The 115,343-nt window shown below is 73.0% G+C and carries 99 protein-coding genes and 3 pseudogenes (1 of these 102 running past the window's edge); 58 read left to right on the top strand and 44 right to left on the bottom strand.

Annotation, left to right across the window (positions count from 1 at the left end):
• Both LDL48_RS31975 and LDL48_RS31970 read left to right on the top strand, forming a co-directional pair.
• Window positions 1–2,224 carry the 3' portion of an ATP-binding protein gene (locus LDL48_RS31975; protein WP_225258853.1) on the top strand. Its footprint begins 599 nt before the window's first position, so the window shows 2,224 of its 2,823 coding nt (coding positions 600–2,823); its start codon lies beyond the left edge, outside the window; its stop codon occupies window positions 2,222–2,224.
• A gap of 79 nt (window positions 2,225–2,303) precedes the next feature.
• Window positions 2,304–2,996, top strand: a complete 693-nt coding sequence (locus tag LDL48_RS31970; protein ID WP_225258852.1) for an N-acyl homoserine lactonase family protein — start codon at window positions 2,304–2,306, stop codon at window positions 2,994–2,996.
• 45 nt (window positions 2,997–3,041) lie between these two features.
• Here the strand turns inward: LDL48_RS31970 and LDL48_RS31965 are convergent, their stop codons facing one another.
• Entirely contained in the window at window positions 3,042–3,884 is an 843-nt protein-coding gene (locus LDL48_RS31965) for an aldo/keto reductase (protein ID WP_225258851.1), read from the bottom strand.
• Window positions 3,885–3,947: 63 nt separating this feature from the next.
• Between LDL48_RS31965 and LDL48_RS31960 the strand changes: the two genes are divergently transcribed.
• Window positions 3,948–4,874 carry a hypothetical protein gene (locus LDL48_RS31960; RefSeq protein WP_225258850.1) on the top strand — a complete coding sequence of 309 codons (927 nt, stop codon included), beginning with the start codon at window positions 3,948–3,950 and terminating at the stop codon, window positions 4,872–4,874.
• Window positions 4,875–4,895: 21 nt separating this feature from the next.
• Here LDL48_RS31960 and LDL48_RS31955 read toward each other — a convergent pair whose 3' ends face one another.
• Entirely contained in the window at window positions 4,896–5,372 is a 477-nt protein-coding gene (locus LDL48_RS31955; RefSeq protein WP_225258849.1) for a non-structural protein NS4A, read from the bottom strand.
• A 71-nt stretch (window positions 5,373–5,443) separates the two neighbouring features.
• On the bottom strand, window positions 5,444–7,777 hold the full coding sequence (locus LDL48_RS31950; RefSeq protein ID WP_225258848.1) for a carboxypeptidase regulatory-like domain-containing protein: 2,334 nt from the start codon (window positions 7,775–7,777) through the stop codon (window positions 5,444–5,446).
• A 90-nt stretch (window positions 7,778–7,867) separates the two neighbouring features.
• On the opposite strand from LDL48_RS31950, the gene LDL48_RS44280 reads away from it, so the two are divergent.
• Complete coding sequence (locus tag LDL48_RS44280; protein ID WP_308016515.1) at window positions 7,868–11,029, top strand: ATP-binding protein; 3,162 nt, start codon at window positions 7,868–7,870, stop codon at window positions 11,027–11,029.
• Here LDL48_RS44280 and LDL48_RS31935 read toward each other — a convergent pair.
• Genes LDL48_RS31935 through LDL48_RS31920 form a run of 4 tightly spaced genes read right to left on the bottom strand, consistent with a single transcriptional unit; the run spans window position 11,005 to window position 14,649 of the window.
• On the bottom strand, window positions 11,005–11,796 hold the full coding sequence (locus LDL48_RS31935) for an ABC transporter permease (RefSeq protein WP_225258847.1): 792 nt from the start codon (window positions 11,794–11,796) through the stop codon (window positions 11,005–11,007). The genes LDL48_RS44280 and LDL48_RS31935 overlap by 25 nt on opposite strands.
• On the bottom strand, window positions 11,793–12,767 hold the full coding sequence (locus tag LDL48_RS31930; protein WP_225258846.1) for an ATP-binding cassette domain-containing protein: 975 nt from the start codon (window positions 12,765–12,767) through the stop codon (window positions 11,793–11,795). Before LDL48_RS31930 ends, LDL48_RS31935 begins: the two co-directional genes overlap by 4 nt.
• Window positions 12,768–12,814: 47 nt before the next feature.
• Window positions 12,815–13,738, bottom strand: coding sequence for an RNA polymerase sigma-70 factor (locus tag LDL48_RS31925; protein ID WP_225258845.1), 924 nt, complete (start codon window positions 13,736–13,738; stop codon window positions 12,815–12,817).
• Entirely contained in the window at window positions 13,735–14,649 is a 915-nt protein-coding gene (locus tag LDL48_RS31920; protein WP_225258871.1) for an NAD-dependent epimerase/dehydratase family protein, read from the bottom strand. Before LDL48_RS31920 ends, LDL48_RS31925 begins: the two co-directional genes overlap by 4 nt.
• A 172-nt stretch (window positions 14,650–14,821) precedes the next feature.
• Here LDL48_RS31920 and LDL48_RS31915 point away from each other — a divergent pair, with 172 nt between their 5' ends.
• Window positions 14,822–15,598 (top strand): SDR family oxidoreductase, encoded by a 777-nt coding sequence (locus LDL48_RS31915; RefSeq protein ID WP_225258844.1) that lies wholly within the window; start codon window positions 14,822–14,824, stop codon window positions 15,596–15,598.
• Here the strand turns inward: LDL48_RS31915 and LDL48_RS31910 are convergent.
• On the bottom strand, window positions 15,552–15,977 hold the full coding sequence (locus LDL48_RS31910) for an STAS domain-containing protein (RefSeq protein WP_225258843.1): 426 nt from the start codon (window positions 15,975–15,977) through the stop codon (window positions 15,552–15,554). The genes LDL48_RS31915 and LDL48_RS31910 overlap by 47 nt on opposite strands.
• Window positions 15,978–16,152: 175 nt before the next feature.
• Here LDL48_RS31910 and LDL48_RS31905 point away from each other — a divergent pair, with 175 nt between their 5' ends.
• From LDL48_RS31905 to LDL48_RS31895, 3 genes are all read left to right on the top strand, one after another.
• Window positions 16,153–16,872, top strand: a complete 720-nt coding sequence (locus LDL48_RS31905; RefSeq protein WP_225258842.1) for a VOC family protein — start codon at window positions 16,153–16,155, stop codon at window positions 16,870–16,872.
• Window positions 16,873–16,910: 38 nt separating this feature from the next.
• Window positions 16,911–17,630, top strand: a complete 720-nt coding sequence (locus LDL48_RS31900; RefSeq protein WP_225258841.1) for a hypothetical protein — start codon at window positions 16,911–16,913, stop codon at window positions 17,628–17,630.
• A 230-nt stretch (window positions 17,631–17,860) separates the two neighbouring features.
• The gene (locus tag LDL48_RS31895; RefSeq protein ID WP_225258840.1) at window positions 17,861–18,844 is read left to right on the top strand and encodes a hypothetical protein; all 984 of its coding nucleotides are present in this window, start codon (window positions 17,861–17,863) and stop codon (window positions 18,842–18,844) included.
• Between the two features lie 159 nt (window positions 18,845–19,003).
• Here LDL48_RS31895 and LDL48_RS31890 read toward each other — a convergent pair whose 3' ends face one another.
• Both LDL48_RS31890 and LDL48_RS31885 read right to left on the bottom strand, forming a co-directional pair.
• Window positions 19,004–19,387, bottom strand: a complete 384-nt coding sequence (locus LDL48_RS31890; RefSeq protein WP_225258839.1) for a hypothetical protein — start codon at window positions 19,385–19,387, stop codon at window positions 19,004–19,006.
• Between the two features lie 54 nt (window positions 19,388–19,441).
• Window positions 19,442–20,662 (bottom strand): Ig-like domain-containing protein, encoded by a 1,221-nt coding sequence (locus LDL48_RS31885; protein ID WP_225258838.1) that lies wholly within the window; start codon window positions 20,660–20,662, stop codon window positions 19,442–19,444.
• Window positions 20,663–20,814: 152 nt separating this feature from the next.
• Between LDL48_RS31885 and LDL48_RS31880 the strand changes: the two genes are divergently transcribed.
• The gene (locus LDL48_RS31880; RefSeq protein ID WP_225258837.1) at window positions 20,815–21,609 is read left to right on the top strand and encodes a DUF998 domain-containing protein; all 795 of its coding nucleotides are present in this window, start codon (window positions 20,815–20,817) and stop codon (window positions 21,607–21,609) included.
• 36 nt (window positions 21,610–21,645) lie between these two features.
• On the opposite strand, the gene LDL48_RS31875 is transcribed toward LDL48_RS31880, so the two are convergent.
• A complete protein-coding gene (locus tag LDL48_RS31875; protein ID WP_225258836.1) occupies window positions 21,646–22,419 on the bottom strand; it encodes an IclR family transcriptional regulator domain-containing protein in 774 nt (257 codons plus the stop codon).
• A 192-nt stretch (window positions 22,420–22,611) separates the two neighbouring features.
• On the opposite strand from LDL48_RS31875, the gene LDL48_RS31870 reads away from it, so the two are divergent.
• The 8 genes from LDL48_RS31870 to LDL48_RS31835 all read left to right on the top strand — a co-directional run bounded on the left by LDL48_RS31870 (window position 22,612) and on the right by LDL48_RS31835 (window position 29,768).
• The gene (locus LDL48_RS31870) at window positions 22,612–23,574 is read left to right on the top strand and encodes an ABC transporter substrate-binding protein (RefSeq protein WP_225258835.1); all 963 of its coding nucleotides are present in this window, start codon (window positions 22,612–22,614) and stop codon (window positions 23,572–23,574) included.
• 10 nt (window positions 23,575–23,584) lie between these two features.
• Complete coding sequence (locus LDL48_RS31865; protein ID WP_225258834.1) at window positions 23,585–24,382, top strand: ABC transporter permease; 798 nt, start codon at window positions 23,585–23,587, stop codon at window positions 24,380–24,382.
• Window positions 24,379–25,152 (top strand): ABC transporter permease, encoded by a 774-nt coding sequence (locus tag LDL48_RS31860; RefSeq protein WP_225258833.1) that lies wholly within the window; start codon window positions 24,379–24,381, stop codon window positions 25,150–25,152. Before LDL48_RS31865 ends, LDL48_RS31860 begins: the two co-directional genes overlap by 4 nt.
• A complete protein-coding gene (locus LDL48_RS31855; RefSeq protein ID WP_225258832.1) occupies window positions 25,152–25,937 on the top strand; it encodes an ABC transporter ATP-binding protein in 786 nt (261 codons plus the stop codon). Before LDL48_RS31860 ends, LDL48_RS31855 begins: the two co-directional genes overlap by 1 nt.
• 6 nt (window positions 25,938–25,943) lie before the next feature.
• Window positions 25,944–27,065, top strand: a complete 1,122-nt coding sequence (locus LDL48_RS31850; protein WP_225258831.1) for a 5-methyltetrahydropteroyltriglutamate--homocysteine S-methyltransferase — start codon at window positions 25,944–25,946, stop codon at window positions 27,063–27,065.
• A gap of 9 nt (window positions 27,066–27,074) precedes the next feature.
• Window positions 27,075–28,673: an MFS transporter gene (locus LDL48_RS31845; RefSeq protein WP_225258830.1), complete on the top strand. Its 1,599-nt coding sequence runs from the start codon at window positions 27,075–27,077 to the stop codon at window positions 28,671–28,673.
• Between the two features lie 123 nt (window positions 28,674–28,796).
• Entirely contained in the window at window positions 28,797–29,009 is a 213-nt protein-coding gene (locus LDL48_RS31840; RefSeq protein ID WP_225258829.1) for a hypothetical protein, read from the top strand.
• 84 nt (window positions 29,010–29,093) lie between these two features.
• Window positions 29,094–29,768, top strand: coding sequence for a polysaccharide deacetylase family protein (locus LDL48_RS31835; RefSeq protein WP_225258828.1), 675 nt, complete (start codon window positions 29,094–29,096; stop codon window positions 29,766–29,768).
• A 55-nt stretch (window positions 29,769–29,823) separates the two neighbouring features.
• Here LDL48_RS31835 and LDL48_RS31830 read toward each other — a convergent pair whose 3' ends face one another.
• The 3 genes from LDL48_RS31830 to LDL48_RS31820 form a co-directional block, all read right to left on the bottom strand.
• A complete protein-coding gene (locus LDL48_RS31830) occupies window positions 29,824–30,180 on the bottom strand; it encodes a hypothetical protein (protein WP_225258827.1) in 357 nt (118 codons plus the stop codon).
• A 117-nt stretch (window positions 30,181–30,297) separates the two neighbouring features.
• Entirely contained in the window at window positions 30,298–31,062 is a 765-nt protein-coding gene (locus tag LDL48_RS31825; protein WP_225258826.1) for a response regulator transcription factor, read from the bottom strand.
• Window positions 31,063–31,123: 61 nt separating this feature from the next.
• Window positions 31,124–32,578 (bottom strand): Nramp family divalent metal transporter, encoded by a 1,455-nt coding sequence (locus LDL48_RS31820; RefSeq protein WP_225258825.1) that lies wholly within the window; start codon window positions 32,576–32,578, stop codon window positions 31,124–31,126.
• Window positions 32,579–32,720: 142 nt separating this feature from the next.
• Between LDL48_RS31820 and LDL48_RS31815 the strand changes: the two genes are divergently transcribed.
• The 6 genes from LDL48_RS31815 to LDL48_RS43845 all read left to right on the top strand — a co-directional run bounded on the left by LDL48_RS31815 (window position 32,721) and on the right by LDL48_RS43845 (window position 41,738).
• Window positions 32,721–33,494, top strand: coding sequence for a phosphotransferase (locus LDL48_RS31815; protein ID WP_225258824.1), 774 nt, complete (start codon window positions 32,721–32,723; stop codon window positions 33,492–33,494).
• Window positions 33,495–33,621: 127 nt separating this feature from the next.
• Window positions 33,622–34,815 carry a serine hydrolase domain-containing protein gene (locus tag LDL48_RS31810; RefSeq protein ID WP_225258823.1) on the top strand — a complete coding sequence of 398 codons (1,194 nt, stop codon included), beginning with the start codon at window positions 33,622–33,624 and terminating at the stop codon, window positions 34,813–34,815.
• A gap of 157 nt (window positions 34,816–34,972) precedes the next feature.
• Window positions 34,973–35,644, top strand: coding sequence for a transcriptional repressor LexA (lexA, locus tag LDL48_RS31805; RefSeq protein WP_372472224.1), 672 nt, complete (start codon window positions 34,973–34,975; stop codon window positions 35,642–35,644).
• Window positions 35,645–35,679: 35 nt separating this feature from the next.
• Entirely contained in the window at window positions 35,680–36,537 is an 858-nt protein-coding gene (locus LDL48_RS31800) for a hypothetical protein (RefSeq protein WP_225258821.1), read from the top strand.
• 105 nt (window positions 36,538–36,642) lie between these two features.
• Entirely contained in the window at window positions 36,643–38,931 is a 2,289-nt protein-coding gene (locus tag LDL48_RS31795) for an ATP-binding protein (RefSeq protein WP_225258820.1), read from the top strand.
• A gap of 44 nt (window positions 38,932–38,975) precedes the next feature.
• Window positions 38,976–41,738, top strand: coding sequence for an alpha-amylase family glycosyl hydrolase (locus LDL48_RS43845; protein ID WP_255629526.1), 2,763 nt, complete (start codon window positions 38,976–38,978; stop codon window positions 41,736–41,738).
• 745 nt (window positions 41,739–42,483) lie between these two features.
• Here the strand turns inward: LDL48_RS43845 and LDL48_RS44740 are convergent.
• Together LDL48_RS44740 and LDL48_RS31775 are read right to left on the bottom strand one after the other, a co-directional pair.
• Window positions 42,484–43,695: a cytochrome P450 gene (locus tag LDL48_RS44740; protein ID WP_225258819.1), complete on the bottom strand. Its 1,212-nt coding sequence runs from the start codon at window positions 43,693–43,695 to the stop codon at window positions 42,484–42,486.
• 73 nt (window positions 43,696–43,768) lie between these two features.
• A complete protein-coding gene (locus LDL48_RS31775) occupies window positions 43,769–44,926 on the bottom strand; it encodes an FAD-dependent oxidoreductase (protein ID WP_225258818.1) in 1,158 nt (385 codons plus the stop codon).
• An 84-nt stretch (window positions 44,927–45,010) separates the two neighbouring features.
• Between LDL48_RS31775 and LDL48_RS31770 the strand changes: the two genes are divergently transcribed.
• Entirely contained in the window at window positions 45,011–45,616 is a 606-nt protein-coding gene (locus LDL48_RS31770) for a TetR/AcrR family transcriptional regulator (RefSeq protein ID WP_225258817.1), read from the top strand.
• A 9-nt stretch (window positions 45,617–45,625) separates the two neighbouring features.
• On the opposite strand, the pseudogene LDL48_RS31765 reads toward LDL48_RS31770, so the two are convergent.
• Window positions 45,626–46,527 (bottom strand): annotated as a pseudogene (locus LDL48_RS31765) (LysR family transcriptional regulator).
• 74 nt (window positions 46,528–46,601) lie between these two features.
• On the opposite strand from LDL48_RS31765, the gene LDL48_RS31760 reads away from it, so the two are divergent.
• From LDL48_RS31760 to LDL48_RS31715, 10 genes are all read left to right on the top strand, one after another.
• Entirely contained in the window at window positions 46,602–47,873 is a 1,272-nt protein-coding gene (locus tag LDL48_RS31760) for an aspartate aminotransferase family protein (RefSeq protein ID WP_225258816.1), read from the top strand.
• A gap of 89 nt (window positions 47,874–47,962) precedes the next feature.
• Window positions 47,963–48,937 (top strand): hypothetical protein, encoded by a 975-nt coding sequence (locus tag LDL48_RS31755; RefSeq protein ID WP_225258815.1) that lies wholly within the window; start codon window positions 47,963–47,965, stop codon window positions 48,935–48,937.
• A gap of 205 nt (window positions 48,938–49,142) precedes the next feature.
• Window positions 49,143–49,553 (top strand): BP74-related protein, encoded by a 411-nt coding sequence (locus tag LDL48_RS31750; RefSeq protein WP_225258814.1) that lies wholly within the window; start codon window positions 49,143–49,145, stop codon window positions 49,551–49,553.
• A 275-nt stretch (window positions 49,554–49,828) separates the two neighbouring features.
• Window positions 49,829–50,893, top strand: coding sequence for an ABC transporter substrate-binding protein (locus LDL48_RS31745; RefSeq protein ID WP_225258813.1), 1,065 nt, complete (start codon window positions 49,829–49,831; stop codon window positions 50,891–50,893).
• Between the two features lie 3 nt (window positions 50,894–50,896).
• Window positions 50,897–51,739 (top strand): ABC transporter permease, encoded by an 843-nt coding sequence (locus tag LDL48_RS31740; protein WP_225258812.1) that lies wholly within the window; start codon window positions 50,897–50,899, stop codon window positions 51,737–51,739.
• Window positions 51,715–52,416 (top strand): ABC transporter ATP-binding protein, encoded by a 702-nt coding sequence (locus tag LDL48_RS31735; protein WP_225258811.1) that lies wholly within the window; start codon window positions 51,715–51,717, stop codon window positions 52,414–52,416. The genes LDL48_RS31740 and LDL48_RS31735 overlap by 25 nt, the downstream gene beginning before the upstream one ends.
• Window positions 52,413–53,726 carry an LLM class flavin-dependent oxidoreductase gene (locus LDL48_RS31730; protein WP_225258810.1) on the top strand — a complete coding sequence of 438 codons (1,314 nt, stop codon included), beginning with the start codon at window positions 52,413–52,415 and terminating at the stop codon, window positions 53,724–53,726. The genes LDL48_RS31735 and LDL48_RS31730 overlap by 4 nt, the downstream gene beginning before the upstream one ends.
• A 22-nt stretch (window positions 53,727–53,748) precedes the next feature.
• Window positions 53,749–54,774 carry an aldo/keto reductase gene (locus tag LDL48_RS31725; protein ID WP_225258809.1) on the top strand — a complete coding sequence of 342 codons (1,026 nt, stop codon included), beginning with the start codon at window positions 53,749–53,751 and terminating at the stop codon, window positions 54,772–54,774.
• 35 nt (window positions 54,775–54,809) lie between these two features.
• Complete coding sequence (locus LDL48_RS31720) at window positions 54,810–56,045, top strand: vanadium-dependent haloperoxidase (RefSeq protein WP_225258808.1); 1,236 nt, start codon at window positions 54,810–54,812, stop codon at window positions 56,043–56,045.
• 350 nt (window positions 56,046–56,395) lie between these two features.
• Complete coding sequence (locus tag LDL48_RS31715; RefSeq protein WP_225258807.1) at window positions 56,396–57,085, top strand: hypothetical protein; 690 nt, start codon at window positions 56,396–56,398, stop codon at window positions 57,083–57,085.
• An 8-nt stretch (window positions 57,086–57,093) separates the two neighbouring features.
• Here the strand turns inward: LDL48_RS31715 and yiaA are convergent, their stop codons facing one another.
• Together yiaA and LDL48_RS31705 are read right to left on the bottom strand one after the other, a co-directional pair.
• Window positions 57,094–57,594, bottom strand: coding sequence for an inner membrane protein YiaA (gene yiaA, locus LDL48_RS31710; protein ID WP_225258806.1), 501 nt, complete (start codon window positions 57,592–57,594; stop codon window positions 57,094–57,096).
• 180 nt (window positions 57,595–57,774) lie between these two features.
• Window positions 57,775–58,158, bottom strand: coding sequence for an HPF/RaiA family ribosome-associated protein (locus LDL48_RS31705; protein WP_225258805.1), 384 nt, complete (start codon window positions 58,156–58,158; stop codon window positions 57,775–57,777).
• A gap of 125 nt (window positions 58,159–58,283) precedes the next feature.
• Here LDL48_RS31705 and LDL48_RS31700 point away from each other — a divergent pair.
• The 7 genes and pseudogenes from LDL48_RS31700 to LDL48_RS31670 all read left to right on the top strand — a co-directional run.
• Window positions 58,284–58,373, top strand: a pseudogene (locus LDL48_RS31700) (SAM-dependent methyltransferase); the annotation flags it as partial.
• Between the two features lie 155 nt (window positions 58,374–58,528).
• Window positions 58,529–59,089 carry a GNAT family N-acetyltransferase gene (locus tag LDL48_RS31695; protein ID WP_225258804.1) on the top strand — a complete coding sequence of 187 codons (561 nt, stop codon included), beginning with the start codon at window positions 58,529–58,531 and terminating at the stop codon, window positions 59,087–59,089.
• A 250-nt stretch (window positions 59,090–59,339) separates the two neighbouring features.
• Window positions 59,340–62,015 carry a PQQ-dependent sugar dehydrogenase gene (locus tag LDL48_RS31690; RefSeq protein ID WP_225258803.1) on the top strand — a complete coding sequence of 892 codons (2,676 nt, stop codon included), beginning with the start codon at window positions 59,340–59,342 and terminating at the stop codon, window positions 62,013–62,015.
• A 91-nt stretch (window positions 62,016–62,106) separates the two neighbouring features.
• Complete coding sequence (locus LDL48_RS31685; protein ID WP_225258802.1) at window positions 62,107–62,985, top strand: Sco1979 family transcriptional regulator; 879 nt, start codon at window positions 62,107–62,109, stop codon at window positions 62,983–62,985.
• Window positions 62,982–63,782 (top strand): SAM-dependent methyltransferase, encoded by an 801-nt coding sequence (locus tag LDL48_RS31680; RefSeq protein ID WP_225258801.1) that lies wholly within the window; start codon window positions 62,982–62,984, stop codon window positions 63,780–63,782. The genes LDL48_RS31685 and LDL48_RS31680 overlap by 4 nt, the downstream gene beginning before the upstream one ends.
• Window positions 63,783–63,928: 146 nt before the next feature.
• On the top strand, window positions 63,929–64,855 hold the full coding sequence (locus LDL48_RS31675) for a transporter substrate-binding domain-containing protein (protein WP_225258800.1): 927 nt from the start codon (window positions 63,929–63,931) through the stop codon (window positions 64,853–64,855).
• A complete protein-coding gene (locus LDL48_RS31670) occupies window positions 64,852–65,898 on the top strand; it encodes a hypothetical protein (protein WP_225258799.1) in 1,047 nt (348 codons plus the stop codon). The genes LDL48_RS31675 and LDL48_RS31670 overlap by 4 nt, the downstream gene beginning before the upstream one ends.
• A gap of 10 nt (window positions 65,899–65,908) precedes the next feature.
• On the opposite strand, the gene LDL48_RS31665 is transcribed toward LDL48_RS31670, so the two are convergent.
• Complete coding sequence (locus LDL48_RS31665) at window positions 65,909–66,301, bottom strand: RDD family protein (protein WP_225258798.1); 393 nt, start codon at window positions 66,299–66,301, stop codon at window positions 65,909–65,911.
• 144 nt (window positions 66,302–66,445) lie between these two features.
• Complete coding sequence (locus LDL48_RS31660) at window positions 66,446–68,059, bottom strand: sensor histidine kinase (RefSeq protein WP_225258797.1); 1,614 nt, start codon at window positions 68,057–68,059, stop codon at window positions 66,446–66,448.
• A 150-nt stretch (window positions 68,060–68,209) separates the two neighbouring features.
• Between LDL48_RS31660 and LDL48_RS31655 the strand changes: the two genes are divergently transcribed.
• The 3 genes from LDL48_RS31655 (at window position 68,210) to LDL48_RS31645 (ending at window position 70,870) form a co-directional block, all read left to right on the top strand.
• The gene (locus LDL48_RS31655; protein ID WP_225258796.1) at window positions 68,210–68,869 is read left to right on the top strand and encodes a response regulator transcription factor; all 660 of its coding nucleotides are present in this window, start codon (window positions 68,210–68,212) and stop codon (window positions 68,867–68,869) included.
• Between the two features lie 73 nt (window positions 68,870–68,942).
• Entirely contained in the window at window positions 68,943–70,007 is a 1,065-nt protein-coding gene (locus LDL48_RS31650; protein WP_225258795.1) for a LacI family DNA-binding transcriptional regulator, read from the top strand.
• The gene (locus tag LDL48_RS31645) at window positions 70,007–70,870 is read left to right on the top strand and encodes an arylamine N-acetyltransferase family protein (RefSeq protein ID WP_225258794.1); all 864 of its coding nucleotides are present in this window, start codon (window positions 70,007–70,009) and stop codon (window positions 70,868–70,870) included. Before LDL48_RS31650 ends, LDL48_RS31645 begins: the two co-directional genes overlap by 1 nt.
• Window positions 70,871–70,894: 24 nt before the next feature.
• On the opposite strand, the gene LDL48_RS31640 is transcribed toward LDL48_RS31645, so the two are convergent.
• From LDL48_RS31640 to LDL48_RS31630, 3 genes are read right to left on the bottom strand one after another with little or no spacing between them, the layout of a single operon-like run.
• Window positions 70,895–71,347, bottom strand: a complete 453-nt coding sequence (locus LDL48_RS31640) for a deaminase (protein ID WP_372472223.1) — start codon at window positions 71,345–71,347, stop codon at window positions 70,895–70,897.
• Between the two features lie 55 nt (window positions 71,348–71,402).
• Entirely contained in the window at window positions 71,403–71,819 is a 417-nt protein-coding gene (locus LDL48_RS31635; RefSeq protein ID WP_255629525.1) for a VOC family protein, read from the bottom strand.
• Between the two features lie 9 nt (window positions 71,820–71,828).
• On the bottom strand, window positions 71,829–71,978 hold the full coding sequence (locus tag LDL48_RS31630; protein ID WP_225258793.1) for a hypothetical protein: 150 nt from the start codon (window positions 71,976–71,978) through the stop codon (window positions 71,829–71,831).
• Between the two features lie 131 nt (window positions 71,979–72,109).
• On the opposite strand from LDL48_RS31630, the gene LDL48_RS44735 reads away from it, so the two are divergent.
• Complete coding sequence (locus LDL48_RS44735; RefSeq protein ID WP_225258792.1) at window positions 72,110–72,736, top strand: response regulator transcription factor; 627 nt, start codon at window positions 72,110–72,112, stop codon at window positions 72,734–72,736.
• Window positions 72,737–72,958: 222 nt separating this feature from the next.
• Here the strand turns inward: LDL48_RS44735 and LDL48_RS31620 are convergent.
• From LDL48_RS31620 to lanKC, 6 genes and pseudogenes are all read right to left on the bottom strand, one after another.
• A pseudogene (locus LDL48_RS31620) lies at window positions 72,959–73,387 on the bottom strand (ATP-binding cassette domain-containing protein); the annotation flags it as partial.
• A gap of 1,064 nt (window positions 73,388–74,451) precedes the next feature.
• On the bottom strand, window positions 74,452–76,104 hold the full coding sequence (locus tag LDL48_RS31615) for an ABC transporter ATP-binding protein (RefSeq protein WP_225258791.1): 1,653 nt from the start codon (window positions 76,102–76,104) through the stop codon (window positions 74,452–74,454).
• Window positions 76,105–76,201: 97 nt separating this feature from the next.
• Window positions 76,202–76,321, bottom strand: a complete 120-nt coding sequence (locus LDL48_RS31610) for a SapB/AmfS family lanthipeptide (RefSeq protein WP_225258790.1) — start codon at window positions 76,319–76,321, stop codon at window positions 76,202–76,204.
• 55 nt (window positions 76,322–76,376) lie between these two features.
• Window positions 76,377–76,499, bottom strand: coding sequence for a SapB/AmfS family lanthipeptide (locus LDL48_RS31605; protein WP_225258789.1), 123 nt, complete (start codon window positions 76,497–76,499; stop codon window positions 76,377–76,379).
• A 40-nt stretch (window positions 76,500–76,539) separates the two neighbouring features.
• A complete protein-coding gene (locus LDL48_RS31600; protein WP_225258788.1) occupies window positions 76,540–76,662 on the bottom strand; it encodes a SapB/AmfS family lanthipeptide in 123 nt (40 codons plus the stop codon).
• A 56-nt stretch (window positions 76,663–76,718) separates the two neighbouring features.
• Complete coding sequence (gene lanKC / locus LDL48_RS31595) at window positions 76,719–79,286, bottom strand: class III lanthionine synthetase LanKC (RefSeq protein ID WP_225258787.1); 2,568 nt, start codon at window positions 79,284–79,286, stop codon at window positions 76,719–76,721.
• 1,320 nt (window positions 79,287–80,606) lie between these two features.
• Between lanKC and LDL48_RS44275 the strand changes: the two genes are divergently transcribed.
• Window positions 80,607–81,704 (top strand): hypothetical protein, encoded by a 1,098-nt coding sequence (locus tag LDL48_RS44275; protein WP_272493106.1) that lies wholly within the window; start codon window positions 80,607–80,609, stop codon window positions 81,702–81,704.
• A 136-nt stretch (window positions 81,705–81,840) separates the two neighbouring features.
• On the top strand, window positions 81,841–82,449 hold the full coding sequence (locus LDL48_RS31580) for a response regulator transcription factor (RefSeq protein ID WP_225258784.1): 609 nt from the start codon (window positions 81,841–81,843) through the stop codon (window positions 82,447–82,449).
• 791 nt (window positions 82,450–83,240) lie between these two features.
• Here LDL48_RS31580 and LDL48_RS31575 read toward each other — a convergent pair.
• From LDL48_RS31575 to LDL48_RS31565, 3 genes are read right to left on the bottom strand one after another with little or no spacing between them, the layout of a single operon-like run.
• Entirely contained in the window at window positions 83,241–84,932 is a 1,692-nt protein-coding gene (locus tag LDL48_RS31575) for a hypothetical protein (protein ID WP_225258783.1), read from the bottom strand.
• Window positions 84,925–85,761, bottom strand: coding sequence for a hypothetical protein (locus LDL48_RS31570; RefSeq protein ID WP_225258782.1), 837 nt, complete (start codon window positions 85,759–85,761; stop codon window positions 84,925–84,927). The genes LDL48_RS31575 and LDL48_RS31570 overlap by 8 nt, the downstream gene beginning before the upstream one ends.
• 6 nt (window positions 85,762–85,767) lie before the next feature.
• Complete coding sequence (locus tag LDL48_RS31565; protein ID WP_225258781.1) at window positions 85,768–88,065, bottom strand: glycosyltransferase family 2 protein; 2,298 nt, start codon at window positions 88,063–88,065, stop codon at window positions 85,768–85,770.
• Between the two features lie 290 nt (window positions 88,066–88,355).
• Between LDL48_RS31565 and LDL48_RS31560 the strand changes: the two genes are divergently transcribed.
• From LDL48_RS31560 to LDL48_RS31550, 3 genes are all read left to right on the top strand, one after another.
• Entirely contained in the window at window positions 88,356–89,426 is a 1,071-nt protein-coding gene (locus LDL48_RS31560) for a DUF3616 domain-containing protein (protein ID WP_225258780.1), read from the top strand.
• Between the two features lie 87 nt (window positions 89,427–89,513).
• Complete coding sequence (locus LDL48_RS31555; RefSeq protein ID WP_225258779.1) at window positions 89,514–90,818, top strand: hypothetical protein; 1,305 nt, start codon at window positions 89,514–89,516, stop codon at window positions 90,816–90,818.
• A complete protein-coding gene (locus LDL48_RS31550) occupies window positions 90,815–93,538 on the top strand; it encodes a trypsin-like serine peptidase (RefSeq protein WP_225258778.1) in 2,724 nt (907 codons plus the stop codon). Before LDL48_RS31555 ends, LDL48_RS31550 begins: the two co-directional genes overlap by 4 nt.
• A 19-nt stretch (window positions 93,539–93,557) precedes the next feature.
• On the opposite strand, the gene LDL48_RS31545 is transcribed toward LDL48_RS31550, so the two are convergent.
• The 6 genes from LDL48_RS31545 to LDL48_RS31520 form a co-directional block, all read right to left on the bottom strand.
• Window positions 93,558–94,613 (bottom strand): zinc metalloprotease, encoded by a 1,056-nt coding sequence (locus LDL48_RS31545; RefSeq protein ID WP_225258777.1) that lies wholly within the window; start codon window positions 94,611–94,613, stop codon window positions 93,558–93,560.
• Between the two features lie 153 nt (window positions 94,614–94,766).
• On the bottom strand, window positions 94,767–96,704 hold the full coding sequence (locus LDL48_RS31540; RefSeq protein ID WP_225258776.1) for a serine/threonine-protein kinase: 1,938 nt from the start codon (window positions 96,702–96,704) through the stop codon (window positions 94,767–94,769).
• 102 nt (window positions 96,705–96,806) lie between these two features.
• Window positions 96,807–98,804: a serine/threonine-protein kinase gene (locus LDL48_RS31535; RefSeq protein ID WP_225258775.1), complete on the bottom strand. Its 1,998-nt coding sequence runs from the start codon at window positions 98,802–98,804 to the stop codon at window positions 96,807–96,809.
• Window positions 98,805–99,436: 632 nt separating this feature from the next.
• Window positions 99,437–100,231, bottom strand: a complete 795-nt coding sequence (locus tag LDL48_RS31530) for a M15 family metallopeptidase (RefSeq protein ID WP_225258774.1) — start codon at window positions 100,229–100,231, stop codon at window positions 99,437–99,439.
• Between the two features lie 46 nt (window positions 100,232–100,277).
• Complete coding sequence (locus tag LDL48_RS31525; RefSeq protein WP_308016513.1) at window positions 100,278–101,342, bottom strand: Gfo/Idh/MocA family protein; 1,065 nt, start codon at window positions 101,340–101,342, stop codon at window positions 100,278–100,280.
• 11 nt (window positions 101,343–101,353) lie between these two features.
• The gene (locus LDL48_RS31520) at window positions 101,354–102,055 is read right to left on the bottom strand and encodes a ThuA domain-containing protein (protein WP_225258772.1); all 702 of its coding nucleotides are present in this window, start codon (window positions 102,053–102,055) and stop codon (window positions 101,354–101,356) included.
• 96 nt (window positions 102,056–102,151) lie between these two features.
• Here LDL48_RS31520 and LDL48_RS31515 point away from each other — a divergent pair, with 96 nt between their 5' ends.
• From LDL48_RS31515 to LDL48_RS31490, 6 genes are all read left to right on the top strand, one after another.
• Window positions 102,152–102,847 carry a cellulose-binding protein gene (locus LDL48_RS31515; protein WP_225258771.1) on the top strand — a complete coding sequence of 232 codons (696 nt, stop codon included), beginning with the start codon at window positions 102,152–102,154 and terminating at the stop codon, window positions 102,845–102,847.
• Between the two features lie 90 nt (window positions 102,848–102,937).
• Window positions 102,938–104,833: a trypsin-like serine protease gene (locus LDL48_RS31510; RefSeq protein ID WP_225258770.1), complete on the top strand. Its 1,896-nt coding sequence runs from the start codon at window positions 102,938–102,940 to the stop codon at window positions 104,831–104,833.
• Between the two features lie 162 nt (window positions 104,834–104,995).
• A complete protein-coding gene (locus LDL48_RS31505; protein ID WP_225258769.1) occupies window positions 104,996–105,646 on the top strand; it encodes an adenylate kinase in 651 nt (216 codons plus the stop codon).
• Between the two features lie 71 nt (window positions 105,647–105,717).
• Window positions 105,718–106,866: a zinc-dependent alcohol dehydrogenase gene (locus LDL48_RS31500; protein WP_225258768.1), complete on the top strand. Its 1,149-nt coding sequence runs from the start codon at window positions 105,718–105,720 to the stop codon at window positions 106,864–106,866.
• Window positions 106,867–106,883: 17 nt separating this feature from the next.
• Window positions 106,884–107,453: a hypothetical protein gene (locus tag LDL48_RS31495; RefSeq protein ID WP_225258767.1), complete on the top strand. Its 570-nt coding sequence runs from the start codon at window positions 106,884–106,886 to the stop codon at window positions 107,451–107,453.
• A gap of 24 nt (window positions 107,454–107,477) precedes the next feature.
• Entirely contained in the window at window positions 107,478–108,239 is a 762-nt protein-coding gene (locus LDL48_RS31490) for an alpha/beta fold hydrolase (protein ID WP_225258766.1), read from the top strand.
• Window positions 108,240–108,526: 287 nt separating this feature from the next.
• On the opposite strand, the gene LDL48_RS31485 is transcribed toward LDL48_RS31490, so the two are convergent.
• Window positions 108,527–108,928: a nuclear transport factor 2 family protein gene (locus LDL48_RS31485; protein WP_225258765.1), complete on the bottom strand. Its 402-nt coding sequence runs from the start codon at window positions 108,926–108,928 to the stop codon at window positions 108,527–108,529.
• 97 nt (window positions 108,929–109,025) lie between these two features.
• On the opposite strand from LDL48_RS31485, the gene LDL48_RS31480 reads away from it, so the two are divergent.
• Complete coding sequence (locus LDL48_RS31480) at window positions 109,026–111,113, top strand: M14 family zinc carboxypeptidase (protein ID WP_225258764.1); 2,088 nt, start codon at window positions 109,026–109,028, stop codon at window positions 111,111–111,113.
• A 7-nt stretch (window positions 111,114–111,120) separates the two neighbouring features.
• On the opposite strand, the gene LDL48_RS31475 is transcribed toward LDL48_RS31480, so the two are convergent.
• The 4 genes from LDL48_RS31475 to LDL48_RS31460 all read right to left on the bottom strand — a co-directional run bounded on the left by LDL48_RS31475 (window position 111,121) and on the right by LDL48_RS31460 (window position 113,904).
• Window positions 111,121–111,696: a hypothetical protein gene (locus tag LDL48_RS31475; RefSeq protein WP_225258763.1), complete on the bottom strand. Its 576-nt coding sequence runs from the start codon at window positions 111,694–111,696 to the stop codon at window positions 111,121–111,123.
• Between the two features lie 78 nt (window positions 111,697–111,774).
• Entirely contained in the window at window positions 111,775–112,221 is a 447-nt protein-coding gene (locus LDL48_RS31470) for a hypothetical protein (RefSeq protein ID WP_225258762.1), read from the bottom strand.
• 94 nt (window positions 112,222–112,315) lie between these two features.
• The gene (locus tag LDL48_RS31465; RefSeq protein WP_225258761.1) at window positions 112,316–113,281 is read right to left on the bottom strand and encodes a CU044_5270 family protein; all 966 of its coding nucleotides are present in this window, start codon (window positions 113,279–113,281) and stop codon (window positions 112,316–112,318) included.
• Window positions 113,278–113,904, bottom strand: a complete 627-nt coding sequence (locus LDL48_RS31460; protein WP_225258760.1) for an RNA polymerase sigma factor — start codon at window positions 113,902–113,904, stop codon at window positions 113,278–113,280. Before LDL48_RS31460 ends, LDL48_RS31465 begins: the two co-directional genes overlap by 4 nt.
• A 167-nt stretch (window positions 113,905–114,071) precedes the next feature.
• Between LDL48_RS31460 and LDL48_RS31455 the strand changes: the two genes are divergently transcribed.
• A complete protein-coding gene (locus tag LDL48_RS31455) occupies window positions 114,072–115,256 on the top strand; it encodes a cellulose-binding domain-containing protein (protein WP_225258759.1) in 1,185 nt (394 codons plus the stop codon).
• The last annotated feature ends 87 nt before the right edge of the window (window positions 115,257–115,343 follow it).

Below are 115,343 nucleotides of genomic sequence, written 5' to 3'. Positions count from 1 at the left end.
CAGCCTGCCGCACCTGGGCCCGGACGACGTCGAGACGCTCCTGCCGGAGGTGCCCCGGCACCGGCGGGCGCTGCTCCTGCGGGCCAGCGGCGGCAACCCGCTCTACCTGCAGGCCCTCTCCCGGCTCCGCGACGACACGCTCACCGCGCTGGTCGACGAGCGCGACGTCGACGCGTCGGAGAGCCACATCCTCACCGGCCTGGTGACCCACCTGCGGGACCTGGACGCGCGGGCGCGGCGGGTCGCGTACGCGGCGGCCGTCGCCGGTGCGCACGCTCCGCTCGGTCTGGTCGCGGCCGTCGCCGAGCTGCCGGTCGGCGACGTCGCGGAGGGCGCCGACGAGCTGCACCGCCGCGGCCTGATGGACGTCGACGCGGCACAGCTTCGGTTCCGGCATCCGCTGGTGCGGGCCGCCGCCCACCAGCTCGCCGGGCCGGCCTGGCGGGTCACCGCGCACGCCCGCGCCGCGGCGCACCTGCGAGCGACCGGCGGTCCGCGGCCGGTGATCGCACACCACACCGAACGCTCCGCCCAGCCCGGGGACGAGGCGGCCGCGGAGATCCTGATCGGAGCCGGGCTCGCCTTCGCCTCCGGTGCACCGGCCCAGGCGGCCCGCTGGCTGGGCGCGGCACTGCGCCTGCTGCCGGACGGCCACGACCTCGGCGGCCGGCGCCCGACCGTGCTGCTGCACTACGCCCGTGCCCTGGGCCTCAGCGGCGACCTGGAACGCAGCCAGGAACTGCTGCGCGCGCTGGCCCGGGCGGACGAGCCGGTACGCACCGAGGCGACGGCGTTCCGCGCGGTCGTCGCGCGGCTCGGTGGCGACCTCGACGAGGCCGCCGCCCTGCTCACCGCCCAGCTCGGCAGCGCCCCGCCGCCGAGCGTCGAGGGCAAGCTGCACGTCGAACTGGCCGCACTCGGCGCGCTGCGCGAGGACAGCGCCGCCACGGCCGGACACACCGCGCGGGCGATCGCCCTGCTCGACGACGACCGGCCGGCGCTCGCCGCCGCCGCGTGGGCGTTGCGCGGCTTCGACGCCCTCTACGCCGGCGACGTCGCCGCCGCCCGGGCGCACGCCGCGACCGCCACCGCGCTGGTGGACGCGGCCACCACCGCCGCACTGCGGCCGCACGTCGAACTGATCGGGCCCCTCGCCTGGGTGCACCTGCATCTCGGTGACGCCGCGGCGGCCGTCCGCCAGCTGGACCGCGCGGCCGACGTGGTGGCCGGCGGCGGCAGCGGCAGCGCGGTGCCGTACCTGCTGACCGTGCGCGCCGCGGTGGAGACCCGGCTCGGGCGGCTGGCCTCGGCGGTCCGGCTGACCGAGGAGGCGGCCGCCGCGGCAGGCCGGATCGGCAGCGTGGAGATGCGTGCCATGGCCGAGGCGGTATCGCTGCGGGCCCGGCTGTGCATCGCCGGACCGGACGCCGCGCTCGCCGTCGCCGACCGGCTCGCCGCGGCCGGCCGGCCGCGCTCCCGGATGTGGTGGCGCGTCGCCCAGGTCTCGCTCGCGCTCACCCACGTCGCCGCCGGGGACCCCGACGCCGGCCTGCGGATCGTCGCCGGGCCGGACCGGTCCTGGCCGGCCGGGCCGCCGACGGCGGTGCCACGGGCCGCGCTGCGGGCGATCGCGCTGGCCCGATCCGGCGACCTGGACGCCGCCGACCGGTACGCCCGCCGGGCCGCCGCGCTGGCCGCCGCCGCGGACCTCCGGTACGAGCTGGGCTGGGCCGGCTACGCACAGGCGTCCACCGCGGCACACGGGCGGCGCTTCGACCAGGCCGCCGCGGCGGCCGAAACCGCCGCGGCGCATCTGGAGGCGGCCCGGGCGCCGGTCGAGGAAGCGCTCGCCCGGCACCTGGCCGGCGCCGCACACGCGCGGGCCGGTCGCCCCGCACGGGCCCGGGCGGCGTACCAGCGCGCGGCGGACGGCCTCGCCGCGTGCGGCGCCACCTGGCTGGCGTCCGCGCTGGACCGGCAGCGGTCCGCCGCACCGGGGACCGGGCGCGGCGGCACCCCGGCCACCGGGCCGGGGGCGCTGTCCGCGCGGGAACTCCAGATCGCCGAGCTGGTCCGGGCCGGACTGACCAATCAGGAGATCGCCACCCGGCTGTTCCTCAGCCGCCGCACGGTCGAGTCGCACCTGTCCCGCGTGTTCGCCAAGCTCGGGGTCCGTTCGCGCACCGCGATGGCCGGCCGCTTCACCGACGGCGGCTGGACCTAGGGCGGGGTTTCGGAGTGGGGGCCGGACGACCGCGGTCCGTCGTGCCCCGTCCGGCGGGCCGGCGTGCGAGCATCGCAGGATGAGTGACCCATCGGTGCGGCGCGTCGACTTCGGGTACGTCATCCGGCCGGCCGCGGAGACCGGCACCGGCCACCCGGCCGTCGTCCCCGTGCTCGGCTATCTCATCGACCATCCGCAGGGGCGCATCCTGTTCGACACCGGCATGGGTGCCGACCCCGATGTGGACGCCCGCTACCAGCCGCGCCGGCGGGACCTGCCGGACGCGCTCGCCGACCTCGGGCGGACGGTGCGCGACGTGGACATCGTGGTCAACTGCCACCTGCACTTCGACCACTGCGGCGGCAACCCGGACCTGGGCCGGCGGCCGATCTTCACGCAGCGGGCCGAGCTCGAGACGGCCCGGTCCGCGCCGGACTACACGCTGCCCGAGCTGGTCGACGCGCCGGACCTGAGGTACGAACTGCTCGACGGTGCGGCGGAGATCCTGCCGGGCGTCACCGTGCTTCCGACGCCGGGACACACGCTGGGACACCAGTCGCTGGTGGTGCGCCGCGGCGACGGCACGGTGATCGTGGCGGGCCAGAGCCACCCCGGCGCCAGCGCGTTCGCCGGGGACGTGGCGACGGTCCGGGCCCGTTCGGAAGGACACCCGCAGCCGCTGGTGCCGCCGCCGGAATGGGTGCACCGGCTGCTGCGGTTCGACCCGAAGCGGGTGGTCTTCGCCCACGACAGCGCGGTCTGGATCCCGTGACCGCCGGCCCGGCCCCCGAGATCCCCGGGCCGGGCCGCGATCACCTCACTCGTCCGGCTGGTGCAACCGGTCCAGACGGGCCCGCTGGTCCGGGGTCAGGTGCAGGTCCTCGGCCGCCAGGTTCTCCGCCAGGTGGTCCACCCGGGCGGTGCCGGGGATCGGCAGCATGACCGGCGAACGGCCCAGCAGCCAGGCGAGCGCCACCTGGGTCGCGGTGGCACCGGCCTCGGACGCCACGGCGGCGATCTCCGCCCGGGTCCCGGACGTGCCGGCCGCGATCGGCCGCCACGGCAGGAATGCGATCCCGGCCCGCTCGCAGGCGGCCAGCACCGGGTCGTGCTCGCGGTCCAGCAGGTTGTAGCGGTTCTGCACGCTCGCCACGTCCACGATCCGGCGCGCCTCGTCGAGTTCCGCGACGGTGACCTCGGACAGTCCGATCCGGCCGATCCGGCCCTCGGCACACAGGTCCCGCAGCGTGCCGAGCTGGTCGGCGAGCGGCGTCTCCGGGTCGATCCGGTGCAACTGGAGCAGTTCGATCCGGTCCACCCGCAGCCGGCGCAGCGCCTGCTCGACCTGCGCCCGCAGCACCTCCGGCCGGCCGTCCACCTTCCACTCGCCGGCCGGGCCGGTCCGGGCCACCCCCACCTTGGTCGTGACGACCAGCCCGTCCGGATAGGGATACAGCGCCTCGGCGAGGAGCTCCTCGTTGGCGCCGCCGCCGTACAGGTGTGCCGTGTCGATCAACGTGACGCCCAGTTCGACGGCCCGCCGCGCCACCGCCAGCGACGCCGTCCGGGCGGCACCGGCCTCCGTCGGCAACTGCATGGCCCCGAACCCGAGCCGGCGTACCTCGAGGTCTCCGCCGATCCGGAATTTGAGCGATGTCACCTGTCTCCTCTGCCGGGCAAACATTTAAGATCTTGATCTGACTGTCCATCATGGGGGGAACACATGCGTTCGACCGTCCTGCGCACCACCGTGGCCAGTATGCTCCTGGCCGGCGCCGTGGCGCTGCCCGCCGCCCCGGCGGCGGCCGCCGCCGCCGGCCCGCACCTCGACCTCACTCCCCCGGCCGTCGTCGGCGCCGGGCTCAACCCCGCCGACATCCCGGTGGAGGTGGTCAACACCGGCGGCGAGGCCCAGTCCTCGGTACGCCTGCGGCTGACCGTGACACCGGTGGCCGGGAGCGCGGTCCGGCCGCTCGACTCCACGCTGCTGCTGACCTACCAGTTCGGCCACCAGTGGCGTTCGCTGAGCTACGAGACCCGCGGCGACACCCTGGTCGCCACCACGCCGGCACTGTCCGGTGTGGACGCCGACGGCACCACCACCCTCCGGCTGCAGGTCTCCACCCGGCCGACCGGCTCCGCACCGCACGTCGACGAGGTGCGGGTGAACGTGGCCACCGAGGCGCTGGACGGCAACGGCGCGGTGTTCGCGACCGACCCCGCGCCGGACACCGTGGCGCTGGTGGAGCCCCGGGCCGAACTCACCGGCTGGCCGGAGCGCCTCGCGGTCGGCACGCCGGCCGTCGTCACGGTGACGCTGACGAACACGACGCCGCTGGCGTACTCGATCCTGCGGCCCGGCCTGGCCATGTACCGCGCGGGCAACGACCAGGTCGTCGTCGAACGCCTCGACGGCGACGAGTGGACCCCGGTGAGCGGACCCAGCAGCAGCTACAACTGGTGGTACGCCGACGGTTACCCGAGCCTGCAGCCCGGCGAGACCTACTCGGCCAAGCTCCGGGTCACGTTCACCGACGACGCGGCGGCGGGCGAGCAGGGCCACCTCTACCACATCGGGTACACGTACTTCGGCTACCCGATCGCGGTGGCGGGCCATCCGTACACGCTCGAGGCGCGCGCCGTGCGCTGATCTCGGTGGATCCGGCCGGGCTCACATGGTGGACAGGGCCACCGCGAACACGACCGCCGAGGCGGCGAGCAGGCCGCCCAGCGTTCCGCCCATCAGCAGGAGCGCCGGCCGGGTCCGCAGCCACAGCCGGAGCAGCAGGTAGACCCCGGCGGCGCCGAGGAACGCCAGCACGGCCAGGTACGAGACGAACACGAAACTCAGGCCGATCAGCACGGCGGCGCCGACGGCGGTCTGGGTGGCACGCTGCCGGCCGAGGTCGCGGACCAGGACGAGGTAGGCGACGGCGACCGTGAACGCCACCACGACGACCAGGGTGGCGGCCACGGTGACGTGGGCGAGCAGGACCATCAGGAAGAGACTCGCGGCGACGCCGGCCGCGGTGACCGCGCCGATCGACGCGGCGCGCCGCAGGCCCCGTTCCCGGAGCGTGACCAACCCGGTCACCGCTCCGGCGTAGAGCGCCGCCAGGACGAAGAGAAGCACGAGAAAGAGGTCCACGGCAGCGAGGGTAGAACCGTCGCGCACGGTCGTACCGGGTGCGGGCCCGCCGGGGCCCGCACCCGGTCAGCTCAGCCGATCGTGAGGTCGAGCGTCTTCGTGCCCGACTTCGGCACCGTGACCTTGTCCGGCCAGGAACCGGACGCCGCCGGTCCCCCGTTCAGGCTCCAGCGCAGCAGCACCGCGCCGCCGCCGATGATCGGCATCCGGTAGGTGCCGCCCTGGCCGGTGAAGTCGGCGACGGCCAGCACGTCGCCGGTCGCCGCGTTGACCGCCGTGATCCGGCCGCCGGTGAACGACGGCCGGCCGGGCGCGACCGTCACCGTACCGGTCAGCGTGCTGCCCGCGGAGAGCGTCGCGTCGTAGGTGGTGACCGTCTTCGGCTGCACCGTGATCCGCTCGGCCTGGAAGCGGTTGCCGGTGCCGCCGGACATCTGCCGCGGAACCGTCCCGCCCTTCGGGGTGAAGACGATCGGCCACTGGTACGGGCCCAGCGCGTAGATCCGGTAGCTGCCGTCCGGGAAGGTGTCCTGATACGGCGGCGTGGTGCCCAGCGGCCACGCGATCAGGTCGACGTTGGCCTCCGGCATCGGTGCGCCGGCCGGGTCGCGTAGCGTGCCGCGGATCTCGCCGGACGGGTCCAGCAGCACCTGCGGCCGCTTGGTGGTCTTGCCCACCTTCACCTTGAACGTGGCGGCTTCCTTCTGGTCGCCGGTGCCGCCGTTCTCGCCGACCCACTGCGCGCCCAGGCTCAGCCCGGCGGTCGAGCGGACGAACATCTGGTACGTGCCGGCCGGCACCGCGTACGTCGTGAGCCGGCCGTTCCTGTGGGTGCAGCCCGAGTCGCCGCCGCGGGGCTTGCCGCCCTCACCCGGTGACACCAGCACGACGCACCATTGTTTCTGGCCGGTGCCGGTGGCCCGGTCGACGACCTCCACGCTGACCCGGCCGCCCTCGGTCAGCGGCACGGTCAGCGGGGTGGTCCCGCCCTCGGCCACGGTCACCGGAACCGGGCCGCTGGGCAGGTAGTCGCTGCTGCTGAGCGGGAGCACGCGGATCGTGGTGGGCCCGGCGGCCAGTCCGGGGATCGTGACCACCGCGCTGTCCGTGCAGTAGCCGCTCCAGGTGCCGACGGACACGCAGAAGCCGTCGGCCGGCCCGCCGTCCGCCGCGTCGGTCGCGGTGACCCGCAGCGTGTTGCCGAGCACCCAGGTGTCGTCGACGGTGGTCGTGGAACCGGGCGCCAGCGCGAACACCCGGGCCTGGTCGGCGGAGGCCGTCCCGTACGCGTACTGGGTGACGTCGGAGGCGTTGTTCTCGAACGAGATGCGGTAGTTCTCCGGGTCGATGTTGTCGACCTCCCAGGTGCCGTCGCGCCCGGTGACGTCGGCGTAGGAGCGACCGCCGGCCACCGCCTTGACCAGGACGAACGCGTTGGGCACCGGGGCGCCGTCCGCGGTGGTGAGCGTGCCCCGCACGACGGCGGACTCGACGTCGCGGGTGTTCGCCGTGGTCGTCTCGCCGGCCCGCACCGGGATGCGATCCGCCTGGTCGCGGTGCAGGGTGCCGGGCACGTACGTCTGGGTGTGGTCGGAGTTCTCCCAGGAGACCAGGTACTCGCCCGGCTCGAGCCCGCGGAAGTAGTAGCTGCCGTCGTCGCCGGAGAACTGGGAGGAGACGACCGTGTCGTCCCGCCACAGCTTCACCGAACGCTCGACCACCGGCCGCCCGCCGCTGTACTCCAGCGTGCCCTGGACCGCGCCGAGCGGCAGCAGCGTCTCGTCGGCCACGACCGCCTGCCCGGTCTCGACGGTGAACACGGTGGCGTTCTCGCGTTGCTTCACCTGCGGCACGTACTGGAAACCGGTCACGTCGCTCGACACGCCGACCCGCCACCGGCCGGCCGGCACGCTGATCGAGTACCGCCCGTCGGCGAGCGTGTCACCGCGGATCGGCGCGGTGCCGTCCTCCGGGTACGCGTACGTCGAGAACTCGGTGGCCGGACCACCGGCCGGGGCCGACACCGTGCCGCGGATCGTGCCCGCCGGCAGCTGGGTCTCGTCGGCCACGATGGTCTCGCCGGCCGCCACTTCGAGCAGCGCCGCCGAGGCGAAGTCAGGCGCCTGGTGTGCCCACTGGACCAGGTTGTTGCGGTCGAACTTCAGCTTGACCGGGCCGGCCGGCACCGCGTCCATCCGGTAGCGCCCGTCCGCGCCGGTCAGCACGACCGTGATCACCCGGTTGGCGGTGGTGAACGCCGACACCAGCGCACCGTTCACCGGCTCGCCCTCGGCGGAGCGGAAGGTGCCGGTGACGGTGCCGGTCGCGGCGGCCTGGACGGGATTCGCCCACCCGCCGATGGCTAAGAGTCCGGCCGTGGCGGCCGCGAGAATCCGGCGAATCATTCGTTATGCTCCCCGTGTATCGATCTCACCTTGTCCACAGGGGAGCGTAGACGTCCGGGGCGCCGCCCGGTCCGGCGATATCCTGGTGCGGTGACCTCCGATCTCGTGCTGCTGTCACGGGTGTCGTTCCGGGGCCGGGAGATCGCCGGGCCCCGGCTGCGCGGACTGATCGCCCTGCTCGCCGGTGACCTGCGCACCGGCTGCGGCGTCGGGCGGCTGGTCGAGGGGCTCTGGCCGGACGGTCAGCCGGACAATCCGCCCAAGGCCCTGCAGATTCTCGTCTCCCGGGCGCGGGCCCAGCTCGGCGCCGACGTCATCGCCCGGACCCCGGCCGGTTACCGGCTGGCCCTGACCGAGGACCAGGTCGACAGCTCGGCGGTGCTGGTCGCCGCCGCGGCGGCCGCCCGGTCCGCGGCGGCCGGCGATCATGTCGCCGCGCTGGCCCACGCCGACGCCGGGCTGGCCCTGTGGGGCGGCGCCGGGCCCGGCCCGGCCGACGACGCGGGCGATCCGGTGGCCGTGCTGCGGGCGGAGCGCCGGGCCGTGCACCGCACCCTGGTACGCGCCCGTGCTCTCGCCCTGGCCCGTCTCGACCGGCCGGCCGAGGCGGTGGACCGGCTCGCCGAGGTGGCCGCCGAGCGACCGCGCGACGAGGAGGTCCTGACCGCGTTGCTGCGGTGCGAGGCGGCCACGGTCGGGCCGGCCACGGCACTGGCCCGCTACGACGCCTACCGGCGGGCACTCCGCGACGAGCTGGGCGCCGATCCCGGCGCGGCACTGCAGGCCGAGTACCGGCGGCTGCTGCGCGACGGGGCGCCGACGGTCCGGCGGGGCGTCGGGCACGAACCGAACCCGCTGCTCGGCCGGGACGGCGACGTCGCCGCGGTGGAGGCGCTGCTGGGCACGTCCCGGGTGACGTCGATCGTCGGGCCGGGTGGCCTCGGCAAGACCCGGCTCGCCCAGGCCATCGCCCGCCGGGCCGAGGTCCCGGTGGTCACCGTGGTGCCGCTGGCCGGCATCGTGGCCGACGACGACGTGGCCCGCGAGGTGGCGACGGCGGTCGGCGCCGGCGAGCACCGGGCCAGGTTCGGCACCGGGCCCGCCACCGAGATCGAAGCGGTCGCGGCCGCGTTCGCCACCGGCGAGTCCCTGCTGGTGCTGGACAACTGCGAACACGTGGTGGCCGGCGTCGCCGGCCTGGTCCGCACGCTGGTGTCGATGACCGCCGGCCTGCGCATCCTCACCACCAGCCGGACCCCGCTGGGCCTGTCCTCGGAGTCGGTCTACCCGCTGCCGGAGCTGAGCATGCCGGCCAGCGTCGAGCTGTTCGGCCAGCGGGCGCGGGCGGCGCGGCCGGACGTCGACCTGCCCGGGCCGGCCGTCGCCGAGCTGTGCGGTCACCTGGACGGCCTGCCGCTCGCCATCGAACTGGCCGCGGCCCGGGTGCGGACCATGTCGGTGGCCGACGTGGCGCGGCGGCTCGACGACCGGTTCGGCCTGCTGCGCGGCGGGGCCCGGGACGCGCCGGAACGCCATCACACGCTGCACGCGGTGGTCGACTGGAGCTGGCACCTGCTGGACCCGGCCGGGCAGGCGGCGATGCGCGCGCTGTCGGTGTTCCCGGGTGGGTTCACCGCCGAGGCCGCGGGCCGGCTGCTCGGGACGGACCCGTTGACGGTGCTGGAGCATCTGGCCGACCACTCGCTGGTCAAGGTGTCCGACACGCCGTCCGGCACCCGGTTGCGGATGCTGGAGACGGTCCGGGAGTTCAGCGCCGCGCGCCTGGCGGAGGCCGGCGACGGCGCGGACGTGACGACGGCCTACCTGGGGTGGGCCCGGAGCTTCGGCACGGCCCACCACGCGGACCTGCTCGGCTCCGACCCGTACCGCCCGGCCGCCGCGATCCGGGCCGAGCAGGAGAACCTGTCCCAGGCGCTCCGGCTGGCGCTCGACCGGGACGACCGGCCGACCGTGGCCGCGGTGACCGCGCTGCTGGGCGGCCTGTGGACGCTCGACTCCAACCACCCGCAACTCGCCACACTGGTGGAGCGGACCGCCTGGCCGCTGTCGCACTACCGGCCCGGGCCGGACCTGGTGGAGCCGACCCGGACCGCGCTGACCATGTCCGCGGCGTACACGTTCGGCCAGGCCGGTCCGCGGCCGGTGCGGGCGGTCGTGGCGCTGCGCCGGCTCGGCCCGGCGCGGCCGGACACGGTGGTCCGGGCGATCGGCTGGGTGATCCGCGCGCTGGGCGACCCGGTGGAACTGCACCGGCTGTGCGACAGCGCCGAGCCGCTCGTGGCCGGCGCCGCGAACGCGCTGGCCAGCTACCACTGGGAGACCGCCGGCGACGTCGACGCCGCGCTGAAGACGGCCCGGCGGGCACTCGACCACTTCGCCGAGCGGGACCTGCCCTGGCCGCGTGCGCTCGCGCACTGCCGGCTCGCCGAGCTCTGCCTGCAGCTGGCGCACGGCGCGGAGGCCCGGGACCATCTGGTCGCCGCGTTGCCGATGCTCCAGCGGCTCGACGCCCGGGCCAACGCGCTCGGGGTGCGCGCCTGGCTGGTCCTGGCGAACCTGCAGATCGGCGACGCCACCGAGGCGCAGCGGTGGCTGGACGGACTCGCGCAGACCGCGCTCGCCGAGGAGGAGAACCGGTCCATCGGGTACGACCTGGGCATCCGGGCCGAGGTGCGGTTCGCCCGCGGCGAGGTGGCGGCCGGCCTGCGACTGTGGCGCCGCGCCGCCGACCGGGCCGGTGCCGCCGGCGTCTCCCCCGGCGTCCCGCGGGAACTCGACCCGTGGGTGGTGGAGGCCCGGTCGGTGGCCGTCGTGGCGCACGCCCGGTACGACCGGCTCGACCTCGTCGCCGACATCGCCGACCGGCTGCCCGGGCGCCTGCGGCGGCTGCTGACCCATCCGCCGGCCCACCCGCCGCCGTACCTGATGGAGCAGCCGGTCTGCGGCACCCTGCTGCTGGCCGTCGCGATGGCGGATCTCGCGCGGGCCCGGCTGACCGGAGACCCGGTCCCGGCCCGGGCGGCGGCCCGGATGATCGCGCTGGCCGAGCAGTTCCGGTTCCTCGGCAACTTCCAGCCGACGATGTCCGCCACGGCGGCCCGCGCGGACGCGGAGCGGGCCGACCGGGCGGCGTACCAGGAGGCGGTTTCGAGCTATGCCGGCCTGGACCGGGCCGGGCTCCGCGCCACCGCGCTGGACCTGCTGGATCAGCGGGTCCGGTCCCGGTTGTAGAGCCGCTTCGCCCACCCGTACCCGGCGAGCGCGATCACCGCGCACCAGCCCAGCGCGACCCCGCCGTCGGCGCCGATCGGGCTGCCGAGCAGCAGGCCGCGCAGCGTCTCCATGATCGGGGTGAACGGCTGGTACTCGGCGAACCAGCGCAGCCCGACCGGCATCGAGTCGGTGGGCACGAACCCGCTGCCGAACAACGGCAGCAGGGTCAGCAGCGTCGGCAGGTTGCTCGCCGTCTCGACGGTCTTCGCCGCCAGGCCCATCGCGACGGCCAGCCACACCAGCGCGAACGTCGTCGCGGTGAGCAGCCCGGCGACGGCCAGCCACCGGAGCGCGGTGGCGTCCGGCCGGAAGCCGACGAGCAGTGCCACGCCGAGCACCACGACCAGCTGGCACAGGGTCTGCAGCACGCTGGCCAGGACGTGCCCGGTGAGGACGGACACCCGGGCGATCGCCATGGTCCGGAACCGCGCCATGATGCCGCCGGTCATGTCCAGCGCCACCGAGATCGAGGTGCCCTGCACCGCACCGGCGATGGTGATCAGCAGGATGCCGGGCACGACGTAGTTGACGTACGCGGCCCGCCCGCCGGACCCGCCGCCGAGGCCGTCGCCGAGCGTGCCGCCGAGCACGTAGACGAACAGCAGCAGGAAGACGATCGGGACGGCGAGCAGCAGCAGCGTCGTGGACAGGTCGCGGGTCGTGTGCCGCAGCTGGCGGCGCAGCATGGTGGCCGAGTCGCGGGCGGCCAGGGCGAGCGTGGTCATCGTGCGGTCACCGCCTCCGGCGTCGTCCCGGGCGTGGGCTGGCCGGTCACCGCGAAGAACACGTCGTCGAGGTCGGGGGTGTGCACGGTCAGCCCGTCCACCTCGACCGAGGCGGCGTCGAGGCGGTCGAGGAGTGCCCTGAGCGAGCGGACACCGCCGTCGCCGGGCACCCGCAGCGCCAGCGACTCGCCGCCCGGGTCCGGCGCGACGTCCAGGACCGCGGCCGCGGCGGCCAGCGCACGGCCGTCGGCGAAGCGCAGCTGCACGTGCCCGCCCGGCACCCGCCGCTTGAGTTCGGCCGGGGTGCCCTCGGCGACGACGCGGCCGCGGTCGAGCAGCGCGATCCGGTCGGCGAGCTGATCCGCCTCCTCGAGGTACTGCGTGGTCAGGAAGATCGTCACGCCGCGCCCGACCAGATCCCGGACGATCTGCCACATGTCGCGCCGGCTGCGCGGGTCCAGCCCGGTGGTCGGCTCGTCCAGGAAGATCACCCGGGGGTCGCCGATCAGCCCCATGGCCAGGTCGAGCCGGCGCCGCATGCCGCCCGAGTACGCCACGGCGGGTCGCCGCGCCGCCTCCGCGAGGCCGAACCGGTCGAGCAGGTCCGCCGTGCGGCGCCGCCCCTCGGCCCGGTCCAGGTGGTGCAGGTCGGCCATCAACTGCAGGTTCTCCTGGCCGGTGAGGAAGTCGTCCACCGCCGAGAACTGGCCGGTGACGCCGATCGCCGCGCGTACCCGGTCGGCGTCGGAGACCACGTCGTGGCCGCAGACGCGTACCGTGCCCGCGTCCGCGCGGATCAGGGTGGACAGGATCTGGACCATCGTGGTCTTGCCGGCCCCGTTGGGGCCGAGCAACGAGAAGACCGTGCCTTCGGGTACGTGCAGGTCGATGCCGTCGAGCACCACCTGCCGGCCGTACGACCTGCGCAGGCCGGTCACCGCGATGGCCGTTCGGTTCGGAGGATTCGTCATGCGCCGACCGTGCCGCGGCGCCGGATCACCGCGGTTTCACCGTGGTTTCAGCCGGACCGGCGCGCCTGTTTCATCTCCCGGGCCAGCGCCCAGGCGTCCGTCACCACCGGGCCGAGGTGGCCGAGCTTGTCCGGGTTGACCACCGCCCGGACCGTCTGGATCCGCCCGCCCAGCACGTCGAGCAGCAACGTGCCGGCCACCCGGCCGTCCCGGTCGCGCAGGATCGCGCCCGGCTGGCCGTTCATCTCGCGCGGCTGGACCCGGGCGTCGACCCGGGCGAGCAGCGGGGACATCGCGGCGAGTACGCGGGCCACCTGGTCGGCACCGTGCACGCCGCGGGCCAGCGCCGGCGCCTTGCCGCCCCCGTCACCGACCAGCTGGACGTCCGCGGCGAGCAGCCGGCGCAGTCCGTCGACGTCGCCGTCCCGCAGCGCATCGAAGAACCGGGTCGCCAGCCGTTCGCGCGCCCGGCGGTCCGCCTCGAACCGGGGGCGTCCGCCGTCCATGTGCCGTCGCGCCCGGACCGCGAGCTGGCGGCAGGCCGCCTCGGAACGCCCGACCGCGACGGCGACCTCCGGGAACCCCAGCCCGAACACCTCACGCAGCACGAACACCGCCCGTTCCAGCGGGGTCAGCCGTTCCAGCAGCAGCAGCGCCGCCATCGACACCGAGTCGGCCAGCTCCGCCGACCGCGCCGGATCCGCGTACGGGTCGGTGAGCAGCGGCTCGGGCAGCCACTGCCCGACGTACGCCTCCCGCCGGACCCGCGCCGAGCGCAGCACGTCGATCGCGATCCGGGTGACCACGGCCGACAGGAACGCCTTGGTCGAGGCGGGCCGGGTCGGGGTGGACGCGTAGCGCAGCCACGACTCCTGCACCGCGTCCTCCGCCTCGGCGACGCTGCCGAGGATCCGGTACGCGATCGCGAACAGAAGTGGCCGCAGGTCCTCGAACTCCTCGGCGCGGGTCATCCCAGCTCGTCCCGGAAGCCCTGCCGCCAGGACGGGTGACGCGGTTCCCAGCCGAGTTCCCGTTTCGCCTTGGCGTTGGAGAAGCCACGCCCCCGGGTCATCGCGTCCACCGCCATCTCCCCGGCGACCAGCCGGGCCAGCCAGGCCGGGACCCGCCGTGGCGGCTTGGCCCCGGCGCACGCGGCCAGGTGGGGCAGCCACTCGCGGACCGGCGCCGGCTCGTCGTCGACGATGTTGAAGACGCCGCCCGCCTTCTGTTCCACGGCCAGCACGGTCGCGTTCGCCGCGTCGTCGACGTGCACCCAGGAAACGTACCCGGTGCCGCCCCCGATGATCGGGATCAGCCGCTTGCGTACCAGCTCGATCTGATCGTCGTGTGCACCCGGCCCGTAGAAGCCGCCGTAGCGCAGCACCGCACCGCCGGCCCGGACCACCACGTCCTCCAGGTGGTTGATCGCCTTCGTACCCTCCAGCACCGCCAACGGGTCGTCCTCGGTCTTGACCCAGCCGCCGGTGCGGGCGCCGTTCATGCTGGCGTGGCTCTGTGCCACGACGTGCGGCACGCCGGCCGCCTCGGCCGCGGCCAGCAGGTTGTCGATCCCCTCGCTGCGCAGCCGGTTGGTGGCCGTGAAGAACCGTTCCGGACGGCGCGGATTCGGCCGCCCGGCGTGCGCGACGGACAGGGCCGTCATCTGGTGCACGATCACGTCCGGCCGGGCCATCGCCACCGCCTCGCCGACCGACGCGGCGTCCAGCCCGTCCATCACCACGCCCTCCGCCCCGAGCTCGGCCAGCAGCCCCACCTTGCCCGCGCTGGTCGTCGTCGCGATCACCCGGTGACCCCGCGCCACCAGCAACGGCACCAGCCGGCGCCCGAGGACTCCGGTCCCGCCTGCCACGAACACCCGCATCACGTCACGCTCCCTGTCCGGTCCGGTCTCTCACCCCCGAGACGAGGCAGCCCGGCGGGCTGTGACACGGGCGCGGCGCACGGCGGCGCCGGCCGGCGGGATCACCGGTCCACCGCTGCGGGCGCGGCGATATCCGGGTGCGCACGGCACCGCCCCGGGCCATGATCGTGCGATGCCGGACCTGACGAACCGCGTGGTGATCGTGACCGGGGCCAGCCGCCGGGTGGCGATCGGCGCGGCCATCGCCCGGCGCGCCGTCGCGGACGGGGCCGCGGTCCTGCTGCACTCCTGGGCGCCGCACGACGCGGAGCAGCCGTGGGGCGCCGACGCCGACGGGCCGGAGGCGCTGGCGGACGAGTTGCGGCGGCAGGGTGGCCGGGTCGAGCACGTCTCCGCGGACCTGGCCGCACCGGACGCGCCGGCCGCGCTGGTGGACGCCGCCCGCACCGCCTTCGGCCACGTGGACGCGGTGGTGGCGAACCACGCCCGCAGCAGCGCGCAGAGCCTGGAGGACCTCACCGCGGCGGAGCTGGACGCCAGCTTCGCGGTCAACACCCGGGCGACGTTGATGCTGGTCAAGGCGTTCGCCGCCGGGCACGACGGCCGCCGCGGTGGGCGGGTGCTGCTGTTCACGTCGGGCCAGTATCACGGGGCGATGCCGGCGGAACTGCCGTACATCGCCTCCAAGGCGGCGCTGCACGAGGTCACCCGGAGTCTCGCGGTCCACCTGATCGCCCGCGGCATCACGGTCAACTGCGTCAACCCCGGACCCAACGACACCGGGTACGCCGACCCGGCGACCCGGGACGCCGTCGCGGCGCTGAACCCGGGCGGGCGCTGGAGCACACCGGCCGACACCGCCCGGCTGGTGGCGTGGTTGCTCAGCGACGAGGCCGACTGGGTCACCGGCCAGACCATCGCCTCGGACGGCGGCTGGTCGGCCCGCTGACCCGGGCGGGACCGCGGGTTCCGCCCGGCCGGGTTCCGTCCGGCGGGGGACGACCGGTCGGACGCGGCCGGCGGCGGACCGGCACGAGATCGGCGGACGCCATCAGGGTGAGCAGTTCGGCGGCGGGCGCACTCACCGCGGTGAGCCGCAGGTCCACCCGGGCGTTGGTGGCGATGCGGTGGGCCACGATCAGCGTGCCGGCGCCGGCGGCGTCGATGACGGTCACACCGCTGAGATCGAGGCAGATGCCGGTGACGTCACCGCGGTTGAGCAGGGCGGTGAGGAGACTCCGCAGGCCCGGTGCGTGGTCCATGACCAGCTCGCCGCGTACGGACACGTCCACGATCCCCGAGCCACCGGTGATCTGCAGGTCCAGCATCTGGGCCGCCTTTCTGTCGTGGAACGCCAGGCGTACCCGATCTGTCTGCCGTTATCCGACCCCGAACGGGTAATCCGAGATCGGCGGGCGCCGCGATATTGCCTGCGGGACCGGGCGGCCTGCGCCTAGGCTGCGGTCCACAGCGGCCGGACGGCGTGGATCGGAGATGACCGGAATGATCAGTCAGCTGTTCGCGGTCAGCTTCGAGGCGAGCCGGCCCCCACGTCTCGCGGAGTTCTGGTCCGGTCTGCTCGGCGGAAAGACGGCCGACGACCCGGGCGACGGCGTCTCGGTCCAGCCCGGCGAGGATCCCGGATTCCGGATCCGTTTCGTTCCGGAGCGGGCACCGAAGACCGGGCAGAACCTGATGCACTTCGACCTGACCAGCACCTCCCTGGCGGACCAGCAGCAGACCGTGGCCCGGGCGCTGGAACTCGGCGCCCGGCACATCGACATCGGCCAGCTCCCGGAGGAGGGCCACGTGGTGCTCGCCGACCCCGAGGGCAACGAGTTCTGCGTGATCGAACCGGGCAACAAATTCCTCGCCGACTGCGGGTTCATCGGGGCGCTGGCCTGCGACGGCTCGCAGCAGGTCGGATACTTCTGGAGCGCGGCCCTGGGCTGGCCGTTGGTCTGGGATCAGGATCAGGAGACCGCGATCCGTTCGCCGCACGGCGGCCCGAAGCTCACCTGGGGTGGACCGCCGCTGTCGCCGCGGACCGGCCCGGACCGGGTGCGCTTCGACCTCGCCGTTCCGCTCCCCGACGACCGGCCGGCGGAGATCGACCGGTTGCTCGCCCTCGGTGCGACCCGGCTCGGCACCGGCGACACCACCGGCCGGATGCTGCTGGCCGATCCCGACGGCAACGAGTTCAGTCTGGTGACACCGCGGTAGGCGGTGAACCGGCCGGCCGCGCCGGCCGTCAGGCGGGCATGTCTGCCGAACGGAACGACTGGGTGCTCACGGTCGACGAGATCCTGGGCGAGCGGCGTGCCATCCGCGCCCTGCCCGGCATGCTCAGAAAGAACTCGGACCTGCCGAGACTGCGGCCGGACATCGGCGCGGCGTTCGCCACCGGTTCGCCCGGCGAGCCGGTGGACTGGAGCCGGGACGGCGCGACCTACCTGCATCGGGTCGACGACACGGTGTCGGTGACCTTCACCCCGCCGTCCGGAAAGTTCGTCCACCGGTCGGAGTACAACTGGCCCACGACGGCCCGGCGGAACGTTGACAACAGTCCCCACCTCCGGCAGGACCCCGCCCTGCGCCGACGCTTCCACGAGATCCTCGACGAGACGAACCGGCCGGACCAGCAGCAGTCGATGAAACCGCAGTACGCCGCGGTCATGTACAAGATGATGTGGCTGATGCGGCAGCACAATCTGGCCGAGTCCTACCTCTACTTCCACACCAAGTTCCAGTTCGACCGCTTCCCGGCCGAGGTGCACGGGCTACCGGCACCGGGCCCGACCCCGTCGGTGGCCTCCGCGGCGCGGACCCGCACCGCGGTGGTGACGCGGCCGCAACCGTTCGACGGCCGGCGGCGAGGCCCGTCCGCCCTGACCGACGAATACCGTACGGCGCTGGGCCTGTCGACGTTCCCGGGCGCCACCAAACCGCGCACCGAGCGGAGTCCCGGCCGGGCGAGATAGCTCGCCCGGCCGCCCGTTCCCCGGCGTCGTTCCGGGCCGCCCGACGCGCTGTCCACAGTGGCCGCCGACCCGGACCGTCACGCCGTGGTATCGGGTAGCTTCGTTGGGGGCACCGCACACCGGCTACATTGGTGATCTTCACATGACGCCTGCACGCCCGGCGTCATCGCCTGTCGGGGGAAGGCGGCACCACCACCGCAGTCCACTGCGTCATCCCGCGGAGGAACCACATGGATTCGTACACCATCACGATCGCCCCGAACGACCAGAGCGGTGCCGCCACCCGCCTCGTGGTCGAAACCGCCGGGGAGCACGTCCGGATCACCGATGTGCACCTGCACGCCCCGCATGGACTGTCCAGCGGTCACATCCCGACCGTCGACTTCGACCTGCTGCTGCAGGCGGTGACCGGCACCGTGACCGGCACCGCGACCGCGCCGGGCGGCGAGCCGGTCGCCGCCGCGACGCCGCTGCCGGCAACGGAGTCCAGCACGCCCGCCATCGAGGCGCCCGCGCCGCCCGAGGAGGACGTGGCCCCGCCCGCGCCGCGGCGTCCTGCCCGCAAGGCCGCACCGCGGGCCGCCGCCCGCACCGCCGCCCCGGCTGAAGAACAGGCCGCCACACCCGCCGCCCCGGCCAGGAAGCAGACCGCCAGGCGCGCCCCTGCCTCGGCCAAGGAGACCGCCGCACGCACGGCCGCCGCTGCCAAGAAGCAGGCCGCCGGCCCTGCGAAGAGGCAGACCGCGGAGAGAGAGCGGGCCGCTGCACCTACCGCGGCCCCGGCGAGAAGGTCGGCTCCGGCGAGCAAGAAGACCACCGGCCGCACCGCCGCCACGGCGAGAAGGCAGAGCCCGGCAAAGCAGACCGCCGCAAAGCAAACCCCGGCGAAGCGCGCCGCAGCAACGCGGACCGCAGCAAAACCAACCCCGGCGAAGCAGGCGGCAGCGAAGCAAACCCCGGCGAAGCGCGCCACGGCAAAGCAGACCGCAGCGCCGAGCCGGACACCCCGCAAGCAGACCCGCGCATCCACCAGAACCGCACCGACCACCAGGACCGCACCGACCACCGGCAGCGGGCGCACCTACCGGCGCACGCCCGACGATCTGGCCGCGGTCTTCCAACAGGTGGGGACCGTGGCGGGCGTCGCCGAGCACTACCAGGTGCCCCGTTACACCGCACAGGGATGGGTCGGCCGCCTGCGCGCCACCGCGTAACGCAGACCGGGAACGGGCGGGTCCGCCCCCGGCGGTGCGCAGCCGAACGGCGTCGGTGGACAGTCATCATGTCGCCCGGGGCAGGTGGGTGTCCCCGCGCCCGCCCACCTACCCCCGGTCACGCCCGCGGCGTCGGCGGGTCCCGCCGGTGCCGGCTCGTCACCCCGTGCCGGACACGGACGCTGACTCCTCCCGTGCGGGCGGCACCCGGGCCCGGCGGCGCACCAGAGGCCACACATCGCGGTTGGCCGCGAGGTCCGCGGCCGGCAGGGCCGGCACGTCCGCCGGCACGGCGGCCGGTACGTCGGTCGGCACGGCGGCCGGTACGTCGGTCGGCACGGCGGCCGGTACGTCGGTCGGCACGGCGGCCGGTACGTCGGTCGGCACGGCGGCCGGTACGTCGGTCGGCACGGCGGCGGTCAGGAGGTACGAGCCGGTCCAGACGGACGCTGCCGGGACCAGCACAACGGTGAACCGGAGCCACTGCCGCAACCAGCGCGGCGCGGGTGTCAGGGTGAGCGGTGTCAGGGTGAGCGGTGCCATCGCGAGGCCGCCGATGATGCAGCAGCTTGTGCGCGTTCACCTCGGCGTCGGGCGTCAGCGGCGGTACCAGGTACGCGACGAGGTGTACCGGACGTTGCCGGCCCGGTCGTACGCGCGCACCCGTACCTTCATCGTCTTCTTCTGCCGTGCGGTGTCGAGCGTGAAGGCGTATCCGGATCTGGTGTCCCGGCCCGCCACCTTGCCGTTGACGAGGAGTTCGACGCGGCTCACGCCGTACTGGTCGGCGGCCTTCGCGGTGATCCTGACCTTGCCCTTGACCTTGGCCTTGTGCTTCGGCGCCGTCCCGATCGACACCGTCGGTTCGCGATGGTCCGCGATGACGGTGCGGATGTTCTCCCGGCGCTGACCGAACCAGTCGGTGGCGCGCACGGTCAGCTTCACCGGACCCTGCAGGCCGGTCGCGTACCAGACCAGTCGGGACGTGACGGTCGCCCGGTCCGGTGTCGGAATCCAGTCCACCCGCCGGCCGTTGACGAGCACGTCGACGGTGACCTCGTTCCAGTCGAAGGTCTGTACGTCGATCAGCTGCTGCCCGCGAACCGGCGCGCCGGGCGCCGCCACCCTGCGCAGGGTCATGGTCGGCGGGGAGTTGTCGACGCCCACGGCCCGGCCCATCGGGGTGAAGTTGCCGGCCTGGTCGTAGGCGGTCGCCGACACGGACAGGCTGCTCATGCCGGCCGTGTCGATCTTCGTCACCCACGGCGCCGGGCCGCTCGGATCCAGATACCGGTTCAGGTACGGCAGGATGATCCGGTCGACGGTGGAGTCGCCGGTGAAGGTGATCGGGACGACGCCGTGCACGAAGCCGTTGTGCGAGGGGATCGTCATCGCCGCGACCGGCGCGACATTGTCGACGGTCACGGCGATCTGACGGTCACCGACGTTGTTCGCGGCGTCGTAGGCCCGCAGCGTCACCGTCACCGGGCCGTTGGTCCCCGCGGTGTCCCAGAGCAGGCCCTTCGATTGCTGCGCCAGCGGCTGGTTGCCCATGTCGTAGTCGCGTGGGCTGTCATCGCTCGCCACCAACACGCCGTCGACCAGGAGTTCGAAGCGCACGACGGCGACGTTGTCCGTGGCGACCGGCCGGAGGTACATCCGGCCACGCGTGGGCACGCTGGTGCTGATCCCGCCGCTGCCGAGGAAGACCGGTACCTGCAGATCCGGCTCCGTACCGGGGTCGGCGCCCGCGGCCGACGGCGACACGAGTACCGCTCCCAGTAGTGCGGTCAGCGCGACCCACGGCCGTGCACGCATGCGGTTCTCCCCATATCGATCTTGGTGGAAGCGCACACCCTAACAGCCCCGGCGCCGCTGACCGCGCACAGACAGATACCTGACAACCCGCATCTGACGGTCCCCTCCGGCGTCCTGTCGTAGTCCATCCGACCGACGACGGGAGAAGACCCGTGCTCACCACCGACACCTTCGACCGGCCCGCGGACCTCGGCCGGCCCGACGACCCGGCCGTGCTCTACGCCAAGTCGTATCTGCTCGTCCGGTCCATCCTCGGCATCATCGGCGTCGCGTTGCCGATCGCGTTCATCGTCGGCGAGGCCTGGTTCATCGACGGCGGCGTGCAGGTCCGCGGATCGCTCAGCTCCTACTACCACTCGACGATGCGGGACCTGTTCGTGGCGGCCCTGTCCGTGACCGGGTTCCTGCTGCTGACCTACATGGCCGGGCAGCGGAACACGTACGACTACTGGCTGAGCACGGTGGCCGGAATCGCCGTCCTGGGGGTGGCCTTCTTCCCCACCACCCGGCCGGGGATCGGTGACGCACCGGCGTGTGGCACGTCGCCGGAGCCGGCCGGATGCGCGGCGATCCAGCAGCATCTGGGCGAGGCGCTCACCGCGCGGATCCACTTCGTCAGCGCCGCGGTCTTCATCCTGAGCCTGGCCGCCATCGCGTTCGTGTTCGCGCGCCGGGAGAAGCGGCACCACACCGATCCCCGGCTGGCGACCGTCCAGATGGTCTGCGGCTGGGTGATCGTCGCGGCGGTGGGCTGGAGCGTCCTGGGCCTCTGGGTGGATCTGCAGATCGGACCGCTGACGCCGCTCTACGTCACCGAGGTCGTGGCGGTGTGGGCGTTCGGCCTGTCCTGGCTGCTGACCTCCCGCGCGCTGCTGGCCCGGCTGACCCCGCGGGCGCGGGCGCCGCTGCCGGCCACGCCGCGCGCGGCGGTCACCCCCGGCGGCTGACCGCAGGCGGCACGTTGTCGTACCCGCCCGCCGCGGTCAGTGCCGGCCGGCGGACGGCAGGTCGGCGGAGATCCGCGCGGCCGTGGCGAGCAGCGGCGGCACCAGGTCGCGGCGGATCGACTCGAGGCTGGTGCGGCTCGCGTGGGCGGACACGTTGACCGCGGCCATGGTACGGCCGGCGCGGTCACGGATCGGCGCGGCCACCGCTCGCAGGCCCTCCTCCAGTTCCTGGTCGACGAGCGACCAGCCCTGTGCGCGTACCCGCTGGATCTCCGCGCGCAGCGCCCTGGGTGAGGTCACCGTCCGCGGGGTGAGGCGTTCGACGGACAGCCCCCGCAGGTGGTCCTCGAGGTCGGCGTCGGGCAGGCCGGCCAGCAGCACCCGGCCCATCGACGTGACGTACGCCGGGAAACGGGTGCCCACGCTGATCGCCACGGTCATGATCCGGGACACCGGGACGCGGGCCACGTAGACGATGTCGCAACCGTCCAGCACGGACACCGAGGAGGACTCGCCCACCTCGGCGACCAGCGCTTCCAGGTGCGGCCCGGCGACCTCGGGCAGGGAGAGGCTGGACAGGTACGCGTACCCCAGCTCGAGCACCCGCGGGCTCAGCGAGAAGAACCGGCCGTCGTTGCGCACGTATCCGAGGTCGGCGAGGGTGAGCAGGAAGCGGCGGGCCGCGGCCCGGGTCACGCCGGTCGCCACCGCGACCTCGCTGAGGGTCAGCTCCGGCCGGCTCCGGTCGAACGCGCGGATCACCGCCAGCCCGCGCTCCAGGGACTGCACAAAGTCCGGCGAACGCTCCACGTCCGGGCCCCCTCATGGCTGCGCGGTCGCCCGCACTTGTGTTCGCTGTGCGAACGGACGCTCCCCCGACACCCTAGGAACGCGACGTGGCGACGGTCAATACATCGACACCCATTGACGGCGTACGGAAGCGGATCTAGGTTCGATGAGCAGTCCGTGTGTGCGCTCTCCGAACACCGGGATGGAGTTCCGATGCGACGATCTCCCCTCCTAGCGCTTCTCACCGCGGCGACCCTCACCCTGGCCGCGTGCGGCGGATCCGGTGACGACGCCCCGGCCGCACCGGGCGGTGGGCCCGACAAGGTCAACACCGGTGTCATCGCCATTCTCGACGTCGCGCCGATCTATCTCGGCAAGGAGAAGGGCTTCTTCAGCAAGCGCAACATCGACCTCACGCTGACCACCGCGCAGGGCGGTGCGGCGATCCTGCCGGCCGTGCTCAGCGGGCAGTACCAGTTCGGCTTCAGCAACACCATCTCGCTGCTGCTCGCCAAGTCGCAGAACGCGCCGGTCAAGGTCGTCTCCAACGGCAACAACTCGACCGGCGTGGACGGCAAGGACTTCGCCGGCCTGTTCGTCAAGGCGGACAGCCCAATCCGGTCGCCGAAGGACCTCGCCGGCCGGACGGTGGCCGCCAACACGCTCAAGAACATCGTCGAGACCAGCGTGAAGTCGTCGGTCAAGAAGGACGGTGGCGACGCCGCGGCGGTCAAGTTCACCGAGTTGCCGTTCCCGGAGCAGCTGCCGGCGCTGCAGGCCGGCCGGGTCGACGCGATCTTCGTGGTGGAGCCGTTCCAGCAGGCGGCGGTGGCCGCGGGGGCGCGGAAGATCGCGTCGAGCTACGTCGACGCCGCGCCCGACCTGACCGTCGCCATGTATTTCACCTCCCAGCAACTGCTGTCCGGCAACCCCGATCTGGTCGCCCGCTTCACCGAGGCGATGAAGGAGTCGCTGGCGTACGCCGACGCGCACCCCGACGAGGTACGCACCGTGCTCGGCACGTACACCCAGATCCCCGCCGCGGTCCGGGAGGCACTGGTGCTGCCCAAGTGGCCGCCGGACGTGAACCGCCAGTCGGTGGAGACGCTCGCCGATCTGGCGGTGGCGGACGGCCTGCTGGGGCAGAAGCCGGACATCGCCGCGCTGTTGCCATGACCGGCCGGGCATGACGCGGGCCACGGCCGGCGCGCGCGCCGCGCCGGCCCTGCTCGGCCTCCTCGGGCTGGCCGTCTTCGCGCTGGTGTTCGAGGTGGCGCCGCGGCTCGGCGTGGTGCCGGCCGACTACGCACCGCCCACCAGCCGGGTCCTGGCCGCCGCCGGCGAGCAGGTGGGGCGGCCCGCGTTCTGGGCGGCGCTCGCCGACACGCTGCTCACCTGGGGCACCGGCCTGGGCATCGCGGTGGTGGCCGGGGTCGGCGCCGGCGTGCTGATCGGCGCGGTGCCGTTCCTGCGCGCGGCCACCGCCACCACGGTCGAGTTCCTCCGGCCGATCCCGTCGGTCGCGCTGATCCCGCTGGTCATCGTGCTGTACGGCTCGACCATCCGGTCCACCGTGGTGCTGGTCGTCTACGCCGCGTTCTGGCAGGTGCTGGTGCAGGTGCTGTACGGCGTCGCGGACCTCGACCCGGTGGCCCGCGACACCGCCCGCTCCTACCGCCTGGGACGCCGGCTGCAGCTGCGCTACCTGCTCTGGCCGACCGCCCTGCCGTACGTGCTGACCGGAATCCGGCTGGCCGCCGCGGTCGCGCTGATCCTCGCCGTCACCGGCGAACTGGTGATCGGCTCACCCGGCCTGGGCAAGGAGATCGACCTGGCCCAGCAGGGTGGTGCGGTGCCCGCGGTGTACGCCCTGATCCTGGTCACCGGTCTCCTCGGTGTGCTGGCCAACGTCGGCCTGCGGGTTCTGGAACGCCACGTCCTGGCCTGGCATCCGTCCTCCCGGCGGGAGGTGACGCCGTCGTGACGCTTCTCCGCCGGACGCTGCTCGCGCTCGGCCTGCCGGTGCTGCTGGTGGCGGTCTGGTGGTGGGCCAGCGCGGGCAGCACCGACTTCTACCGTCCGGCCCTGTCCACCATCCTGGCCGCGTTCGCCGACACCTGGACCTGGGACCGGGTCCGCGCGGACGTGCTGCCCAGCCTCGCCCGTCTCGCCGCCGGCTACCTTCTCGCGCTCACCGGCGGGGTCGCCCTCGGCGTGCTGATCGGCGGCAACCGGCACGTCCGGGCGTTCCTCGAACCGCTGCTGGAGTTCCTCCGGGCCATCCCGCCACCGGTGCTGGTGCCGGTGTTCATCCTGCTCTCCGGCGTGGGCGACCGCACCAAGGTGCTGGTCATCGCGTTCGGCTGCGTGTGGCCGATCCTGCTCAACACGGTGGAGGGCGTGCGCGGGCGCGACGAGGTGCTCAGCGACACCTGCCGGACGTACCGGATCGGCGGCGGGCTGCGGTTGTGGCACCTGCTGCTGCGCTCGGCCAGTCCGCGGATCGTCACCGGCGCCCGGCAGGCCCTCGCCATCGCGCTGATCGTGATGGTGATCAGCGAGATGATCGCCGCCGACAACGGGCTGGGGTTCGCGGTGCTGCAGTTCCAGCGCGGCTTCCAGATCCCGGCCATGTGGAGCGGCGTGCTGCTGCTCGGCCTGATCGGCGTGCTGCTGGCATGGGGTTTCCGGTGGGCCGAGCGGCGGATGCTCGGCTGGTACTACGGCCAGCGGGCCGGGCGACGGGAGTGGTGATGCTCGAGGTCGACCATCTCAACAAGGTCTACGACTCGCACGGCCGCCGGGTCGAGGCGATCGGCGACCTCACGTTCACCGTGCCGGAGGGTCAGTTCGCCTGCGTGGTGGGACCGTCCGGCTGCGGCAAGACGACCTTGCTGCGGACCCTGGCCGGGCTGCTGCCGCCCACCTCCGGCGAGGTGCAGGTGCTCCGCCGCCGGGTCACCGAGCCACCGGCCGGGCTGGCGGTGGTGTTCCAGGAGTACGGCCGGAGCCTGTTCCCCTGGCTGCGGGTACGCGACAACGTCGAACTGCCGCTGCGGGCCCAGCGGATCGCGAAGGCGCGCCGCCGGGAACTCGCCGACGAGGCGCTCGCGGCGGTCGGTCTGGCGGGCACCGGCTCGGCGTACCCGTGGCAACTCTCCGGCGGCATGCAACAGCGGGTCGCGATCGCCCGGGCGATCGCCTACCAGCCGCGGGTGCTGCTGATGGACGAGCCGTTCGCGGCCGTCGACGCGCAGACCCGCGCCGACCTGGAGGACCTGATCCGCTCGGTGTGGCAGCGCCTCGGCGTGACGCTGCTGTTCGTCACGCACGACATCGACGAGGCGGTGTACCTGGGCCAGCGGGTCGTCATCCTGTCCGCCGCGCCGACCCGGGTCGCCGACGACCTCGACATCGACCTGCCCGCGGACCGCGACCAGCTGACCACGCGGGCCGACCCGCGGTTCACCGAGTTGCGCAGCCGGGTGTACGCGCAGATCCAGAAGGTGAAAGCAGATCCACCAGGGAAAGAAGGGTGACCAGCAATGACACTCCGCGACACCCCGCCGTTCCGGGCCGACCACGTCGGTAGCCTGCTGCGCCCGGCCCACCTGCTCCGGGCCCGGCAACAGCGGGCCACCGGCGACCTGACCGCCGACGAGCTGCGCGGCATCGAGGACGAGGCGATCCGCGACGTGGTCCGGATGCAGCGGGACGTCGGCCTGCGGTCGGCGACCGACGGCGAGTTCCGCCGCACGTCCTGGCACATGGACTTCATCTACCGGCTCGGCGGTGTCCGCAGCACCGACGAGAAGATCCAGGTGCACTTCCGCAACGCGGACGGCGAACTGGACTTCGAATCCGCCGCCCTCGCCGTGGACGGGCCGATCCGGTTGCGGGAGACCATCTTCGGCGACGACTTCGCCTTCCTGGCCGACACCGTCGATCCCGGCGTCACCGCCAAACTGACCATTCCGTCCCCGAGCATGGTGCACTACCGCGGCGGCCGGGCGGCGATCGATCCGGCGGTCTATCCGGACGAGGACCAGTTCTGGGCCGACCTCAGCGCGGCGTACGCGGAGCAGGTGCGCCGGGTCGCCGCGCTCGGCTGCCGGTACCTCCAGCTGGACGACACCAGCCTCGCCTACCTGAACGACCCGGAGCAGCGCCGGCTGCTGACCGAACGCGGCGACGACGCCGAACACCAGCACCTGCGGTACATCCGCCAGATCAACGCGGCCATCCAGGACCGGCCGGCCGGGCTCGCGGTCACCACCCACATGTGCCGGGGCAACTTCCGGTCCTCCTGGGCCGCCGAGGGTGGCTACGACTTCGTGGCCGAGGCGCTGTTCAGCGAGCTGGCGGTGGACGGCTTCTTCCTGGAGTTCGACGACGACCGCTCGGGCGGCTTCGCCCCGCTGCGGTTCGTACCGCCCGGCAAGATGGTGGTGCTCGGCCTGGTCACCACGAAACGGGGTGCGCTGGAATCGAAGGACACGCTGAAACGGCGCATCGACGAGGCGAGCCGGTACGTACCGCTGGAGCAGTTGTGCCTGTCGCCGCAGTGCGGGTTCTCCTCGACGGTCGAGGGCAACGCGCTGACCTACGACGACGAGGTCGCGAAGCTCCGGCTGATCGCGGAGACTGCCGCCGAGGTGTGGGGGTAGAGACATGCCGTGAGCGCCGAACCCTCCACCGCCCCGGCCGTCGCGGCGTCGGCCTGGGCACCGTTGCGCATCGCCGCCTTCCGGAGCCTGTGGCTGGCGTTGCTGGCCAGCAACATCGGCACCTGGATGCAGACCGTGGGTGCCCAGTGGCTGCTGGTCGAGGAGTCCGGCTCGGACACCCTGGTGGCGGTCGTGCAGACCGCCAGCACGCTGCCCATCCTGCTGCTGGCGTTGCCGTCCGGCGCGCTGGCCGACACCTTCGACCGGCGGCGGTTGCTCCTCGGCGTCCAGGTGTTCCTGGTCGGCGTGGGCCTGGTGCTCACCGTGCTGACGGTCGCCCAGCGGATGCCACCGACCCTGCTACTGACGCTCACCTTCGTGCTCGGCGCCGGCCAGGCGCTGACCGGGCCGGCGTGGATGGCCGTCATCCCTGAACTGGTGCCGCGTGCGCAACTCGCCTCGGCCTCCGCGCTCGGTGCGATCAGCATGAACCTGGCCCGGGCGGTCGGCCCGGCGGTGGCCGGCGTGCTGATCGCCCGTACCGGTGTCGGCGTGGTGTTCGGGCTCAACACGCTGTCGTTCCTGATCTTCGCGCTGGTGCTGTGGCGGTGGCGGCGGCCGGCCACGGACGGCGGCACCGCGCCCGAGCGCTTCACCGCGGCGGTCCGCTCCGGCGGCCGGTACGTGCGGCACTCGCCGGTGGTCCGGCGCATCCTGCTGCGCGCCGCGCTGTTCCTGGTCCCCGGCAGCGCGCTCTGGGCGCTGCTGCCGCTGGTCGCCACGCGCCGCCTCGGACTCGGCTCCGGCGGGTACGGCATCCTGCTCGGCGCGGTCGGTGTCGGCGCGGTCGGCGGTGCGCTGCTGCTCCCCCGGCTGCGGGCCCGCTGGTCGCTGAACCGGCTCCTGGTGGTCGCCGGCGCGGGTTTCGCCGCGGTCCTGGCCGTGCTGGCGCTGAGCCGCTCCGAGGCCGTCGTGGTGGCGGTGCTGCTGCCGGCGGGCGTCGCCTGGGTGATGGTGCTCTCCAGCGTGAACGCCGCCATGCAGTTGTTCCTGCCCGGCTGGGTGCGCGCCCGTGGCCTGGCCGTCTACCAGATGGTCTTCGCCGGGGCACAGGCCGGCGGGGCGCTCGCCTGGGGCGCACTGTCCGACATGTCCGGCCTGGTGGCGGCGCATCTGACGGCCGCCGCGCTGATGCTGGCCGGCGCGGTCACGCTGCGGTGGTGGCCGATGCGGGACATCAGCGGGCTGAACCGGGAACCGGCGGTGTTCTGGCCGGAGCCGCACCTGGAACTGGAACCGGACGGCCAGGACGGCCCGGTCCTGGTCACCGCCAGCTATCCGGTCAGCCCGGAACGCGAGGCCGCGTTCATCGAGGCGATGGAGGCGGTACGCCGGACCCGGCTGCAGACCGGCGCGGCCCGCTGGGGACTGTTCCGCGACGGCGAGCAGCCGCACCGGTTCGTCGAGGCGTACCTGGTGCCCAGCTGGGACGAGCACCTGCGGCAGCACACCGGGCGGCTGACCGGCGCGGACCGGGCGGTGGAGGAACGCGCCCGGGCCCTCGCGGACGGCCCGCCACAGGTCAGTCACCTGCTGTCCGCCCGTTGAGCGACGGCTTCGGCCTGCCGTCCCGGGGCGCGGCCGAGTCTGCGCTACGGTCTGCACATCGCGGATGCCGCGCTGCGGAACCGGACCCCGATCGTCCGGTGCCGATACCCCGAGGAGACACCCATGCCGGACCCCAGCCCCGACGCCGAGCCCGACACCGAGCCCGACACCGAGTCGGACGCCGAGGAGTCGCCCGCGCCCTTCGCCAACCGGGCCGAACGCCGGGCCAAGGGCAAGGCCAAGCCCGCACCCGCGGTGGGCAGCGAGGGCTGGCGCCCGGGCCGGTCCGGCACCGTGCAGAGCCCCCGCCAGTACGGCAACCGCCGCAGCGGCTGACCGCCCCGCCCCCAGCGAACGCCGGGGGTGTCGGGTCACCGTCCCAACGATTGGCTGCCGCACCCACGCCGTCCACCATGTGGCATGGACATCTCTCGATTGATCAAGCGGGCGGCGCTGGTGGCCGGTGCGATCGTGGTGACGGCCGGTCTGGCCGGCCCGGCGCACGCGCGGACCACCACGGCCGCCGCGGACACGGTGGCGCTCACCTTCGACGACGGCCCGCACGCGACGTACACGCCGCAGGTGCTGGACGTGCTGGCCGAGCATCAGGTGAAGGCGACGTTCTGCCTGGTGGGCACGCAGGCGCAGCGCTATCCCGCGCTGGTGCGCCGGATCGTCGCGGAGGGCCACGCCCTGTGCAACCACTCGATGAACCACGCCAACATGTCCACCTGGACGGACGCCCAGATCCGGGCCGACCTGACCGCCACCACCCAGGTGATCCGGACCGCCGCGCCGGGCGCCGCGGTGCCGTACTTCCGGGCACCGTACGGCGCCTGGGGACGGTCCGCCACCGTCGCCGCCGGGCTGGGAATGGCCCGTCTCGGCTGGACCGTGGACCCGCGGGACTGGAGCCGGCCCGGGGTGGACGCGATCGTCGACGCCGTACACGCCCAGTTGCGGCCCGGCGGGATCGTGCTCATGCACGACGCCGGCGGCAACCGGTCGCAGACCGTGCAGGCCCTGGACCTGCTGATCCCGCAGTTGCGCGCGGACGGCTGGACGTTCACCTTCCCGCCGACCCTGGCCGGCTAGGCAACCGTCGTGGGACGGCCCCGGCGGTGCCCGAAGGCGCCGCCGGGGCAGCGGGTCAGTAGTACTCGACGAGCAGCTTCGCGGCGCCCGTGTTGGTCAGATCGACCGGCGCGCCGGCCCACCACCGCCAGATGCACGTACGTACCCCGTCCCCGTCACTGTCGACGGGCGCCTCGATGTACTCCGGACCGGCTCCGGGGAACTGCGAATCGACCTCCAGCTGGCCGGGCCTGCCGTCCGTGAGGCTGGTGGCGCAGACCGTGGTCTGGGCGAAGATCCAGGTGGGGGCCGTGACGTGATCCCCCGGCTTCAGCGTCGGGCTGGCGGCGGCCTGGGCCACCCCGGCGAATCCGGCGACCATGGCGGTGCTGAGCGCGGCGACGGCCGCGGTGCGACGAACGATGGTGAACACGGTCGGACTCCTTTGCTGGGCTGTTCTCCACCGGCCTCGTGGCCGGCTGGAATCCAGGTTCGCCGCCGGCCGGCGTCCGCGATATTCGGAGAACTGCGTAGAGACATCCGAGGGGAGTCAGCGCCGCATCGGGAGGATTCCGCAGCGTTGGGCGTACAGGACCGTGGTGAGCCGGTCGTGCGTATCGAGTTTCCGGTACAGGTTCTCCTGGTGTTTGGTGACGGTCGCGGGCCGGATGCCGAGCCGGCGGCCGATCGCCGCCGCGGTCAGTCCCTGGGCCATGAGTCCCAGGATGGTCAGCTCCCGTGGGGTGACCCGAGGACGACCGGTGGGTCGCTCGGGGGTCAGTGCGGCACGGAGACCGTGCAGTTCGGTCAGGTGGCGGTCGAGCCGGTTCAGCAGCGGGACCAGCCGGTGCGCGACATCGAGGTCACGACCGCGGAAGTCCATGGTCGACCTGACGATCAGTGCGGTGCGGGTGGGAGAAACCGGGATGCCCAGGTGGTGGGTGCTGCCGTCCACCTCGCGCCGGGCCAGGTCGTAGTTCGAGTTGCGCCGCCACGCGGCGGAGCCGATCACGTCGGAGACCCGGGTGGGTGCGCGCTCCCCGGCCGCGAAGACCGGCGTGAGGGGGTGCGTCGGGCGAAAGGTCCGAACCCGTTCGTTGGCTTTGATCAGCAGCGGGGAACGGGTCCACGCCAGCACCGGGCCGCCGCCGGCATCGGGCGATCCGCCGGTCACCATGACCACGGCGGTGCCGCCGATCGCGTCCCGGACCGCCCGCGCGAGGACGGGCCAGGGCGGGCCCGGCAGTTCGTCGTCGAGCGCCGCGGTCACCAGGTCGAGAATCTGTTCGTACGCTCGAACGGGCAGCGGCTTCACCACCTCAGCGTGACCGGAAAGCCGAGGTCAAGTCCACCGAGCCACGCCAATCGGACAGGGCCTAGCCGAACAGCTTGGTGATCTGGTCCCGGAAGGTCAGCACCGACAGCACCCCGAACAGCCCGATGGCCCAGATCAGCGCGCCCAGCCGGACGCCCCGGATCCGGATCGGCGCCGGCAGGATCCTGCGGTTGATCAGGATCAGCAGACCGGAGTAGAGGAACATCATGAAGCCGCCGACCACGGCGGAGATCACCAGCAGCACGAGCGGCTGGCTGAAGTCCAGCAGGAGGACGCCGATCCCGATGATGACGAGGCCCCAGACCAGGCCCGCGTAGATCTTGCTCTCGCTGGCCTCCCGCCGGTAGGAGGTCTTGATCACGTCCGCGGCCAGCCGGCTGGTGTAGTCGACGATGCCGAGCGCCGCGGCGAACAGCGAGAACGCGCCGATCGCCCAGAACAGGTACTGGAACCACGAGCCGACGCGCTCGCCGAGAACCTGTCCCTCGATCTCCAGGAAGCCGATGTTGTTCTGCAGGTCGTCGCGGCCGAAGACGGTGGCGTACGCGAGCAGCGACGTGAACAGGATCGTCACGAACGTGATCAGGACGAACGTGATCAGCTGCTCGATGTTGGCGAACCGCCACCAGCCCTGCCAGCGCCGGAGGTTCTCCGGCGTCGGCTCGAACACGTAGCCGGTGCTCGGCGCCGCCTCCGGCTGACCGGTCACCGGACTGACCAGCCGCGGCACGTACGCGCCCATGCCGAAGCCCTTGTCCCGCATCCAGTTCGACTGCACCAGGTTCTGCCCGCCGCCCGCCCCGGCGAACGCCAGCGCGCCGAGCAGGAGGGCGAAGCCAAGCTCCTCCAGCGGGATGCGGGGCCGCGTCACGACCTGCGCGGAGTCGCTCCAGGCCGACGCCCCGATCGCGACGAACGCGGCGACGACGAAGAGCGTCAGCACCGCGGCGACCTTGACCATCTGGGTCTTCTCGAGGGCGACGTACACCACCGGGGCCAGCGTGAGGATCAGGCCGATCGCGACGAGCATCCCGATGCCCACCCAGCGGGGTTCACCGCCGAACAGGTACGTGGTCAGCGTCGCGGAGCTGAGCGTCCACCCCGGCCACAGGTTGGCGAAGTAGGTGAGGACGGCGAAGACCAGCCCCCAGTGCCGCCAGTACCGGCTGAACCCGGTGAGCGCGGTCTCCCCGGTGGCCAGCGTGTACCGCTCGATCTCCATGTTCAGGAAGTACTGGGTGATCAGGCCGACGATCGCGGCCCAGACGAAGACCAGGCCGACCTGGGAGGCGATGTACGGGAAGAGCACGAACTCCCCCGAGGCCAGGCCGACCCCCGCGGCGATGATGCCCGGGCCGATCAGCCGCCAGTACCGCCGCGGCTCCTCCGGCATGTCCCGGACCTGGGGCCGGGGCAGATAACGGGTGGGAAAGGCGTCCGCCGCCCCGGTCGAGGTGGCCCCGGCGGGGATGCCTGCGTCGTCCTTCGTCGCCACGGCGCCTCCTTGATCGACGAGCCTTAACCCTCGCTCGGCACCCTGGTTGTGTCAAGGGTCACAGGTGGCCCCTGCCCGGGCCGTGAGTCCGGTCGGCGTCAATGCGGTGGCGCCGGGGTGCGCCGGACGCTACACACGGAGGATGAGTGAGGTGCCCCTGGCGGGCGGCAACACCACCGGCGCCGTGCTGATCGACGGCGTCGTACACAAGCGGGCCTCGCCGTGGACGCCGACGGTGCACGCGCTGCTGCGGCACCTGGCGGCGGCCGGCTTCGACGGCGCTCCCCGGGCGCTCGGCTTCGACGACCAGGGCCGCGAGATGCTCACCTATCTGCCCGGCGAGACGATCGGCGACCGGCAGCCCTGGCCGGGGTGGGCCACGGCGGACGACATGCTCGTGCAGGTGGGCCACTGGCTCCGCCGGGTGCACGACCTGACGGCCGACTTCGTCGCGCCTCCGGGCGAACAGTGGTTCATCCGCGGCACCATGCGACCCGGGTTGATCGTCGGGCACCAGGACGTGGCGCCGTACAACGCGGTGGTGGACGGCCAACGGCTGGTCGGCTTCTACGACTGGGACATCGCCGGCCCGTCGACCCGGGAATTCGATCTGGCGTTCGCCATGCTGCCCTGGGTGCCGCTCACGTCGCCGGACGACGGCACGCCGGTCAGCGCCGACGACCTCGACGAGCGGTCCCGCCGCGTACACCTGCTCCTGGACGCCTACGGCTACGACGGCGACCGCCGGACGTTCGCGACGGTGATCCCGCAGCGGGCCCGGGGGCAGGCCGCCGTGATCCGCCGGATGGCCGACGCCGGCGACCCGGCCGCCGTCGCCATCCTGTTCATCGCGGATCGCCTCGAACGGTCCGCGGGCGACATCGACGCCCTCCCGGACGGTTTCTGGACGCGCTGAGGGGACTTGACACCCCGGCGCGGCGGGTGCTGGCCCCACCCGGGGTTGACGGGTTGGCAGGCTGGCCGGCGTACCCGCGGGCTTCGATGCTGAGTGTTCATCGTTCCGATATGGAGACGGGGACACCATGAATGAGCGGTACCAACGCCGGCGGCTCGCCCGGCGGACCTGCGCGGTGCTGACCGCGGCCGTACTGGCGGTCTCGACCGCGGGCGCCGCGTCGGCCGCGGACAGCCGGACGCATCCCCCCGGACCGTTCCGCGCCGAGCTGCAGGCCGCGCTCGACGACCTGCGGGACCTCGGCGTGGTGGGCGCGCAGGGCACGGTCTCGGCCGGCTCCCGCGAGGCGGCGGCCCGCAGCGGCACCGCGGACCGGCGCACCGGGGCGCCGATGCCGTACGACGGCCGCTTCCGGATCGGCAGCAACACGAAGACCTTCACGTCGGTGGTGGTGCTGCAGTTGGCCGGCGAGGGCCGGTTGTCGCTGGACGACCCGATCGAGCGCTGGCTGCCCGGCGTGGTGTCGGGCAACGGCCACGACGGCGGCCGGGTCACCGTGCGGCAACTGCTGCAGCACACCAGCGGGATCTTCAACTACACCAACGATCTGCCGGCCCTGGCCTCCCAGGAGGAGTTCTTCCAGCACCGCTTCGACCACTACGACCCGGCGGACCTGGTCGCCGTGGCGATGCGGCACGCCCCGGACTTCGCCCCCGGCACCGGGTGGGGATACTCGAACACCAACTACATCCTCGCCGGCATGGTGATCGAGCGGGTCACCGGTCAGCCGTGGGAGGCCCAGGTGCGATCCCGCATCCTGCGCCCGCTCGGGCTCCGCGACACCTCGTACCCGCAGGACCGGCCGTACCTGCCGGCCCCCTCGGCCCGGGCCTACCAGCAGTTCGAGCCGGGCGGGCCGCTGCTCGACACCACCGGGTTCAACCCCACCGCGGCGGATGCCGCCGGTGGCCTGGTCAGTACCACCGCGGACCTGACCCGGTTCTGGCGTGCGCTGCAGCGTGGCGAGTTGCTGCGGCCGCGGCAGGCCGCCGAGTTGCGCGACACCGTGCTCGCCGACGACCTGCAGGACATCCGGTCCGGCGTACGCTATGGCCTCGGTGTCTTCTGGATCCCGAACCGCTGCGGCGGGTTCTGGGCGCATCCGGGTGACGTCCCCGGCACGAGCACCATGAACGCCGTCAGCGCCGGCGGCGACCGGGCGGTGGTGCTCTACCGCACCACCGCGCTGGCCGACCCGGCCCCCTCCGCGGCCATCGACGGCCGCACCCTGCGCCTGCTGGACGACGTGATCTGCGGGTGACCCCCGATGCCGGTCACCGGGGCGGAGATCAGCCGTCCCGGCGACCGGCCTCCGCGGGTACCGGCGGCCCACCGGATCGAGCGGGTCTCCGCTCGGCGTCGTCCGCCGAGCCGGCACCCGTCCCGCCACGGCGTGCCGCGCCCCGCGCGGCCCGCGGATGGGTCAGTATCGCCAGGTGCCAGACCTTGCGGAGTACGACACGTCCACGCTGGCCCCTCGGCAGCGCGCGATTCTGACGGTGATCCAGGAGTGGGTGGTGCGGTACGGCTACCCGCCGTCCACCCGCGAGATCGCCGACGCGGTCGGGCTCGCGTCCACCTCGTCGGTCAGCCGGCACCTGCGCATCCTGGAGGAACGCGACTTCCTGCGCCGGGGCCGCACCGCGACGCGCCCGGTCGACGTCCGCATGTTCCTGCCCCCGGCCGATGCCGCGGACGACCCGTCGACGGTGGGCGTGCCGCTGCTCGGTGCGATCGCCGCCGGCAGCCCGATCCTGGCCGAGGAGACCTACGAGGAGACCCTCAACCTGCCGCGTGACCTGGTCGGCCGGGGCACCGTGTTCGGCCTGCGGGTGCAGGGTGACTCGATGATCGACGCGGCGATCTGCGACGGGGACATCGTGGTGGTCCGACAGCAGAGCGAGGCCTACAACGGCGACATCGTGGCCGCCATGATCGACGACGAGGCCACTGTCAAGGTCTTCCGCCGCCGCTCCGGGCACGTCCTGCTGGAACCGCGGAATCCGGCGTACCAGCCGATCGACGGCGACCGGGCGGTCATCGTGGGCAAGGTCGTCTCGGTGCTCCGTCGGATCTGGCAAGCGGGGTAGGTTCGGGGTCCGGACCTGCGACGACGGGAGGGCTCATGCGCACGGCGACCCGGCGGTTCGCACTCTGGCAGGCAGACCTCGACGGCGGCGTCTGCGCGGCCCCGGAGGAGTGTGTCGACGCCCTGCGCGACCGGGAGCACGTCACCCTCGTGCTGGACCACCGCGAACGCGGCGTCACCGCCACCCGTCAGGTCTTCCGGACCACGCTGACCCAGGACGTGGAGTGGCAGTTCGGCGGCGTCGCCTGGCCCGCGGACGTACGGCCCGGGGTGCTGGTCACGGTCTCCTGGCGGGCCGCCCGGGACGAGATCGTGGTGCGCACCGCCGCGCTGGACGAACCGCTGCGGGTGGACGGCGTCGACTACTTCCACGAGTACGACCCGAAGGTGGTCACCCGGGAATTCGTTCCGGGCACCTCGAACCGGGGACAGGTGCTGCACGCGGTACGCCGCCAGGGCCGGGTGTTCGCGGACGGCAGCGCCGCGCTCGCCGAGTCGGTGCTTGCCGCGCACTGCGGGCTCGGTCGCGGCGCCCGCGGGACGTTCCTGCTGCGCAACGCGGTCGAGCAGCTGATCCGGGAGGGCTATCTGACCCGCGTACCCGGCAGTGTCGATTCCAGCGGGTATCCCGCCTACCCGGCGGTCGACGGCCAGAAGCCCGCGGAGATGCTGTTCTACGCGCCGCTGGTGGAACCGGCCCCGCACCCGGACGACCCCGACGCCGACCGGCACGAGCACTGGGTCAACGGTTTCGTCCGCAAGCTTCCGCCCGGCGCCCAGCCGTCGGAGAAGCAGGTCACGCTGCACGAGCGGGCCGTCGAGGAGGAGTCCATCCCGGCCAGCCCGCTGAACCCGGGATACACCTTCGTGAAGCGGCACCATCGCCACGGCTGACGTGCGACGGCGGTCGGCACTTTGGCGTACTGAATGCGCTTTCACCGGCCCTGCGGTACCTGGCAGGATTGCCCGGATTTGACGGTGGCCGATGGAGGAGCGTCTGTGTTCGGTGACCTGGTGCGTGCGCACCGACGGCGCCTGTCCATGACCCAGGAGGAGCTGGCCGAACGTGCCGGAGTGAGCCTGCGCAGCGTGGGCAAGTGGGAGGGCGGTCAGGTCGCGGCGCCGCGACCGCTCACCCTGCGGCTGCTGGCGGACGCGCTGGAGCTGACCGGCACCGACCGGGAGACGTTCCTGCGGACCGCGTCCGCCCCGGCCCGGCCGGACGCCCCGGCCGCACCGGGACCGACGCCGGCACAGCTGCCGGCCGGCCCGGCCGGATTCGTCGGCCGGGACCGGGAGATCGACGCGCTCGACGCGCGCCTCGAGGTGACCGCCGGCGCGAGCGGCGTGCCGATCACCGTCATCTCCGGCACCGCCGGGGTCGGGAAGACCGCGCTCGCGGTGCACTGGGCACACCGGGTCCGGGACCGCTTCCCGGACGGCCAGCTGTACGTGAACCTGCGCGGCTTCGATCCGGCCGGTCCACCGGTGAAGCCGGCCGAGGCGTTGCGCGGCTTCCTGGAGGCGTTCGACATGCCGGCGCGCCGGATGCCGGCCGGGCTGGAGGCCCAGCTCGGCGCGTACCGGAGCCTGCTGGCCGACCGCCGGGTGCTGATCGTGCTGGACAACGCCGCCGACGCCGAGCAGGTGCGCCCGCTGCTGCCCGGATCGTCCACCAGCATGGTCGTGGTGACCAGCCGGAACCAACTGTCCGGGCTGGTCGCCGCGGAGGGCGCGTACCCGCTGAGGCTGGACCTGCTCAGCACCGCGGAGGCGGCCCGGGTGCTGGGGCACCGGCTGGGCACGCACCGGCTCGCCGACGACCCGGCCGCGGTCAACGAGATCCTCGCCCGGTGCGCGTCGCTGCCGCTGGCGCTCGTGATCGTGGCGGCGCGGGCCGTGCTCAACCCGGTCGTCCCGCTCGCCCACCTCGCCCGGGAACTGCGCGGCGCCGGCGACGAGACCGATCTCGATCCGCTCAGCGGCCGGGACCCGGCCACCGACGTACGGGCCGTGCTGTCCTGGTCGTATCGTTCGCTGTCCGAGGTGACGGCCGCCGTGTTCCGCCGGCTCGGCCTGCATCCGGGGCCGGACATCACCGCGGCCGCGGCGAGCAGCCTGGCGCAGGTCTCGTTGCGGTCCGCCCGGCGGGCGATCACCGAGCTGGTCGAGTCCAATCTGCTCGCCGAGCACCGGCCCGGCCGGTACGTGATGCACGACGTGCTCCGGGCGTACGCGACGGAGCTGGCGGACGCCGGGCATCCGGAGACGGAGCGGCAGCCGGCGGTCCGCCGCCTGCTCGACTACTACCTGGCGAACGCGGTCGCGGCGACGCGGCTGCTGGAGTACCGGGACTCCGGTCTCGCCATGCCCACCCCGGCCGGGGAGACCCTGCGCGAGACGCTGGAGGACGAGGCGCAGGCGGTGGCCTGGCTGGGGGACGAGGAGCGGGTGCTGATCGCCGTCACCGAGGCCGCGGCCCGGGCCGGCTACGACCCCTACGCCGTCGCGCTGTCCGCGACCCTGCGACGCCATCTGGACCGCAACGCCCGCTGGTCCGACATGGTCACCGTGCTGGGCATCGCGCTGGAGGCGGCGGGACGGCTCGGCGACCGCGCGGCGCGAGCCTTCGCCCACCGGGCCGTCGGCAGCGCGTACGTCCACCTCGGCCTCCGCGAGGAGGGCTACCGGCACCTGCGTCTCGGCCTGCAGCTGTGCACCGAACTGGACGACGTCGACGGCATGGCCACCGCGCACCGGTCGCTGTCCTGGGCGCTCTGCGAGGAGCAGCGGTACCAGGAGGCGCTCTGGCACGACCGGCAGGCGCTCGACCTCTACCGCCGGATCGACAACCGTTCCGGCGAGGCGAGCGCGCTGAACGGCATCGGCTGGCTGCAGATCCACCTCCGGGCGTACCGGCGGGCGATCACCTCGTGCCGCACCGCGCTGGCCCTCTTCCAGCTGCTCGGCAACCGCAACGGGCAGGCACACACCAGCGACAGCCTCGGACTGGCGCACCACCACCTGGGCGAGGTGGACCAGGCCCTGGACTACTTCCGCCGCAGCCTCGAACTGTTCCGGCTGCTCGGCGACCCGGTCCAGGCCGGCGTCATCCTGGACCATCTCGGCGACACGCTGTACGCGGCGGGCCGGATCGAGGAGGCCCGGGCGGCCTGGCAGGAGTGCGTCGACATCAACGAACGCCTCGGCCAGCCGGTCGACGACGTACGCGGCCGGCTCGACCGGCTCCGCCACGAACTCGGCACCGGAGAACGGCCGGCCAGTTGACCGTGGCGGGGTAACGTCAGGGCCGGCGTGTTCCGGGAGGGGCGATGCACATCCGTCGGGTCGGTGCGGTTCTGTTGTCCATGGTGCTCGCCTGCGGGTGGGTCTCGCCCGCCGGCGCCGGGCCCGGCCGGCCCGGCGACCTGCCCGGCCGGCACTCGCTGCGGGCGCCGGTCACCGACGAGAACTTCTACTTCGTGATGGCCGACCGCTTCGCCAACGGCGACCCCGGCAACGACCGGGGCGGCCTCGGCGACGACCCGCTGGTGTCCGGTTTCGACCCGGCGCGCAAGGGCTTCTACCAGGGTGGTGACCTCGACGGGCTGCTCCGGCGGATCGACTACATCCGCGGGCTCGGCACCACGTCGATCTGGCTGACGCCCAGCTTCAAGAACAAGGCGGTGCAGCTCGAGGACGGCCCGTCGGCCGGCTACCACGGCTACTGGATCACCGACTTCACCCAGATCGACCCCCACCTGGGTACCAACGCCGACCTGCGGGCCCTGGTCGACGCGGCGCACGACCGGGGCATGAAGGTCTACTTCGACATCATCACCAACCACACCGCGGACGTCATCGGGTACGCCGAGGGCGCCCGGCAGCCGTACGTGTCGAAGGACTCCGTGCCGTACCGCACCGCCGCGGGCCGGCCGTTCGACGACCGCGACCACGCCGGCCGGCCGAGCTTCCCGCCGCTGAGCCCGGCGGTGTCCTTTCCGTACACCCCGGTCCTCGACCCGGCCGAGCGGGACGTGAAGGTGCCGGCCTGGCTGAACGACGTGACGCTCTACCACAACCGCGGCGACACGACGTTCACCGGCGAGAACTCGCTGTACGGCGACTTCTTCGGGCTCGACGACCTGTTCACCGAGCACCCCCGGGTGGTGCGCGGGATGACCGACGTCTACCAGCGATGGATCGCCGACTTCGGCATCGACGGCTTCCGGATCGACACCATGAAACACGTCAACGACGAGTTCTGGCAGCGGTTCGGCCCCGAGGTGCTGCGCTTCGCCCGGCAGCACGGCAAGTCCGAGTTCTTCATGTTCGGCGAGGTCTTCGACACCAGCCGCAGCTTCACCTCGCAGTTCACCACCCGGGACCGGATGCAGGCGGTGCTCGACTTCCCGTTCCAGGAGGCGGCCCGGAACTTCGCCTCGCGCGGGCGACCGGCCGGCGAACTGGGCCGGTTCTTCGTCGACGACGACTGGTACACCGACGCCGACTCGAACGTATACCAACTGCCGACGTTCCTCGGCAACCACGACATGGGCCGGATCGGCGGCTTCGTACAGGCCGACAACCCCGGTGCCGGCGACGCCGAATGGCTCGCCCGGGACCGGCTGGCGCACGAACTGATGTACCTGTCCCGGGGCAACCCGGTCGTCTACTACGGCGACGAGCAAGGCTTCACCGGTCCCGGCGGCGACCAGGACGCCCGGCAGACGATGTTCGCCAGCCAGGTGCCCGAGTACCTCGACGACGACCTGCTCGGCACCGCGTCCACCCACGGCCGGGACAACTTCGAAGCCGGCCACCCGCTGTACCGCACCATCGGCGACCTGGCCGCGCTCACCCGCCGGCACCCGGCGCTGCGCGACGGCGCCCACCAGCACCGGTACGCCGACGACGCGGCCGGCGTCTACGCCTTCTCCCGGGTGGACCGCGGCCGGCAACGGGAGTACCTGGTCGCGCTGAACAACAGCGAGCAGCCGCGCACCGCCGCGATACCGACGTTCGCGCCCGGCCGGGCCTTCGACCGGGTGTACGGCACCGGCCCGGCCCGGCTGGCCTCGGCCGCCGACCGCGCCCTCACCGTCACCGTGCCGCCACTGTCCACCGTGGTGTACGCCGCCACCGGCCGCATCCCCGCCGCCGCTGCCGCCCCGCCGGTGTCGCTCGCCGCCCCGGCTCCCGCCACCGGCTCCGGCGGGCGCATCGAGGTGTCCGCGGACGTCGCCGGCTCCTCGTTCTACGAGGTCACGTTCTACGCCCGGACCGGCGCCGGCGGATGGACCCCGATCGGCACCGACGACACCGCGCCGTACCGGGTGTTCCACGACGTCGCGGGGCTGCCCGCCGGCACCGGGGTGCGGTACCGCGCGGTGGTCCTGGACAACGCCGGGCACACCGCCACCAGCCGGAGCCGGGGCACCCGGGTACCCGCACCGACGCTGACCGTCGAGGCGCCCGCCGAGAACAGCAACGTCCGCGGCACCGTCGAGGTACGCGCGGTCGCCGACCCGGAACGCGCGGGCCACGTGGTCCGCTTCGAGCGCAGCGTCGCCGACGGCGCGTGGACCACGATCGGCCGGGACAGTTCCTCGCCGGCGTACACGGTCTTCGACGACCTGGCGCCGCTGGCGCTCGCGGCCGGCACCCGGGTGCGCTACCGGGCCGTCCTCACCGAGCCGGACGGCACCCGCGCCACCAGTGCGGTGCGCACGGTCCGGTACGCCGGTCCCCCGCTCGCCGTGGCCACCGTGCACTACCACCGCCCGGCCGGCGACTACCCCGGCTGGGGCCTGCACCTGTGGGGCGACGGCATCGATCCGGCGGCGCTGGCGCAGGTGGCCTGGGACCGGCCGTGGCCGCCGACCAGAATCGAGGACGGCTGGGCCGAGTACGACATCCCGCTCGCCGACGACACCGCCCCGGTCAACTTCATCATGCACCTGCCGAACGGCGACACCGTGCCGACCAGCCGGGAACCGGGCGGCGACCGGGCGTTCGTCCCGATCGACAATCCGCAGATCTGGCTCCGGCAGGGCGACCCCACCATCCACACCAGCCCACCGCCGGCCGGCTGAGCGCCGGCCCACACCACGATCCGGTGCTTCGCTGACCCACCTTGTCCCGAACCCAACCTTCGTCCAGGCACCCGCCCACGCCCAGCACCCGCCCACGCCCAGCACCCGCCCACGCCCAGCACCCGCCCACGCCCAGCACCCGACTTTGTCCGGTATGGCGCTTTGGCGCGGCGAGATCTTGGAGGCCAGATCAGATCTTGGCGTGCACTGGCCCCTCCGGGGGCGCTGCGGCTCCAAGATTTGCCCGGGCATCCAAGATCTCGGCGGAGGAAGCCGCATATCGGGCAGCATGAGGTCGCCGATTCGTGGAGCTGCGGTCGGTCGCGTCCACAACTGCACCGCGCCAGCACGTTCACGTGTGGAATCCCGGCACCCACCGCACCCGAACCCCACACGCCCAGACGGTGACCGCCGACCGTGCGGACTTGCGGCACCCACCACACCCCAACTCCACCCGCAGCAACGGCGACCGCCAACCACGCAGACTTGCGGCACCCACCACACCCCAACTCCACCCGCAGCAACGGCGACCGCCAACCACGCAGACTTGCGGCACCCACCACACCCCAACTCCACCCGCAGCAACGGCGACCGCCAACCACGCAGACTTGCGGCACCCACCGCACCCCAGCTACGCATGCGGCGACCGCGGCCAGCGGACCGTGCGGAACTGCGGCACGCGCGAGCGGCGCGGACCTGTCACTGCCCGGCTCAATGGCGAGCGCCGGCCACGGAGCGGGGCGGCTCACCCCGGAACGACGTCCCACCTCACTCGCAGTTCGGTCAGGCCGCGGAAGTCCAGGCTGCGCTGCCACCGCGGTGCCGCGTCGCTGAGCCGCAGCCCCGGCAGCCGGGTCAGCATCGCCCGCAGCGCCACCTCGCCCTCCAGGCGGGCCAGGCCGGCGCCGAGGCAGAAGTGCGGGCCGTGACCGAACGCGACGTGCCGGGGTCCGGTCCGGCCGAGGTCCAGGGTGCGCGGCGTGTCGAAGACTCCGGGATCGTGGTTGGCCGCGCCGCAGACCACCAGGACCGCCTGCCCGGCCTGGATCTCCGCGTCGCCGAGCCGGACGTCCTGCTTGGCGCGGCGCAGCATGAGCTGCACCGGGCTGTCGAAGCGCAGCAGTTCCTCGACCGCGGTGGTCCACAGTTCCGGCTCGGCGCGCAGCCGCGCCGCCTGGTCCGGGTGTTCCAGCAGCGCCCGCATCGCGTTGCCGAGGAAGTGCGTGGTGGTCTCCTGCCCGGCCATGAACAGCAGCACCGTGTTCGCCAGCGCCTCGTCCACGGTGAGGCCGGCGCCGTCGTGTTGGGCCCGGAGCAGCGCGTCCAGGACGTCCGGCTCCGGGCCGGTGGTGCGCCGGCCGGAGAGCGTGCCGAAGTACGCGATCATCTCGGCCATGCTGCGGACGGCGGCATCGCGCTCCCCGTCCGACAGCCGCGGGTTTCCGACCACCACCGCGACGTCGGCCGACCAGGCCCGCATCTGCTCGCGGTCCGCCTCCGGCACACCGAGCAGGTCGCAGATGACCGTGACCGGCAGCGGATGGGCCAGGTCGCCGACCACCTCCATCCCGCCGTGCGGGAGGACCCGGTCGAGAATCCCGTCGACGGTACGGGTGATCTGCGCGCGCAGCGCCTCGATGGCCCGCGCGGTGAACGCCTTGGACACCAGCCCGCGCAACCGGGGGTGGTCCGGCGGGTCGACGTAGAGCATCTGCCGGCTCAGCACCGCCGCCACCGGGCGCAGTTCGGGCTCGACCGCGGCCAGGTCCGGGTAGCGCACCGACGACAGCCGCGGATCCCGGGCGGCCTGACCGACCAGTTCGTGGCCGGTCACCACCCAGGCCGAGAGCGGACGGTCCCACCGGCACGGTCCGGCGTCGCGCAGCCGGTCGTAGTAGCCGTAGAGGTCGGCCTGCACCTCGGGGCGGAGCACGTTGAGCAGGGAAAGGGAACGCACGCCGCGACGCTATCGGACGCGGACCGGCCTGCTGGCCGGGACGGGCCCGGCCGGAGACCTCCGGCCATCCAGGTCAGGACCTCTGATCGTCCGGTCTCAACCGGTCCGCCGGTACTACCCCGTCCAGGCCGAGCAGGGCGTACGGTGCGCCGTCGCCGAACAGTAGCTCGAGGCCTTCGGTGCCGTCCGCGGCGGCCTCGGCGCTGCGCGGGAACAAGGCCTGTTCGTATGTGGCGAGCGCGGTTTCGGCGTCGCCGGGGTGGGCGGCGAGCGCCTTGGCGAGTTCGGCGCCGTCGTACATGGCCAGGTTGGCGCCCTCGCCGTTGGGGGCCGTGAGGTGGGCGGCGTCGCCGAGCAGGGTCACCCCGGGCACCCGGTCCCACCGGTGTCCGACCGGAAGGGTGTAGAGGGGACGCAGGACCGGCGGGGTGTCGCTGTGGGTGATCAGCGCGGTGAGGTCGGGGGCCCAGCCGTCGAACTCGCGCGCGATCCGGGCGGCGGCCGCGACGGCGTCGGTGAAGTCGACGGCGGCGAACCAGGACAGTGGCTCGGTGAGGAACACGTAGGTGTGCAGTGTGCCGCCCCGCTCGCGGTGGGCCAGCAGGCCCTTTCCGGGTGCGAGCGCGTACATCGCGCCCGGGCCGACCGCCTTCGCGGTGGCCGGATGCCGGTCGTCGCTGTCGAACAGGTGGGTTTCCACGGCCGACATGCCGGTGTACTCGGGGGTGGCGCCGGAGAGCAGCGGCCGGACCCGGGACCAGGCGCCGTCCGCACCGACCAGCAGGCCGGTGACTACGGTGCTGCCGTCCTGGAAGGTCACCTCGTGGCGGCCCGGGCCGAGAGCGGCCACGCCGCTGACCCGGTGGCCCCACCGGACGCTGCCGGCCGGGAGCGAGTCGAGCAGGAGCCGGCGCAGGTCGCCGCGGAGGATCTCCGGGCGCCCGCCGGAGCCGTCGTCGGGTTGGTCGGCCAGGACGGTGCCGTCCCGGTCGAGGAACCGGCTCGCCTGGCGGCCCGGCAGGACGAGGGCGCGGAACTCCTCGATCAGCCCGGCGTCCCGCAGCGCCGGCTGGCCGTTGTCCGGGCGGATGTCGAGCAGGCCGCCCTGGGTGCGCGCGGTCGGGGCCGTCTCGGCCTCGTAGACCACGGCCGGGATGCCGTAAACGTGCAGGACGCGGGCCAGCACGAGGCCGCCGAGGCCGGCGCCGATAATCGTCACGGGAGTGGACATGCTGCTCCTTCGGGGCCGGACACACCGGTCACCTAACTCGGTAAGCTTACCGGGTTAAGGTAACATGCTGAGGAGCCGCCGTACATGCCGAATCGAGGGGACCGGGGTGGGTCGAGGACCCGGGCGCACATCGCCGACGTCGCCACCGGGCTGTTCCTGGAGCGCGGCTTCGACAACGTCACGATCGTCGAGGTCGCCGCGGCGGCCGGGGTGTCGAAGGTGACGGTGTTCGCCCACTTCGACCGCAAGGAGGACCTCCTGCTGGACCGCCTTCCCGACGTGGTCGAGATCGCCCGGGCCGCGGTCCGCGAGCGGGCGGACGAGGTCGGGCCGGTCGAGGCGATCCGCCGGACCCTGCTCGCGCTCGCCGCGGAACGGCACGGCCTGTCGGCCCTGGCGGAGGGCATCGAACCGTTCCTGCGGATGATCCGGGACGCCCCCACGCTGATCGCCCGGCTGCGGGCGTTCGAGAACGAGGTCGAGGTCGCCCTGGCCGCGGAGCTCGCATCCGACCGGCGGTTCTCCGGCGACGGCGCGCTGCTCGCCGCGCTGGTGGTCGCCGCGTACCGCATCGTCGCCGTCGAGACGGTCCGGCGCCGGCTCGCCGGGGACGACCTCGGCGGTCTCGCGGCGGACCACCGGGAACGGCTGAACCGCGCGTTCGAGGTGCTCGAGCGCGGCACCGCCTGAGCGGTGCGGCTATCCGCCGGTGGGCGTACCCCCGGACCGGAGTTCGTCCAGCACCACCCGCACGGCGGCCTGGGCGGCGGACTGGCGCCGGACCGCCGCCACGATCCGGCGGGGCACGGCCGGCCGGAGTGGCCGGGTCACCACCCCGGACTCCGCGGGGACGGCCAGGCTGGGCAGCAGGGCCACGGAGAGGCCGGCCGCCACGTGCGGCAAGGTGATCATGTAGTTGTTGAACCGGCAGATCACCCGGGGCTCGAATCCGGCCTCCCGGCACAGCGGGTGGCCAGGTCGGACATGTAGGAGCCGGGGACGTCGAAGGTCCACCGCTGGTCGGCCAGTGTGCGCAGGTCGACGGCGTCGGCACCGGCCGCCCGGTGGCCGGGCGGGAGCACCGCGACGATCTGGTCGGAGCCGATCGGCACCAGGTCGATCGCCGGGTCCAGTTCGGTGCCGACGAAGTCGGTGGTCGTCACGATCACGTCCGCTGCGCCACGGCGCAGCGCCCGCATGCTCTCGTGCGGTTCGGACTCGCCGATCACCACGTCGACATCGGGGTACGCCCGGGCCAGCCGGGTCACCGCGGGCACCGCGAGCACGTGCACCGCACTCTGGAACACGGCCAGCGTCACCGCACCGGCCGGCTCGGCCCCGAGCCCGCGCAACTCCGCCTCGGCGGCGTCCAGGCCGGCCAGGATCTCGCGCGCCCGCCGGGCCAGGAGCACCCCGGCCGCGGTCAGCCGGACCCGCCGGCCGGTGCGCTCCAGCAACTGGGTCCGGGTCTCCCGCTCCAGCACGGCGAGCTGCTGGGAGACCGCCGAGGCGCTGAGGTTGAGGTGCGCCGCGACGGCCCGGACGGTGCCGTGCGCGGCGAGGTCGGCGAGCAACCGCAGGCGCCACGGGTTGAGCGTCACTGTGCAACTGTACTTAACAGCCAGCGCACTTTTGTGAGATGGACGTGACGCTCACGTCGTACCCACAATGGGTCATGACTTTCTGGGAGGACGTCGACCGGCACCTGGTCCGGTATTCGGGCGCCGGGTCGTTCACGCCCGAGATCATCGCGCGGGCCGAGGGCAGCTACGTCTGGACCGAGTCCGGCCGCCGGATCCTGGACTTCACGTCGGGTCAGATGAGCGCCATCCTCGGGCACGCGCATCCGGAGATCGTGGCGACGGTCCGGCACCAGTCCGCGACGCTGGACCACCTGTTCAGCGGCATGCTGAGCCGGCCGGTGGTGGACCTGGCCCGGCGGCTGGCGGAGTCGCTGCCCGAGCCGCTGGCGAAGGTGCTGCTGCTGACCACCGGCGCCGAGTCCAACGAGGCCGCGATCCGGATGGCCAAGCTGGTCACCGGAAAGCACGAGATCGTGTCGTTCGCCCGGTCCTGGCACGGCATGACGCAGGCGGCGGCGAACGCCACCTACAGCCACGGCCGCAAGGGGTACGGCCCGGCGGCGCCCGGCAACTTCGCCATCCCGGTGCCGAACCCGCACCGGCCGGACTTCGTGGACGCGGACGGCGAGCTGGACTGGCGCCGGCAGCTCGACTTCTCCTTCGAGCTGATCGACGCGCAGTCGGTGGGCAGCCTGGCGGCCTGCATCGTGGAACCGATCCTCAGCTCCGGCGGCGTGCTCGACCTGCCACCCGGCTACCTGGCGGCGCTGCAGGGCAAGTGCCGGGAACGCGGCATGCTGCTGATCCTGGACGAGGCGCAGACCGGACTGTGCCGCACCGGCACCTGGTACGCCTTCGAACGCGACGGCGTGGTCCCCGACATCCTGACGTTGTCCAAGACGCTCGGCGCCGGCCTGCCACTGGCCGCGGTGATCACGTCCGCCGAGATCGAGCAGGCCGCGCACGACCGGGGGTTCCTGTTCTTCACCACGCACGTGTCCGACCCGCTGGTCGCCGCGGTCGGCAACACCGTCCTGGACGTGCTGGAACGCGACAAGCTCGACCTGCGCGCCGCCGAGCTGGGCCGGCACCTGCGCGACGGCCTGGACGAGCTGGCCGGCCGGCACGACGTCGTCACCGACGTACGCGGCCGGGGCCTGCTGGTCGGCCTGGAACTCGTCTCCGACTCGGTCGGCGCCGCGGTCACCCGGCGCTGCCTGGAGCTGGGCCTGCACATGAACGTGGTGCAGTTGCCCGGCATGGTGGGGGTGTTCCGGATCGCGCCGCCGCTGACCGCGGACCGTGCCGAGATCGACGAGGGGTTGTCGATCCTCGACGAGGCGCTCGGGAGCGCGCCAAGTTAAAAAGACATGTGTCGATCCGAAGGCCCGCGGCGCCCGTATCACCGGGTAGAGCCGGGGTGGGGACCCCGGCGAGCGGAGGTCCACGGCCGATGAACGATTCCGACGGCAAGCCGTCCAGCACCGCGCGTACGGTGCTGGGCCTGCTCTCGCGCACCGGCCCGGAGGTACCGCCGGACGTGGCGGACGCCCCGGCCTCCCACGTCGGCAACGAGCCGACCGAGCTGCTTCCGGTGCTGCCCGCGCCCCGGCCGGCGCCGAAGGTCGAGGCCCGCGCGGTGATCGTGTACGAGGCCGCCCCGCGCCCCCGCCGGGGGCTCTGGATCGTCACCGCGGTGGTGGTCGCGCTGACCGCGGGCGTGGTGCTCGGCCAGACGTCGGCCTACCGGCCGGCGACCCGGTCGGTGGCGGCGGCCCAGGCCGCGCCGCTGCCGTCCTATCCGCCGCTGCCCAGCCCGCCGGTGCCGTCCGTGGGGGTACCGGTCACCGCTCCGCTCGGCCCGGCCCGTACCCGGCTGATCGAGGTGGCCGGCGCCGCCTCGCTGGTCCAGATCCGCAGCATGGATCTGGGTCCGCTGCTGTTCAGCGCCGCCGAACTGGGCGGCGGCGGCGCGCCGGCCGTGGTGCATCAGGCGCGCGGGCCGCGCCTCGACCTCGGCGGGACCGGCACGGCGCGCACCGAGATCCTGCTGAACTCGGCGGTGCGGTGGACCGTCCGGCTCACCGGCAGGTCCGCCGAGCAGCTGATCGACATGCGCGCCGGCGGCCTGGCCGGGATCGAGCTGACCGCCGGCGCCGGCCGGGCCGTGCTGGACCTGCCGGCGCCGGCGCGGACCGTCCCTCTGCGCGTCGCCGGTCCGGTCGACCGGCTCCAGATCCGGCCCGGTGCGGACGTCCCGGTCCGGCTGCGGCTGGGCAAGGGCGCGGACACCGCTACCTTCGGCGGTACGGAGCACCGGAAGGTCAAGCCGGGCCGCGTACTGACCTCGCCGGGCTGGCGTTCGGCCCGCAACCGCTACGACCTCCGGACCACCGGACGGGTGGAGTCGGTGTTCGTCACGCCGTGACCCCGGCGCACGGACATGCCCCTTTGGGCAGTCCGAAGTGGCAACCACCACAGTGGACTGCGATGGTCCGGTAAGTCCGGCATACTCCCATTGCCTACTCGGGCCACCGGGTGCATGCCGCTACCGCGGCACGCCACCCGCCGACCCGGCCGAACGCCTGACATGCGGCCCGGCCGGTCCACCCACCGCACAGGAGGAAAATTTCGTGCGCATCATCAAGGCGGCTCTCGTTGCCACCCTGCTCGCCGCCGTCGCGGCCGTCGCCGGACCCGGCACGGCATTCGCGTCGGAGACCTCGGCCGGCCGGCCGGTCGTGGCGACGTTCGACGTGACCGGCGAGCAGTTCAAGGTCAAATTCACCGAGCCCGCCGACATCCAGCTGGCCTACGACATCCTGGCCGGCAAGCCGATGGACCCGATGCCGTTCCCGATCGGCACGATCGTCTGGGACGAGACCGACGTGAACACCGGCTACACCTGGCACCTGAACCCGGTGACCTGGACCGAAATGGCCACCGAGGTCTGTGACGGACGGCCGCAGAGCGACGTCGAGACCCGGTCGATCACCTCGCCGTACTACTGCCCGTGGGGCGCGGTGCTGATCGACCTGCAGTAGGCACCACCGCTTCCGACGGCCGCCCGCGACCACGCGGGCGGCCGTTCGCTGTTCCGGATCACTCCGCCCTGGACACCCACTCTGAGCAGGAAGAACTTGGCCGTAAAACCTATTAAACCTATAGGCTATAGCAATCTAGTGGTGACTGGCATAGAGTCCAGACACAGCTGCTGCCGGCACCAACCGCAGCCGGTGGCGACCCTTCCGACGAACGCTCGCGGACCACCGTCCGCGCGCTGCCGTGCGCCCGTTCCATCGCACTCGACGGAGTCACCATGCCCGCAAGACGCTCCCTGCCCGAGAACCCGGTGCTGCACCGCCGTACCCTGCTCGCCGGTCTGCTAGGCGCCGCCGCGACCGGACTGACCGGCTGCGCGGGCGACGCCGCCCGGGCCGGACTCGACGCCGCGGCGCCGCTGCCGTCCACCGTGCCGCCCGACGCCGAACTCGTGATCGCCATCCACGCCACCCATGTCGCGTTGCGGGCCTCCGGGCAGCTCGGCAAGCTGCCGTTCCGGGTCCGGGACTGGCCCAACCTCACCGCCGGACCGGACGTCATCCAGGGCTTTCGGGCCCGCTCCATCGACCTGGCGTCCAACGCCGGCATCCCGCCGATCCAGGCCCGGGCCATCGACGTGGACGCCCGGATCGTCGCGGTGCAGACCAAGAAGACGCCGATCTACCAGTTCGCCACCGCGCCCGGCGCGCCCATCGCCGGCCTCGGCGACCTGCGCGGCAAGAAGATCGGCTTCTCCCAGGGACAGGCACAGGGCCTGGTGGTGCTGCGCACCCTGAAGGAACAGGGCCTCACCCCGAAGGACGTCCAGCTGGTCACGTTGAGCAGCACCAAGTTCCTGGTGGCGTTGCAGAGCAGGCAGATCGACGTCGCCCCGCTGGGCGAACCCACCTTGACCAAATACATCAAGGAGTACGGCCGGGACGGCGCCCGGGCGATCCCGATGAACGCCGTGGACTACCTGACCATCCTCTGGGCACCGGGCGAGGTGCTGGCCGACGCGGACAAGGTCGCCGCGGTACGCGCGTTCATCCCGTACTGGGCGCAGTCGAAGGTGTGGTCGCACGAGCACAAGGCCGAGTGGATCGACGCCTACTACGTCAAGGACCAGGGCGTCACCAAGGCCGACGGGGAACGCATCCTCGCCGTCGAGGACCAGCCCCGCTTCCCGCGCAACTGGGACAAGGCGCAGGCCTGGCAGCAGGAGTCCGCGGACCTGCTGGTGGCCGGCGGGTTCATCAAGCCGATCCAGGCCGCCGACCTGTTCGACCGCCGATTCGAGACCATCGCCGCGGACGCCGTCCCGGCCGCCTACCGGGAGTGAGCGATGACCGCACAGACCCTCCCCGAGACCGTCGCCGCGCCCCGCCCGGCGCCCCCGTCGATCCGGCCGCGCCGCCGCCTGGCGCCCGGAAAGCCACTGCCCTACGGGCGGTTGCTCGGCCCGCTGCTGCTGCTCGGGCTCTGGGCGCTCGCCTCCGCCGCCGCCTGGCTGGACCCGCGGCTGGTCTCCGCACCGTGGACCGTGGTGCAGACCGCCGGTGAACTGCTCGCCAACGGCCAGCTATCCGAACACCTCGGCGCCTCGGTGCAGCGGGCACTGTCCGGATTCGTCATCGGCGGCCTGGTCGGAGTCGTCCTCGCGGTGATCGCCGGCCTCAGCCGGATCGGCGCCGCACTGATCGACGGCCCGGTCCAGATCAAGCGCGCCATCCCGACCATCGCGCTGGCACCGCTGCTCATCCTGCTGCTCGGCATCAACGAGAGCTTCAAGGTCGTGCTCATCGCGGCCGGCGTCGCCACCAGCATCTACGTGCCGTTCCACGCCGCCCTCGTGGGCATCGACAACCGGTACGTGGAGCTCGCCGAGGTGCAGAACTACCGCCGTCGGGAGTTCCTGCGGCACGTCGTGTTCCCCGGCGCGCTGCCCGGGCTCTTCGTCGGCCTGCGGCTCAGCGTCACGGTGTCCTGGCTGCTGCTGGCCACGGTGGAACAGATCAACGCGCTCAGCGGCATCGGCTACATGATGGGCCAGGCCCAGCTGTACGCGCAGACCGACATCATCCTGCTCGGACTGGCGCTCTACGCCATTCTCGGCTTCACCTCCGACACCGTGGTCCGGCTCGTCGAACGGAGGGTGCTGGCATGGCGCCGCACACTGAACAGCTGACCCGGGCCGGAGCCCGGATCGTCGGACTGACCCGCCGGTTCGGCGACCACGTCGTCCTGGACCGCCTCGACCTGGACATCGTCCCGGGCGAGTTCGTGGCGCTGCTCGGGCGCAGCGGGTCCGGCAAGAGCACGCTGCTGCGGGCGCTGGCCCGGCTCGACTACGACGTCGAGGGCGACGGGGAGTTCGAGATCCCGCCGAACGTCTCCGTGGTGTTCCAGGACTCCCGGCTGCTGCCCTGGCGCCGGGTGCTGGACAACGTGATCCTCGGCCTGCGCGTCCCGGACGCCCGCCGGCGCGGGGAGCAGGCGCTGGCCGAGGTCGGCCTGGCCGGGCGGGAACGGGCCTGGCCGAACCAGCTCTCCGGCGGCGAACAGCAGCGGGTGGCCCTGGCCCGGTCCCTGGTCGGTGAGCCGCAGCTGCTGCTCGCGGACGAGCCGTTCGGCGCGCTCGACGCGCTGACCCGGATCCGCATGCACGGTCTGCTGCAGGACCTCTGCCGCCGGCACCGGCCCGCCGTCCTGCTGGTCACCCACGACGTGGACGAGGCGGTCAAGCTCGCCGACCGGACCGTCGTCCTCGACGCCGGCCGGATCAGGACCGAACTCCGCCGCGGCGACCACCCCGACGCCCACGCCCGTGCCCTGCTTCTCGACGCCCTCGGAGTGACCACATGACCCTGCACCTCAACGCGTTCCTGATGACCGTCGGGCACCACGAGGCGGCCTGGCGGCTGCCGGAGAGCGACCCGTTCGCGCACACCGACATCCGGCACTACCAGCACCTCGCGCGGACCGCCGAACGAGGCAAGCTGGACTCGCTGTTCCTCGCCGACAGCCCCGTGCTGTGGAACTCGATCGGCCGCCGCCCGGCCGGCGGCCTGGAACCGACCGTGCTGCTGACCGCGCTGGCCGGGGTGACCGAGCACGTCGGACTCATCGCCACCGCGTCGACCACCTACAACGAGCCGTACAACCTGGCCCGGCGGTTCGCCTCGCTGGACCACATCTCCGGCGGGCGGGCCGGCTGGAACGTGGTCACCACCGCCGGGCTGGACGCCGCCCGCAACTTCAACCTGGATGAGTTGCCGGCGCACGCCGAACGTTACGAGCGGGCCGCTGAATTCCTCGACGTCGCGGCGAAGCTCTGGGACAGCTGGGAGGACGACGCTGCCCTGGGCGACAAGGAGGCCGGCGTCTGGGGCGACGACACGAAGGTCCACCCGCCGCGGCACGTGGGCAAGCACTTCCGGGTCGCCGGGGCGCTCAACGTGCCCCGCTCACCGCAGGGGCATCCGCTCATCGTGCAGGCCGGCTCGTCCGAGGACGGCAAGCGGCTCGCCGCCCGGTACGCCGAGGCGGTGTTCACCGCCCAGCAGTCGCTCGCCGACGCGCAGGCGTTCTACGCCGACCTGAAGCGGCGGACCCTGGCCGAGGGACGGGACCCGGACACCATCAAGATCCTGCCCGGAATCGTCCCGGCGATCGGCTCCACCGAGCGTGAGGCGCTGGCGCTGGAGGAGGAACTGGACCGGCTCATCCGCCCCGAGTACGCCCTGCGCCAGCTCGCCCAGACGCTCCGGGTCGAGCCCGGCGACCTGCGCCTCGACCGGGAACTGCCGGCCGACCTGCCGAGCGAGGACGAGATCGAGGGCGCGAAGAGCCGCTACACCCTGATCGTGGAGCTGGCCCGGCGGGAGGGGCTGACGGTGCGCCAGCTGATCGGCCGGCTCGGCGGCGGGCGCGGGCACCGCACCTTCGCGGGTACGCCGGAACAGGTCGCGGACGCCATCCAGCAGTGGCACGAGCAGGGCGCCGCGGACGGATTCAACATCATGGCGCCGGTCCTGCCGTCCGGGCTGGAGCTGTTCGTCGACCACGTGGTGCCGATCCTGCAACGGCGCGGGCTGTTCCGCACCGAGTACACCGGCCGGACGCTGCGCGACAACTACGGACTCGCCCGCCCCGCCGCCAAGGTCCCGGCGTAACCACCCACCTGAGGAGCACACCATGGTCGAGTACCGGCCGTTCGGCCGTACCGGTGTCGAGGTCAGCAATCTGACCCTGGGCGCGATGAACTTCGGCGCCCGCGGCAACCCGGACCACCAGGACGGCATCCGCATCATCCACCGCGCCCTCGACGAGGGCATCAACGTCGTCGACACCGCCGACGTGTATTCACAGGGCGAGAGCGAGGAGATCGTCGGCAAGGCGCTGCAGGGCCGGCGCGACGACGTCTTCCTCGCCACCAAGGTGCACGGCCAGATCGGCGAGGGGCGGCTCACCCGGGGCAACTCCCGGCGCTGGATCACCGCCGCCGTCGAGCACAGCCTGCGCCGGCTGCGGACCGACTGGATCGACCTCTACCAGGTGCACCGGCCGGAGCCCGGCACCGACTTCGACGACACCCTCGGTGCGCTCTCCGACCTGGTCCGCCAGGGCAAGATCCGCTATTTGGGTACGTCCACGTTCGAGCCGTCGGCCATCGTGGAGGGACAGTGGACCGCCGAGCGGCGCGGCCGGGAACGCGTGGTCAGCGAGCAACCGCCGTACTCGATCCTGGCCCGCGGCATCGAACGCGAGGTGCTGCCGGTGGCCGCCCGCTACGGCCTGGCCGTCATACCGTGGAGCCCGCTCGCCGGCGGCTACCTCTCCGGGCAGTACCACCCCGGCCTGACCGCCCCGATCTCCCGGCGCGCCGAGCGGTTCCCGGCCCGTTACGACCCGACCCGCCCGGAGAACGCCACCAAGCTGGCCGCCGTCGACCAGCTCGGCAGGCTCGCCGACGAGGCCGGTCTCTCGCTGATCCACCTGGCGCTGGCGTTCGTGCTCGCCCACCCGGCGGTCACCTCCGCGATCATCGGCCCGCGCACGCTCGACCACCTCGAGTCGCAACTGGGCGCGGCGAAGCTGACGCTCCCGCCGGACGTGCTGGACCGGATCGACGAGATCGTCCCGCCCGGCACCACGCTCAACCCGGCCGACGCCGGATACCAGCCGCCGTCGATCACCGACCCGTCGGCCCGCCGCCGCTGACCGCTGATCCCTCCCCTCGGAACGGAGTTGTCCCGATGCCCCTGCGTTCGCTTCCGCGGCGCCCGCTCGCCCTCGGCCTGACCGCCACGACCGTCGCGGCCCTGGTGCTCGGCGCGCCGGCCGCCGCCGCGCCGCCCGCCGCAGATCCGGTGCTCGAGTGGTACGACGCCACCGCCGCGGCGATCGCGGCCGGCGGTGCACCCACCCAGGTCACCAACAGCCGTACCTGGGCGATCGGCTGGCTGGCCGCGGCCCGCGCGCTGCGCACCGGCGAGCCCGGCCGGTCCTGGCAGAACGCCGCGCTGGCCGGCGCCGTGCACCAGACGCTGGTCACCCTGGTGCCCGGACAGGCCGCCGCGGCGGACACCACGCTCGCCGCCAGCCTGTCCCGCATCCCGGACGGTCCGGCGAAGGAGCGCGGCGTGGTGGCCGGTCGCTCGGCGGCCGACGCCCTGATCGCCGAACGGGCCGGCGACGGCCTGGACCCGGCCGCCGTCAACACGCCGTTCCCGGTGCCGGCGCCCGCCCCCGGGGTGTGGCAGCCCACCCCGCCCGGTCACGCCGCGGCCACCCAGTACGGCAACCGGGTCGCCCGGCCGTTCGCACTGGACCGGCCCGACCAGTACCGGCCGGGCCCGCCGCCCGCGGTCGGCTCGGCCCGCTACCGCGCCGACCTGGCGGAGGTACGCGCCTACGGCGGCGCGACCAGCACCGCGCGGACGGCGGCGCAGACCGACACCGCCACGTTCTGGCTCGGCTCGTCGCTGACCCTGTACACCGGCATTCTGCGGGCCGCCGTGGCACCGTCCCGCGCCCGGCTCGCCGACCGGGTCCGGCTGGTGGCGGTCTTCCACGTCGCCCTGGTCGACACGCAGATCGCCACCGCCGACGCCAAGTACGCGTACCAGCGCTGGCGCCCGGTGACGGCGATCCGCACCGGCGACCTCGACCCGGACCCGGAGTGGCTGCCGCTGCACACCACGCCGGCCCACCCGGACTATCCGAGCGGGCACAACACCTACTCCGGGGCGGCCGAGGGCGTCCTGACCGCGCTGGTCGGCCGGCGGTCGGCGCAGCCGTACACGATCTCCAGCCCGAGCGCGCCCGGCGTCACCCGCACCTACACCGACTGGCACCGGCCCAGCCGGGAGAACGTCGACGCCCGGGTGTGGTCCGGCATCCACACCCGCAACGCCGACGAGGCCGGCATCCGGCTCGGCCTCGACGTCGCCGCGCACACCGTCCGCGAGGCGCCGGGACTGCTGCACTGACCCGGTCGGTTTACCCCGATCGGGTACGGATGGGCCGTGGGACCGATCTGCCTTGCCCACGGCCTGTCCGGTCGGCTGCACTCCTCACCATGAAGCCTTTATGTTCTGCTCTGACCGGTTTGCGCGCCGCGGCGACCCGCTCGGGTGCCGCCCGAACCTCGCTGGGTGCCGCCCAAACCTCGCTGGGTGCCGCCCGAACCCCACTGGGTGCCGCCCGAACCCCACTGGGTGCCGCCCGAACCCCACTGGGTGCCGCCCGGACCAGGCTGGGTGCCGCCTTGACCGGCGCCGCGTGTGCCGCTGTTCTTGCCGTTGCGGGCCCGGCCGCCGCCGCGCCTCCGCCGGGCCACGTGGAACTGCACTACGCCGGCGGGCTGACCGCCGGCCTGGTCGCCGACAGCAGCGGCAACGAGTTGCACGGGACGGTCAGTACCGGTGGCGGCGGCACCGTCACCTCGGTGCCCGGCCCGGACGGCGACCCCTTCCTCCGCTTCCCCGGCGGCCACTGCACCACCGTCCCGTGCCCGCAGGCCATCATCCAGCCGACCCGCACCGTCACGCTGGTGCCGGGCGAGGGACGGTTCGTGTTCGGCGCCGACATCCGGCTCACCGAGCCGCCGTCTCCGGACGCCGGGATGAACGTGTTCCAGTACGGTGCCGCGGGCGCCGGCCTGAGCCAGTGGAAGCTGCAGGTCGACTACGGTCGTCCGTCGTGCCGCTGGGCGGACGGCACCCGGGCCGTCCTGCTGCCGGCCGGCGCGGACGACTTCCAGTTCACCGTCGGACGGTGGTACCGGGTCACCTGCATCCGCCTGTCACCGGTGCTGTTCCAGATCCGGGTCGACGACCGGGAGACCGGCCGCCAGGTGCTGCCGCCGGCCCAGCAGACCGGCCCGCTGGACGACATCCTGCCCAGCGGCGCCGTGGTGATCGGCGGCAAGCGGATCCGGCCCGGTCAGGCCGACGTCGACACCGACCAGTTCCACGGCGACCTCGACACCATCGAGTTCGGCCGGCGCCTCCTGCCCGCCGACGGCTGACCGGCGCCTCAGGCGGCCGCGGACGGCGAGCCCTCCCCCGGCGCCGGCCGCCGGCCGCTCCACTGCGACTCCGGCACGGCGACCGCGACGGCGTGCGACGGCAGCCGGTACTGCAGGGTGTCGCGGACGTTCTTCTGCACCGCGACCGCGGCGAACAGGGACAGAGCGAAGGCCAGACCGTAGAAGCCCTTCTCGCTGAGCAGCATGCCGCTGTTCCACAGGCCGACCACCAGCATCAGCACCGCCAGCGCGACCACCGCCCAGGACAGCCCCAGATACAACGCGGACACCGGGAGGGACTCGGCCCGGTCCCGTACCGACTTCTGCAGGGACACCGCGGCGAACAGCCCCAGCACCAGCACCGCGGCGTAGAACCCCTTCTCGCTCTTGGTCATCGTGGCGTTCCAGAGCCCGACCGAGTAGGCGATCACGCCGAGGAACAGCGCCGCCCAGGAAGCGCCGACGAAGGCGGCGGTGGGCTTGGCGGGGGACGGCGGTTGAGGGGCCACGGCGATCTCCGAAGGGGTGCGGACGGTCGGCCCTCGTGCGCTCGCCTCTGGGCCGTTGACCTGCACCAGCCTGCGCGCGCCGCACACGATAAGCCTGAGTAGCGGTACTTATCGGCGGTAGGTAGGCCCTCCTGAGCAGACGACGATGCCCCGGCACACGGCCGGGGCATCGTCGTCGTCTCACACGGTCAGGTCGCCCGGCTCGGGCTGCGCGACGTCCCGCAGGTGCCGGTTGTGCCGCGGCTCCTGCTTGGTCTTCGAGTCGTTCAACCGCCGCCGCAGATCGTCCCGCACGTCCATGACCGCCGCGTGCAGATCCTCCTCGCTGGAGGTGGTGACGATCTTCTCGCGCCCGCCGATCCAGCACTCCAGGGTGACCTTCTGGCCGCGCGCCTCGCGATCCTTCACGGAGATCTCCAGCTCGGTGGCATCGGCGTGGAACGAGGCCAGCCGCGCGTCCAGGGTGCCGAACTGCTCAGTGATCCAGTTGCGGTCGCCCTGGGAGAAGCCGGCACCCATGCGCAGGCACTCCTCGACGGTAGCCGGGTTGGCGACGGCACTCATAAGACCTCCTCGATACGGCAAAACCGGACGGATCTCCTGTACCCAGGTGACCGTTTTCAAATCCCGGCCGATCGCGTCGACGCCGCGCCGGCAATTCCGATTGACGGCCGCGGGAGGATGCCGATGTGCGCGCTTTTCAAGATCTTGTCGACGAGGCCGCCGCCGCGGACGTGTCCGGATGGTCGTTCGACTGGCTCGACGGCTGCGCCACCGAGCTGCAGATGGTGGACCTGCGCACGTACGCACGGGGTCTTCGTGGCCCACTCCACCCGGACCCTGATCGAGGCCAGGCGCGCACCCGGCGGGCCGTCATGACGTCACCGCGGCTCAGGCGGGCCGTCATGACCTCACCGCTGTTCCGGCGGCCGTCATGACGTCACCGCGGTTCCGGACCGGCGGCGCGGAGGACGCCGACCGGATCGCCGCACTGCACGCCGACAGCTGGCGCCGGCACTACCGGGGCGCCTACGCCGACTCGTACCTGAACGGCGACGTCGCGGCCGACCGGCAGGCGGTCTGGTCGGCGCGCCTCGCCACGCCGGCCGGCACGGAGACCATCCTCGCCGAGCACGACGGCCGGCTGGTGGGCTTCATCCACGTCCGGTTCGACGACGACCCGGAACACGGCAGCCTCGTGGACAATCTGCACGTCGTCCACGATCTGCACCGGACCGGAGTCGGCACGCGGCTGCTGGGCCGCGCCGCCCGCGCCGCCGCGGAACGGGCCACCCACGACGGGATGTACCTGTGGGTGCTGCAGCAGAACACCGCGGCGCAACGGTTCTACCGCGCGGCCGGGGCCGTCGCCGGAGAGACGGCCACGGTGTCGGCGCCCGGCGGGGACCCGAGCAAGCTGACCGGCCATCCCCGCAAGCTGCGCATGATGTGGCCGGACGCCGCGGCGCTGAGCCGTCTCGCCGCCCACCCCTGATCCCGGTCGCCCGCCCACCCGACCCGGGTGTTCCACCGGATCATCCCGGCCGCGCCTTCACGATCGCCGGCCGTGTCATTTTTCGGATCCTCGATAGATCGGACTTGGTCCAGTTTGGACTTAAGAGTCGGAAGCAACGATGGACGCTCCCTTATCCGGGTTTTCCCCGTACCCATTCTGGCGCGTGTTGTTATTCGCAGGAATGACATCGCCACTATAGGGGAGGGTGACTGTGTCATATCGACGCACCATGTCCGCGTTCTCCGTGACCGCCTTGACCGCGGCCCTGCTGACCGTGCTCGCACCGCCGGCACCAGCGGCGGCAGTGGTTCTGCCGGCCGGCTTCCGCGAGCAGACCGTCCTTACCGGACTCAATCAGCCGATGAACCTCGAATTCGCACCGGACGGGCGAATCTTCGTGGCGGAGAAGGCCGGCCGGATCAAGGTCTTCGACTCGATCGCCGATCCGACGCCGACGCTTTTCGCCGACCTGTCGGCGAATGTGCACAACCAGAATGACCGCGGGCTGCTCGGCCTTGCGCTGCATCCCGATTTTCCCACCCAACCGTCCGTTTATGTGCTTTACACGTACGATGCCCCGCCGGGTCAGGTGGCACCGGTGTGGAACGACAACTGCAGCGCGGTCGGCGGCGCGAACGGCGGGCGGTGCATCGTCACCGGCCGGCTGTCGGTGCTGCAGGCGGCCGGCGATGTCATGACCGGCACCGAGCAGGTGCTGCTGCACGACTGGTGCCAGCAGTATCCGTCGCACTCGATCGGCGACCTGCACTTCGGCGCGGACGGCATGCTGTACGCCAGTTCCGGCGACGGCGCCAGCTACAACGTCGTCGACTACGGCCAGTTGGGCTCGCCGATCAACCCGTGTGCCGACCCGCCCGGCGGCACGATGACGCCGCCCACCGCGGAGGGCGGCGCGCTGCGGTCCCAGGACGTCCGCACGCCGGCCGACGCGGCGGGGCTGGACGGGACGATCCTGCGGCTGGACCCGCTCACCGGGGCGGCCGCGCCGGACAACCCGGCGATCGGCGCGGCGGACCAGAACGCCCGCCGGATCGTGGCGTACGGCCTGCGGAACCCGTACCGGTTCGCGATGCGGCCGGGTACGAGCGAGGTGTGGATCGGTGACGTCGGGTGGAACACCTGGGAGGAACTCAACCGCCTGACCAGCCCCACCGCGGGGCTGACCAACTTCGGCTGGCCGTGTTTCGAGGGCGCGCCCCGGCAGGGCGGGTACGACGGCGCCAACGTGAACCTCTGCGAGAGCCTCTACACCGGGGGCGGGCAGACCGCGCCGCACTACGCGTACCAGCATTCGAGCACCGTGGTCGCCGGCGAGACCTGCCCGACCGGCGGGTCCAGCACGTCCGGGGTGGCGTTCTATCCGACCGCCGGCGGTGACTATCCGGCGGCGTACCAGGGTGCGGTGTTCTTCGCGGACTACACCCGCGACTGCATCTGGGCGATGCAGCCGGCCGCGCCCGGCGGGGTGCCGGTCGCGGCGAACCGGCTCACCTTCGCGGCCGCGGCGGCGAACCCGGTGGATCTGGCCATCGGGCCGGGCGGCGACCTGTACTACGTCGACGCCGCCGGCACCGTCCGGCGAATCCGGTACTTCGCGGGCAACCAGCCGCCGACCGCGGTGCTGGTCGCCTCGCCCACCACCGGCGCGGCGCCGCTGACGGTCTCGTTCGACGCCCGGTCGTCCACCGACCCGGACCCGGCCGACCAGGGCCTGCTCCGCTACGAGTGGGACTTCACCGACGACGGCACGGTGGACGCGCGCACGCCCACCGCGACCCACACCTATCCGGCCGGCGGACCGTACACGGCGCGGCTGCGGGTGCTGGACACGCTGGATGTGGCCGACACCCAGACGGTCGCGATCCAGTCCGACAACAGCCCGCCGGACGCGGTCGTGGACAGCCCGGCGGCCGGTTCCACGTTCGCCGTGGGTGAGACGTTGACCTTCGCCGGGCACGCCACCGACCCGGACGAGGGCGCGCTGCCCGCCTCCGCGTTGCGCTGGCGGTTGCTCCAGTATCACTGCTACACGCTGGACAACTGCCACGTGCACACGGTGCAGGAGTGGAACGGGGTGGCCGGGGCGTCGTTCCCGGCGCCGGACCACGAGTACCCGTCCTATCTGGAGTTGTCGCTGACCGCCACCGACTCCGGCGGGCTGTCGGCCACCACCACCCGGCGCATCGATCCGCGTACCGTCGACCTGACGTTCGCCAGCAGTCCGGCCGGGCTGCAGGTGGCGGTGGGCAGCACGGTGCAGACCACGCCGTTCACCCGGACCGTCATCCAGGGCTCGGAGAACACGGTCAGTGGCGTCACCCCGCAGACCGCGGGCGGCACCACGTACGTCTTCGCCGGTTGGTCCGACGGCGGCGCGCAGACCCACGTCATCACCGCGCCGGCGACGCCGCAGACGTACACGGCGACGTTCGTGCCGGAGCGGCTGCCGCAGTCGCAGATGCGGGTGCGGTCGGTCGACAGCGCGGAGACCGCGGGCCAGAACGGCCGGGGGACCAACGTGCTGGACGGCAACCGGACCACCATGTGGCACACCCAGTGGCAAGCGGCCGATCCGCCGCCACCGCACGAGATCCAGCTCGACCTGGGTGCCGCCCAGGCCGTGACCGGCCTGTACTACCTGCCCCGGCAGGACATGCCGAACGGCCGGATCGCCCGCTACGAGGTGTACGTCTCCGCCGACGGGACCGCGTGGGGCAGTCCGGTGGCCACCGGCACCTGGGTCAACAGCACGGCCGAGCAGTCCGCCACGTTCCCCGCGAAGACCGGCCGGTACGTCCGGCTGCGGGCACTGTCCGAGGTGAACGGACGGGCCTGGACGTCGGCGGCGGAACTCAACGTGGCGGTCGCGCCCCGGACCCGGTGAACCCGACCCCGGCCGAGCGTCGCCACCAGGGGGAATAGCCAGCGCCGGAGCCTGGTGGCATGCTTGGCCGGGGAGAACCCGGAGGTGCATGGTGAGTGGATCACCGCAGCAGGACGGGCCCGGTGACGGTCCCACCGCCGTGCGGATCCTGGTGGGTGCCCAGCTGCGGCGCCTGCGCGAGGAACGTGGGCTGACCCGGGCCGAGGCCGGCGAGCCGATCCGGGCCTCCGAGTCCAAGATCAGCCGCATGGAGCTGGGCCGGGTCGGCTTCAAGGAACGCGACGTCGCGGACCTGTTGTCGCTCTACGGCGTCCACGACGAGGGGGAACGGGCCGCCCTGCTGGCCCGCGTCCGGGAGGCCAACGAGTCCGGCTGGTGGCGTTCGTACCGCGACGTCACGCCGAACTGGTTCCACCGGTACCTGGGCCTGGAGGCGACGGCGACGCTGATCCGCACCTACGAGGTGCAGTTCGTGCCGGGGCTGCTGCAGACCGAGGATTACGCCCGGGCGGTGGTGCGCCTCGGCCACGGCAGCGCGGACGAGGTGGCACGCCGGGTCCGGCTGCGCCTGGAGCGGCAGCAACTGCTCACCCGCCCGGACCCGCCGAAGCTGTGGGCGGTGGTGGACGAGGCCGCGCTCCGCCGGCCGGTCGGCGGCCCGCGGGTGATGCGGGACCAGCTCGAGTCGCTGATCGGCATCGTCACCAAGATGCCGAACGTCCAGCTGCAGGTGGTCCCGCTGGCCGCCGGGGGCCACGCCGCGGCGGGCGGTTCCTTCACCATCCTTCGTTTCCCGCACTCCGAACTGCCCGACCTGGTCTACGTCGAGCAACTGACCAGCGCGTTGTACATGGACAGAGGCGAGGACGTGGACGCCTACTTCGACGCGGTGAACCGCCTCTTCGTGGACGCGGCACCGCCGAGGGAGACCGTGCACATCCTGGATCGGATCATCGGTGAGTTCTCATGAGTGACGAACCCACGCTCCCCGTCAAGATTGATTCGACCGTTCCGCAGACCGCCCGGGTGTGGAACTACTGGCTGGGCGGCAAGGACAACTACGCCGTCGACCGGGCTCTGGGTGACGAGATCGCGAAGGCGTACCCGATCATCGTGGAGATCGCCCGCGCCGACCGCGCCGTCCTGAAGCGGGCCGTGCGCTACCTGGCCGGCGAGGCCGGCGTCCGGCAGTTCCTGGACATCGGCACCGGCCTGCCCACCGCCGACAACACGCACGAGGTGGCCCAGGCGGTGGCCCCGGAGGCCCGGATCGTGTACGTCGACTACGACCCCCTCGTGCTCGCCCACGCCCGGGCGTTGCTGACCAGCTGCCCGGAGGGCGCCACCGACTACATCGACGCGGACATCCGGGACACCGAAACGGTGTTGCGGGAGGCCGCGCGCACGCTCGACATGACCCGGCCGGTCGCGCTCATGCTGTCCGGGATCCTCGCCCACCTGCCTACCGCGGAGGAGGCCCGGGCCATCGTCCGGCGGATCATGGACGCCCTGCCCTCGGGCAGTTATCTGGTGGTCTGCGACGGCACCGACACCAACCCGGAACTCAACGACGTCATGCGGATCTGGAACGAGTCGGCCAACCCGCCGTACGCGATGCGCAGCCCGGCGGAGATCGCCGGCTACTTCGACGGCCTGGAACTGACTCCGCCGGGGCTGGTGGACGTCACCCGGTGGCGGCCGGATCCGGACCCGGCCGGTCCCGCCAAGCCGTTGCACAACCTCGTCGGCGTCGCCCGAAAGCCGTGACGACCGCCGGGAAAACCGGCGGCCGGCCACGTTCGGGGTAATCCCTTTGGACGATCTGGATACCGTGGAATCGCAATTCCGCACATCCGGATCGACCAACGGAATGGACCCGCATGAATGGCGGTTCGCTACACTTGCCGGCGCGCATGCGCACCGCGGTGGCGTTCGCCGCGCTGCTCGCCCTGATCCTGGTGGCGGCGTGCGAGAAGGTCACCAAGGACGCGCCCACCTCCGTCGAGGACCTGCTGGCGGCGGCCGGGCTGCACGACGAGAATCGGCCACCCCGCCTGCGGATCGGGGTCTACACCTGGCAGCGGCCGATGGCGTACGTGGACCGCGGCGAGCACCGTGGGTTCGACGTCGACATCGCCCGGTACATCGCGCGCAACCTCGGATACGACGGCGACGACAAGATCGAATGGGTGTCCATCAACAACGTCGCGGACCGCGTCAAGGTGCTCCAGCAGAATACCGTCGATCTCGTGGTGGCCAGTTTCTCCATCACCACCGAGAAGAAGAAATACATCGACTTCGCCGGCCCCTACCTCATCACCGAACAGAGCGTGCTGATTCCGACGGCGCAGAAGAATGCGATCACGACGATCGCGGACCTGAAGAATCCCGAGCATCAGGTGTGCACCGCCACCGGCTCGACGTCCGAGGCGCTGCTGGCCCAGCGGAAGATCCCGTACATCCCGCTGGACAGTGATCTGCTCTGCTTCCAGGGACTGCGGAAGGGCACGTTCCACGCGATGAGCACGGACCGGACGATCCTGTCCGGATTCGCCGGTCAGGCGCCGGGGCGGTTCGCGTTGCTGGACCTGAAGCTGGCCACCGCCACGAACCCCGGCACCGAGCGGCTCGGCGTCGGCGTGTCCCGGGACAACCCGGCGCTGCGGCAGCTGGTCGACTACTTCCTGCACCGCAGCTTCCTGGACCAGCGGCGCGGGCTGTCGACGGAGTGGCAGCGGGCCTACCGGGAGCACCTGACGGACCTCGGCCCGGCCACCCAGCCGCGCCCGGAGCAGGTGCCCGAGCTGGTCGACTTCGACTCGAAGTCGCCGGCCCGGTGACGGCGACCGCCGAGGCGCCGGACACCGCGGCCAGGTCCGAACCGGAACCGCGCCCCGGCAGCGGTCAGCTGTTCTGGACCGTGGTGGTGGCGGTGCCGGCCGCGCTGTCGCTCCTGCGGCTGTGGATCGAGGCCGGCGGTCAGCTCCAGACCACGTTGATGATCGTGTCGAACGTCAACCCGGGCAACCTCTTCGCGGCGGTCCTGCTCATCGGCACCCGTACCGTCACCATGGCCCTGCTGGCCGTGCTGGCCCTCGGCGGCCTGCTGGCGCTGAGCGCGACCGCCGCCGAGCAGGCCGGGCGGCCGTTCCGGCGCCGGCCGCTGTTCGCCCGGTGCGCCGACGCCACGGAGTTGTGGCTGCTCGTCGCGATCGCCGCGCTGGCGGCCATGACGTGGCCGATCCTCTATCTGCCGCTGCTGCTGCCGGCCCTGGTGATGGCCGGCCAGGCGACCGCGCCGTACCGCGGGCTGCAACCCTGGGAGCGGCGGGCGACGCTGGCCGCCCTCCTCGCCGCCTACGCCGCGGTGACCTGGCCGACGGTCACCGAGGCGTGGCGCCAGGCGGAACCCGTCGTCGTACTCCTGCTGGTCGTCCCGCCGCTGCTGACACCGCTGGTGAGCGGGCCGGTCCCCCGGCCGGTCGTCCGGGTCCTGGCCGGCGCCGCCCAGCCGGCGGTGCTCCTGCTGGGTGCCTGGGCGCTGCTGCCGCTGATGGCCGTGCCGGTGCTGCCGCTCACCGCCACCACCGTGCGGGAGGGTACGGCGCCGCCGGTCACCGTTCTCGGCTACGTGATCGACTCCGACGACGAGCTGACCGCGATCCTGCAGGAGCACGGGGGCCTCCGGTACGTGCACAACGACGAGATCACCGCCCGGGTGCTGTGCCCGTCCCCGGACGAGTTGCCGGTGTACCGGATCCGGGTGCACCAGCTGCACGTCGAGGACTCCCTGCTGGAGGCGTGGGGGCGGCAGCGACGTCCGGTCAGCGTCACCGACGCCGTCTGCCGGGGCGGCCGGTCGCCGGACCGGACGTCGCTGTGACCGGTCGCGGTCAGCCGAGGACCACGGTGCGCATCACCTTGTCGGCGAGCGTCTGGCGCTTGGCCGTCCAGAGCGGGAACAGGTAGCCGAGGTAGAAGATGAGGTCGTCCAGGATGTGCGCGAGGTCCCGCAGGAACGCCCGGCCGGGGCCGATCGGCTGCTCGGTGCGCTCGGCCACCAGCCGGATGCGGACCACCCTGCGGCCCCAGCTCTGCCCGGTGCGCCCGGCCAGCCACCACCGGTTGTAGCCGTTCGCGGCGATGCCGACGAGCAGCGCCGCGAGGTAGGCGACGTCGCTCCCGGTCGCCCGTTCGGCGAGCATGGCGACCAGGTAGAAAGGCAGGATCACCACCCCGTCGATGAGGTACGCGGCAACGCGGCTGTACCAGTTCGCGAAAGGCATCTGAACTCCCGGGGCGTCGTTTTCGTGGACCGGGAGAAGCGTGACAGCCGGGGCCCGGGCGGCGCGTCGGCGCGGGGACGGACGTGCCGGGTGCCGGGGGTGACTCCTTTGCCGGACAGCGCGTACCCGAAAGTCGTCACCGGCTCAGCGGTAGAGCTTCTCCTTGGTGACCAAGGCGCCGTCCCGGAAGCAGAACCGGTAGATCAGTTCCCTCTCGGAGTCCGACTCGAGCTGCGCCTGCAGCGACGCCGAGTAGTCCACGCAGGTCGTGTCCGGCGGCGGCGCAGGGTCGCCGGTCACCGCGGAGCCGGGGTCGGGCAGCGCCTTGCGCACCTCGGGTTCGCTCGCTCCGATGCGCAGCGCGTCGAACCGCTCCGGGTCGACGGAGGTGTCCGGCAGGGTGGCGATCACCACCACCGCCGCCACGCAGATCCCGAGGACGGCGACGACCGTGCCGGTCAATGCGATCAACGCGATCCTGGAGCGCCGGGCCGAACGGCGCACGAGCAGCTCGAAGTCGCCGGCCACGTCGGTACCAGGGACGGGACCGGGCACGGCCAGTTGGTCCGGTCCGGCGCCGCCCTCGGACGCGGGCACCTGGTACGGCAACATCGCGGCCAGCCGGAACCCGCGGTCCGGCGTCGCACCGTGGTAGAGCACCCCACCGGCGAGCCGGACCCGTTCGCCCAGCCCGATCAGTCCCTGACCCGAGGTCGGTGCGCCGTGCGGCGCACCGGGCCCGTTGAGCACCTCCACGACCAGCGTGTCCGGCTCGTACCGCAGCGAGACCTCGATGGACCCGCCGCGGGCGTGCCGGAGCGCGTTGGTCATCCCCTCCTGGATCACGCGGTACGCGGCGTGCTCGATCAGCGGCGGCAACGGCCGCTCGGTGCCGCTGCGGGTCAGCGTGGAGGACGCACCGGCGGACCGGGCCGCGTCCGCCAGGCCGTCCAGGTTGCTCAACGGCTGGGCGGCCCCGACCTCGTCGGCGTCGCCGTCCTGGCGCAGGATGCCGAGGCTCTGCCGCAGGTCCGCCATCGCGGAGGCGGCCGTGGTGCGCAGCAAGGTGATCGTCTCGTCCCGTTGCGGCCCGGTCGCCGAGTTCAGCGTGCCGGCGTACAGCGAGATCAGGGTGAGCTGGTGTCCGAGCGAATCGTGCAGGTCGCGGGCGATCCGGGTCCGTTCCCGGGTGCGGGCCTGACGGGCCACCTCCTCCTGCTGGTCGTGCAGCTGCACGTTGCGCCAGTGCATGGCGCGAACCACCCGGCGGCGCTTGCCGACCGCCCACCCGGCCGCGGCCGGGAACAGAAAGAACCACACGAAACCGGCGGCACCCAGCACCTGCCCGGTGACGTCGCGCATCTCCGGGCTCTGCAGCAGTGCCAGCTGCCAGAGCGCGAACGTCACCAGGAAGGCCAGCAGCGTACGGCCCAGGTGCCGCATCCGGTAGCCGGCCGAGACGCTCAGCACGAACAGCAGGCCGCCGCCGCCGTCACCGGTCACGACGCCGGCGAGCGCCGCCGCGACCAGGGTACTCAGCGGGTACACCAGCCGCAGCGGGGTGCAGATCAGGGCGGCCAAGACGGCCACCGGCACGACCACGGCCGTCGGCAGCACGGTCTCCGAGGTGGCGCCGAACAGCGCGGCGGTGCCGGCCAGCACCAGGGCCAGGGCGATCTCGTACGTCAACCGCAGCCTGCCGGTGGCCCGGATCGCCGCCCACCAGCGTCGGGCCGGGGCACGGATCACTGTCGTCATGACCTACTCGCTGATCGGGAACAATGCACCAGCCTTACAGACCCGCCGCCGGGGGCACACCGGCGTCAGGGTGATCCGGAAGCGTCGCCGGTACAACTTTCGTCGCATGCACGCTCCGCACCGGGCGACGGTGATCACTACAGTCGGGGCATGACCGAACCCATTCGCGTGCTGATCGCGGACGACGACCGGTTGGTGCGCGCCGGCATCGGCCTGATCCTGCAGCCGCTCGCGGACGTCGAGATCGTCGCCGAGGCGACGAACGGGCGGGAGGCGGTGGACCTGACGGTCCGGCACCGGCCGCAGGTGGTCCTGCTCGACATCCGGATGCCGGTGATGGACGGGCTGGCGGCACTGCGCGAGATCCGGACGCTGGCGCCCGATTCGGCCGTCCTGGTGCTGACCACGTTCGGCGAGGCGGAGTACGTCGCGGAGGCGCTCGCGGCCGGCGCGGCCGGCTTCCTGCTCAAGGACTCGGCCGTGGACGAGCTGGCCCGGGCGGTCCGCGCGGCCGCCGCCGGCGAGGCGTTCCTGACCCCGTCGATCACCCGGCAGCTGCTCGACCAGTTGCCCACCGCGCACACCTCCCAGGCCACCGACGCCGGCCAGCGGCTGGCCGTGCTGAGCGAGCGGGAGCGCGAGGTGCTCATCCTGATCGCGCAGGGCCTGTCCAACGTCGCCATCAGCGAACAGTTGTGGATCACCGAGGGCACGGTCAAGACCCACGTCAGCCGGATCTTCACGAAGCTGGACTGCGAGAACCGGGTGCAGGCGGCGCTGCTGGTGCACCGCGCGGGGCTGCTCGGCTGATCTCCGGGTGGACGAGCGGCCGGGTGTCGGGCTACCGTCTTGTTAATCGATTAACGGGACGGAGGTGAGTGCCATGCCGCGCCCCACGCTCAGGTCGGTGGCGAACGCGGCCGGCGTGTCCACGGCCGCGGTGTCCTACGCGTTCAACCGGCCGGACCGGCTCTCCGCCCAGGTCCGCACGCAGATCCTCGCCGAGGCACGGCGGCAGGGCTACTCCGGCCCGGACGCGGCGGGGCGATCGCTGCGCACCGGGCGGGCCGGCGCGATCGGCGTCATCTTCACCGTCGGGCTCTCCTACGCGTTCTCCGACCCGTACGTGCTGGCGATGCTCGGCGGCCTCGCCGAGGTCACCGAACGCACCCGGACCGGCCTGGTGCTGATCCCGTTCGACCTCGGCACCGCCGGCCTCGACGACGACGCCCGCCGGCAGTCGCTGGACGCGGTGCACCGCGCGGTGATCGACGGCGCGGTGGCCGACGGACTCGGCGACGGCCATCCCGCCGTCCGGGTGCTGGCGGACCGGAAGATCCCGATCGTCCAGTCCGCCGAGACGACCGCCGGACGGTGCGTGGTGACCGACGACCGCGCGGCCGGCCGGGACATCGGCGCGCACCTCGCGGGCCTCGGCCACACCGACGTCACGGTCGTGGTGGCCAGCCCGGCGGAGCCCGGCGTACCGGTGCCGGACGTCGACGAGGGCACGCTCTATCCGTACTCGACACTGCGCCTGACCGGCATCCGCGAGGGCCTCGGCGGGACCGCCCGGATCCGGGTGGTGAGCGGCGGCCGCAACGCGCCGGAATCCGGCCGGGTGGCCGCCGACCTCGCGCTCGCCGGCCCGGGCCGGCCCACCGCCATCGCGGCGGACAGCGACGTGCTGGCGTCCGGGGTGCTGGACCGCCTGCGGGCGCACCGGCTGCGGCCCGGAACGGACGTCTCGGTGACCGGCTTCGACGACGCGCCCCTGGCCGCACCGGCCGGGCTGACCACCGTCCGCCAGCCGATGCGGGACAAGGGCCGGCTGATGGGCCGCATGCTGCTCGACCCCGCCTACACCGAGACCCGGGTGGTCCTGCCGACCGAACTGATCGTCCGCTCCACCACCGGACCCGCCCGCCTACCGGAAAGGACATCGTGATGTCGAACCACTCCCCGGTCGCACCGGACCAGTGGCACGCCGACCGGCTAGACCTCCCGGCCTACCTGCGACGCGTCGGCCTCGACGAACCGCCGGCCGCGACCGCCCGTACGCTGGCCGCCCTGCACCGCGCGCACCTGGCCGCGATCCCGTTCGAGAACCTGGACGTCATCCTGGGCCGGGGCGTCGCCGTCGACCTCGACGCCGTGCAGGACAAGTTGGTCGCCCGGCGCCGGGGCGGCTACTGCTACGAACACGCCACGCTGTTCGCCGCGGTCCTCGACCGGCTGGGCTTCCGGGTGGACCGGCTGCTGGCCCGCACCGGTGAGCCGCTGGAACATCCGCGTCCCCGCGGGCACATGGTGCTGAAGGTGGCGGTGGGCGGCGAACGGTGGCTCGCGGACGTCGGCTTCGGCTCCGGGCTGCTCGCCCCGCTGCCACTGGCCGCCACCGGGCCGCACCGCCAGGGCGCCTGGACGTACGAACTCGTGCGCGGACCGGACTCGGCGTGGCGGCTGCGCGAGCACGACGGCGCCGAGTGGACCACGATTCAGACGTTCACCGAGGAACCGCAGTACTTCGTGGACATCGACGGTGCCAACTACCAGACCTCCACCCACCCGAACTCGCCGTTCGTGCAGCGGCCGGTGGTGGTGCGCAAGGACGACACCTCGGTACGCCGGCTGATCGGCCGCGAGTTCAGCGTCGACCGGCCCGGCCACCCGGCGCAGCGGCGAACCCTCACCGACCGGGAGTACGCCGACGGGCTGCGCGCCGAGCTGGGCACCGCCCTGTCCGCCGACGAGATCGCCGCGCTGGTCGCCGCGACGGCCACCACCCCGGACCGGGAGGCCGCGCGATGAGCGGCACCTTCGCGCTGGCGGTGATCATCGGCCCAGCACGGCCGCGTTGACCGCCACCACCTCGGCGCCCAGGTCCGGGATCATGACCACCTCGACGCCGGCCGCGCGCAGCGTCTCGACCCCGACGCAGTGCACGAAGACCGGCGGCTCGCGCAACGCCAGCACCACCCGGGTGAGCCCGGCCGCGACGATCAGCTCGGCGCAGGTACGCGGGCCGGACCGGCGGGCGCTGCACGGCTCCATCGACGTGTACATGGTGGCACCGGACAGGTCGGTCCCGGTGCCGGCCAGCTTCGCCAGCGCCGACTCCTCCGCGTGCACGAACGGCATACCCTCGCGCGAGTAGCCGCGCGACACCTCGGCGCCGTCCGCGGCCACCACGATCGCGCCCACCGCATAGGCGGCGGTGCTCGACGGGCACCGCCGGGACAGCTCGATCGCCGTGCGCAGCCAGCGCCGGTCCTCCTCGGAATCCACGATTCTCCCCCGTTCGGTGTCAATCTCCGTCGTCGGCGCGGGGGGCGGCGACCGCTCAATCCGCTGTGGAGGGTCGCCAGGTGCGGCTGCTGAGCACCACCCGGTATCCGTCCGGATCGGCGATCGTGACTCCCCACCGGTCCCAGTAGGGGTTGTGCGCGGGAACCACCGCGCCGCCGTGCGCCACCGTCCGCCGTACCAGGTCCTCCGGAACCGGCCGTCCGAGGTAGACGACGAGCAGGTCCTCCGGCGTCGGTGCGGGCTCCACCACGTCCGCCGCGCCGGCGGTCAGCTCCAGGTGCCAGAATCCGCCGGCGGGGCCGACCATCAGCAGATCACGCTCGCCCAGCGCCGCGTCGCCGTCCGCGCGGTACAGCAACTCCAGGCCCAGCCCTCGGACGTAGAAGTCCGCGCTGTCGTCCAGGTCGCGCACCGGGCGGGCAATACGTATCGGCAGATGCGGCTCGATCATGACGGCATCCTATGGCGGCACGGTGCGCCCCTTCGGGACGCGGGAACGCGCCGGCAGGGCCTGGGCCAGGACCGCGAACACCGCGAACGCGGCCGCCCAGGCGAACCAGCCGGCGTCCCCGGCGGCCGGGCCGAGCGTCACCAGCGGCGGCCCGACCACCTTTTCGCTGCCCGCACCGGGCCGTGTTCGGACCTCCCCGCGGCGCCGTCGCCGCACCGCCGATCACGGGCAAGTGACAAGCACCCGACCCTGATCGCTTTAAGTATCAACACCGTGCCATTCTGTGAGGCGTGCAAAGGGCCGAGTCCTCCCCCATCCGGGTTGCGGTTGTGCAGGACGCGCCGTTGTACCGCGGCGCGCTGGCGGCCGCGTTCCGCAGCGAGGGCGACCTCGAGGTGATCGCCGAGGTTCCGGTGTGGCAGGAGGTCGTCGCCCTGCCGGTGGCGCCGGACCTGACGGTGCTCGATCTGGACGGGGCCGGCGACGACCCGCTGGTGGCCGCGTCCGCGATCCGCCGGGCCGTACCCGGCACCCGGGTGTTGATCCTGCTCGCCGCCGACCGGCACGACGTGCTCGCCGGGCTCGGTCCGGACGACATGGACAAGGTGGGGTTCGTGACCAAACGCGCCTCGCTGGACCACCTGCTGTCGGCCCTGCGCAGCCTGGTCAACGGCAACGCGGTGATCGACCCCGAGCTGGTGGCCTCGCTACTGGTCCAGCCGGAGAACCCGCTGACCGGCCGGGAGCGGGAGGTGCTCGCCCTGACCGCTCAGGGCATGCCGACCGACGAGGTCGCCCGGAAGCTGAACCTGTCGGCCGGCACGGTGCGCAACTGCCTGAGCCGGATCACCGCCAAGACCGGGGCGGACAGCCGGGTCGACGCGATCAACCGGGCCCGCCGGGCCGGCTGGCTCTGACGCCGCGTGCCAGTACCCGGTCATCTCCCGGTAGCGCGGGCTGGTGATCTGCAGCGAGTGGTGGTCGCCGAGCATCGGGCGGTCGCCGTCGAGCAGTAGCACCCGTGACGCCCGCATCGCCGAACTGATCCGGTGCGCGATCACCACCAGCGTGCCCCGCGCGGCGAAGGCCAGCTCGACCCGCTCCTCGGCGGCCGGGTCGAGATGGCAGGTCGCCTCGTCCAGCACGGCCACCGGCGCCGGCGCCAGGTAGGCGCGGACCAGGGTGAGCAGCTGACGCTGCCCGGCCGACAGGTCGCCGGGCCGCAGCGGGGCGTCCAGGCCGCCGAGCCGGGCCAGCAACGGGTCGGCGCCGAGCAGCCCGGCCGCGGCCCGCAGCTGCCGATCGGTCGCCTCCGGGTTCAGGTAGCGCAGGTTCTCCGCCACGGTGCCCGGGAAGACGTACGCCTCCTGCGGGATCAGCACCCGGCACCGGGCCCGGGTGGCGGGATCGAGATCCTCGACGGAGATGTCCCCGACCAGCACCGCGCCGCTGTCCGGCTGGAGCGTGCCGCAGAGCAGGCCGGCGAACGTGGACTTGCCGGCGCCACTGGGCCCGACCACGACGAGGTGGTCGCCGCGGGTGATGGTGAGGCTGAAGTCGTGCAGCACCGGGTGGGCCGCGGCGCCGTAGCGGAACGTCACCCGCCGCAGAACGAGCGGGGCGTGCCGCGGCGGTACGGCCACCCGCCGCCCGGACGTCGCCGGAGCGGCGATCCGGTGTCCCACCCGGCGCAGCAGGCGGTCCAAGGTGATCACGAACCGCAGGCCGGCGCTGCCCACGGTCTGCACGAACAGCTCCAAGGTGGGCACCAGCACCTGCGCCAGGTAGGTCAGGACACCGATCAGCGCACCGGTGCTGAGGCCGTTGCCGGTGATCCAGCCGGCCCCGGCCAGGACCGCGATCAGCGGCAGCCACCCGCCGACGACCACGGTGAGCGAGCGGATCGCGGCCAGCCGGGCCAGGGCCCGCTCGGCCCGGGCCTGCGCGGCGATCGACTCGTCGACGAAGCCGGCGGCGCGTTCCCCGGCGCGGCAGGCGGCCACGTCCCGGGTGGCGGCGGCCACCGCGGCGGTACGGTCCGCGAGCTGCTCCCCGGCGGCCAGATGGTTTCGTTGCCACCGCACCGCGAGCCGCAGCGCCAGGAGGAACAGCACCAGGCTGCCGAGCAGCGGCGGCGCCACCAGGAGCAGCAGCGGCGGGGCCAGCGACGCGGTGCCGATCAGCGCGGCCAGGACGGTCACCAGGAAACCCCGGGACACCAGGACCAGGCCGGCGAACGAGTCCCGTACCGTCTCGACCTGCTGGGTGAGCCGGGCCACCGCGCCGTCGTCGGACGGGGTCCCGCCGTGCCGGTCCGCGGAGTGCAGCGCGGCGGTGACCACCCGGCCGACCAGCTCGTCGCGGAACGGTTCGACCACGCCGGCCACCGCCCGGTGGGTCTGCCGGGCGCCCCAGGCACCGAGCACCGCGGCCACGATCAGCAGTCCCAGCCAGGCGGTCCCGGTCCACGGCCGGCCGCGGAGGAAGCCCTGGTCGACGGCCCGCGCCACGACCAGCCCGGAGAGCACGGCGGGCGCCGCCTCGGGTACCGACCAGGCGAGCAGCCGCCAGACGTCGCGGCGCCGGCTGCGCAGCGCCGCGGCCGCCTCGCGCCCCACCGCGCCCGGCCGCCTCACGACTGCTCCCCGGTGCCGAACACGGCGCGGTAGTCCGGATCGCTCCACAGTGCGCGGTGCGGCGCCACCGCGCGGACCCGGCCGTCGTCCAGCCACACCACGGTCGCGCACTGGGCCGCGGTGCTGACCCGGTGCGCGACGATCAGATGGGTACGCCGGCTCTCCCCGGTGAGCAGCCGCATGATCTCCGCCTCGGTCGCGGTGTCCAGGCTGGACGTGGCGTCGTCGAGGACCAGCAGCCGCCGGGCGTGCCAGGCCCGGGCCAGTCCGAGCCGCTGGATCTCGCCGCCGGACAGCGGCGTACGCGACAACGGGGTGTCCGCCCCGTCCGGCAGCAGCGCCACGAACGTGTCGGCGCGGGCGGCGCGCAGCGCGGCCGCCACCGTGGCGCCGTCCGGCCGGTCGTGCCCCAGGCCCACGGCCGCGCCGACGGTCGCGCCGACCAGCGTCGGCCGTTCGAAGGCGACGCCGATCTCCCGGCGCAGCGCGTCGGCGGACAACTCGCTCAGCGGCACTCCGTCCAGGCAGATCCGGCCCTCGTCCGGGTCGGCCAGGCGGGCGGCGAGCGCGGCCAGCATCGACTTGCCGGAACCGGAGCGGCCGACCACGGCGATCGGCCGGCCGGCCGGCAGGGTCAGGGTCACGTCGGACAGCACCGGTTCGCCCCCGGACCGGGCGGTGACGCGGTGGAAGGTCAGGGCGCCCGGACCGGCCGGCAGGCTCCGGTGGCCGAAGCGCGGGGCGGGACGGTCCAGCACCTCGGCGACCCGGCGGGATCCGGCGCGGGCCCGGGCCACCCGGTTGAAGCCGGCCACCAGGCCGCCGACACCGGCACCGAGCGCGCCGTACTGGATGGCGGCGAGCAACTCCCCCGGAGTGAGCCGGCCGCCGGCCATCAGCCAGCCGCCGACGGCCACCACGGACAGTTGCAGCAGCGGCCCGGCGAGCGTGCTCTGCCCGGCCGACCGGGCCAGGATGTGCCAGGTGTCCACTCCCGCGGCGGTGAGTTCACGCAGCGGGCGCAGGCAGCGGTGGATCTCGGCGGGCACGGTCGCCGCGGCGGTGATGGTGCGCCGGCCGGCGAGCGACTCGGACAACCGGGCCGCGATCTCGGCCTGGGCCCGCTGGTAGCGCAGCACCGCGTCGGAGGTGTCCCGCACGTGCCGGCGCAGCATCCCGGTGATCACCACGACCCCGGCGAGGTAACCGGCGATCAGCCAGCCGTCGAGGTACGCGAGCGCCACGATCGCACCGATCACCGGGATGGTGCTGACCGTGGCCAGGATGACCGCCACCCCGCCCTGACCGGCCTCCGCCGCGCCGGTGATCACCCGGCTCACCACATCGCCGTTGGCATCCGGGCGGTGGGAACCCAGAGCGAGGGTGTGCCGGACGAGTCGGCGGCGGAGGCCGGCGGTCCGCTCCGCCGGGGCCAGACCGGCGGCGAGGTCCCGCACCGGATCGGCCACCACCAGGATGCCGACCAGAACCAGGGACCAGGCGAGCCACCGGCCGGTCTCCCGGTCGGCGACGACCGCGTCGACCGTACGGCCGATGACCATGGGCAGGGCGAGTTCGGCCACTGCGGAGATGCCGGCCGCCGCGGCGAGCAGCGCCAGGGTGCAGCGGCGCGCGGTCGCGGGAGCCATAGGAATCTCCTGGGTCAGGGGTGGCACCACGCGGCCCCGGAGCGGGCTCTTGACCACGCTCCAGGGCCGCGCAACACCGCCGATCGATCGATTGGCGTCAGTTGCAGGTGGTGACGCTCAGCGAGCTGTCGCCGCACAGCAGCAGCGACGCGCGGCTTCCGCCACCGGTACGGTTCTCGGCGGCCAGTTCCATGCCCTGCAGGTCGAGAAGTGCCATGATGTTGCTCCTTCGTTAGTTCGGGGAACGGACTTCGGCTGGTTCGGGGATGAGATCAGTCGCAGGTGGTGACGCTCAGCGAGCTGTCGCCGCACAGCAGCAGCGACGCGCGGCTTCCGGTGCCCCCACCGGTGCGCTCGGCGGAAAGCTCCATGCCCTGCAGGTCGAGAAGTGCCATGATGGTTCTCCTTCGTTGATCTTGTCGTTCGGGGATGAGATCAGTTACAGGTCGTCACGCTCAGCGAGCTGTCGCCGCACAGCAGCAGGGAAGCCTTGCTGCCGCCCCCGCCACCGGTACGCTCGGCGGAAAGCTCCAGGCCCTGCAGGTCCAGAAGTGCCATGTCAGTTCACCTCCTTTCGTTGGCGTCGTCGGTCTCCACGTCGTTCGCGTGGGAGTTCATGGGCGCCGCTCCAGCAGCGGCAGCGACGCGGGCTGCTCGTGCCGGGCGGCGGCCAGCGACAGCAGGACGCCGGCGGTTCCGGTGCCGAGGTCCATGGACAGTCGCAGGAGTTGCTCACCGGGGAAGGCCAGACCGCCGCCGTACGGCAGGGCGTGCCACGCCAGCCGGGGGATCTGGGCGTCCAGGTCGGGCGCGGCGGCCGGGTTCCGCCGCTGGCGCATGGCGAGGTAGGCCACGATGCCGGCCCGCCCGGCGAACAGTCCGGGTTGGACGTACAGCGGTGAGCGGGCGGCCAGGTAGATCGACTCGGCGGCGCGGCGGAACTCGTCGTCCGGCCGGTGATCCAGATAGTGGTCCAGCACGATGCCGATGCCCAGGCTGCCCTCGGCCAGGTAGGGCATGGTGCGCCAGCCCTCGTTGACCTCCATCGCGCCGTCCGGACGGGTGACGCAGCGACGCAGGTCCTGCCGCAGCGCGGTGGCCGCCAGGTCGAGGTAGTCCGGGTCGGCGGTCTCCTCGTACATCCGCAGGAACAGCAGCGCCACACCGCTCGAGCCGCGGGTGAGGCCGGCGTGCGGGTGCTTCCCGCCGCTGGTCTCCGGCACCGAGTCGGGGCCGCCCAGACGTTCGCGGGCGATCTCCGCGGCGCGGATGCCGGCGTCGCGCAGGGCGGTTTCACCGGTCCGGCCGGCCAGGTGCAGCAGGTTCAGCCCGATGCCGGCGACGCCGCCGGCCAGGTCCGGGCCGAGCCCTTCCCAGCCCTCCTTCAGGCAGCGTTCGACGAGGTCCAGCGCGGGTTGCCGTTCGCCGAGATGATCCAGGACGTACGCCACCCCGTGCAGCCCCTCGAGGAACCCGTGCCGCGGATCGAAGCCCGGGTCGGCGGCGTGCTTGACCAGCCAGTCGACGTGCTCCGGCGGAACCTCCGCGCCGGCGGCGGACAGGGCGTAGAGCACGCCCGCCGCGCCGTAGGCGATGCCGAGTCCCCCGACCCGGAACTGCTCGATGTCGCCCGGGTACAGCCGGTCGTCCCGTTCCGGGGTGGCGCTGGCCAGGATGGCGCGGACCAGCGTGTCGCGCACTCGTGGCCAGTTCTCCGGTTCCGGGTCGAAGACCGACCAGTCCCGGGTTCCGGAGCGGGTCACCTTGGCGGCGTCCGTGCCCTCGATGACGGCGACGGATCGGTCGAGCAGCTCCCGGGGCACCGGGAAGTTGGCCGCGACGACGTCCGCGAGGTGGCGGGCCTTCGCCCGGTCCAGGCGCAGCAGCGGGGTCAGCGGCAGGAACAGGGCCACGGCGAGACAGGCGAGGGCGTACTCGTCGACGGCCGGCCCGACCCGTTCCCGTGGGGCCGCGAAGCCCTGGTTGCGCAGGCCGGGGCGGCGCAGGTCGGAGACCGGTGCGGCCACCTCGAAGTCGAGCAGGGCGATCCGGCCGTCCGGGCGCACCATGATGTTGAACATGTGCAGGTCGCCGTAGACGACGTCGCGCTCGTGCAGGGCACGCACCGCCTGCTCCACCTGGCGGTGGATGTCCAGGGCCCAGTCGGTGTACTCGCGCACCGTGGCCGCGTCCACGTCCGGGTCGGTGAGCGGGTACTTCTGCACGATGAGCCGGTTGAGCGGTTCGCCCTCCACGTACTCCAGCGCGATGAACTCGTGCTCACCCAGCGGGAACCGGTCGTGTACCCGGGGCGTGACGCCGGCGTCCGCGACGCGGTCGAGCATCTCCGCCTCCCGGCGCAACCGGGTGACCGCGTCGTCGCCGCGGCCGTCCAGGCCGGCGTACGGGCGGGCCTCCTTGAGCACCACCCGGTCACCGGTGCGCTGGTCCTCGGCCGAGTACAGACCCCCGGCGTTCGAGTAGTGCAGCACCTCGGTGACGCGGTACGGCAGGTCCGTCGTGGTCACCGCGTTGCGGGCGTCCAGGTGCGGCTGCAGGAACGCGGGCAGGGTGAGCCAGGGCGGCATGCTGAAGACCGCCTGCCGGCGGTCCGGCTCCAGGACACCGTCCGGGCCGACCAGCGCGGGCACCAGGTCGCCGTCGTCCGCCACGCAGTACAGGTGGGCGAAGGCGCCGTACCGGACGTACAGCGGGCCCTCGGCCCAGCGCAGATCGCTGAGGATGTACGGACCCGCCTCGCCGGCCAGAATCGCGCCGAGCTCGTTGAGGATGGTCTCGGCGGCGGCGTCGTCGACCGGATAGATGGTCACCAACTTGCCACTCGACGCCCGCGGCGAGTACTTCGAGTTGCGCATGAACAGAACCTGCGGGGACCGGAGGAACTTGAAGGAGATGCCGCGGGACACGCAGTAGTCCCACACCTTGTCCACGATGCGCTCGGCATTGTCCGGACAGCCGGAAGAATGGATCTTCCATCCCTGTCGGGGCAGGGCCGCGCCGACCGGACCGGCAATCAGCCAGTCGTCGTGCGCCTGGATGCGCCAGCCCTCCGGAAGCGAACGACGCGCCGCCGGAAAGTCGCCGGCCGAGCGCTGTTCGGTTGCGAGGGAGTCGTAGAACAGCGGGTCGGCGGCGCAGTAGGCGTCATATCGTCGGTCCACGTCCGTGCCTCCTTCATCGGTCCCCCACAATGCTGCCGAGGTCACGACGGCGGCGACAGTAGCCGATGTCAGTAGGTCGGTCGCATCAAGTCACACGGAATTGCTGACAAACGCAGCGTTTGACCGAACGCCGACTGGGCAACACGCGCCCGCCCATTTGATCAAGCGAAAAACTTTCGGTGACCCTGACTCTGCGATCTTCGGAGGAACGCGTTACGGTCCGAACAGGAATGACACCGATCGAAGGGTGGGAGCGCTCCCGTGTCGAGGGCAGAAGTGCCGGGCAGTACGGCTGGACGCCTGCTGTCCGCCGTATGGACGGCGCTTCGTCTGACCCTTCTGGCCGGCGTAGCAATCGTCGCGTACTGGCTCCTGAGCAGCGATCCGGCGTATGCCGACACCCCCGGCGACGGCGCCCGGTCCACCGTGACCGACCTCGTCGGCGGTGTCGCGGACGACGCCGGACGGGCGGTGGAGAAGGTACGACCCGAGCGGTCCGCCTCGGCGCCACCCGCCCGCAAGAATGCATCGACGGACGCGGGCACGTCCCGAAAGGGGGCGTCCGTCCGAAATGGCGCGACTGCTGGGAAAGACGCGACGGTCAGGACTGATTCCTCCGCCCGGAAAGACTCGCGCGCGCGGAAAGACTCGTCCGCCCGGAAAGACTCGTCCGCCCGGAAAGACCCGTCGGCACGGAAAGACCCGTCGGCGCGGAAAGCCACGAGCGAGCGGAAGAACTCGTCGGTGGGGTCGTCGGTTAGGCCGTCGGTTAGGCCGTCCGTCGGGAAGGGAACGTCCGCACGGAAAGACGCATCCGCGCGCAAGGAGTCATCCGCGCGGAAAGACGCATCCGCGCGGAAAGACTCATCCGTCCAGAACGGCTTGTCCGTCCAGAAAGGTTCGTCTGTCCGGAATGGGGCCTCGGGTCTGGCCGGTACCGCTGCACCGCGGGGCGGTCTGGCGTCGGTTCCGCAGGTCCGGAGCGGAGAGCCGGCGGAGCAGCTCGATGCGGTGCCCGGAGTGAATCGGTCGCCCGCGGCACATCCGCCCCCGAGGACCGACCTGCCGCCCGGAGCAGCCCTGCCGCCCGGAGCAGCCCTGCCGCCCGGAGCAGCCCTGCCGCCCGGAGCAGCCCTGCCGCCCGGAGCAGCCCTGCCGCCCGGAGCAGCCCTGCCGCCCGGAGCAGCCCTGCCGCCGGGACCAGCCCTGCCGCCCGGAGCAGCGCTGCCGCCGGGTTCAGCCTTGCCGCCGGGTTCAGCCTTGCCGCCGGGTTCAGCCTTGCCGCCGGGTTCAGCCTTGCCGCCCGCTCCGGTTGGATCCGTGGTGCCCGCAACCGGCGGCCGCACGCTGGTCCCGGCGGTCGACCGGGTCACCGTCCCGGTCACCCGGACCGTTCGCCGGCTCGTCGCCCCCACCACCCCGGCGGTGCACCGGCTCACCACCACTGCCGGCCGGCTACCCACCCCCGTCACGCCGGCGGTCCACCAGCTCACCATCCCCACGGCCGACCAACTCACCCCGGCCGTCGACCGACTCACCCGGCCCATCGACCACGTCACCCAGCCCGTCGACCAGCTCACCCCAGCCCTCGGCCGAATCACTGAGCCGGTCGATCGACTCGCCCCCGCCGTCAACCAACTCGCCCCCGCCGTTGGGCAGCTCATCCCCGCTGTCGGCCAACTCGCCCCGGCCGTCGGCCAACTGACCCCCGCCGTCAGGCAGCTCATCCCGGCCGTCGGCCCGCTCACCCCCGCCGTCGAGCAGCTCATCCCCGCCGTCGGCCGGCTGATCCGCCCGGTGACCGCGGTGGTCGAGCGGGCTCCGACTGTCCCCCTGCCGATCGAGAAGATCGTTCCCCGGGGCGTGCTACCGCCGCTGCCGGCCCCGGCGCCGGGAGTCCTCGTACCCACCGGAAGCACCGGCACCGGTGAGCCCGGCACACCCGGCCCCCAGATCCCGGCCCCGCGGATCCTGGTCCCGCAGGATCCGGCCGCGCAGGACGACCCAGGCCCAGCCGCCACCGCCAGCTTGGACGACCGTCCCGCACCGGCCGCCGCCGGCCGGCCCGGACTCCCCGGTCTGCCGGCCGTCCTGTCCCACCCGGCCGCCGACCCGGCCGCCACCGCCACGCCGTGCACCGACCCCGCGCGCGGCACGCCGGACACCCCGGGTGCGCACCGCACCACGGTGGCCTACCAGCCCGGCGACCCGTCCCAGCCCGGCGGTCCGTGGCCACGGTCGTCGCCGCACTTCGGTGTGATGACCTCGGGTGCCTCGTCCGGTGCCGACTCCTCGGGCGGTACCTGGGCCACCACGTCCGGCTCCTGGCATCCGGCGCTGTCCCGCGCCGGGGTCCGTACCGCCGGCGCCGAGCACCGGCCCGGGTGCCGGCCGGCCAGCGCCTCGCCCCCTGGCTGAACCTTCCGCGTCCGTTCAGGCACCGCACCGCCGAGTGTGCCTGCTCCGGACACCTTTGCCGCCTGTCCGCTGCCAGTCGATCCGTGAAGAAACCGGACGACCAGGCACAGCCGCAAACTTTGGAAGGAACTCAACCGTGATCAACATTATGGTGGTCGCCGATGCGCCGCTGTTACGTTCCGCTCTCGCCATGGCCCTGTCCTGTCCGGACGACCTGGAGGTGGTGGCGGACGTGTCCAGCGTGGACGTCACCAAGGAGCTGCTGCAGGACCTCCGGGTGGACGTCTTCATCGTCGATCTGGACACGCTGAGCGCCTCGGTGACCGACGCGGTCAACGTCATCACCAATCTGCAGGCCGACCCGGGCACCGTACTCGCCCTCACCACGGTGGCCGCTTCCAGCGCGTTCCGGCACGCCCTGGGCTGTCAGGTCCGAGCGTTCCTCAGCAAGGAGTGCCACGTCGACGACCTGCTCGCCGCGGTGCGGCGGGTGTCGGCCGGCGAGGGTTTCATCACCCCGGAGATCGCCGTGTCGGTGATGAACGCGCGGACCAGCCCGCTCACCCCGAGGGAACGGGACGTGCTGCGGCTGGCCGCCGAGGGCAGGTCGGTACGCGAGATCGCCGCGGCGCTGTTCCTCACCCCGGGGACGATCCGCACCTACCTGTCGACGATCACGCACAAGGTCGGGGCGCGCAGCCGGCTGGACGCCATCCGCATCGCCACGGAGGCCAACTGGCTCTGAACCGGCGCGGTACCCGGAACGGCGGCGGCCACCACGGCCGCCGCCAGGGCCGGCGCGCCCGCCGGCAGGTGGGCGGACGTCGGTGCGGGGCGGCGTGTCGCACCCCGTGTGGCCGCGGGTGGTGCGTGCGTGTGGTTCCGGCGCGCGGGCACGCCAGGCCGGAGCGGTGGGGCGTGCGGAGGTGCGGTGCATAGCGCACCACACCTCAACACACCGCGCCCGGCACCCCTGGGCGTGAGGATTTGCGGTACGCAGCGCACCAGACCTCAACACACCGCGCCCGGCACCCCTGGGCGTGAGGATTTGCGGTACGCAGCGCACCACACCTCAGCACACCGTGACCAGGGCCGGCGGTGAGCGCGGCGCGAAACGGGCTCATCGGGCACGTGGGCGGAAGTCGTGCGGTGGTGGTCGACCTGCCACCCGCTGTCCACTACATCCGGTGATACCGCATAGTGCTCAGAGCAAGGGGCTGCGATGAGGGCTGCCGCCCGACGGCCCTATAAGGGGCAATCGCGCTTCAAAATCTGCCTACGCCGCCAAGATCTGCCGCTGCAGAAGCCGCAAACCTCGCGTTTGGATCGGCCGGGCGCCGTGCGTCGCCCGGAATCGAACCACGTCCCGGCACCAAGTCGCCCGTCCAGCCACCACGCCCCGGCCACGACCGCGGACACCACACCCCGCGATACCCGCCCGGACACCACACCCCCGCGATACCCGCCCGGACACCACACCCCCGCGACGCCCGCCCGGACACCACACCCCGCGGGGCCCGCCCGGGGGGCGACGACTCAGAGGTCGCGTCGGGGTATGCGGCGCTTGACCGCCTTGGCCAGGCGCTTCGGCTTGCGCAGCCCGGCCACCTTGCGGATCGCCAGCACCAGCTGCATCGACCGCGAGTACTTGAGCTTGCGCAGTTCGTCGCGGATCGCCCGGAGCTGCTGCTCCCGGGTCTTCAGCGACTTGTCGCGGAAGCGCAGCGTCCGTTCCAGACCGAAGATGTGCCCGGCGAGTTCGGTCACCTTCTTGCGGTTCTCCTCGGCGTCCGCGAGGAGTGTCCGGACGTCCGGCTGCTCGGCCGCGACGTCGGCGGCCGCGGCCAGCGCGTCGGCGATCTCCCGGCCGCGCTTGAGCACGGCCGCGTCCGCCTCCACGCCGGACATGCCGAGCCAGGTGCTGACCAGGTCGTCGCCGTCGACCATCCATGGTGGCCACGGGTGCCGCCGGTGCGCGTGCACCAGCCGGTCCCGGAACCGGTGCCAGGCCGCGGCCAGCAGCTCGTCCCGGCCGGCCGGGTCGGCGGGGCGCCAGCCGGAGAAGCCGGAGGCGAAGCCGTCCCCGTCGACCTGCACGTCGTCGAGCGCCAGGATGCGGCCGTCCTCCGCCCACGCCCCGAACCGGGCGGCGAGGCGGCGGAACCCCGGCACGTCCTCCGCGGCGGCCAGGCGGAACAGCAGCGTCTCGGCCGACTCGGTGTCCGGCACCTGCGCGGCGACCAGCGCCGGGTCGAAGACGACACCACTCGTGGTCGTACCGTCGGCGGGCTGGAACCGGGTCTGCCAGGTCGCGTCGGTCAGGTCGGCGGCGAGGACGCCACCGCCGTAGGCGGCGTAGCCGGTGCGGGTGGTGCCGCCGCCGGTGCCGCACACCACGAGCCAGCCCGGCGCCACCGCGCTGAGCTGCCCGGCCCGGGCGGCCGCCGCGGCGCCGTCGGCGACCGAGGTCAGCAGCGGCGCGTGCGCGGCCGCGGCGGACAACCCGGCGGTGGCCAGCCGGGCCGCCGGACGACCGGGGCGGGTGCCCGCGGCGGCGGCGTCCCGCAGCAGCGTGTGCGGCAGCCCGGCCGGGTCGAAGCTGGCGTAGCTCGCGTGCACCGCGAGGCCCAGCCCGGTCAGCGCCTCGGCGACCTGGGCCGGCGACGTCGGCCGGTGGGGGTCGTCGTGCAGCGGGCGCCACTCGTCGTCGCCGTGGCGCTCGTCCAGGGGCCGACTGTCCAGCAGGCCGGTCAGCCCGAACTCGTTCTCGACGCCGACCACGACCAGCGCCTCCGGTGTGGCGAGCCGGCGCAGCAGGGCGGCCCGCTCCGGCCAGTCCAGGGCCGGCGAGTCGGCGCCCAGCAAGCGGTCCAGGCCGTCCGCGGCGAGCACCACGTCGAACGGCTCGGTCCCGTGGTCGACCAGGCCGTCGAGCGCCCCGGCCAGCACGGTGACCTCGGCACCGGCGAAGCGTTCGCGCAGCGTCGCGGCGTCGCTCACGGAACGGACCAGCACGGTGACGTGGGCGCTGCGCCCGGCCACCAGCTCGACCACGTCCGCGCCGTGCGGGCCGGCCACCAGGGTCCGGGACGCGGACTCCGGGAGCAGGTCGTCGAGGAACGCCCGCAGGACCGGGCCACCCGCCGGCTTGCGGTAGCTCTCGTAGTCGGTCCACGGCTGGATCTCGCCTCGGACGATCTCCGTGGGGTTCGGCTTGGTGTCAGTCACGGTGGTTCCAATCGAAGAGCATGCGCATCTCGGCCGGTGGCATCACGTACGCCCGGCCGAGTTCGTCGTCGGTGACGGCCCGTGCCGCCTCGAGGTCGATGTCCTTGCCCAGCATGTCGGGCCACAGCCGATGGATCCGGGACTGCCCGCCGAAGAGCGGATTGTCGCCTTCCAGTTCCATCGCGTCGCCGTACACGGCGGGCACGCAGCCGGCCGCGACGCCGTAGAAGATGGCGGTGCTCAGCCGGTTCGCGGCCACCCGCTTGAAGCCCCGGAACGCGGCCAGCTGCTTGTACAGGAACTCGCGGTCGGTGCCCTCGTAGTTCCAGCCGCGCTTGCCGAAGCAGATCACCTCGAAACCGGCCTCCTCGTACGCCCGGCGGATCTCCGGTTGTTCGTACTCGGTGTAGTAGAGGCTGATCGTGACCGGCTCGGTCTCGGTGTCCTTGATCTCGTCGATCAGCCGCGCGTGGTTCCCGGCGATCTTGCCGCTCATCCCCGCGGCCTCCCAGCCGTGGAAGAGGAACCACAGCGTGCCCCGGCGTTCGGGCACCACGCCCAGGTCCGGTTCGAGGTCCATCAGGTAGAGGAACGGTGCGCCGACCACGTGGTAGTCGCGGCGGCCGAGCGAGTGACCGCGCCGGCGCGGCGCGTCACTCCAGACGTACCGCCAGGCGCCGTCGAAGAACTCGTGGACCGGGTTCCAGCCGCAGCCGACGTTCCAGCCGTGCTGCAGGTAGCCGCGGATCCGGGGCGGGAACTCGTCGTCCAGGCCGCAGTAGCGGGCCAGGATGTGCGTCTGCCCGTAGTAGTGGTTGTGGTGGTGCATGACCGATCAGCTCGTCTCCAGGTGAAGGGTGCCCGCCCGCGACTGCAGGAGGCCCCGCCGGCCGTCACCGATCAGCGTGGCCGGGAGGCGGCTGAGCAGGAACGGCTCGGTCTGCACGGCGTACGGGGTGCCGTCGTCCGAGGCGAACAGTGTCCAGTCCGGCGTGCCGTCCTCCCCGTCGGCCGGCAGCAGCAGATCAGCGGTGTCCGCCTCGGCCACCCACCGGCTGCCGTCCACCTTAACCCGGCAGGGCACGTCGATGGCGTCGTCGGAGTTGGGCCGGAACCGGCGCCACACCAGCCCGTCGTAGGTCACGCCGGGCCACTGCGGACCGGACACCACGAGCGTCGACGAGGTGCCGTCGGTGGGGCTCTCGATCCGGTCCACGACGATCCGGACCGGTGCCTCGCCGAGGTTCGCGAACATCCCGGGCGACCGGGTGACGCTCAGCATCCGCCCGTGGTGCACCGTGGTCACCGCGTGGTCGAGACCGGTGATCAGCAACAGCCGCCGCCGGCTCCCGTCGTCGTGGTAGATGCTCGGCACCCGGTGGGTACGGCCGGTGAACGGGTCGTCCGCGTTCTCCTCGTCCACCAGGTCGTCCAGCCGGATCCGCGCGGTGAACGCGGCCCCGGTGCCGTCCGCCCGCAGGTCCAGCGGCACCCGGATGTAGCCGGACGACCGGGTCAGCCGCAGCTCCGGGTCGACCAGCTCGGCCGGCAGCCGGCCGGTGAACACCAGCTCGTCCGCGGTGAACTCGACGGTGGCGAGTTCCGGCTGGTCGACCAGCCGGCGCAGCATCAGGCGGCCGTCGCCGGCCCAGGTGGGCTGGATCCAGGCGTCGCCGACCCGCTGGCCGGCCGGGTGGCTGACGTTGCCGGCCAGGGTCCGGGTCAGCGGGCCGCGCCGGCGCAGGTGACCGTTGCGGAAGTCCACCGACAGGTGTGCGCCCTTCGGCGGCACCTCGGCCAGCAGCGACCGCGGCACCCGGGTGGTCCAGTCGACCAGGCGTTCCTCGCCGTGGGTGTCCCGGCCGGGGCGGCGCTGCACCGGCAGCCGGAACCGCCGGCCGCCGCTGATCAGCGAGATCCGCAGGGACGAGCGGTTCTCGGTGGGCACGTGGGCGATCTCCGCGGTGCCGCTGATCACCAGCTCGTCCGGCGTCCAGGTGATCTCCGACGCCCGGGTCCGCAGGGCGAGTTCCTCCCGGGGCAGCCGGTAGACCCGCGAGGGTACGCCGGAGTGCCCGTGCAGGCCCGGGTAGCGGTTCTCGTACTGCCACGGGAGCACCGGGTTGCGCTGGGCGCGGGCGCCGCCGGCCAGACCGCCCTCGGCGCGGAACCGGGCCAGGCGCTGCAGCAGTTCGACGTCGCCGGTCTGCAGCGCGTAGTACTGCAGCCGCTCGAACGTCCGCACGTCGCCGAGCAGGTCCTGGTCCAGGCGGCGGCTCAGCCGGCGGCCGAGTTCCAGCAGCGGCCGCAACTCGTCCTCGGGCGCGGTGGCGAAGGCCTGCACCACGGTCGCCATGTCGGTCAGGGCGAGGTGGCGGTGCACCTCGGCGCGCAGTTCCGGGGCCCGCTTGTCGATCAGGTCGAAGACCATCTCGGCGGACGTGACCCGGTCGTGCAGGTTGGCGTACTGGAACTTCTGCTGGGTGATCGACTCGCCGGACTCCCGCTCACGCCAGTAGTAGACCGGGGCGGAGATGCAGTCCACCGTGATGGCCTCGATGTGCCCGCGCAGGGTGACCGGATAGTCCTCGTACCGGATCGCCGGGAACGCAAAGCGGAACTGGTCCCAGAAGCTGCGCCGGTAGACCTTGTTCCACACCATGCGGTCCAGCGCCAGCGCCGGGTAGTCGAAGACGTGGGTGGCCGGGCGGTCCTTGGCGAACGGGATCCGGTGCACGTACGACTGGCGTACGCCGCTGGTGTTGTTGAAGCGCCGCGCGTTGCCGGCGGCCAGCGACGACGCGGTCTCGTCCAGCGAACGGATCATGAGGTCGTACGCATGGCGGCTGACCAGGTCGTCGCTGTCGACGAACGTCAGGTACTCGCCCTGACTGTGCTGCACGCCGGTGTTGCGCGCCGGACCGAGTCCCTGGTTCTCCTGGGTGACGATGCGGAACCGCGGGTCCTGGTCGCAGAACGTCCGGGCGATCTGTGCACTGCCGTCCCGGGAGCCGTCGTCGACCAGGACGACCTCGAAGTCACGGAACGTCTGCCGGGCCAGGGAGTCCAGACAGGCCCCGATGTAGGGCTCGACGTTGTAGAACGGGACGACGATGCTGAGCCGAGGATTCACCGCGCTCCCCGGTCGGGTCCCGACCTGTCGGGCAGCCGATCGGCAGGGGGTGTGGGACCACGGTGAGCGACGTCGTCGCAACGCGCGTGAGACAGCATTGCACCAGTTCCATCAGGGGAATGATTCCGGTTCGGGGGCATCCAGAACTGCGCCCACGACGGGACGGATAATAACAGGTGACTGCTCGTGAACCGGGCGTCACAGGCGCCGCGGGCCCGGGCCGGGAGAGCGAGCGGTGTCATTGCCGATCAGGCTCGGACGAGCCTCGCCGCCGTGTCACGATGAGCGACATGACCTTGGTGAGGACGGTCCGGCTGTGCTTCGGTGACCGGTCGCGGGCGGCCACCACACACACCAACCTGTCCGCGGTCCGCGCGGACGGGCAGGTGCTGTGGATCGCCGGTGACGAGACGGCGACGGTGGAACGCCTGGTCGCCGACGACCCGGACCGGCCCGCGGAGTACGCCGACGAGCGCACCTTCCGGCTCGCGGACTTCGTCGCGCTGCCCGGCGCGGACGCCGACGAGGAGGCCGACATCGAGGGCCTCGCCCGGACCGGGCACTTCCTGTGGGCGGTCGGTTCGCACAGCCTGCGCCGCAAACGGATCAAGTCGCACCACGACGGCGCCAAGGCGCTCCGCCGGCTGGCCCGGGTCGAGGGGCAGGCCAACCGGCAGATCCTGGTCCGGTTGCCGATCGCCGAGGTGGACGGGCTGCCCACCCCGGTACCCGAGATCGTGGTGGACGGCCGGCGGCACCGCGCCGCCGCCCTCGGCCCCCGTGACGACCTGCGCCGGCTGCTGGGCGGCGACGAGCACCTGGCCGCGTTCGTGCCCATCCCGGGCAAGGACAACGGTCTGGACGTGGAGGGCATCGCGGTCCGCGGCGAACGGGTCTACCTGGGCCTGCGCGGGCCGGTGCTGCGCGGCTGGGCGTTCGTGCTGGAGCTGCGGCCGTACGTGGACCCGGACGAGCCGGACCGGCTGCGCCTGACGCCGTTCGCGGACGGGCGCCCGTACCGTAAGCACGTTCTTGATCTGGACGGCCTGGGCGTGCGCGACCTCTGCCCGGCGGGCGACGACCTGCTCGTGCTGGCGGGACCGACGATGGACCTGGACGGGCCGGTCCGGATCTACCGGTGGCACGGCGCCGGCCGCGCCGAGAGCCCGGCGGTGGTGCGCGGCGCCGCGCTCACCCGTGAGGTGGAGCTGACCTACGGCGAGGGCGACGACCACGCCGAGGGCCTGGGCCTGATCGGCGACCCCGCGGACCGGCAGGCGCTGATCGTGTACGACAGCCCGGCCGCGGTCCGCCTCACCGCCGACGGCGCCGTGGTGGCCGACCTCGTGCAGCTGCCGTAACCAGCCATGACGGCACGTCGTCATGCCGACACAACGGCGGAACGGAGGGACGAGCGGCGGGACCATGGCGGTGGGAGGTGAGCCGTCGTGACCCTGCTGCTTCCCGGCGCCCGCCCCGCCGACCAGCCCTGGCTGGTGTATGAGGACGCCACGCTCCGCGACCAGCCGGCGCTGCACGTCCTGATCGCCGGGGTGAGCGCCTACCCGCATCTGCCCGGTTTCGGCGCACCCCCGACCGAGGCGGGTCTCGGCATGCGGCAACTCTCCTCGACCGCCCTGTCCGCGTACCTGATGCTCGACTGGCTGCTGCGCGCCGCCGCCGAGCAGCGCCTGTGCCGGCCGCTCGGCTCGGTGCGGATGCTGCTGTCGCCGCAGGTGGCCGAGGCCGACGCCACCGAGCAGCCGGCCGGCCGCTTCGTCGCGCCGCCGGTCGACGAACTGCTGCTGCCGGGTTGCACGTTGCCGGCGTTCGTGGCGGCGGCGGCCGCCTGGCGGGACAGCGCGAAACGGCACCCGGACGGCGCGACGCTGTTCTATTTCGCCGGGCACGGCATCCAGCGCACCCGCGGCGACCAGGTGCTGCTGATGGAGGAGTTCGGTCGCGGCGGCCCGCTGGCGCTGCAGGCGGTGGACGTCGGCACGCTGCGCAACGGAATGGCGCCGTACGCCGGCGACGGCCACTCGTCGTCCGCCCGGCCCGGCATCGCCCGTACCCAGTTCTATTTCGTCGACGCCTGCCGGAACACGCCGTCGCGGGTGCTGTCGCTGGAGGATCTGCGCGCCACCCCGGTCTTCGACGTGGAGCGCAGCGACCTGATCGACGACCGGCAGGCGCCGGTCTTCTACGCGTCCATCCCGGCCGGCGTGGCCCAGGCCGTGCCCGGTCAGCAGACCCTGTTCAGCATCGCGTTGCTGCGCTGCCTCGGCGGGGACGCCGCGGAGGCACCCGACCACTCCGCGGAGGGCCGGCGGGCGGCGCAGTGGCACGTCTCGTCGTTCTCGCTGCAGAAGGGCCTGGCCATGCGGATGACCGAGGTGAACCGGCAGTACGGCGGCCAGCAGGCGATCATCGCAGACGGTTTCACCGGCAACGCGGTGCTCTGCTACCTGCCGGACCGGCCGGTGGTGCCGTTCGAGGTGCTGATCGAGCCGGACCAGGCGGTCCCGTGCACCCGGATCGTGGTCCGGGACGACCGGGACCCGGCTACGGCCCGGGAGATCCCCGCGGCGGGCGCCCGGTTCGCCGTACCGACACCGCCGTTGCGCGCGGGGTACTACCACTTCTCCGCGGTGGTGCAGCCGCCGACCCCGCCCTATCAGGACTGTCCGGGCGAGCCGTACCTGGTCGAGCCGCTGCGCCCGCGGGTCTGGAAAGCGAGGATGTCCGCATGACCGGGCCCGTCCCGGCGCCGGGGTCCGGCACCGGAGAACTCCGCATCGAGACCCGCTTCCACAGCGAGGCGCTGAACCGGCTCGCGGTGCCGGTGGAGATCCGCGGCGCCGACCTGTCCGTGGTGGGGCACGCCCTCAGCGGCCAGACCGTCGGCGGACTGGACCCGGGCCGGACGTACTACGTGTCGGCCCAGTTGCCCGGCGGGCACCTGCTCACCCGCGAGGTGCTGATCCCCGCGGACGGCGACCAGCCCGGCGTGGCGGTGCTCGAGCCGTCCCCGTCCGCCCAGGCGGCGGACCCGGCCGACGAGGTGGCCCACTTCATCGGTACGCCGGCCCACACGCTGCTGCCGGCCGCCCAGCCCGGCGGCGCTCCGTGGCACTCACCGGCCGCCGTGATCGTGCACGCGCCGGCCGCCACCGCGGCGGAGGCGGCGATGGTGCTGGAGTCGCTCGGTGCCACCGGCCCGGCCACGGCGGACGTGCCGGGCGACGCCGTGGCCGCCCTGCTCGGCGAGTACGCCCGGCTCGACGCATCGGCCGAAGCGGTGCCCGCCGCACCGCCCGCGGTGCTGCCGGACGCGCCCCCGGCGCCGGTCCGGGCGGACGCCGGCGGACCCACCGAGGTGCAGGTCCGGATCTTCCGCGGCAACGCCCTGACCTCCGAGGTCGTGCCGCAGCCGGTGGCCGGGCTGCGGGTCACCGCGCGGCACGCCAACGCGGTGCGGATCGGCGTACCCGGGGCGGACGGGTTGTGGTTCGTCCAGGTGCTGCAGGCCGGCCGGCCGGGAGTCAACGTGGCGCTGCCGGTCTCCCGGCACTTCGGCTGCGACGTGCTGTTGTCGGTGCTGCCCGGCGACGCCCCGGACGCCGTCTCGCTGGACGTGCACATGGCCGACGTGGACGCCAACGCCCTGCTCCGCTATCAGGCGCTGGGGCTCGCCACCGAGGCCGCCACCAGCGTCGCCTCGCCGGACCCGGCGGCCGACCTGCGCCGGCTGCTGGCCGGGAACGGGCACACCGACGCGGTCGCGGCGGTGGTGCGGGGGTACGCCCTGCTGCGGCTGAACCGGGTGGCCGAACTCGACCCGTTCACCGAGGTGCTGCACCACCGGTTCGACTGGTTGCCCGACGGCGCCGCGGTCCGCGGTGAGTACCTGGCGCGGATGGGCCGGCACGCCGAGGCGGTGGTGGCGTTCCTGGACGCGGTCGACCGCGGGCTGCCGCTGTTCAACGAGGGCCTGAGCACCATCGTGGACCGGCTCGGGCTGTACCTGACCACCCGCGACGGGCTGCTGACCTCGGCGCAGGCCGAGCGGATCCGGGGCGTGCTGGCGTTGCTGCAGCGCTACTGCGGAGTCACCGACATGCGCAAGATGCTGGTCCGGTTCACCGGTCTCACGCCCTGCGCGCCCGGCCTGGACCTGGTGCCCGCGCTCCGGCCCGGCGACGACGCCCCGACCCGGATGACCCTCACGTTCCCGCTCACCACGCCGCCCTCGCCGTCCCTGCCGGGCGGCCCGGCCGATCGCGCCGAGGAGGAGACCATGGACGTGCTCGCCGATCTGTCGGCCACCGAGCAGCGGTTCGCGGACCGGACCGCGGAGCGGACCCGCACCGAGCAGCGGATCGCCGAGGTCCGCCGCGGCGAACGCAGCGTGCTGCAGGTCGACGACCCGCAACGGGTGGCGCTGCGGACCCAGCGCGTGCTGGCGCAGCCGGTGGTGCGCGAATCGCTCGGCGGCGTACCGGGCGGGCCGCTGGAGTCGCTCGGGACGGTGGCGCACGACCGGTTGCTGGAGCGGGTGATCGGCGGCGACAACCTGCTCGGCGTCGCGTTCCTCGAACTCGGGTCGGCCGTCGCGCACAGCGTGGGCCGCATCCACATCCGGGACCAGTTCTCCGACCGCGGATTCGGTACCGGGTTCCTGATCTCCCCGCGGGTCCTGCTCACCAACAACCACGTGTTCCCGACCGCGGCGTCGGCCCGGTTCTCCCAGGTCGAGTTCCGGTTCGAGAACGGCGTGGACGGCCGGCCCCGCACCACGTCCCGGTTCGACCTGCAGCCCGACGCGCTCTTCCTGACCCACCGGGAACTCGACTTCAGCGTGGTGGCGGTGAGCGAGCAGTCCCGCGCCGACGGCGGGCCGCCGCAGCCGCTGGCCCGGTTCGGCTTCAACCGGATCAGCCGGGACCAGGGCAAGATCCTGCTGGGCGAGTCGATCAACATCGTGCAGCATCCGGACGGACGGCCGAAGCAGGTCGCCCTGCAGCAGAACGAGCTGGTCGACCGGCTCGACGACTTCCTGCACTACCGCACCGACACCGCGCCGGGTTCGTCCGGCTCACCGCTGTACAACAACCAGTGGGAGGTCGTCGGCCTGCACCACTCGGGTGTGCCGGAACGGAACGCGGACGGCGCCATCATGTCCGTCGACGGCACGCCGTGGACCGCCGCGATGGGCACCGCCAAGATCAAGTGGACGGCCAACGAGGGCGCCCGGATCAGCAGCATCATCGCCTGGCTGGAGTCCGCGGCCGGCACCGTGCCGGAGGAGCCGGGCCGGCTTCTCCGGGAGGCGCTGAGCCCGCCGACCGAGGCGGTCCTGCCGACGGCCCCCCGGCTCGGTGAACAGTCCGTGGCGGCCCCGGCCGCCACGCCGGAGATCACCGTCACGGTGCCACTGCACATTACCGTCCGGGTGGGCGGCGCCGGTTAGGCGCCGCCCGTGGGAACCGTCAGACGCTCCGAGCCGCCAGCAGTTCCTCGACCCGGTCCGCGTACGGCGACGGCCGGTCCGAGCCGAGCGACTCCAGGCCGATGTCCTTGCGCCACGTCTCCAGGGCCTGACCGGCCCGGGACGCGAGGTCGTCGACCTGCTGCGCGGTGTGCGGGTAGATGAGCTGCAGGCCCCGGCGGTCGTTGTCGGACAGGTCGATCCCGTTGCCGGTGGGGGCGCAGGGACTGGGTGTGGACTTGTAGAAGAACGGCTCGAACGCGTACAACATGATCGAATCCGGGTGGAACGGGCCGGCGATGACCTCGTCGCCCTCCCGCCGCCGCAGGTTGTGGTCGACCTTCGCCCGCGGCCAGAAGTTCGGCGCACCGGCCAGGTACGTGTAGATGCCGGGTCGCCGCCCCGACGGGTCCGCGATGAAGACGCCGCGCGAGTTCCGGGTCGGCACGTAGCCCTCGTCGTCGTCCCAGCGGAACTCGTTCTCACAGTCGCCGCGCATGTTCTGGTGCTCGTGGTGGAACGCGAGGGCGTGCAGGAACTCGTGCCGGACGGTCCCCTGCCAGTCGTCCGGCAGTTCCTCGGTGAACCCGCCGAGGTTGAGGCTGCGCTGATGCGGACGGCCGCCGACGCCGCCCTCCGGCGGGCTGATCGTGGCGTCGGTGCTGTCGGTGCCGACGAGCGACCAGAAGCCGCCCTCGTCGAAGCTGACCCGGATCTCCGCCGCGTACTCGGTGTCCGACTCGGTCCACCGCCGGCACCGGCCGGTGGCGTCGTCCCGGCCGAAGTCGAGCGTCAGGTTGGCGACGTCGGTGATCTGCCGGGTGGCCTCGACGATCCGGCCGTGCAGCTCGTCGTCGCCGTCCAGGAACGCCACCCGGACCGTCGCGCCCGGACGCCACCGGGCCAGGTCCGACACCAGGAACTCCAGTTCCGCCGTCCCGGCCGCGGTACGCCGGCGCCACGCGTCCCGCACCTCCAGCCCCGCCACCACCTCGTCGGGCAACGCCTCCAGCCGGCGTCCCACCATGCGATCCGGACTGATCTGGTCTTCGCTCATCAGGAACCTCCCGTGGCGGTCGCCGGAGCCGCGCATCGGCCCGGCAGATGAGGAGCACGCCCGAAAAACCGTGCACGTCGGACATTGCGCCGAGGTGCCGGAAAACTCAATCGGATCAGGGACACGCCGGCGGCGGTGATCCGTCAGGTCGGATTACGGCTGCACCGGAAACGCCGACGAGGCGTCCGGCCACCTGCTCGCGTCGGTGACCGAGGGCACCTCGAGGCCCTCGAGGATCTTCTTCATCTCCGCGTCGGGCAGCTGGCCGCTGACCACATCGATCTTCGCCGCCCCGCCCGCGCCCCAGGTGTAACAGAAGTCGTCGCCGCACCGGGGGGCGGTCGGGCGGGCCCGCTTGGTGGCCGGCGACACCAGGATCTCGAACCGGTTCGGCAGATGGTCGTCGGTGTCCGTCTCCCACGGCGCGGTCAGCCCGGACGGCTCCGGCGGCGACTTGGCGAACACCACCCCGCCGTAGTTGTCGTCGTCCGCGGACGCGATGCCGTTCAGGCTGGCCCAGGCCCGGCTGCCCACCTGCACCGGCCGGTAGCCGGGCGGAACGTACGTCATCCGGAGCGGCACCTTGGCCGGCGCGGCCCGGTCCGGCTTCAGCCGCTCCGCCAGCGCCCGCAGATCCCGCGGGGCCGGATTGTTCTCCAGCGCGTAGTGCGACTGCACGGTGGCCCACCGCTGGTCGGCGTACTGCCAGGCGAGGAACCGGTCGGTCTGGGTGCCGTTCGGCGAGGAGCCGTCCCGCACCACGGTCCGCTGCAGCGCGGGACGTCCCGCCACGGTGGTCCGTTCCCCGCCGGCCACCGCCTCCGGGTCGAAGGCGCCGGGCCGGTAGACCGTCAGGTACGCGAACAGGTCGCCGTCGCCGGTGACCCGCGCGATCTCGTACGCGCTGGACACGATGACCGGATCGTGCACCCGCAACCGGCCCACCCGGTACCCGGAGAAGGTGAAGGTGAAGGGCTCGGCCGGCCCCGGGTCGGCCGCCGCGGGCGGCTTGGCCGGCGCGGACGGCGCGGCCGACGGCGCGCCGCCGGCCCGGTCGGCGCCGCGGCCCGGGTCGTCCCGGTCCAGGATCTGGGGCAGGCCGATCGCCGCGGTCAGCGCGGCCGTGGCGAGCGCGGCGCCGGCCACGGTCGGCCAGGCCCAGCGGCGGCGCCGGCGGCGCGCGGCGTCCGGGTGCTGGCGTGCCACGGTCACCGGCGTCTCGTCGGTCAGCGCGATCCGCGCCGCGGGCGGTACCGCACCGGCCGGCCGCCCGTCCGGCAGGAGCAGGTCGAGCAGTTCCCGGGCGCTCGGCCGGTGCCGGGGGTCCTTCTGCAGTGCGCGGCCGACCAGGTCACGCAGGGGCGCGGGCACCCCGTCGAGGTTCGGCGGCTGGGTGAGGATGCGCACCGCGGTGGCCGGCGGCGACTCCGCGGCGAACGGGGTACGGCCGGTGGCGGCGTACGCGACCACCGCGCCCCAGGCGAAGACGTCCGCCGCCGTGGTGACGTGCGCGCCGGAGTCGCTGTCGGTGTCGAAGCGCTCCGGCGCCATGTAGGCCACCGTGCCGACCATGTGATCGGTGCGGGTGTGGTGGCTGGTGGCCTCCAGCGGCCGGGCGATGCCGAAGTCGATCACCTTGACGCCGCCCATGGCGAACAGCACGTTGTCCGGCTTCAGGTCGCGGTGGATCACCCCGGCGCCGTGGATCGCGGCCAGCGCGGTGGCGATGCCGACCGCCACCCCGTGCAGCTCGGCGCCCTGCAGCCGGCCACGCCGGCGCACCACGGCCGCCAGGCTGGGACCGTCGACGTACTCCACCACCAGGTACGGCGGGTCGTGGTCGGGATCGGCGTCGAGCACCTCGGCGGTGCAGAACGGCGGCACCTGACGCACGCGGCTGACCTCGCTGCGGAACCGGTTGCGGTACTGCTCGTCGTACGCCAGCTCGCTCCGGACGATCTTGACAGCGACCGACCGGCCGGACGGGTCGCGCCCGAGGAACACGACGCCCATGCCACCCTGGCCGAGCCGGGCGATCAACTCGTACCGGCCGAGCCACCGTGGATCACGGGCATGCAACGCAGATTGCACGCAACGCTTCCCTCCTACCGCCCGGAGAAACACCGTGCCACGCTGGGTGATCTCTGGCGACGATGGTAACGCGGATCGGGTGATCGAGCCGTCTCGATGCGGTCAGGGGCCGACCGGGAACGCCGACACGGCTTCCGGCCAGTCCTCCGGAGCGGTGACCTCGGCCAACTTCACGCCGTCCAGAATGCGCCGCTTCTCGGCTTTGGAGAGTTGCTGGCTGACCACGTCGATCCGCACGCCGTCCTGCACCCGCCACAGGTAGCAGGAGCCCTCCTCGCACTCGGTCGGATAGGGCGGCGCCTTCTTGCGGTCCGGCGAGACCAGCACCTCGAACCGGGTCGGCAGGTCGGTGTCGATCGAGGTACGCCACGGCGAGGTCAGCCCGGCCGGCTTCGGCAGCGGCCGCGCGAACACCGCGCCGCCGTGGTTGTTCAGGTCGATCGCCCTGATCCCGGCCACGTTGGCCCAGGCCCCGGTGCCCACCTGCACCGGCTGGTAGCCGACCGGGACGTAGCCCAGGGTGAACGGCAGGGTGGCCGGCCGCGCCCGGTCCGGCTTCAGCCACTGAGCGATGTCCCGCAGGTCCCGCGGGGACGGGTCGTTCTCCGCCGCCGAGTACGCCTGCAGGGTGGCCCACCGCTTGTCGGCGACCTCCCAGGCGAGGAACCGGCTGGTCAGGCTGGTCGGCAGGCCGGGTGCCTGGTCCACCGCCGACCGCTCCAGCGCCGGGCGCCCGCCGACGGTGGTCCGCTGCACCCCGGCCACCGACTCCGGGTCGAAGACACCGGTCCGGAACAGGGTGAGATAGGCGTACAGGTCACGGTCGTCGTTGACCCGGGCGATCTCGTACGCGGTGGAGACCACGGCCGGGTCCTGCACCCGGTACCGGCCGACCCGGTAGCCGGAGAAGGTGAACGTGAACGGCTCGGACGGCTCCACGAACATGGTGGCCGCCTGACCGGCCGTCCCGGTGGCCCGGTCCTGGCCGGCGCCGGGATCGGCCGCCGACCCGTCGGTGCCACCGAAGACCCACGGCAGGCCGATGGCGGCGGTCAGGGAGACCGTGGCGAGCGCGACGCCGGCCGCGGCCGGCCACGCCCACCGGCGTTCGGCCCGCACCCGGCGGTGGGCCCGGCGCCGGCCGCGGCGCCGGGCGACGGTCGCCGCCGTCTCGCCGGTCAGCGCGATCCCCGCGCTCACCGGCAGTGCCGGGGTGTCCTGGGTGTCGCCGCGTTCCGGATCCGCGCCGCTGGTGTCCACCGGCACCACGGCACTCGCCGCCCGCCCGTCCGGGACCAGCAGATCGACCAGTTCACGGGCGGTGGGCCGGCGGCGCGGGTCCTTGTCCAGCGCGCGGCCGACGATGTCCCGCAGCGATTCCGGCACGCCGTCGAGATCGGGCGGCTGGGTGAGGATGCGCATCGCGGTGGCCGGCGGCGAACCGGCCGCGAACGGGGTACGGCCGGTGGCCGCGAAGCCGACCAGCGCTCCCCAGGCGAAGATGTCGGCGGCGGTGGTGACCTCGTCGACGGCATCGGTGTCGAAGCGCTCCGGCGCCATGTAGGCCACCGTGCCGACCATGTGATCGGTGCCGGTGTGGTGGCTGGTGGCCTCCAGCGGCCGGGCGATGCCGAAGTCGATCACCTTGACGCCGCCCATGGCGAACAGCACGTTGCCCGGCTTCAGGTCGCGGTGGATCACCCCGGCGCCGTGGATCGCGGCCAGCGCGGTGGCGATGCCGACCGCCACCCCGTGCAGCTCGGCGCCCTGCAGCCGGCCGCGCCGGCGCACCACGGCCGCCAGGCTGGGACCGTCCACGTACTCCACCACCAGGTACGGCGGGTCGTGGTCGGGATCGGCGTCGAGCACCTCGGCGGTGCAGAACGGCGGCACCTGCCGGGCTCGGCTGACTTCGCTGCGGAACCGGTTGCGGTACTGCTGATCGTAGGAGAACTCGTTCCGGACGATCTTGACCGCCACGGATCGGCCCGAGGGGTCACGTCCGAGAAACACGACGCCCATGCCGCCCTGGCCGAGCCGGGCGATCAACTCGTACCGACCGAGCCACCGTGGATCACGGGCATGCAACGCAGAGTGCACGCAGCGCTTCCCTATCGCTCACCCGCACAAGCGGGAACCATCCGGACCGATCCCAGCAAAAACACCGGTGGCTTTGCCCGGATGGTCCGGCCGGGAGGCCGCTCCCACCACGGCTCATTCGCCACGCTGTGTTACTGCTGGCGACGATGGTAACCCGGCGTCGGCGGATGTAGAGCTTTCAATGAAGTGATCTCGGTACGGATGTGCTCGGACGACCCGGGGCATATCACCGGCAATCATGAGGTAGTCCCCACACACGACACCCGTCACGGCAATCCGGATCGGCGTTCCGACAGTCGGCGCGAGCCAGGTAACGACGTTGATGTACCAGTGATCTCAGTGGGAGGTCCGCGGAAGTGCTGCCCGGTTCGCGGGACGGGCAATCAACCCCCTCGTGGGGTACGCGGCGGGTCGCCTCAGAGAGCGATCATCGGTGCTGAGTTCTCGGGTGTGTAGATCTTGGAGGCGGAGGCGAATCTTGGCGGCATTCTGCCCCCTATGGGGGCAATTCTGCGCCAAGATTTGACCGGGCCTCCAAGATCTGCGAGGACGCTGTCGGCGCGAATCGTCGTTGGCTGTCGTACGAAGCGGCCACGTGGCTCACGAGCCGACTGCCGTGCCGCCGGGCGATCTCAGCGGTTCGTCGTACTGAAGTGCATGTAGTCCTTGAGGGTCCGCCACCGGCCGCCCCAGTGGAACCCGTTCGCGGTGAACGCGCGCACCGCACCCTCGGCGTGCACCATGCCGATCCGGTAGCGGTCTCGGCGCAGCCACCCCGTCCCGGCCGGCGGGTCGATGTAGGTGCCGCGCACCATCGGGTTCTGCAGCGGATTCAGGTCGATCGCCCGGCCGTACGCATGCTGCGACCAGGTCCTGGTACCGGCCACCGGCCGGCAGCGGAAGCCGGAGGTGACGATGCTCATGTCCGTCTGACCCGGCATGTTGACCCACATCGGGGCCATCCCCATGATCCGGTAACGCCACCGGTACAACCAGTAGAACGCGCGCTGGGTGGCGGTCACCAGGCTCTTGTGCATGACGATGGAGCCGTCGTGGTAGCGGCCCTGGAAGTCGACGTACGACACCCAGATCCGGCGCAGGTCCGCCGGCGGCACCGGGCATCTCCGGCGCGGATCCCAGCCCACCGAGGCCGGGGAGACCGGCGCGACCCGGGTACGCCAGGCCGGCAGCGCCGCCGGCGGCCGGTTCAGCCGCAGCGTCGCGTCCACCTGCGCCCGGTCCGGCGCCGCCACCTGGTTCCACCGGCGCAGGTCGGCGAGCCGCACCCGGTACGCCCGGGCGATGTCCGCCATGGTCTGGCCCGGCTTGACCACGTGCCACACCGTGCCGCCCGGCGCCGCCTCGGCCGGCCCGGCGGGTGCCACGACGACCAGGGCGCACAACAGGGCCAGCAGTCTCCTCGGCATGGTTATTGACGGTACGAAACCCGCGGCCGAAATGTGCTTGAACCGGTCAGATCGGGTCGATCACCCCGTCGATCCGCTCGGGTCGCGCGCACTGGCTGGCCACCACGACCGGCCCGCCGCCCGCACCGTCCACCATCGACTCCATCACGTCGAGGATGTGCAGTGCCAGGTCCGCTCCGGCGCGGTGCGGGCGGTCCTCGGCCAGCGCGTCGGACAGGTCCCGGATGCCGATCCCCCGGCCGCCGTCCAGGTAGCCGGCGCCGACCGGCAGCACCGTCCAGTCCCCGGCCGCCCGGGTGCAGATCCGCACCGGCCCGGTGAAGTAGTTCGGGTCCGGCAGCGACAACGAACCGGCGGAGCCGTACACCTCGACGTACGGCAGCCGGGCCGCGGAGATCTCGAAGCTCATCATCAGCGTGGTCAGCACGCCGCTCTCGTGCTCGAGAACGCCGGCCACGTGCGTGTCGACCTCGACGTCGAAGACGGTGCCGGCGCGCGGCCCGGTCGCGATGGTGCGCTCCGCCCGGGACCGCGACGACAGGCCCACCACCCGGCGTACCGGGCCGAGCAGCTGCACCAGCGTGGTCAGGTAGTACGGGCCCATGTCGAACAGCGGGCCGCCACCCGGCCGGTAGTAGAACTCGGGGTCCGGGTGCCACAGCTCGTGCCCGGGCGCGGTCATGAACGCGCTGGCCGCGTACGGCGTCCCGATCCGCCCCGCGTCCAGGGCCGCCCGGGCGGTCTGCACGCCGGTGCCGAGCACGGTGTCGGGCGCGCAGGCCACCCGTACGCCGGCGGCCTCCGCGGCCGCGATGATCGCGCGCCCGTCGGCGGTGGTGGCGGCGAGCGGCTTCTCGCCGTACACGTGCTTGCCCGCGGCGATCGCGGCCAGCGCCACCTCGGCGTGCTGTGCCGGGGTGGTCAGGTTGAGCACCAGGTCCACCTCGTCGGACCGGACCAGCTCGGGCAGTGGCATCGCCCGCGCCCCGGGGTGCTGGTCGGCGAGCTGCTGTGCGCGCGCCGGGTCCAGGTCGGCCACCGCGGTGACCGCCACCCGGGGCAGCCGGGCGAGCGTGGCGCTGTACTGGCCGCTGATCCGGCCCGCACCCACGATCCCCACCCTCATCGTGCCGCCCACAGCATGCCCCTCTCCACGATCGTGCGTACGTTCGGATCCTCCAGCACCTCGACCCGGTGCCCGGGGGTGGCCACGAAGATCCGGCCGCGGCCCCACTGCCGGGTCCAGACCGCCGGCGCGGTGATCGGCCGGTGCCAGGCGCCCCACGGCCGGACCGCGGTGGTGGTGGTCGCCAGCACGTCGACGTAGTCGTCGGCGAGCACCCAGTACTGCTCGGTGTGCAGGTCGAAGTCCGTGATCCCCCGGGTGATCGGGTGGTCCGCGGCGGCCGGCGTCATGGCGATGCGGTGGGTGACGTAGTTGTCGGACTGCTCACCGGTCCGTTCCTCCGGGCCGGTGCGCGCCGCGTGCGCGGCGAACTGACCGCCGATCAACTGCAGATAGTCGGAGCTGTTCCGGTACGAGTCGGCGATGCCGCCGTGCCAGCCGGCCAGGCCGGTGCCCGCCTCGACCGCGGCGATCAGGCCGGCCACCTCCTCGGCCTGGATCGTCGACATGGTCATGCACTGCACGATCAGGTCGGTCCCGGCCATCAGGGCCGCGTCGGCGTACGGCGCGGGCGAGTCCTCCACCTGCACCGCGAAACCCTGCTCCTTGAGGTACGGGATGAACAGATCGGTGGCCTCGACCGGCTGGTGGCCATCCCATCCGCCTCGGACGATCAACGCGCGGCGTGCAGATGTCATCGGTGTCCCTTCGTCGACCAGACCATTCTCGTTCGCCGGTGCGCACCCGTTGGGTACCTTTCCCATGATCCGGTGTCCGGATACGCTCGCCCGACGATGACTGACGCGCGGGACGCACTCGCCGCGGCCGCCTCCCGGCGTCCGGCGGTCGCGGTGGCCGCGCTGGTCGTCCTCGGCCTGCTCGTCGCCGGAGTGGTGCTCGTCGCCGCGCCCGACCGGCGCGCCGCCACGCCGCTGCCGCCGCCTCCTCCCCCGTTCCTGCCACCGCCGTCGGCGGAGTTCGTCCCGGCCGTGCCGGCGTTCTCCGATACGCCCTCCGACACGGTCCCGCGTCCGGGGACGTCGTCGGCGGGCCGCCCACCGGCACCGGAGCCCACCGCCACCACCGTCCGTCCGCCGTCTCCGCCGCCGTCCCGCGGCCGGCCGGCGCCGACCCGGCCGCCGGCGGCACCGGTGACCGGTCGCTACCGGGTCGTGCAGTCGTTCGCCGACGGGTTCATCGGCGAGGTGCTCATCGTCAACACCACGGCGCGGGACCGCAACTGGACGGCGCGGCTGGCGTTCCCCGGCAACGTCGGCGCGCTGCGTACCTCCTGGGTGGAGTCGGCACCGCAGGCGACGCTCGGCCGGGACGGCGACGCGTTCGTCTGGACCTCCGGCGCACCGGTGGCCGCGCGCTCGCGGGTGGCGCTCCGCTTCCACTTCACCCGCTCCGGGTCCGGCGACCGGCCGCGCCAGTGCACGGTCAGCGGCTCCGCCTGCGCGTTCGCACCTTCCGGGGATACGCCCTAACGGGACAAGAGGGTGTGCCGGTCACCGCCGAATCCGCGTGCCGCCTAGGGTTGTCGTGCATTCCCATCGATCGGAGACACGGGGGCCTTCATGAGGGGAACGACGCTCGCCGCTGCGTCCGGCGGCGCACACCGGACACTGCGGCGCGCCGGCCTGGCCGGCGCACTGACCGCGCTGGTCGTCACGAGCGGACTGCTCGCGGTCCCGGCCGCCGCCGTCACCGGCGGCACGCCCGCGGACGGCTACGGCTTCGCGGCCCACATCCAGGTCGGCACCACGGTACGCGGATGCTCCGGCGCGCTGGTCGATCCGGAGTGGGTCGCCACCAGTGCCTCCTGCTTCGCCGAAGCCGGCCAGGCGGTGCCGGCGGGCCCGCCCGCGCTGCCGACCACGGTCACCGTGGGCCGGCCCGACCTGCGGTCCACCACCGGCGGACAGGTGCGCAGCGTCGTCCAGGTGCTGCCGCACCCGGGCCGCGACCTGGCGCTGGCCAAGCTCGCCCAGCCGGTGATCGACATCGCCCCGGTGGCGCTGGCCACCACCGCGCCGGCCGTCGGCGAGACCCTCCAGGTGGCCGGCTACGGCCGCACCGCCACCGCGTGGGTGCCGGACCGGCTGCACGGCGGCGCGCTGACCGTCCAGGCGGTCGGCGGCTCCACCATCGACCTGGCCGGCAGCGCCGGTGCACCGGTCGGCATCTGCAAGGGCGACGCGGGCGGCCCGGCACTGCGGCCCCGCGGCACCGGCGTCGAACTGGTCGGCCTGCACGCCGCCTCCGGACAGGCCGGGTGCTTCGGCGCGCCGGACGGCGCATCCAGCACCGCGGTCGAGACCCGGCTCGACGACGTCGCCGGCTGGGTCCGCCAGGCGGTCCGCGGCGGTACCTTCGTCCGCCTCCCCACCAGCGCGGCGGCCCTGGACACCCGGAACGGCACGGGCGCCACGGCCGGTGCGCGAGCGGCCGGCAGCACCACGAGTTTCCGGGTCGCCGGCGTCGGCGGGGTGCCGGCCACCGGCGTCACCGCGGTGCTGGTGGACGTGACCGCGATCACCACGACCGCCGGCCTGTTCCTCACGGTGTTCCCGGAGGGCACCACCCGGCCCGCCGCGCTGTCCACCGTGAACGCCACCGCCAGCCAGATCATCTCCAACGCCGCCGTGGTGAACGTGCCGGCCAGCGGCCGGCTCTCCGTCTACACCAGCGGCGGCGGCGTGCACATGACGGTCGACGTGCAGGGCTACTACACCGGGGCGGCCGACGCCGGCGGCGGCTACGTGCCGGTGACCCCGACCCGGGTGGTGGACACCCGCAGCGGGCTCGGCGGCAGCAGCGTCACCATCCCCAGCGGCGGAAGCCGGTCGTTCCCGATCGCCGGCGGCGTGGTCCCGGTCGGGGCGTCGACCGCGTTCATCGACCTGATCGCCACCGGCGCCACCGCACAGGGCTGGGTCGGCACCATCCCGCCCGGCGGCACGAACCGCAGCGTCATGGACTACGTCCCCGGCACCACCTCGCACGGCGCCGCGGTACGCCTGGGCACCGACGGACGCGCCACCTTCACCAACAACAGCGGCTCCCCGATCCACCTGGTGATGACCGCCACCGGCTACTTCACCGGCAGCCCGGCCACCGGCGCCGGCCTGCGCACGCTGACCGCCCGACGGGTGATCGACACCCGGAGCGGCACCGCACCGCTACCGGCCAACGGCACCGTGGACGTCTCCACCGGGCTGCCACCGGGCGCCACCGCCGTCGTCAACCTGATCGTCGTGGGCAACACGGCCGGCGGTTACCTGCACGCCTGGCCCCTGGGCGGCACCGAACCCGGCACGTCGCTGTCCAACTACCCGCCCACCGCCGACCTGGCCCGCGGCGGCCTGGCCAAGGTGCAGGTCGGCACGAGCGGCAAGATCCGGTTGCGCAACGTCAGCACCGGCACCACGCACCTCGTAGTGGATCTCGAGGGCTGGTACGCCCCGAACTGACCGCACGCCGCAGCTGCCCCGGACGCCACCCGGCTCCGGGGCAGCGCCGACCAGGGACCGGCGCGGGAGCCCGGCGCACCGGTGGGACACCACGCCGGTACCTTGACATTCGGCAGTTCGCGGCGACATTCAGCAGTTCACGGCGGTCCTGGAGATGAAGCGATGCGGGTTTTGATGGTGGCACCACCCGGGGCCGGCAAGGGCACTCAGGGCGCGATCATCGCCGCGCACTTCGACGTACCGCACATCGCCACCGGTGATCTGCTCCGCGAGCACGTGGCCCGGGGCACCGAGCTGGGCCGCGCGGTCAAGGAACGGCTCGACCGCGGTGAACTGGTGCCGGACGAGGTCGTGCTGGAGATGGTCCGCGCCGCGATGGTCACCGCGAAGTCGAACGGCGGCGGGTACGTGCTGGACGGCATGCCCCGCAACATCACCCAGGCCCGCGCGCTCTACCAGATCGCCCTCTCCCTCGAGATGACGGCGAACGTCGCCCTGCACCTGAAGGCGGCCGACGACGAGCTGATCCGCCGGCTGCTCGCCCGGGCCGCGCTGGAACACCGCTCCGACGACACCGAGGACGTCATCCGGCGCCGCCTGGCGCTCTACCACGAGGTGACCCACCCGATCGTCGAGTGGTACGAGGCGCGCGGCATCCTCGTCTCGGTGGACGCCATGCGCCCGGTCGAGCGGGTCGCCCGGCAGATCCTGACCGCCCTGGAGGCGATGCGGCCGCTGATCGACTTCGTCCCGGAGACCGCCCGCCGGTCCGTCGACCTCACCGGACTGGGCGTCGCGTTCGGCGAGACCTGAGGCGTTTACCGGGGATTCGCGCGGGTAGCCAGGGCCGGCCGGAGAAATGGACCGGCAAGAGGAGGCGCCCGATGCGAGCCATGGTCTACCGCGGTCCCTACCGCCTGCGGGTCGAGGAGAAGGACCGCCCGTCGATCGAGCATCCCAACGATGCGATCGTCCGGGTCACCCGCGCCGCGATCTGCGGCTCCGACCTGCACCTGTACCACGGCATGATGCCCGACACCCGGGTCGGGATGACGTTCGGCCACGAGTTCGTCGGGGTGGTCGACGAGGTCGGCTCCTCGGTGCGGAACCTCGCGGCCGGCGACCGGGTGATGGTGCCGTTCAACATCTTCTGCGGGTCCTGCTACTTCTGCGCCCGCGGGTTGTACTCGAACTGCCACAACGTCAACCCGAACGCCACCGCGGTCGGCGGCATCTACGGCTACTCGCACACCTGCGGCGGGTACGACGGCGGCCAGTCGGAGTACGTCCGGGTGCCGTTCGCCGACGTCGGCCCGAGCCTCATCCCGGAGTGGATGGACGACGACGACGCGGTGCTGCTCACCGACGCGCTCGCCACCGGATACTTCGGCGCGCAGCTCGGTGACATCTCCGAGGGCGACACGGTCGTGGTGTTCGGCGCCGGTCCGGTCGGCCTGTATGCCGCGAAGTCGTCCTGGCTGATGGGCGCCGGCCGGGTGATCGTGATCGACCATCTGGACTACCGCCTGCGGAAGGCGGCCGAGTTCGCCCATGCCGAGACCTACAACTTCGTGGAGTACGACGACATCGTCGTGCAGATGAAGAAGGTCACCGACCATCTCGGCGCCGACGTGGCCATCGACGCCGTGGGGGCGGAGGCCGACGGGAACCTGGTACAGCACGTGACGGCCGCGAAGCTGAAGTTGCAGGGCGGCTCGCCGATCGCGCTGAACTGGGCCATCGACTCGGTCCGCAAGGGCGGCACCATCTCGGTGGTGGGCGCGTACGGGCCGATGTTCAGTGCGGTCAAGTTCGGCGACGCGGTGAACAAGGGGCTGACGCTGCGGATGAACCAGTGCCCGGTGAAGCGGCAGTGGCCCCGGTTGTTCGAGCACGTCCGCAACGGCTACCTGAAGCCCAGCGATATCGTGACGCACCGCATTCCGCTGGAGCACATCGCCGAGGGCTACCACATCTTCTCGTCGAAGCTGGACAACTGCATCAAGCCCTTGATCATTCCGAACGCCGCGTGACGAGACCGGAGGCGATCATGCCCTACACACCGGACCGGCCGAAGCCGGCCGAGTCGAGCGACGAGCTGCGGGCACGCATCCCCGGCTGGGGTGCCGACCTGGATCCGCGGGACCGTCCGTCGGTGCCGAAGGAGGTGTACGACCCGAAGGCCACCGGCGCGCACTGGGAGTTCCCGGAACGCCAGCCGGAGAAGTGGCCGCGGGAACGCTCGATCGAACACCGGTTCCTCACCCCGGTGTTCGGTACCGCCTGCCCGCCGAAGGGTCTCTCCGGTGCCATCCGCCGGTTCGCGTACGCCCGGTACAGCGAGGGTCGGGCGGCGCACTGGCTGCTCCTGCTCGGTGCGGACCGGGTGGACGCGGTGGAGAGCGCGGCGCGGTCCATGCTGACGCTGCGCCCGGACAACCCGATCACGCAGACCGGTGTCCTGAGCGAATTCACCCACCACCCGATCCGCTCCCGCTTCGGCCGCCGGCGCACCGACCTGGTGCACCAGCCGCTGGACCCGATCCTGGTCGCGGCGCCGTGGGTGGCGGCGGGCCTGATCGGGTACGCGGTTGTCAAGCGTCTGCGGAGAGTGACGTAGCCTCCACGCTGAGGAGGTCGAAACATGGTGAAGACGGTCGGTAACGGACCGCGGCGGGTGCTGGCGCTGCACGGCTGGTTGGGGTCCGCGGAGGGCTGGGGCGATCTGCCCGGCCTCATCGACCCGGAGCGTTTCACGTACGCCTTCCCGGACTTCCGGGGGTACGGCAGCCGCCGGGACGTCCCCGGTGCGTACCGCATCGCCGAGATCAGCGCCGACGCCCTGGCTCTGGCCGACGAGTTGGGCTGGGACCGGTTCTCCGTGGTCGGGCACTCGATGGGTGGCAGCGCCGCCCAGCGGGTCCTCGCCGACGCCCCGGACCGGGTCGAGCGCCTGGTCGGGATCAGCCCGGTGCCGGCCGCCGGCGTGCCCTTCGACGAGCAGAGCTGGGCGCTGTTCGACGGCGCCGCGGAGAAGCCGGAGAACCGGTACGCCATCATCGACCTGACCACCGGCAACCGGCTGTCCCGGCACTGGATCGACGGCATGGTCCGGGCCTCGCTGGACTCCTCCGCCGCGTCGGCGTTCGGGGCGTACCTGCCGGCCTGGGCGCGGACCGACTTCGCCGCCGAGATCACCGGCAACCCGGTGCCGGCGCTCGCCGTGGTGGGCGAGCACGACCCGGCGATCGGCGCGGAGACCATGCGGGCCACCTGGCTCAACCACTACCCGAACGCCCGGCTGGAGGTCCTGGCCAACGCCGGCCACTACCCGATGTACGAGACCCCGATCCGCCTGGCCACCGTCCTGGAGGACTTCCTCCTACACATGCCGGCGGACGGCTGACCGTTGCACGGTGCCATGTTCTCCGGCTCGGTGTACATCAACGTCCGGCTCCGACCACGGGGGTGGTGTACTGGTTGCCACCCCGCACGCCATCTCCGTTGTAGATCGTCGAGCCGCTGTTCGTGGCGATCAGCTGAATGTCGTTCCGCACCGACACGGTCGGCTCGGACCGTCCACCCGGACGCCCTCGGCCCGGGCCTCCTCGACCACTCTGGACACCGCCGGGCTCGGTTCGCCGCGCCAGTGGAGCCGTACCGACGACGCCTCGGCATCCACCTCGAGCCCGGCTAGCCCGGCGGCGCGAAGTAGTCGCGCAGCATGGCGATCAGGTCGCCCCGGACCCGGTAGATCTGCACCAGCGACACCGGCATCCGGGTCCCGTCGGCGTCGTCCAGCACGGTGTCGATCTCGCAGATGAACGTGTCCGGATCGGCGGTCTCGTGCAGGACGTAGCCGGAGAGTTCCACATTGACCTTGCCGTCGAAGGCGGGCTCGCGGTGGTATTCACCGATGCCGGCCCGGATCGCCGCGCGGCCCTCCATGCGACGGGGCAGCGCATGCCCGGCCGGCATCAGCGGAGCCTCGAAGACGCCGTCCTCGGTGAACAGGTCCGCGACCGCGTCCGCATTCCGGCTGATCGGGCCGGTGTAGACGTAGCGCTCGAAGATTTCCCGGTGCGAAAGGGTCACTCCTTCCAATCTACCCCTCCCGCGGCCGGCAGCGGTTGACACGGATCGATGCGTCGACTGATGTGGACGCACACCCCTTCCTGCCGCAGGAGGTTCCATGTCATCCAGGCGCTGGGCGGTCACCGCCGCCACAGTCGTTCTGACGGCCGGTCTGCTCACCCACCCGGGAGCGGGCGCCGCCGCCGCACCCACCGCACCGGCCGCCGCACCCGTGATCGAGCTGGCCGCGGGCGAGACCGCGCTGATCCGCTTCCGCCTTCCCGACGAGGCCACGTACGCCGACCTGATCGCCTCCGGCGCGGACGTCGCCGCGCGCCCGCGGACCTCGCCCGGGCAGGTGATGGCGGACGTGGTGGTCAACGCGGGACAACTGTCCGCGTTGACCGGGCGCGGCGCGGTCGCCGTCCAGCTGATCCAGCGCGGGTCCGACGGGGCCCGCCGGCTCGCCGAGAGCCGCCGCGGCACCGCCCGGGCCGCCGACACCCTGCAGTTCCTGCAGGCCTACTGGTGGACCAGCGGGGGCAAGACGTTCGTGCAGACCCAGGTGGCCACGACGGCCGCCGACGACCCGGACGTCGAGATCACCGTGACCTGGCAGACCGCGGACGGCGCCACCGGCTCCTACCCGCTGGTCCGGTTCGAGGACTCGGGCGAGTACCAGTACCACTACGCCCTGCCGCAGCCGCTGCCGGCGCAGCCGGTGCGGCTCACCGCGACGTCCAGCCTCGGCGGCCGGTCCCGCGCCGCGACCCCGGCGGCCTGGCCGGGCGTGACGCCGCCGGCGCTGCCGAGCGGTTACCAGAAGGACTTCATCGACTCGTACCTGACGCCGGTCGACATCAGCGCGCGGATCAAGCGGCTGGCCCGGCAGTACCCCGATCTGCTCGACGTGATCGACCTGCCGAACCGGACGCAGGGCTACCGCCGGACCGCCACGGCGTATCTCAGCGACCCGGCCACCGTGGCCGTGGTGGTGGAGTCGGTGCGGTTCGGCGACCAGGGCATGAACGGCGTCCAGGTGCGGTCCGTCGACCCGGGACGGCCGAACCGTCCGCTCGGTGCGACGTACCGGGACCGGCTCCTGACCGTCTCGCTGGCCACCGACGCTGCGGGCGCGGTGATCAGCACGACCGACGACGTGGCCGCGTTCCTCACCGCGCGCTTCCCGCAGCAGTTCCGCGCGTCCGTGGCGGACGGCTCGGCCGGGCAGCGCATGCCGGTGGCCGGGCCGGTCCGGCTGGACGACGGGCTGGACGGTGCCGAGGTGCCCCGCCGGCCGTGGACCGTGCAGGCGCTGCGGATCGGCGCGGTCCGGGACGGCTCCCGGACCGGCGTGCTCGCCTACTCGCAGGAGCACGCCCGGGAGTGGGCGACGCCGCTGGTCACGCTGGAGTTCGCGGAACGCCTGCTGGCCAACTACGCGACCGACGCGGAGACCCGGGAACTGATGGAGTCGGTCGAGGTGTTCGTCATTCCGACGGTGAACCCGGACGGCGCGAACTACTCGTTCCACGACTTCGCCATGCAACGGAAGAACCTGGTCAACCACTGTACGGGCGCATTGCGTGACCCGCGGTGGGCGGACATGTGGGGCGTTGACGTGAACCGCAACTACGCGGTCGGCTCGCTGTTCGACGGGTACGTGGGCGCCAGCACCAACTGCCTGTCCGGCGTGCACGCGGGCACCGGCGAACTCTCCGAGGCGGAGAGCCGCAACGTGGTGGCGCTGGCCGAGGCGAACCCGAACATCAAGTACTCGATGAACGTGCACAGCTACGGCGGCTACTTCATGTGGTCCCCGGGCGCGTACCAGGAGCAGGGCCGGGTCACGCTGCCCCGGCCGTCGATCGACGAGCAGAAGTACTTCCTGGACAGTGCCCGCCGGGTGGTGGGTGCGATCGCCGCCGAGCGCGGAACGGTCACCTGGCCGGCGTACACCGGTCCGGTCGCCGACGTGCTCTACTCCGCGGCCGGCAACTCGGCCGACCATCTCTACTACGACCTGGGCATCACCGCCTGGAACTTCGAGGTCGGCAACGACCGCTGGAACGAGTCCACCCAGCGGTGGGAGGCGATGGGCTTCCAGCCGCCGTTCGCCGAGGCCCACGCGGAGGCACAGGAGTACGCGAACGGCCTGCTGGAGCTGGTCCGGATCGCCCGCGACCGGGCCGCCGCCAGGTCCTGACGAGCGGTCACCGCGGAGTCGGGTACGGCTCGGCTCCGCGGTCCGGCCCGGCGCCGGGCGGGCGGGCGAAGGTCAGGCCGTCGAACGCCTCGCGCACCTCGCGTCGCGGCTTGCCGCAGGCGTCAGCCGGCACGCCCGGGCGGACCCAGCGACCCTGCGCGTCGTGCAACGCGAACCACGGCAGGATGACCAGATTCGCCGTGCACGGGTCGTTGGTCCGCCGCTCGTCCGGCAGTCGCAGCGCGGCGACCAGCGCATCGACCGATTCGGCCCGCCGTTCGGTGGTTGCCGGGTCCGCCCCACCGCCGGGCGGGATCAGCGGCCCGGTGCCGCAGACGGTCACCGCAACCGCGGTGAACCCGTCGTCCAGCAGCGGCAGCCGGAACACGTCGACGTCGCCGCCGCCGTCGGACAGCCGGGGCCGTCCGGACGGGCCGGCGCTGCGGTCACCGCCCCGCGCCTCGTCGCACGAGCGCCATGTCGGATGCACCTCGGGCGGGCCCTCCGGCCGGGCCAGGCCGGATCCGGCGCATCCGCCCGCCAGTGCCAGCGCCAGGACCGCCGCACCGCTGATCCTCCGCATGCCGCCTCCTCCTGCCACCGTCCGGTCCCGGTCCGTGTGACGGCCGATCCGCCGCCCGGGTTCCCGGGCGGCGGACGATCAGTGCCGGATGCCGTATCGCAGCGACTGACCCAGGTAGTCGATCTGGAACAGCACGCGGTACGTGATGCCGTCGGGTACGTCGGTGGCCAGTACCACCTCGGGCCCGCCGGGCGGCGCGGAGCAGGCCAGGACCGGCTCGGTGTACCAGCGCTCGCCGTCCGCCGGGGTGAACTCGATGAGGAAGGTCTGGCAGTGGTCGTCTCGATTCTGCGGGTCTTTGATGTTCTTGACGCTGATCGTGGTGCACCGAGCGTTCGCCGGCACGGTCAGCGGTTCGCTGACCACCCGTCCGCCCTCGTAGTAGTCCGCCTGCGGGCGGACGGCGCGGCACCCCGGCGCGGCGGTCGCGGGTGGGCTCGCCGCGACGGTGAGCCCGGTGCCCGTCAGCGCGCAGCACGCGGCCCCGGCCGCGACCCGCCGCAACGTACGTGTCGATGGGGACATGATGCCGATCCTCTCGTCCGTGCCGTCTGACCCGCCCAGTGAACGCCTCTCGCCGACCTCTGGTTTCCCAACGTCCTCGATCGGACACCGTGCGTCACGGCGTCTCGCCCATCCGGTCCACCACCGCGCGGCCGAGGACGGCGGTCGTGGCGGTGAGCATGCCGGCCTTGCCGCCGTCGGTGTCCTCGACCAGGTAGCTGCGCTCGCCGAGGTATTCGAAGGTGTCCGGGTCGAAGATCCATTCGGTACGCTCGCCGGCGTTCACCCGCGCCACCGCGACGCCGTGCCGGCCGGTGGCGTCGACCGCGTCCGGCACCAGCTGCACGCCCGGGATCTTCGCCGCCACCCGGTACAGGGCGGCGCTCAGCTCCGGCGACATCAGCGACTCGCGCAGCAGGTCGCCGATGAACGCGAACGAACCCGCGTCCCGGTCGTCGCCGTACCGGTGGGCCCGCCGGTGCACGGCGCGCAGCAGCTCGTCCGGGTCGGTGGGCAGGTCGACGGACCATCCGTTGGGCACGGCGCCGACCAGGTCGATCGTCTCCCCCCGTTCCCGGATCAGTCCCTCGTCGCCGGCCGACTGCGGGATCCAGATCTCCCGGTCGTGCAGCTCGTCGAGGGTGCGCGGGCCGTCACCCACCTGACTGGTCCAGGCGACCCGGCTCCGCACGTACACGTACTGGCCGGGGCTGATCGACGTGTCCGGCCGGGCGGCGGCCACCAGGGCGGCCCGGTTCAGGAACGCGGCCGTGCCCTTTTGATCACCGGGCAGCACCTGCACCGCCGCGGACCGCCCGGCCGGCCGGTCCGCCGGTTCCGCCCCGGAGCGCAGGACCAGGCCGGTGGCGAGCACGGCGGTCAGGACGGTCGCGGCGGCCGGGACCGCGAGGATCAGCCGGCGACGGGGGCGCACCGCGGGCGCCGACCGGATCTCGCTGAGCACGTGGTCCCTGAGGTGCTCCCGGAGGCCGGCGGGAAGGTGCGGGTCGCCGGGCGGGGGCAGCAGGCCGGCCAGTTCCGCGCGGTCGTCGGTCGCGGTGGGGCGGGACGGATCGGTCATCGGTACTCCTCCTGAGTGGACCGGGCCGTCGCGGCACGGTCACCCTGTTCCGGTCCGCTGCGGGCCGGCGGTTCCGCCGGCGCGCGCGACCGGTTCATCTCCTCCTCCGCCAGCGCGCGCAGGCGGGTCCGGGCCCGGGAGAGCCGGGAACGGACCGTGCCCACGGGTACGCCGAGCGCCTCCGCGGTGGCCGCGTAGTCCAGCTGGGACCACACGCACAGCAGGAACACCTCGCGTTCGGTCCGGCGTAACCGGCGCAGTGCCGCCGCGGCCGCGGTGAGCTGGGCCGCATCGTCGATCCGGCCGGCCACCTCGTCGGCGATGTCGGGCACGTGGTCCGCGGGCGGCAGCCGGAGCATGGCGGCCCGGTGCCGGCGCATCGTCCGCCAGCGGTTCCGCAGCACGTTGGTGGCGATGCCGAGCAGCCAGGGACGCAGGTCACCGCCCTCGGGCCGGAGCGTGTCGCGGATCCGCCACGCCTCCAGGAAGGTCAGCGACACCACGTCGTCGGCGCCGGCATGGCTTCCGTTCGCCCGTACCGCATGCCGGTAGACGGCGCCGGCATGCTGGTCGAACACCTGCCCGAAGGCGGCGGCGTCCCCGGCCCGGATTCGGGCCCGCATCGTCGAGTCCACACCCTGTCCTGTCCGCTCGCGGCCGGCGGTTCCATCCTCTCCCGGCGGGCCTTCCGCGGCCGGTTCCCTCCACCCCGCCGCACATGTACGGTTATCGATGCATGGGAGCGCTCCCACCCATGCGCCGTCCCCACCGTCCCCGAGGAGTCCCGCCCATGCGTTCCCGCCCCGTCCTGGCCGCCGCGGCGGTCGCCGTCGCCGCCGGTGGCCTGCTCGTCGGCCTGTACACCCCGGCGGCCCAGGCCGCCGGTGCGTGCACCGTCGACTACACGGTCAACCAGTGGTCCAGCGGCTTCACCGCCGACGTCAAACTCACCAACACCGGTCCGGCCGTCACCTCCTGGGCGCTCACCTGGAACTTCGCCGGCGACCAGCGGGTCTCCTCCGGCTGGAACGCCCAGGTGGCCCAGTCCGGGCGCACGGTCACCGCGTCCAGCCAGGGCTGGAACGGGCCGCTCGCCACCGGCGCGTCCGCCTCGTTCGGCTTCCAGGCGACGTTCTCCGGCACCAACGCGACGCCCACCGACTTCGCCCTCAACGGGGTGTCCTGCAGCGGGGACGCACCGCCCAGCACACCGCCGTCCAGCACGCCGTCCAGCACGCCGCCCAGCACGCCGCCGTCGACGCCGCCCACCTCGAACCCGCCGCCGCCGACCGGCTGCAGCGGGGCGAGCTGTGACGACTTCGAGAACCAGGCGGCCGGCGCACCGGGCGGCAACTGGGCCGTCACCTACCCCGACTGCCAGGGGGCCGGCACCGCCACCGTGGACAAGAGCGTCGCGCACAGCGGCACCACGTCGCTGCGGGTCAACGGCGCCGCCGGGTACTGCAACCACGTGTTCGTCCGCAACGCCGCCATCCTGGGCGCGGCCGGCAACGTGGTGCACGTGCGGTACTGGGTCCGGCACACCACCGCGCTGCCGACCGCGCACATCACCATGGTGGCGCTGCGCGACGCCAACGACGGCAACCGCGACCTGCGCTTCGGCGGCCAGAACGGCGCGCTGCAGTGGAACCGCGGATCCGACGACGCCACGCTGCCGGAGCAGAGCCCGAACGGCGTGGCGCAGTCCCGGCCGCTGCCGACCGGCTCGTGGAACTGCGTGGAGTTCAAGGTCGACGGCACCAACGGGACGATGGAGACCTGGCTCAACGGCACCTCCGTCCCGGGGCTGCTGCAGGACGGCGTACCCACGCACGACATCGACGGGCAGTGGCTGAACCGGACCTACCGCCCGGCCCTGACCGACCTGAAGCTCGGTTGGGAGAGCTACGGCGAAGGCGCCGACACCCTCTGGTACGACGATGTCGCGGTCGGCAGCTCCCGGCACGGCTGCTGATCTCCGCCCGGACGGCGGGCCCCGCACCCCCGGCCCCCCGCCGCGCAATACCCCGTGACGTTGCCGAGCTGCCGCCGCGTGTGGGGC

The organism is Jidongwangia harbinensis, assembly GCF_020216025.1.
GTDB lineage: Bacteria > Actinomycetota > Actinomycetes > Mycobacteriales > Micromonosporaceae > Actinoplanes > Actinoplanes harbinensis.
Note: the sequence above shows the minus strand (reverse complement) of the source record. Positions and strands in the feature narration are given on the sequence as shown.

Coding starts and splice junctions, on each gene's coding strand:
- LDL48_RS31970 (WP_225258852.1), top strand. CDS start 2,304: ATGAGTGACCCATCGGTGCGGCGCGTCGACTTCGGGTACGTCATCCGG.
- LDL48_RS31960 (WP_225258850.1), top strand. CDS start 3,948: ATGCGTTCGACCGTCCTGCGCACCACCGTGGCCAGTATGCTCCTGGCC.
- LDL48_RS31950 (WP_225258848.1), bottom strand. CDS start 7,777: ATGATTCGCCGGATTCTCGCGGCCGCCACGGCCGGACTCTTAGCCATC.
- LDL48_RS31935 (WP_225258847.1), bottom strand. CDS start 11,796: ATGACCACGCTCGCCCTGGCCGCCCGCGACTCGGCCACCATGCTGCGC.
- LDL48_RS31930 (WP_225258846.1), bottom strand. CDS start 12,767: ATGACGAATCCTCCGAACCGAACGGCCATCGCGGTGACCGGCCTGCGC.
- LDL48_RS31925 (WP_225258845.1), bottom strand. CDS start 13,738: ATGACCCGCGCCGAGGAGTTCGAGGACCTGCGGCCACTTCTGTTCGCG.
- LDL48_RS31920 (WP_225258871.1), bottom strand. CDS start 14,649: ATGCGGGTGTTCGTGGCAGGCGGGACCGGAGTCCTCGGGCGCCGGCTG.
- LDL48_RS31915 (WP_225258844.1), top strand. CDS start 14,822: ATGCCGGACCTGACGAACCGCGTGGTGATCGTGACCGGGGCCAGCCGC.
- LDL48_RS31910 (WP_225258843.1), bottom strand. CDS start 15,977: ATGCTGGACCTGCAGATCACCGGTGGCTCGGGGATCGTGGACGTGTCC.
- LDL48_RS31905 (WP_225258842.1), top strand. CDS start 16,153: ATGATCAGTCAGCTGTTCGCGGTCAGCTTCGAGGCGAGCCGGCCCCCA.
- LDL48_RS31900 (WP_225258841.1), top strand. CDS start 16,911: ATGTCTGCCGAACGGAACGACTGGGTGCTCACGGTCGACGAGATCCTG.
- LDL48_RS31895 (WP_225258840.1), top strand. CDS start 17,861: ATGGATTCGTACACCATCACGATCGCCCCGAACGACCAGAGCGGTGCC.
- LDL48_RS31890 (WP_225258839.1), bottom strand. CDS start 19,387: ATGGCACCGCTCACCCTGACACCGCTCACCCTGACACCCGCGCCGCGC.
- LDL48_RS31885 (WP_225258838.1), bottom strand. CDS start 20,662: ATGCGTGCACGGCCGTGGGTCGCGCTGACCGCACTACTGGGAGCGGTA.
- LDL48_RS31870 (WP_225258835.1), top strand. CDS start 22,612: ATGCGACGATCTCCCCTCCTAGCGCTTCTCACCGCGGCGACCCTCACC.
- LDL48_RS31865 (WP_225258834.1), top strand. CDS start 23,585: ATGACGCGGGCCACGGCCGGCGCGCGCGCCGCGCCGGCCCTGCTCGGC.
- LDL48_RS31855 (WP_225258832.1), top strand. CDS start 25,152: ATGCTCGAGGTCGACCATCTCAACAAGGTCTACGACTCGCACGGCCGC.
- LDL48_RS31850 (WP_225258831.1), top strand. CDS start 25,944: ATGACACTCCGCGACACCCCGCCGTTCCGGGCCGACCACGTCGGTAGC.
- LDL48_RS31840 (WP_225258829.1), top strand. CDS start 28,797: ATGCCGGACCCCAGCCCCGACGCCGAGCCCGACACCGAGCCCGACACC.
- LDL48_RS31835 (WP_225258828.1), top strand. CDS start 29,094: ATGGACATCTCTCGATTGATCAAGCGGGCGGCGCTGGTGGCCGGTGCG.
- LDL48_RS31815 (WP_225258824.1), top strand. CDS start 32,721: ATGAGTGAGGTGCCCCTGGCGGGCGGCAACACCACCGGCGCCGTGCTG.
- LDL48_RS31810 (WP_225258823.1), top strand. CDS start 33,622: ATGAATGAGCGGTACCAACGCCGGCGGCTCGCCCGGCGGACCTGCGCG.
- lexA (WP_372472224.1), top strand. CDS start 34,973: ATGGGTCAGTATCGCCAGGTGCCAGACCTTGCGGAGTACGACACGTCC.
- LDL48_RS31800 (WP_225258821.1), top strand. CDS start 35,680: ATGCGCACGGCGACCCGGCGGTTCGCACTCTGGCAGGCAGACCTCGAC.
- LDL48_RS43845 (WP_255629526.1), top strand. CDS start 38,976: ATGCACATCCGTCGGGTCGGTGCGGTTCTGTTGTCCATGGTGCTCGCC.
- LDL48_RS31775 (WP_225258818.1), bottom strand. CDS start 44,926: ATGTCCACTCCCGTGACGATTATCGGCGCCGGCCTCGGCGGCCTCGTG.
- LDL48_RS31770 (WP_225258817.1), top strand. CDS start 45,011: ATGCCGAATCGAGGGGACCGGGGTGGGTCGAGGACCCGGGCGCACATC.
- LDL48_RS31760 (WP_225258816.1), top strand. CDS start 46,602: ATGACTTTCTGGGAGGACGTCGACCGGCACCTGGTCCGGTATTCGGGC.
- LDL48_RS31755 (WP_225258815.1), top strand. CDS start 47,963: ATGAACGATTCCGACGGCAAGCCGTCCAGCACCGCGCGTACGGTGCTG.
- LDL48_RS31745 (WP_225258813.1), top strand. CDS start 49,829: ATGCCCGCAAGACGCTCCCTGCCCGAGAACCCGGTGCTGCACCGCCGT.
- LDL48_RS31740 (WP_225258812.1), top strand. CDS start 50,897: ATGACCGCACAGACCCTCCCCGAGACCGTCGCCGCGCCCCGCCCGGCG.
- LDL48_RS31735 (WP_225258811.1), top strand. CDS start 51,715: ATGGCGCCGCACACTGAACAGCTGACCCGGGCCGGAGCCCGGATCGTC.
- LDL48_RS31730 (WP_225258810.1), top strand. CDS start 52,413: ATGACCCTGCACCTCAACGCGTTCCTGATGACCGTCGGGCACCACGAG.
- LDL48_RS31725 (WP_225258809.1), top strand. CDS start 53,749: ATGGTCGAGTACCGGCCGTTCGGCCGTACCGGTGTCGAGGTCAGCAAT.
- LDL48_RS31720 (WP_225258808.1), top strand. CDS start 54,810: ATGCCCCTGCGTTCGCTTCCGCGGCGCCCGCTCGCCCTCGGCCTGACC.
- LDL48_RS31705 (WP_225258805.1), bottom strand. CDS start 58,158: ATGAGTGCCGTCGCCAACCCGGCTACCGTCGAGGAGTGCCTGCGCATG.
- LDL48_RS31695 (WP_225258804.1), top strand. CDS start 58,529: ATGACGTCACCGCGGTTCCGGACCGGCGGCGCGGAGGACGCCGACCGG.
- LDL48_RS31690 (WP_225258803.1), top strand. CDS start 59,340: ATGTCCGCGTTCTCCGTGACCGCCTTGACCGCGGCCCTGCTGACCGTG.
- LDL48_RS31680 (WP_225258801.1), top strand. CDS start 62,982: ATGAGTGACGAACCCACGCTCCCCGTCAAGATTGATTCGACCGTTCCG.
- LDL48_RS31675 (WP_225258800.1), top strand. CDS start 63,929: ATGCGCACCGCGGTGGCGTTCGCCGCGCTGCTCGCCCTGATCCTGGTG.
- LDL48_RS31665 (WP_225258798.1), bottom strand. CDS start 66,301: ATGCCTTTCGCGAACTGGTACAGCCGCGTTGCCGCGTACCTCATCGAC.
- LDL48_RS31660 (WP_225258797.1), bottom strand. CDS start 68,059: ATGACGACAGTGATCCGTGCCCCGGCCCGACGCTGGTGGGCGGCGATC.
- LDL48_RS31655 (WP_225258796.1), top strand. CDS start 68,210: ATGACCGAACCCATTCGCGTGCTGATCGCGGACGACGACCGGTTGGTG.
- LDL48_RS31650 (WP_225258795.1), top strand. CDS start 68,943: ATGCCGCGCCCCACGCTCAGGTCGGTGGCGAACGCGGCCGGCGTGTCC.
- LDL48_RS31645 (WP_225258794.1), top strand. CDS start 70,007: ATGTCGAACCACTCCCCGGTCGCACCGGACCAGTGGCACGCCGACCGG.
- LDL48_RS31635 (WP_255629525.1), bottom strand. CDS start 71,819: ATGATCGAGCCGCATCTGCCGATACGTATTGCCCGCCCGGTGCGCGAC.
- LDL48_RS31615 (WP_225258791.1), bottom strand. CDS start 76,104: ATGGCTCCCGCGACCGCGCGCCGCTGCACCCTGGCGCTGCTCGCCGCG.
- LDL48_RS31610 (WP_225258790.1), bottom strand. CDS start 76,321: ATGGCACTTCTCGACCTGCAGGGCATGGAACTGGCCGCCGAGAACCGT.
- LDL48_RS31605 (WP_225258789.1), bottom strand. CDS start 76,499: ATGGCACTTCTCGACCTGCAGGGCATGGAGCTTTCCGCCGAGCGCACC.
- LDL48_RS31600 (WP_225258788.1), bottom strand. CDS start 76,662: ATGGCACTTCTGGACCTGCAGGGCCTGGAGCTTTCCGCCGAGCGTACC.
- LDL48_RS31570 (WP_225258782.1), bottom strand. CDS start 85,761: ATGCACCACCACAACCACTACTACGGGCAGACGCACATCCTGGCCCGC.
- LDL48_RS31560 (WP_225258780.1), top strand. CDS start 88,356: ATGACCTTGGTGAGGACGGTCCGGCTGTGCTTCGGTGACCGGTCGCGG.
- LDL48_RS31550 (WP_225258778.1), top strand. CDS start 90,815: ATGACCGGGCCCGTCCCGGCGCCGGGGTCCGGCACCGGAGAACTCCGC.
- LDL48_RS31545 (WP_225258777.1), bottom strand. CDS start 94,613: ATGAGCGAAGACCAGATCAGTCCGGATCGCATGGTGGGACGCCGGCTG.
- LDL48_RS31530 (WP_225258774.1), bottom strand. CDS start 100,231: ATGCCGAGGAGACTGCTGGCCCTGTTGTGCGCCCTGGTCGTCGTGGCA.
- LDL48_RS31520 (WP_225258772.1), bottom strand. CDS start 102,055: ATGACATCTGCACGCCGCGCGTTGATCGTCCGAGGCGGATGGGATGGC.
- LDL48_RS31515 (WP_225258771.1), top strand. CDS start 102,152: ATGACTGACGCGCGGGACGCACTCGCCGCGGCCGCCTCCCGGCGTCCG.
- LDL48_RS31510 (WP_225258770.1), top strand. CDS start 102,938: ATGAGGGGAACGACGCTCGCCGCTGCGTCCGGCGGCGCACACCGGACA.
- LDL48_RS31505 (WP_225258769.1), top strand. CDS start 104,996: ATGCGGGTTTTGATGGTGGCACCACCCGGGGCCGGCAAGGGCACTCAG.
- LDL48_RS31500 (WP_225258768.1), top strand. CDS start 105,718: ATGCGAGCCATGGTCTACCGCGGTCCCTACCGCCTGCGGGTCGAGGAG.
- LDL48_RS31495 (WP_225258767.1), top strand. CDS start 106,884: ATGCCCTACACACCGGACCGGCCGAAGCCGGCCGAGTCGAGCGACGAG.
- LDL48_RS31490 (WP_225258766.1), top strand. CDS start 107,478: ATGGTGAAGACGGTCGGTAACGGACCGCGGCGGGTGCTGGCGCTGCAC.
- LDL48_RS31480 (WP_225258764.1), top strand. CDS start 109,026: ATGTCATCCAGGCGCTGGGCGGTCACCGCCGCCACAGTCGTTCTGACG.
- LDL48_RS31475 (WP_225258763.1), bottom strand. CDS start 111,696: ATGCGGAGGATCAGCGGTGCGGCGGTCCTGGCGCTGGCACTGGCGGGC.
- LDL48_RS31470 (WP_225258762.1), bottom strand. CDS start 112,221: ATGTCCCCATCGACACGTACGTTGCGGCGGGTCGCGGCCGGGGCCGCG.
- LDL48_RS31465 (WP_225258761.1), bottom strand. CDS start 113,281: ATGACCGATCCGTCCCGCCCCACCGCGACCGACGACCGCGCGGAACTG.
- LDL48_RS31460 (WP_225258760.1), bottom strand. CDS start 113,904: ATGCGGGCCCGAATCCGGGCCGGGGACGCCGCCGCCTTCGGGCAGGTG.
- LDL48_RS31455 (WP_225258759.1), top strand. CDS start 114,072: ATGCGTTCCCGCCCCGTCCTGGCCGCCGCGGCGGTCGCCGTCGCCGCC.